This is a genomic window from Pseudarthrobacter sp. 902506025, from assembly GCF_040702325.1.
Lineage (GTDB): Bacteria > Actinomycetota > Actinomycetes > Actinomycetales > Micrococcaceae > Arthrobacter.
In genome coordinates this window covers 109,670-217,725 of record NZ_JBFBKW010000007.1, presented here as the reverse complement: position 1 = coordinate 217,725, position 108,056 = coordinate 109,670, and the positions used below count along the sequence as shown (strand labels likewise).

At 67.5% G+C, this 108,056-nt stretch carries 95 protein-coding genes, 1 tRNA gene, 1 other RNA gene and 1 pseudogene (1 of these 98 cut by a window edge); 53 read left to right on the top strand and 45 right to left on the bottom strand.

The features are described from left to right. From AB0280_RS14580 to AB0280_RS14540, 9 genes and pseudogenes are all read right to left on the bottom strand, one after another. Nucleotides 1–201: pseudogene (locus AB0280_RS14580) on the bottom strand (bifunctional D-altronate/D-mannonate dehydratase); the annotation flags it as partial. A 37-nt stretch (nucleotides 202–238) separates the two neighbouring features. Next, entirely contained in the window at nucleotides 239–1,651 is a 1,413-nt protein-coding gene (locus AB0280_RS14575; protein ID WP_366367656.1) for a mannitol dehydrogenase family protein, read from the bottom strand. Further along, complete coding sequence (gene uxaC / locus AB0280_RS14570; RefSeq protein ID WP_366367654.1) at nucleotides 1,648–3,051, bottom strand: glucuronate isomerase; 1,404 nt, start codon at nucleotides 3,049–3,051, stop codon at nucleotides 1,648–1,650. The genes AB0280_RS14575 and uxaC overlap by 4 nt, the downstream gene beginning before the upstream one ends. Before the next feature lie 2 nt (nucleotides 3,052–3,053). Continuing rightward, complete coding sequence (locus AB0280_RS14565; RefSeq protein ID WP_307487938.1) at nucleotides 3,054–3,959, bottom strand: sugar phosphate isomerase/epimerase family protein; 906 nt, start codon at nucleotides 3,957–3,959, stop codon at nucleotides 3,054–3,056. A gap of 3 nt (nucleotides 3,960–3,962) precedes the next feature. Further along, complete coding sequence (locus AB0280_RS14560; RefSeq protein ID WP_307487936.1) at nucleotides 3,963–5,123, bottom strand: Gfo/Idh/MocA family protein; 1,161 nt, start codon at nucleotides 5,121–5,123, stop codon at nucleotides 3,963–3,965. Next, nucleotides 5,120–5,968, bottom strand: a complete 849-nt coding sequence (locus AB0280_RS14555; RefSeq protein WP_307487934.1) for a sugar phosphate isomerase/epimerase family protein — start codon at nucleotides 5,966–5,968, stop codon at nucleotides 5,120–5,122. Before AB0280_RS14555 ends, AB0280_RS14560 begins: the two co-directional genes overlap by 4 nt. 2 nt (nucleotides 5,969–5,970) lie before the next feature. Next, on the bottom strand, nucleotides 5,971–6,894 hold the full coding sequence (locus AB0280_RS14550) for a carbohydrate ABC transporter permease (protein WP_366367652.1): 924 nt from the start codon (nucleotides 6,892–6,894) through the stop codon (nucleotides 5,971–5,973). Further along, nucleotides 6,891–7,901 carry a carbohydrate ABC transporter permease gene (locus AB0280_RS14545; RefSeq protein WP_159633016.1) on the bottom strand — a complete coding sequence of 337 codons (1,011 nt, stop codon included), beginning with the start codon at nucleotides 7,899–7,901 and terminating at the stop codon, nucleotides 6,891–6,893. The genes AB0280_RS14550 and AB0280_RS14545 overlap by 4 nt, the downstream gene beginning before the upstream one ends. A gap of 6 nt (nucleotides 7,902–7,907) precedes the next feature. Continuing rightward, a complete protein-coding gene (locus tag AB0280_RS14540) occupies nucleotides 7,908–9,269 on the bottom strand; it encodes an ABC transporter substrate-binding protein (RefSeq protein ID WP_366367650.1) in 1,362 nt (453 codons plus the stop codon). Nucleotides 9,270–9,491: 222 nt separating this feature from the next. On the opposite strand from AB0280_RS14540, the gene AB0280_RS14535 reads away from it, so the two are divergent. After that, nucleotides 9,492–10,547, top strand: a complete 1,056-nt coding sequence (locus AB0280_RS14535; RefSeq protein ID WP_159633018.1) for a LacI family DNA-binding transcriptional regulator — start codon at nucleotides 9,492–9,494, stop codon at nucleotides 10,545–10,547. A 120-nt stretch (nucleotides 10,548–10,667) separates the two neighbouring features. On the opposite strand, the gene AB0280_RS14530 is transcribed toward AB0280_RS14535, so the two are convergent. Further along, nucleotides 10,668–11,294, bottom strand: coding sequence for an alpha/beta hydrolase (locus AB0280_RS14530; RefSeq protein ID WP_366367649.1), 627 nt, complete (start codon nucleotides 11,292–11,294; stop codon nucleotides 10,668–10,670). A 37-nt stretch (nucleotides 11,295–11,331) separates the two neighbouring features. Next, nucleotides 11,332–12,372 carry an LLM class flavin-dependent oxidoreductase gene (locus AB0280_RS14525; RefSeq protein WP_366367647.1) on the bottom strand — a complete coding sequence of 347 codons (1,041 nt, stop codon included), beginning with the start codon at nucleotides 12,370–12,372 and terminating at the stop codon, nucleotides 11,332–11,334. A 352-nt stretch (nucleotides 12,373–12,724) separates the two neighbouring features. On the opposite strand from AB0280_RS14525, the gene AB0280_RS14520 reads away from it, so the two are divergent. Then, a complete protein-coding gene (locus AB0280_RS14520; protein ID WP_366367646.1) occupies nucleotides 12,725–13,261 on the top strand; it encodes a hypothetical protein in 537 nt (178 codons plus the stop codon). Between the two features lie 123 nt (nucleotides 13,262–13,384). Here AB0280_RS14520 and AB0280_RS14515 read toward each other — a convergent pair whose 3' ends face one another. Together AB0280_RS14515 and AB0280_RS14510 are read right to left on the bottom strand one after the other, a co-directional pair. Then, nucleotides 13,385–14,632, bottom strand: coding sequence for an FAD-dependent oxidoreductase (locus AB0280_RS14515; RefSeq protein WP_366367644.1), 1,248 nt, complete (start codon nucleotides 14,630–14,632; stop codon nucleotides 13,385–13,387). Next, nucleotides 14,625–15,917, bottom strand: a complete 1,293-nt coding sequence (locus AB0280_RS14510) for an MFS transporter (RefSeq protein WP_366367642.1) — start codon at nucleotides 15,915–15,917, stop codon at nucleotides 14,625–14,627. Before AB0280_RS14510 ends, AB0280_RS14515 begins: the two co-directional genes overlap by 8 nt. Nucleotides 15,918–15,965: 48 nt before the next feature. Here AB0280_RS14510 and AB0280_RS14505 point away from each other — a divergent pair, with 48 nt between their 5' ends. The 9 genes from AB0280_RS14505 to AB0280_RS14465 all read left to right on the top strand — a co-directional run bounded on the left by AB0280_RS14505 (nucleotide 15,966) and on the right by AB0280_RS14465 (nucleotide 26,511). Further along, a complete protein-coding gene (locus AB0280_RS14505) occupies nucleotides 15,966–16,772 on the top strand; it encodes an IclR family transcriptional regulator (RefSeq protein WP_366367640.1) in 807 nt (268 codons plus the stop codon). Between the two features lie 108 nt (nucleotides 16,773–16,880). Further along, the gene (locus AB0280_RS14500) at nucleotides 16,881–18,011 is read left to right on the top strand and encodes a cupin domain-containing protein (RefSeq protein WP_366367639.1); all 1,131 of its coding nucleotides are present in this window, start codon (nucleotides 16,881–16,883) and stop codon (nucleotides 18,009–18,011) included. Next, complete coding sequence (locus AB0280_RS14495; protein ID WP_366367638.1) at nucleotides 18,011–18,835, top strand: fumarylacetoacetate hydrolase family protein; 825 nt, start codon at nucleotides 18,011–18,013, stop codon at nucleotides 18,833–18,835. The genes AB0280_RS14500 and AB0280_RS14495 overlap by 1 nt, the downstream gene beginning before the upstream one ends. Then, complete coding sequence (locus AB0280_RS14490) at nucleotides 18,835–19,593, top strand: maleylpyruvate isomerase family mycothiol-dependent enzyme (protein WP_366367636.1); 759 nt, start codon at nucleotides 18,835–18,837, stop codon at nucleotides 19,591–19,593. The genes AB0280_RS14495 and AB0280_RS14490 overlap by 1 nt, the downstream gene beginning before the upstream one ends. Before the next feature lie 213 nt (nucleotides 19,594–19,806). Continuing rightward, the gene (locus AB0280_RS14485; protein WP_366367634.1) at nucleotides 19,807–21,402 is read left to right on the top strand and encodes a PucR family transcriptional regulator; all 1,596 of its coding nucleotides are present in this window, start codon (nucleotides 19,807–19,809) and stop codon (nucleotides 21,400–21,402) included. Next, nucleotides 21,399–22,352, top strand: a complete 954-nt coding sequence (locus tag AB0280_RS14480) for a glutaminase (RefSeq protein ID WP_366367633.1) — start codon at nucleotides 21,399–21,401, stop codon at nucleotides 22,350–22,352. Before AB0280_RS14485 ends, AB0280_RS14480 begins: the two co-directional genes overlap by 4 nt. Nucleotides 22,353–22,398: 46 nt before the next feature. Continuing rightward, entirely contained in the window at nucleotides 22,399–23,916 is a 1,518-nt protein-coding gene (locus tag AB0280_RS14475; RefSeq protein WP_366367631.1) for an amino acid permease, read from the top strand. A gap of 37 nt (nucleotides 23,917–23,953) precedes the next feature. Beyond that, entirely contained in the window at nucleotides 23,954–25,669 is a 1,716-nt protein-coding gene (locus AB0280_RS14470; protein WP_366367630.1) for a thiamine pyrophosphate-dependent enzyme, read from the top strand. Between the two features lie 197 nt (nucleotides 25,670–25,866). Further along, the gene (locus AB0280_RS14465; protein WP_366367628.1) at nucleotides 25,867–26,511 is read left to right on the top strand and encodes an NADPH-dependent F420 reductase; all 645 of its coding nucleotides are present in this window, start codon (nucleotides 25,867–25,869) and stop codon (nucleotides 26,509–26,511) included. Nucleotides 26,512–26,589: 78 nt separating this feature from the next. On the opposite strand, the gene AB0280_RS14460 is transcribed toward AB0280_RS14465, so the two are convergent. Beyond that, nucleotides 26,590–26,937: a hypothetical protein gene (locus AB0280_RS14460; protein ID WP_366367626.1), complete on the bottom strand. Its 348-nt coding sequence runs from the start codon at nucleotides 26,935–26,937 to the stop codon at nucleotides 26,590–26,592. A 181-nt stretch (nucleotides 26,938–27,118) separates the two neighbouring features. On the opposite strand from AB0280_RS14460, the gene AB0280_RS14455 reads away from it, so the two are divergent. The 6 genes from AB0280_RS14455 (at nucleotide 27,119) to AB0280_RS14430 (ending at nucleotide 37,200) form a co-directional block, all read left to right on the top strand. Beyond that, a complete protein-coding gene (locus AB0280_RS14455) occupies nucleotides 27,119–27,751 on the top strand; it encodes a hypothetical protein (RefSeq protein WP_307487892.1) in 633 nt (210 codons plus the stop codon). A gap of 79 nt (nucleotides 27,752–27,830) precedes the next feature. After that, on the top strand, nucleotides 27,831–28,577 hold the full coding sequence (locus AB0280_RS14450; RefSeq protein ID WP_307487890.1) for a YcnI family protein: 747 nt from the start codon (nucleotides 27,831–27,833) through the stop codon (nucleotides 28,575–28,577). 101 nt (nucleotides 28,578–28,678) lie between these two features. Next, entirely contained in the window at nucleotides 28,679–29,335 is a 657-nt protein-coding gene (locus tag AB0280_RS14445) for a DUF4232 domain-containing protein (protein ID WP_201302466.1), read from the top strand. A gap of 235 nt (nucleotides 29,336–29,570) precedes the next feature. Beyond that, the gene (locus AB0280_RS14440) at nucleotides 29,571–31,121 is read left to right on the top strand and encodes an FAD-dependent oxidoreductase (protein WP_366367625.1); all 1,551 of its coding nucleotides are present in this window, start codon (nucleotides 29,571–29,573) and stop codon (nucleotides 31,119–31,121) included. Between the two features lie 126 nt (nucleotides 31,122–31,247). Then, complete coding sequence (locus tag AB0280_RS14435; RefSeq protein WP_366367623.1) at nucleotides 31,248–36,377, top strand: DNA glycosylase AlkZ-like family protein; 5,130 nt, start codon at nucleotides 31,248–31,250, stop codon at nucleotides 36,375–36,377. Further along, nucleotides 36,370–37,200, top strand: a complete 831-nt coding sequence (locus tag AB0280_RS14430; protein ID WP_366367622.1) for an Fpg/Nei family DNA glycosylase — start codon at nucleotides 36,370–36,372, stop codon at nucleotides 37,198–37,200. The genes AB0280_RS14435 and AB0280_RS14430 overlap by 8 nt, the downstream gene beginning before the upstream one ends. A gap of 18 nt (nucleotides 37,201–37,218) precedes the next feature. Here the strand turns inward: AB0280_RS14430 and AB0280_RS14425 are convergent, their stop codons facing one another. Beyond that, nucleotides 37,219–37,839 (bottom strand): YczE/YyaS/YitT family protein, encoded by a 621-nt coding sequence (locus tag AB0280_RS14425; protein WP_366367620.1) that lies wholly within the window; start codon nucleotides 37,837–37,839, stop codon nucleotides 37,219–37,221. Between the two features lie 60 nt (nucleotides 37,840–37,899). Here AB0280_RS14425 and AB0280_RS14420 point away from each other — a divergent pair, with 60 nt between their 5' ends. Next, nucleotides 37,900–39,411, top strand: coding sequence for a PLP-dependent aminotransferase family protein (locus tag AB0280_RS14420; RefSeq protein WP_366367618.1), 1,512 nt, complete (start codon nucleotides 37,900–37,902; stop codon nucleotides 39,409–39,411). Nucleotides 39,412–39,449: 38 nt separating this feature from the next. On the opposite strand, the gene AB0280_RS14415 is transcribed toward AB0280_RS14420, so the two are convergent. Next, a complete protein-coding gene (locus tag AB0280_RS14415) occupies nucleotides 39,450–40,142 on the bottom strand; it encodes an SRPBCC family protein (protein ID WP_366367617.1) in 693 nt (230 codons plus the stop codon). After that, entirely contained in the window at nucleotides 40,139–40,774 is a 636-nt protein-coding gene (locus AB0280_RS14410; RefSeq protein WP_366367615.1) for a helix-turn-helix domain-containing protein, read from the bottom strand. Before AB0280_RS14410 ends, AB0280_RS14415 begins: the two co-directional genes overlap by 4 nt. A 120-nt stretch (nucleotides 40,775–40,894) precedes the next feature. Between AB0280_RS14410 and AB0280_RS14405 the strand changes: the two genes are divergently transcribed. Next, nucleotides 40,895–41,887 (top strand): RluA family pseudouridine synthase, encoded by a 993-nt coding sequence (locus AB0280_RS14405; protein ID WP_366367664.1) that lies wholly within the window; start codon nucleotides 40,895–40,897, stop codon nucleotides 41,885–41,887. Here AB0280_RS14405 and AB0280_RS14400 read toward each other — a convergent pair. Then, on the bottom strand, nucleotides 41,859–42,389 hold the full coding sequence (locus AB0280_RS14400; RefSeq protein ID WP_366367614.1) for an O-acetyl-ADP-ribose deacetylase: 531 nt from the start codon (nucleotides 42,387–42,389) through the stop codon (nucleotides 41,859–41,861). The two genes, AB0280_RS14405 and AB0280_RS14400, sit on opposite strands and share 29 nt — an antisense overlap. 34 nt (nucleotides 42,390–42,423) lie before the next feature. On the opposite strand from AB0280_RS14400, the gene AB0280_RS14395 reads away from it, so the two are divergent. Further along, nucleotides 42,424–43,047, top strand: coding sequence for a DedA family protein (locus AB0280_RS14395; RefSeq protein ID WP_366367612.1), 624 nt, complete (start codon nucleotides 42,424–42,426; stop codon nucleotides 43,045–43,047). Here the strand turns inward: AB0280_RS14395 and AB0280_RS14390 are convergent. From AB0280_RS14390 to AB0280_RS14380, 3 genes are all read right to left on the bottom strand, one after another. Next, on the bottom strand, nucleotides 43,044–43,349 hold the full coding sequence (locus tag AB0280_RS14390; protein WP_366367610.1) for a hypothetical protein: 306 nt from the start codon (nucleotides 43,347–43,349) through the stop codon (nucleotides 43,044–43,046). The genes AB0280_RS14395 and AB0280_RS14390 overlap by 4 nt on opposite strands. A 91-nt stretch (nucleotides 43,350–43,440) precedes the next feature. Next, nucleotides 43,441–46,248, bottom strand: a complete 2,808-nt coding sequence (ppc, locus tag AB0280_RS14385) for a phosphoenolpyruvate carboxylase (protein WP_366367609.1) — start codon at nucleotides 46,246–46,248, stop codon at nucleotides 43,441–43,443. Between the two features lie 113 nt (nucleotides 46,249–46,361). Further along, nucleotides 46,362–46,901, bottom strand: coding sequence for a hypothetical protein (locus AB0280_RS14380; RefSeq protein ID WP_366367608.1), 540 nt, complete (start codon nucleotides 46,899–46,901; stop codon nucleotides 46,362–46,364). Nucleotides 46,902–46,992: 91 nt separating this feature from the next. Here AB0280_RS14380 and AB0280_RS14375 point away from each other — a divergent pair, with 91 nt between their 5' ends. Continuing rightward, complete coding sequence (locus AB0280_RS14375) at nucleotides 46,993–47,835, top strand: DUF1684 domain-containing protein (RefSeq protein WP_366367606.1); 843 nt, start codon at nucleotides 46,993–46,995, stop codon at nucleotides 47,833–47,835. Nucleotides 47,836–47,847: 12 nt separating this feature from the next. Here AB0280_RS14375 and AB0280_RS14370 read toward each other — a convergent pair whose 3' ends face one another. Together AB0280_RS14370 and AB0280_RS14365 are read right to left on the bottom strand one after the other, a co-directional pair. Continuing rightward, nucleotides 47,848–49,053, bottom strand: a complete 1,206-nt coding sequence (locus AB0280_RS14370; RefSeq protein ID WP_159633378.1) for an acyl-CoA dehydrogenase family protein — start codon at nucleotides 49,051–49,053, stop codon at nucleotides 47,848–47,850. Then, entirely contained in the window at nucleotides 49,050–49,844 is a 795-nt protein-coding gene (locus AB0280_RS14365; RefSeq protein WP_366367605.1) for a 3-hydroxyacyl-CoA dehydrogenase, read from the bottom strand. The genes AB0280_RS14370 and AB0280_RS14365 overlap by 4 nt, the downstream gene beginning before the upstream one ends. 141 nt (nucleotides 49,845–49,985) lie before the next feature. Here AB0280_RS14365 and AB0280_RS14360 point away from each other — a divergent pair, with 141 nt between their 5' ends. Beyond that, entirely contained in the window at nucleotides 49,986–51,269 is a 1,284-nt protein-coding gene (locus AB0280_RS14360) for a glycoside hydrolase family 76 protein (RefSeq protein ID WP_366367603.1), read from the top strand. Here AB0280_RS14360 and AB0280_RS14355 read toward each other — a convergent pair. Both AB0280_RS14355 and AB0280_RS14350 read right to left on the bottom strand, forming a co-directional pair. After that, nucleotides 51,266–52,933, bottom strand: a complete 1,668-nt coding sequence (locus AB0280_RS14355; protein ID WP_366367602.1) for a glycoside hydrolase family 32 protein — start codon at nucleotides 52,931–52,933, stop codon at nucleotides 51,266–51,268. The genes AB0280_RS14360 and AB0280_RS14355 overlap by 4 nt on opposite strands. A gap of 132 nt (nucleotides 52,934–53,065) precedes the next feature. Next, nucleotides 53,066–53,668, bottom strand: a complete 603-nt coding sequence (locus AB0280_RS14350; RefSeq protein ID WP_366367600.1) for a YdeI/OmpD-associated family protein — start codon at nucleotides 53,666–53,668, stop codon at nucleotides 53,066–53,068. 105 nt (nucleotides 53,669–53,773) lie between these two features. Between AB0280_RS14350 and AB0280_RS14345 the strand changes: the two genes are divergently transcribed. The 7 genes from AB0280_RS14345 (at nucleotide 53,774) to AB0280_RS14315 (ending at nucleotide 60,060) form a co-directional block, all read left to right on the top strand. After that, a complete protein-coding gene (locus tag AB0280_RS14345) occupies nucleotides 53,774–54,526 on the top strand; it encodes a VOC family protein (RefSeq protein WP_366367663.1) in 753 nt (250 codons plus the stop codon). Between the two features lie 9 nt (nucleotides 54,527–54,535). Continuing rightward, entirely contained in the window at nucleotides 54,536–55,075 is a 540-nt protein-coding gene (locus AB0280_RS14340) for an NUDIX hydrolase family protein (RefSeq protein WP_110544343.1), read from the top strand. A gap of 88 nt (nucleotides 55,076–55,163) precedes the next feature. Then, a complete protein-coding gene (locus AB0280_RS14335; RefSeq protein ID WP_366367598.1) occupies nucleotides 55,164–56,195 on the top strand; it encodes a DUF6707 family protein in 1,032 nt (343 codons plus the stop codon). A 116-nt stretch (nucleotides 56,196–56,311) separates the two neighbouring features. Then, entirely contained in the window at nucleotides 56,312–57,040 is a 729-nt protein-coding gene (locus tag AB0280_RS14330) for an SRPBCC family protein (RefSeq protein ID WP_366367597.1), read from the top strand. Between the two features lie 39 nt (nucleotides 57,041–57,079). Then, nucleotides 57,080–58,366 (top strand): tRNA guanosine(34) transglycosylase Tgt, encoded by a 1,287-nt coding sequence (gene tgt, locus AB0280_RS14325; protein WP_307487860.1) that lies wholly within the window; start codon nucleotides 57,080–57,082, stop codon nucleotides 58,364–58,366. Between the two features lie 35 nt (nucleotides 58,367–58,401). Continuing rightward, nucleotides 58,402–59,151, top strand: coding sequence for a dienelactone hydrolase family protein (locus AB0280_RS14320; RefSeq protein ID WP_307487857.1), 750 nt, complete (start codon nucleotides 58,402–58,404; stop codon nucleotides 59,149–59,151). Between the two features lie 51 nt (nucleotides 59,152–59,202). Next, on the top strand, nucleotides 59,203–60,060 hold the full coding sequence (locus AB0280_RS14315) for a hydroxymethylpyrimidine/phosphomethylpyrimidine kinase (protein ID WP_307487856.1): 858 nt from the start codon (nucleotides 59,203–59,205) through the stop codon (nucleotides 60,058–60,060). Between the two features lie 202 nt (nucleotides 60,061–60,262). Here AB0280_RS14315 and AB0280_RS14310 read toward each other — a convergent pair whose 3' ends face one another. Both AB0280_RS14310 and AB0280_RS14305 read right to left on the bottom strand, forming a co-directional pair. After that, the gene (locus AB0280_RS14310; protein ID WP_307487854.1) at nucleotides 60,263–62,011 is read right to left on the bottom strand and encodes a pyruvate dehydrogenase; all 1,749 of its coding nucleotides are present in this window, start codon (nucleotides 62,009–62,011) and stop codon (nucleotides 60,263–60,265) included. An 83-nt stretch (nucleotides 62,012–62,094) separates the two neighbouring features. Continuing rightward, nucleotides 62,095–62,718, bottom strand: coding sequence for a TetR/AcrR family transcriptional regulator (locus tag AB0280_RS14305; RefSeq protein WP_366367595.1), 624 nt, complete (start codon nucleotides 62,716–62,718; stop codon nucleotides 62,095–62,097). Between the two features lie 98 nt (nucleotides 62,719–62,816). Between AB0280_RS14305 and AB0280_RS14300 the strand changes: the two genes are divergently transcribed. Beyond that, nucleotides 62,817–63,149 carry a hypothetical protein gene (locus AB0280_RS14300; RefSeq protein ID WP_366367594.1) on the top strand — a complete coding sequence of 111 codons (333 nt, stop codon included), beginning with the start codon at nucleotides 62,817–62,819 and terminating at the stop codon, nucleotides 63,147–63,149. A gap of 67 nt (nucleotides 63,150–63,216) precedes the next feature. On the opposite strand, the gene AB0280_RS14295 is transcribed toward AB0280_RS14300, so the two are convergent. Then, on the bottom strand, nucleotides 63,217–64,611 hold the full coding sequence (locus AB0280_RS14295) for an MFS transporter (RefSeq protein ID WP_366367592.1): 1,395 nt from the start codon (nucleotides 64,609–64,611) through the stop codon (nucleotides 63,217–63,219). A gap of 239 nt (nucleotides 64,612–64,850) precedes the next feature. Between AB0280_RS14295 and AB0280_RS14290 the strand changes: the two genes are divergently transcribed. Genes AB0280_RS14290 through AB0280_RS14280 form a run of 3 tightly spaced genes read left to right on the top strand, consistent with a single transcriptional unit; the run spans nucleotide 64,851 to nucleotide 67,973 of the window. After that, the gene (locus AB0280_RS14290) at nucleotides 64,851–65,522 is read left to right on the top strand and encodes a response regulator transcription factor (protein ID WP_366367590.1); all 672 of its coding nucleotides are present in this window, start codon (nucleotides 64,851–64,853) and stop codon (nucleotides 65,520–65,522) included. Next, nucleotides 65,519–66,970, top strand: a complete 1,452-nt coding sequence (locus AB0280_RS14285; protein ID WP_366367589.1) for a HAMP domain-containing sensor histidine kinase — start codon at nucleotides 65,519–65,521, stop codon at nucleotides 66,968–66,970. Before AB0280_RS14290 ends, AB0280_RS14285 begins: the two co-directional genes overlap by 4 nt. Then, a complete protein-coding gene (locus tag AB0280_RS14280; RefSeq protein ID WP_366367587.1) occupies nucleotides 66,957–67,973 on the top strand; it encodes a TAXI family TRAP transporter solute-binding subunit in 1,017 nt (338 codons plus the stop codon). Before AB0280_RS14285 ends, AB0280_RS14280 begins: the two co-directional genes overlap by 14 nt. A gap of 203 nt (nucleotides 67,974–68,176) precedes the next feature. Here the strand turns inward: AB0280_RS14280 and AB0280_RS14275 are convergent, their stop codons facing one another. Next, nucleotides 68,177–69,688, bottom strand: a complete 1,512-nt coding sequence (locus AB0280_RS14275) for a helix-turn-helix transcriptional regulator (RefSeq protein ID WP_275180978.1) — start codon at nucleotides 69,686–69,688, stop codon at nucleotides 68,177–68,179. 149 nt (nucleotides 69,689–69,837) lie between these two features. Between AB0280_RS14275 and aceA the strand changes: the two genes are divergently transcribed. Together aceA and aceB are read left to right on the top strand one after the other, a co-directional pair. Then, nucleotides 69,838–71,154: an isocitrate lyase gene (gene aceA / locus AB0280_RS14270; RefSeq protein ID WP_366367585.1), complete on the top strand. Its 1,317-nt coding sequence runs from the start codon at nucleotides 69,838–69,840 to the stop codon at nucleotides 71,152–71,154. Between the two features lie 258 nt (nucleotides 71,155–71,412). Then, a complete protein-coding gene (gene aceB / locus AB0280_RS14265) occupies nucleotides 71,413–73,065 on the top strand; it encodes a malate synthase A (RefSeq protein WP_307487841.1) in 1,653 nt (550 codons plus the stop codon). A gap of 227 nt (nucleotides 73,066–73,292) precedes the next feature. On the opposite strand, the gene AB0280_RS14260 is transcribed toward aceB, so the two are convergent. After that, a complete protein-coding gene (locus tag AB0280_RS14260; protein ID WP_364399089.1) occupies nucleotides 73,293–74,486 on the bottom strand; it encodes a CynX/NimT family MFS transporter in 1,194 nt (397 codons plus the stop codon). 143 nt (nucleotides 74,487–74,629) lie between these two features. Between AB0280_RS14260 and AB0280_RS14255 the strand changes: the two genes are divergently transcribed. Next, the gene (locus tag AB0280_RS14255) at nucleotides 74,630–75,589 is read left to right on the top strand and encodes a D-2-hydroxyacid dehydrogenase family protein (protein ID WP_307487837.1); all 960 of its coding nucleotides are present in this window, start codon (nucleotides 74,630–74,632) and stop codon (nucleotides 75,587–75,589) included. 22 nt (nucleotides 75,590–75,611) lie between these two features. Then, on the top strand, nucleotides 75,612–76,145 hold the full coding sequence (locus AB0280_RS14250; protein WP_159633446.1) for a GNAT family N-acetyltransferase: 534 nt from the start codon (nucleotides 75,612–75,614) through the stop codon (nucleotides 76,143–76,145). 5 nt (nucleotides 76,146–76,150) lie between these two features. Here the strand turns inward: AB0280_RS14250 and AB0280_RS14245 are convergent, their stop codons facing one another. Both AB0280_RS14245 and AB0280_RS14240 read right to left on the bottom strand, forming a co-directional pair. After that, complete coding sequence (locus tag AB0280_RS14245; protein WP_366367582.1) at nucleotides 76,151–78,331, bottom strand: glycogen debranching N-terminal domain-containing protein; 2,181 nt, start codon at nucleotides 78,329–78,331, stop codon at nucleotides 76,151–76,153. Between the two features lie 60 nt (nucleotides 78,332–78,391). Further along, on the bottom strand, nucleotides 78,392–79,453 hold the full coding sequence (locus AB0280_RS14240; protein ID WP_159633452.1) for a glycosyltransferase family 4 protein: 1,062 nt from the start codon (nucleotides 79,451–79,453) through the stop codon (nucleotides 78,392–78,394). 214 nt (nucleotides 79,454–79,667) lie between these two features. Between AB0280_RS14240 and AB0280_RS14235 the strand changes: the two genes are divergently transcribed. Then, nucleotides 79,668–80,366 carry a DsbA family oxidoreductase gene (locus tag AB0280_RS14235; RefSeq protein ID WP_366367581.1) on the top strand — a complete coding sequence of 233 codons (699 nt, stop codon included), beginning with the start codon at nucleotides 79,668–79,670 and terminating at the stop codon, nucleotides 80,364–80,366. Nucleotides 80,367–80,401: 35 nt separating this feature from the next. Further along, nucleotides 80,402–81,052, top strand: coding sequence for a TetR/AcrR family transcriptional regulator (locus tag AB0280_RS14230; RefSeq protein ID WP_159633458.1), 651 nt, complete (start codon nucleotides 80,402–80,404; stop codon nucleotides 81,050–81,052). A gap of 9 nt (nucleotides 81,053–81,061) precedes the next feature. Here AB0280_RS14230 and AB0280_RS14225 read toward each other — a convergent pair whose 3' ends face one another. Next, on the bottom strand, nucleotides 81,062–81,736 hold the full coding sequence (locus tag AB0280_RS14225) for a LytR C-terminal domain-containing protein (RefSeq protein WP_307487828.1): 675 nt from the start codon (nucleotides 81,734–81,736) through the stop codon (nucleotides 81,062–81,064). Next, on the bottom strand, nucleotides 81,729–82,028 hold the full coding sequence (locus AB0280_RS14220; protein ID WP_026264985.1) for a type II toxin-antitoxin system VapB family antitoxin: 300 nt from the start codon (nucleotides 82,026–82,028) through the stop codon (nucleotides 81,729–81,731). Before AB0280_RS14220 ends, AB0280_RS14225 begins: the two co-directional genes overlap by 8 nt. Before the next feature lie 148 nt (nucleotides 82,029–82,176). Between AB0280_RS14220 and AB0280_RS14215 the strand changes: the two genes are divergently transcribed. Continuing rightward, nucleotides 82,177–83,106, top strand: a complete 930-nt coding sequence (locus AB0280_RS14215) for a hypothetical protein (RefSeq protein ID WP_224024757.1) — start codon at nucleotides 82,177–82,179, stop codon at nucleotides 83,104–83,106. A gap of 76 nt (nucleotides 83,107–83,182) precedes the next feature. Then, entirely contained in the window at nucleotides 83,183–84,820 is a 1,638-nt protein-coding gene (locus tag AB0280_RS14210; protein WP_159633467.1) for a stealth family protein, read from the top strand. An 85-nt stretch (nucleotides 84,821–84,905) separates the two neighbouring features. On the opposite strand, the gene AB0280_RS14205 is transcribed toward AB0280_RS14210, so the two are convergent. The 3 genes from AB0280_RS14205 to AB0280_RS14195 all read right to left on the bottom strand — a co-directional run bounded on the left by AB0280_RS14205 (nucleotide 84,906) and on the right by AB0280_RS14195 (nucleotide 88,266). After that, nucleotides 84,906–85,835, bottom strand: a complete 930-nt coding sequence (locus AB0280_RS14205; RefSeq protein WP_159633470.1) for a phosphodiesterase — start codon at nucleotides 85,833–85,835, stop codon at nucleotides 84,906–84,908. A 159-nt stretch (nucleotides 85,836–85,994) separates the two neighbouring features. Further along, on the bottom strand, nucleotides 85,995–86,507 hold the full coding sequence (locus AB0280_RS14200) for a glutathione peroxidase (RefSeq protein WP_366367579.1): 513 nt from the start codon (nucleotides 86,505–86,507) through the stop codon (nucleotides 85,995–85,997). Nucleotides 86,508–86,559: 52 nt separating this feature from the next. After that, nucleotides 86,560–88,266, bottom strand: coding sequence for a M23 family metallopeptidase (locus AB0280_RS14195; RefSeq protein ID WP_366367577.1), 1,707 nt, complete (start codon nucleotides 88,264–88,266; stop codon nucleotides 86,560–86,562). Nucleotides 88,267–88,451: 185 nt separating this feature from the next. Between AB0280_RS14195 and AB0280_RS14190 the strand changes: the two genes are divergently transcribed. Beyond that, a complete protein-coding gene (locus tag AB0280_RS14190; RefSeq protein ID WP_366367575.1) occupies nucleotides 88,452–89,387 on the top strand; it encodes an oxygenase MpaB family protein in 936 nt (311 codons plus the stop codon). 78 nt (nucleotides 89,388–89,465) lie between these two features. Here the strand turns inward: AB0280_RS14190 and AB0280_RS14185 are convergent. Then, a tRNA-Ser gene (locus AB0280_RS14185) sits at nucleotides 89,466–89,550 on the bottom strand. A 405-nt stretch (nucleotides 89,551–89,955) separates the two neighbouring features. Between AB0280_RS14185 and ffs the strand changes: the two genes are divergently transcribed. The 4 genes from ffs (at nucleotide 89,956) to AB0280_RS14165 (ending at nucleotide 96,080) form a co-directional block, all read left to right on the top strand. Next, nucleotides 89,956–90,052: signal recognition particle sRNA small type (gene ffs / locus AB0280_RS14180), an RNA gene on the top strand. A 21-nt stretch (nucleotides 90,053–90,073) separates the two neighbouring features. Next, on the top strand, nucleotides 90,074–93,841 hold the full coding sequence (locus AB0280_RS14175; RefSeq protein WP_425328618.1) for a DNA polymerase III subunit gamma and tau: 3,768 nt from the start codon (nucleotides 90,074–90,076) through the stop codon (nucleotides 93,839–93,841). A 73-nt stretch (nucleotides 93,842–93,914) separates the two neighbouring features. Further along, nucleotides 93,915–94,514 carry a recombination mediator RecR gene (recR, locus tag AB0280_RS14170; RefSeq protein ID WP_141158226.1) on the top strand — a complete coding sequence of 200 codons (600 nt, stop codon included), beginning with the start codon at nucleotides 93,915–93,917 and terminating at the stop codon, nucleotides 94,512–94,514. 207 nt (nucleotides 94,515–94,721) lie between these two features. Beyond that, nucleotides 94,722–96,080: an aspartate kinase gene (locus AB0280_RS14165; RefSeq protein ID WP_224024744.1), complete on the top strand. Its 1,359-nt coding sequence runs from the start codon at nucleotides 94,722–94,724 to the stop codon at nucleotides 96,078–96,080. Between the two features lie 84 nt (nucleotides 96,081–96,164). On the opposite strand, the gene AB0280_RS14160 is transcribed toward AB0280_RS14165, so the two are convergent. Both AB0280_RS14160 and AB0280_RS14155 read right to left on the bottom strand, forming a co-directional pair. Further along, on the bottom strand, nucleotides 96,165–96,380 hold the full coding sequence (locus AB0280_RS14160; protein ID WP_159633488.1) for a hypothetical protein: 216 nt from the start codon (nucleotides 96,378–96,380) through the stop codon (nucleotides 96,165–96,167). Nucleotides 96,381–96,497: 117 nt separating this feature from the next. Next, complete coding sequence (locus AB0280_RS14155; protein ID WP_159633491.1) at nucleotides 96,498–96,740, bottom strand: hypothetical protein; 243 nt, start codon at nucleotides 96,738–96,740, stop codon at nucleotides 96,498–96,500. Nucleotides 96,741–96,818: 78 nt separating this feature from the next. Between AB0280_RS14155 and AB0280_RS14150 the strand changes: the two genes are divergently transcribed. The 4 genes from AB0280_RS14150 (at nucleotide 96,819) to AB0280_RS14135 (ending at nucleotide 99,179) form a co-directional block, all read left to right on the top strand. Continuing rightward, the gene (locus AB0280_RS14150; RefSeq protein ID WP_159633494.1) at nucleotides 96,819–97,292 is read left to right on the top strand and encodes a MarR family winged helix-turn-helix transcriptional regulator; all 474 of its coding nucleotides are present in this window, start codon (nucleotides 96,819–96,821) and stop codon (nucleotides 97,290–97,292) included. Between the two features lie 75 nt (nucleotides 97,293–97,367). Beyond that, on the top strand, nucleotides 97,368–97,940 hold the full coding sequence (locus AB0280_RS14145; protein WP_366367570.1) for an SSI family serine proteinase inhibitor: 573 nt from the start codon (nucleotides 97,368–97,370) through the stop codon (nucleotides 97,938–97,940). Then, on the top strand, nucleotides 97,927–98,850 hold the full coding sequence (locus tag AB0280_RS14140; RefSeq protein WP_425328617.1) for a 3-methyladenine DNA glycosylase: 924 nt from the start codon (nucleotides 97,927–97,929) through the stop codon (nucleotides 98,848–98,850). The genes AB0280_RS14145 and AB0280_RS14140 overlap by 14 nt, the downstream gene beginning before the upstream one ends. Beyond that, nucleotides 98,847–99,179 carry a serine protease inhibitor gene (locus tag AB0280_RS14135; RefSeq protein ID WP_159633503.1) on the top strand — a complete coding sequence of 111 codons (333 nt, stop codon included), beginning with the start codon at nucleotides 98,847–98,849 and terminating at the stop codon, nucleotides 99,177–99,179. Before AB0280_RS14140 ends, AB0280_RS14135 begins: the two co-directional genes overlap by 4 nt. A 100-nt stretch (nucleotides 99,180–99,279) precedes the next feature. Here AB0280_RS14135 and AB0280_RS14130 read toward each other — a convergent pair whose 3' ends face one another. Then, a complete protein-coding gene (locus tag AB0280_RS14130) occupies nucleotides 99,280–102,411 on the bottom strand; it encodes a S8 family serine peptidase (protein WP_366367569.1) in 3,132 nt (1,043 codons plus the stop codon). A gap of 249 nt (nucleotides 102,412–102,660) precedes the next feature. Then, on the bottom strand, nucleotides 102,661–102,846 hold the full coding sequence (locus AB0280_RS14125) for a hypothetical protein (protein ID WP_159633506.1): 186 nt from the start codon (nucleotides 102,844–102,846) through the stop codon (nucleotides 102,661–102,663). 272 nt (nucleotides 102,847–103,118) lie between these two features. Here AB0280_RS14125 and purS point away from each other — a divergent pair, with 272 nt between their 5' ends. Genes purS through purL form a run of 3 tightly spaced genes read left to right on the top strand, consistent with a single transcriptional unit; the run spans nucleotide 103,119 to nucleotide 106,451 of the window. Further along, the gene (purS, locus tag AB0280_RS14120; protein ID WP_015935902.1) at nucleotides 103,119–103,370 is read left to right on the top strand and encodes a phosphoribosylformylglycinamidine synthase subunit PurS; all 252 of its coding nucleotides are present in this window, start codon (nucleotides 103,119–103,121) and stop codon (nucleotides 103,368–103,370) included. Between the two features lies 1 nt (nucleotide 103,371). Further along, complete coding sequence (gene purQ, locus AB0280_RS14115) at nucleotides 103,372–104,145, top strand: phosphoribosylformylglycinamidine synthase subunit PurQ (RefSeq protein WP_366367567.1); 774 nt, start codon at nucleotides 103,372–103,374, stop codon at nucleotides 104,143–104,145. Further along, nucleotides 104,142–106,451, top strand: coding sequence for a phosphoribosylformylglycinamidine synthase subunit PurL (purL, locus tag AB0280_RS14110; protein WP_366367566.1), 2,310 nt, complete (start codon nucleotides 104,142–104,144; stop codon nucleotides 106,449–106,451). The genes purQ and purL overlap by 4 nt, the downstream gene beginning before the upstream one ends. Here purL and AB0280_RS14105 read toward each other — a convergent pair. The 3 genes from AB0280_RS14105 to AB0280_RS14095 all read right to left on the bottom strand — a co-directional run. Continuing rightward, a complete protein-coding gene (locus AB0280_RS14105) occupies nucleotides 106,375–107,466 on the bottom strand; it encodes a hypothetical protein (RefSeq protein WP_366367564.1) in 1,092 nt (363 codons plus the stop codon). The genes purL and AB0280_RS14105 overlap by 77 nt on opposite strands. Nucleotides 107,467–107,641: 175 nt before the next feature. Then, a complete protein-coding gene (locus tag AB0280_RS14100; protein ID WP_307487809.1) occupies nucleotides 107,642–107,935 on the bottom strand; it encodes a DUF503 domain-containing protein in 294 nt (97 codons plus the stop codon). Nucleotides 107,936–107,951: 16 nt separating this feature from the next. Then, nucleotides 107,952–108,056, bottom strand: the final stretch of a protein-coding gene (locus AB0280_RS14095) for a putative quinol monooxygenase (RefSeq protein ID WP_307487807.1). 216 nt of this gene lie beyond the right edge of the window; only the last 105 of its 321 coding nucleotides appear in the window; its start codon lies beyond the right edge, outside the window; the stop codon is at nucleotides 107,952–107,954.

The following is a 108,056-nucleotide window of genomic DNA, read 5'->3' as shown; positions in this document are numbered from 1 at the left end:
CCACGTATCCTCGATCCGGTGCGGATCCTTCCCGATCAGCAACTGCGCCACATGCTCCTTCAAATACGCGGCAACAGCCAACTCCCGGCCGTTCAACGTGGCATCACCAATACCCGTCACACCATCCTCAGTCGTGATCCGAAGGGTCACAAAATTCCGGGACGGACTGGTAACAAACACATCGGCGGCAACGATTTTCATGGGACTAACTGTTCCTTCCGGAAGTTAAAAGCTGGATTCAGGTACGTGCAGGGGTCTCGGCCGGGGTCGTCTTGAAGGATCCGCACAGTCGGGCAACAAGGGCGACGACGTCGGGGTCGTCCGCGAGGGCAGCGCTGACCAGGCGAAGCAACCCCTGCACCCGTTCGGTTCCCTCAAGCGCCACAGCTGCCTGGATTTCGGCGGCGAGCGGATCCTGGAAGTCGCTTCCCGCGGTGACGTAGTCAATCCAGGCGGCAAGCATCAACGCGCTGCCTGCGCCACGGCGGCCATCGGCCCGTTCCGCTGTCATCACGGGCACCGCGCGCATGCGCAGCTTGGTGGTGGCATCGGCCGCGATCTGGGCGAGCCGGTGGGCGATGCGTGCGTTTCCGAAGCGTTCCAGCAGGGCCTGGCGGTATGTCGGGATGTCCAGCCCTTCCCCCTGAAGGTGGCGCGCTGCCTCGTCCCAGAAGTCCTCCACGGCTTTCCGGCAGAGGGGGTCCGCCAGGGCGTCGGCCACGGTGGCGTGCCCGCGGAGCTGTCCCGCGTAGGCCAGGATGGAGTGCGAGCCGTTGAGGAGCCACAGCTTCCGGTTCTCGTAGGGTTCGATGTCACTGACCACGACGGCGCCGGCCTCCTCCCAGCGCGGACGCCCGGCCGGGAAGTCCCCGCTGAGCACCCAGTTCCGGAATGGTTCAGCCACCACCGGCGAATTGTCGCTGTAACCGCATTGCTCTGCCACCTCTGCGATGTCCGCTTCGGTGGTCCGCGGCGTAATCCTGTCCACGGAAGTGCTGACAAAGCTGACGTTCGCTTCGATCCACCCAGCCAACCCGGAACCCCACCCGGATGCCAGTCCCAGGACTGCGCGGCGGGCAACGTCACCGTTGGCGGACAGGTTGTCGCAGCTGACGACGGCGAGTGGGCCGGCGCCGCTGTCCCGGCGCCTGGCGAGGGCCAGCACCAGGCGCCCCAGCGGCGTGCCGGGCACTCCTGCCTCCCCGGACGCTGCTGCCGACAGCGCCCGGAGGTCATCCGCCGCACCTGGAGCGCCGGCGTCGAACGTTCCATCCGCGGCCAGCCCGTAGGCAGCCTCGGTGATCGTCAGCGTGACGATTGCCGTTTCCTTCGCCGCGACCAGCTCGCAAAGCCGTGCAATGTTGGCCCCGTCCACCGCCTCCACGATGCTGCCGATGACTTCGAAACTGTCGCCGCCGGCCGACCGCTCCACCAGCGTGTAAAGGCAGTCCTGGCGGGACAACGCTGCCGCGGCGTCGGGGCGGCGGCCCGTGAACGCCGCGATCCCCCACTCCGCAGCGTCCGGGGCGTGCTGGGTGTACCAGGCCTGGTGGGAGCGGTGGAATGCCCCCAGCCCAAGGTGCACGATGCGCACCGGGGGTTTGGGCAGCGGCTTCAGGCTGCGGTTGAGTGCAGGCGGCGCGGCGTTCACAGCTTGAACACCCGCCGGGGAGACGCGTCCACGATGTCCACGATCAGTTCATGCGCCCGTTCCTCCGTGACCCGGTGCTCAGCAACCAGCCTGGCCAGGAAGGATGCCTCGATCCGCCGGGCGGTGTCATGCCGGGCCGGGATGGAGCAGAACGCACGGGTGTCGTCGATGAAGCCCGAGGACCGCGAGAAGCCGGCCGTCTCCGTCACCGCTGACCGGAAGCGCAGCATCGCATCCGGGGCATCGAGGAACCACCACGGCGCGCCCAGGTACACCGATGGGTAGAAGCCCGCCAGCGGGGCCAACTCCCGGGAGAAGACCGTCTCATCAAGGGTGAACAGCACCAGGTGGAAGTCCTTGGCCGTGCCGAAGTCCTGCAGCAGCGGGCGCACCGCCTCCGTGTAATTGACCGCCACCGGAATGTCATGGCCGGTGTCCGCGCCAAAGGCCTCGAACGTGGGCGAATGGTGGTTGCGGAACGAGCCGGGGTGGATAGTCATCACCAGGCCGTCTTCCACCGACATCCGGGCCATCTGGTAGATCATGTGCGCTTCGAAGGCGTCCCGGTCCGCAGGACTGGCCTGGCCGGCCCGGCCACGCTCGAAAAGCGGCTCCGCCTCGCCGTCGTCCAATTTCAGCGTGGCGGGCGTGAAGACGCCGTGGTCGGCGGACACCGCGCCGCGCTCCACGAAGTGGCGCCGGCGCGCTTCGAGGGCCTTGATGTAGCCGGCGTAGCCGGAAGCGCCCTCCCCAGCCGTGTCGATGAGGCGGTCCACGTTGTCCCGCCACGCCGGATGCGCCATGTTCAGGTACTGGTCCGGCCGGAAGGTGGGCAGCACCCTTGCGGCAAATGAGGGGTCGGCGTGCAGGGCCGCGTGGCTGTCCAGCGAGTCCAATGGGTCATCGGTGGTGGCGAGCACCTCGATGTTGAATTCCTTGAACAGTTCCCGCGGCCGGAAGCCCGGCTCCGACAGCTTGGCCTGCAGCGCGTCGTACAGCCGGTCCGCATTGTCCGCGGACGGTTCCTCCGGCAGCCCAAACACGTGGGCAAACTCCTGCCGGATCCAATACCCGGACGCGGTTCCCTCGAAGTCCGGCCACGCCTCGCAGAAATGGCGCCACACCTGCCGTGAATCGGCAGGCTGGCTGCCCATGCCCAGCTGGTCCATGGGCACCCCGCCCGCGTGGATCAGGCGGGTGACGTAGTGGTCCGGCGTGACCAGCAGCGCCGCCGGGTCAGGGAAGGGGGTGTTCTGTTCGATGATTGCCGCGTCCACGTGTCCGTGCGGGGAAATGATCGGCAGTCCTTCCACCTTCTTGAAGAGGGACCGTGCGATGTCCCGGACGCCGGGATCGGCAGGCAGCAGCCGGTCCGGGTGGTCCGCTATGGGCTGGCCCATGCTCAACGCCTTCCTGCCGGGACGGAGAGCCCCGCCAGGGCCGCGGTGGAACGAAGGTAGTCCAGGTTGTCAGCCGTCCGCTCGGCCAACGGAAGGTCGGTGGAGAAATCCTCCACCGTCACCCACCCGTCATAGCCAAAGGCCGCGAGTGCCTTGAAGTACTGCAGCACGCTGCCCTGGCCCGAGCGGAGTGGAGCCCACTCGTTCCGGAAGACGGCCGCGCCGGACTCATCGGTTTCGCCGCTGTTGACCCAGACCGCGTTCTTCACGTGGACATGGGCCAGGTAGTCGCCCAGGAGCTCGAACGCCGGCAGGTAGTCCTCCTGCCCTTCGATGAGCAGGTTGCCGAGGTCGTGGATGACACCCACGTGCCGCGGATCCAGTCCGTCCAGCAGCCGCAGCGCTGACGACGCGGAAGCGGTGATGGTCCGGTGGTGCAGCTCAACGAGTGCCTTCACACCATGGTGTTCAGCCCGTTCGGCGATCCATTCAAAATCACGGCGGGCTCCGGCAAAGAGCTCCGGGTAGGGCGTACCACTGGCCGGTTCGTTTCCCCAGGCCGCAGTTCCCAATGGAAGCGTTGTTACCCGGACCTGGCCGGCGCCCAGCCTGGCTGTGGCTGCCAGCATCCGGTCCACGTCGGCGTGGTTGTCGCACCGTGCGTACCCGCCGATTCCGGAGAACTGCAGTCCCGCGCTGCCGGTGATGGCCGCGATCCGCTCCAGGTGGTCCTCCATTCCCGTGAGCGGGACCGTGGCCCTGTTGCCGGCCCAGAAGCCTGGTTCCGCCGCGTCGGCCTGATCGGTGATGCGCCATTCGACGCCGTCCCAGCCCTGGTCCGCGAGGTGCTGGACAGCCTCTTCGGGCTCCCATTCCGGGGTGGATGCGGTAAATACTGAAAACTTCATGGCTCAGGCGCTTTCTGCCGCGGTGCCGGTGCGGACTTCGAGGTCGTTGTACTTGCCCGCCAGCACATCGTCGAAGAGGACGGGCTGGCCCAGGGTGGCCGACACGTACACGGCCCGCACCGCTGCGAGCGCGTTGACGGCGTCGCTGACCGTGACGCCGGGCTGCCTTCCGCCGGCAATGGCGGCCAGGATGTCCCGGTACTGCCGGACGTGTCCGGCGGGATAGGTGGTGGGATCCGCGGCCTTGTAGTCCTCCTCCGGGTACTTGGCCAGTTCCTCCTCCGCCTGGTTGCCCCCGCCCTGGAGGCCCATGTCCGCGGATTCGCCGCCGGCGTCCTTGCTGTGGAAATACTGCAGGCGGTCGTTATCCACTACGGCTGATCCTTCGGATCCCATGAGCTGCACGCGGACGGTCAGGCCGGGGTAGGCGGCAGTGGTGGCGTGCAGCACGGCCAGGCCCCCGTTTTCGAAGGTGATGGTCGCTACCGCAGTGTCCTCCACCTCGATCCGTTCGTGGGCCAGCCTGGCGGTGTGGGCGTGGAACTCCACGGGGCGTCCCATGAACCACAGCAGCAGGTCCACGGTGTGGACGCCCTGGTTCATGAGGGCGCCGCCGCCGTCCATGGACCAGGTGCCGCGCCAGTCACCGGAGTCGTAATAGCCCTGGCTGCGCCACCACGCGACGGATGCGATGGCAGAGGTCAGCCGGCCGAAGCGGCCCTTTGCCACGGCCTCAGCAACGGCAACACTGGACTGGTCGAACCGGTGCTGGCTGATAACGGAGGCCACGACCCCGTTGCCCGCGGCTTCCTTCGCCGCGGCTTCGATTTCCTGGGCCCGCGTGAGGTCCACGTCCAGTGGTTTTTCAATGACCACGTGCTTGCCGGCGGCCAGGACTTCCAGGCCCTGCTGGATGTGCAGGCCGCTGGGCGTTGCCAGGGCAACCAGGTCGATGTCCTCCGCCGCGAAGGCGTCCGCCAGCGTGGTGAACTGCTGGGGCCGCTGCCCGCCCTGCTGCTCGATAAAGTCGGCGAGCGCTTCGGATGCCGCCGGAATGGCGTCGACGAGGGCAACAATCCGGGCTTCCGGGAAGGACTGGAGGGCTACGGCGTGGGTGCGCCCAATGACGCCGCATCCGGTGATGGCTACGTTCAAGGTGCTCATGCGGTCTGGACTCCTGCTTCTGCGGTGACTTTTGCGAAGGCGCGTGCTGCGATGCCGAAGGCGGTGGGCCCGGAGAAGCCGCCCAGGCCGTGCGCACCTGCCAGGTGGGGTTCCAGGGAGGCGAAGCCTTCGTAGCCGTCGGCCTTGAGTGCTTCGACGGTGCGGAGCACATCGCCGTCCCCTTCCCCGGCAGGAACAACGTGGCCGTTGGCGAAGAGGGCGTCCTTGACCTGCAGGTACTCCAGGTGCGGGCGCAGCTTGGCGTAGCCCTCGTCGAAGGGTTTGACGCCCACCTGGACAAAGTTCGCGGCGTCCCAGGCGACCTTCAGGGCCGGCGAGTCCACGGTCTCGATGATATCCAGGACCCGGTCCGGAACATCCCCGAAAATGTCTTTTTCGTTCTCGTGCAGGAGGATAACGCCGCCTTCTTCGGCAACGTCGGCGAGTGCCCGCATGCGTTCCATGACGGCGTCGCGGATGCTGTCCACCTGCACCGATTCGCCGTAGTAGAAGGAGAAAATGCGGATGTACCTGGCGTACAGGACCTTGGCAGCGTTGACAGCCCGGCGGAGCCGCTCCACCTCGTGCTCCACAGGCAGGCTGACATCCACCTTTCCGATGGGGGAAGCGATGGCTGAAACCTTCATGTCCTTTTCGGCGAGCAGTGCGGCTAGTGCCTGCAGCTGCTCATCGCTGAGGTCCACGATGTTGGTGCCCCACGCGCTGCGGACTTCGATGTGGTTGGCGCCCAGCGCCTGCAGCACTGCGATCTGGACCGCGGGGTCGTCGTCGATCTCGTCGCCAAAGCCTGACAGCTGCCAGGTGACCTGGTTGGTCGAAACCATGGTTATTTAACTCCTCCGGCGGTCAGCCCGCCTACTAGGTAACGCTGGAAAATCAGGTAGAGAATGACCACCGGTGCGGCGCACACCAGGGCCGCCGCCATCATCTGGCCGTAGTAGGGAATGGCGCCGCCTTCCTGGGAGGCACCAAAGATCTGGAGTGCGACGGCGGCGGTCTGGCTTTCGGGGCGCGTCATCACCGAGGCGAACAGGACGTCATTCCAGCCGAGCAGGAAGGCGAAGATGCCGGAGACGACGATGCCGGGCCAGCTCAGCGGGAGGATGATCCGGAAGAGGACCCCCAGGTTGGAGGCGCCGTCGATCCGGGCTGCCTCTTCCAGTTCCTTGGGAAGCCCGCGGAGGTAGGTGACCATCACCCAGGTGGAGAACGGCATGGCGAAGGTCAGGTAGGTGACGAACAGTCCCCACTGGGTTCCGATCACCTGGATCCCGAGGTAGGTGGAAGCCGAGGAAAACAGGACGAAGACCGGCAGCACCATCAGGGTTCCGGGCACCGACTGGAGGGCCAGCAGGCCCCGGAGGATGGTCAGGCGCCCTCGGAAGGTGTAGCGGACCAGGACGAACGCTGTGGATACGGACAAGGCCGCCGACACCACAGCGGTGGCTCCGGCCACCAGGACGCTGTTGGCCAAACCGGTGGCAAGGCCCACGCTGGTCCAGATCTTCGAGTAGTTCTCGAACGTGACCGTTGATGGCCAGAACTCGCCGTTGGCCACCCCGATGTCCGAGTTCACGGAGGCCAGGAAGATGTACAGGACCGGAACCAGGACCAGGGCGCCCAGGAACACCAGGACGAAAATCAGCAGCGGGGTCGGGAGCAGCCGCAGCACCTCGTGCTGCCGGTGCGAGCCCGGACGGTCAACGTGGTCGGTGGCCGGCCTCTGCCGTGTGGCTGTGGTGGCGCTCATTTCTTGCCTCCTGGTGTTTCGGCGTCGTCAAGCTTGACGGCACGCAGGTAGACGAACAGCGGGATGGCGATGAGCACCAGGGAGATGAAGGCCATCGCGGCGCTCAGGCCAAACCGGAAGCTCTGGAAGCTCGTGACGTACGTCAGGATGGGGAGGACTTCGACGTCGGCGGGGGCCGGGACGCCGAAGAGCACGAACGGGAGGGTGAAGTTGTTGATGTGGTGCAGCATCCCGATCAGGAAGGCCAGCGACAGCGGGCCCTTGAGGTAGGGGAAAACCACGTACCGCAACTTGTTCCACCACAGTGCACCGTCCAGGGCCGAGGCCTCATGCACCTCATGGTCAACGGACTGCAGGCCGGACAGCGCCAGCAGGTAGATGAACGGCCAGGACGCCCAGATCTGGACCAGGACCAGCGTCCAGAAGGTCTGCGGCCCGTTGAGCCACAGCCCCACGTGGATCCCCACGGTGGCAAGGGCTTCATCAACGATTCCGCCGGGCTGGAGCATGGTCCGCCATACCGTTGCCACCACGAAGGACGGGAGGACATACGGGATAAGGAAGATGGAACGGATCACCGCCCGCCCCTTGAACGCGTTCTGCGTTGCCACTGCGGCGGCGATACCCAGGGGCAGTGTCACCACCATGGCCAGCAGCGAGTAGCTGACGCTGAGCCAGACGGCGTGGATCAGCGGCGAATCCGTGACCGCTTCAACGAAGTTCTCGGCTCCGATGAGCGGTGCGCTGATCCATTTCCGCAGGGTGTACTGGTCCAGGTTGAGCACGGACATGTAGATGCCCAGCAGCAGCGGGACCACGATGATGATGATCATCAGGGCTCCGCCCGGGATCAGCATCCAGAGCGGGCGGTTCCGTTCACTCAGGCCCTTGCGGCGCGGACCGCCCTTGTGCCCGGGCTGCTGCCCGGCGTCGTCGGTGTTCCGGGGCGCCCGGCCTGCGGCGGTATCCGCCGCAAGCCGGACTTCATGGGAGGCGTCGGTTGACATCAGAACCTATCCTTTGGAGGCCCGGTCCAGGGAAGCCTGGCCCTTGTTCTGGGCGTCCTTGATCCTTTGGTCCAGGGCTGATTCGTCCACCTTGCCTGCGGCAAGATCGGGGACGGACTGGACAGTGACGTTGAGGAGTCCCAGCTGGATGTCGCCCCAGGCACCGGTGAACGGCGTGGCCTTGGACTTGGCGGCGGCGTCGGCCAGCGGCTTGAGCTTGGGGTCTGTCAGGCTGGCCAGGGCCTCGGCGTTGGCAGGCAGGTCGCCGAAGGTCTTCTGGTAGTTCAGCTGCTCGTCCTTGGAGGTGATCAGCTTGATGTAGGCGAAGGCCAAATCCTTCTGCTTCGAGTAGTCAGCCACCACCAGGTTGTCGCCCGAGAGGATGCTGGCCGCGTCGCCGTCGGACTTGGACTGCGTTTCACCCGGCGCAACGGTGGGCATCAGCGTGTACTCGTACTTCCCGGCAACCGCCGACTTGTCGAGCGTGGGGATGGAGCTGGAGGTTGTCATCATCAGGTAGCCGGCCTTGCCGCTGGCAAAGGCAGCCACGGCGTTGCTGTTGCTCCAGCCGACCGATGCAGGGTCGACAACCTTGTCCTGGGTGAGCCAACCGAAGTAGGTCTCGTAGGCCTTCTTGACGGTGGGGTCGTCCATCTTCAGCTTGTTGCCGTCAACCAGCGGGTTGCCGGCCTGGACGGACATGGCCCAGATGAACTTCCAGGGATCGTAGTTGTCCTTGTAGCCAGTGGCGATGCCGTAGGTGTCCCCCTTGGTCATCTTCTTGGCCTGGGCTGCGAGCTCGTCCCACGTGGTGGCGGGCTTGTCGATGCCGGCTGCGGCCAGCAGGTCTTTGTTGTAGGCCATCACGAACGGTCGGCTCACGAAGGGGATGCCGGCCTGATGGTCCTTGTCCGGCCCGGAAATCCCGAGGGCGGCCTGGTTGAATCGGTCCTTGCCACCCACTGCTTTCCAGTCGTCATCGGAAAGGGTCACGAACGCCTTGGTGGCGTATGCCGTGGGGGTGAACGTTGTGCCAAGGCCATAAATGTCAGGTCCCTGGCCTGATACCACCGAGGTCTGGATGCGGGTGAGCTCGTCGTTGGCCGAGGCGAAGGTTTCGAATTTCACGTCCGCCCCGGTCTCGGCCTTGTACTTGGCGGCGATATCGCTCTGCCACTGCTTCTGCTGTTCGGGGTACTGGCTCAGGACGCCGACCAGGACGTTCAGGGTCTTGCCCGTACCATCCACTTTCCCGTTCGCGTTGGTTGATCCTCCGCTGCTGCCGGAGCCTCCGGATCCACAACCGGTCAGGGCGAGTGCTGCAGCCGTGACAATTGCCGCGAGCCCAGTAGTCGATTTAAACCTCATTGTTTTTCTCCTCTAGGACACCCGCATGGCCACATCCGTCCTGTGGCGGAGATCACTGCAGGCGACTCGAGAGTCAGTCTAGGAAGATGGCAACGCGCATGGCAAGCGGTTGCCAAAAGTTGCCATAAATGCTCAGATTGAGTTCAACAGGATTCCGGGAACGAGTAGCCTTGGAAACCCCACATGGCCGGTTTTATCCCGGTCCGCGAGGAAGGCCCAGCGATGGCAGACCCAGCAACCACGGCGTCGTCAGTCCCGGCAGGCCTTGACGCGGGCACCCGGCGGGACCGCCCACCCACCATCCGGGACGTGGCGGAGCTTGCCGGAGTGGCCACCTCCACCGTGTCGCGGGCCCTGGCGCGGCCCGACCGGGTCAACCCGCGGACCCGGATCCGGATCGAGGAAGCGGCCGCGGAGCTTAATTACGTGCCCAGCTCCCAGGCCCGCGGACTCAGTTCCGGACGGACCAACGCGGTGGCTGTCCTGGTCCCCGACATCACCAACCCGTTCTATTTCGACATCATCCGCGGCACCCAGCACCAGCTCAAGGCGGCCGGCGTCACCCAGCTCCTGGTGGACACAGAGGAGTCCAGCGAGATGGAACTCGACGCCCTGCACAAGATGCGCAAGTCCGCGGACGGCTTTATCCTGGCCGCGTCACGCCTGACGGACGCCCAGCTTGCGGAGGTCTCGCAGTCGCAGCCCCTGGTAACCTTCAACCGCGCCTCCACCAGTGCCCCGACGGTGATGATCGATACTCCCTCTGCCATCATCCAGGCCCTTGAGCACCTGGCCTCGCTGGGCCACCACAAAGTCTGCTATGTGGCCGGACCGCCCACCTCCTGGTCCAACCAGATGCGGTGGAAAGTCTTCGAGGAGGACGCAACCAAACGGGGCATGGAGGTCCACCGGATCGGCCCCTACGCCCCGAAAACCACGTCCGGTGCGGCGGCGGCGGATGCGGCCGTCAGGACGGGGGCAACGGCCTGCATCGTCTTCAACGACCTGCTGGCCATCGGCATGCTCCAGCGCCTCCAGGCCCGCGGCATCCGGGTTCCTGCCGACATGAGCATCATTGGCTCGGACGACATCTTCGGCGCGGACTTCTGCAACCCTCCGTTGACCACCATCTCCAGCCCTATCGAGCAGGCCGGCAGGGTGGCCGTGTCCATGCTGCTGGCGCAGCTCAACCCGCTGTCCGGAAGTGCCAGCAGGCAGCTCGCCGTCATGCCAACGCACCTGACCGTCAGGGAATCAACAGGCCCAGCCCCGGCCTGATCAGCCCACCGTGAACGGCAGGACCAGGCGCAAAAATGGAACCGAACCGCGCCCCTGGAAGTGCTGGCTGACAGCTGGTACCACCTGCTCTGCGACGAAGGCTGACCAGGGCAGCAGGAGCTAGGCCCGTTCGGTGATCCACGCACCAAGTTCGGCGGCGGTTTCCGCGGTGAGGGCGTGTCCGCCGGGGTCCTTGCGGGCGTGGGTGTCCGCCCCGGAGGCCCCCAGGAGGTAGCCCCAGGTGCGGCCCAGCAGCTCAGCCGGGATGACGGTGTCGGCTTCGCCGTGGGCCAGGAACACCGGGGCGCCGGCAAGCCGGTCGGGCGACGTCGGGACGCCAGCCTCGAACGGCAGCGTCCCGTAAAGGACGGCGGTGCCCGCGAAACGCTGCGGATCAGCCAGCAGCAACCCGCCCGCGAACGCCGCACCGCCACTGAAGCCGACAAGGATCACCGGCCGTCCTTCCGGGGCGATCGGGTCCAGCCAGGTCCGGAACCATGCCATTGTTTGGTCCAGCGAGTCGGCGACGGGCCGCCCGGTCCCCCGGTTCGCGAACCAGGCAAACCCGCCACCCGACGGGATCGGCGCCCGGACGGCAGCGTAGGAGAAACCTTCGGGAAGGTGGTTGGCCAGCCCGATGATTCCTGATTCATCCGATCCGCGGCCGTGCAGCAGCACCACGAGGGGGCGGTTGGGATCGTCGGGGCTCTGCCAGGCGACGGTGGGTTCGGCGAACGGTGCGTGCATATCGTGTCCTCGGTGTTGGTGGTGGAAATGGCTTGGGTCAGGCAGGGGCAGGAGCCCCGATTTCCCGGTTTACTGCGGGCATGATCTCGGTGGCGAGCAGTTCGATGGAACGCGCCGTTTCGGCGAACGGAAGCCCGCCCAGTCCGATCTGGGCCATGTAGCGGCTGGTGCCCAGTGCCTCATGGATGGCCAGGATCTTCTCCACCACCTGCTGTGGGCTCCCGACCAGCAGGCCGCCGCCGGGTTCAGACCAGTCATCGAAGGTTGAACGCGGGAAGTGGTCTACTGGGCGGGGCATGTTTTGCTCGAAGTACGCCCGGTAATAGGGATAGAAAGTGTCGCGTGCCTGCTGGGAGGTGGGGGCCACGTAGAAGTGGCCGCCGGCACCCACCGGCAGGGCGGCGGCGTCATGCCCGGCCTCGGCAGCGGTGTGCCGGTACAGCTCCACCAGGCGGCGGAACCGCTCGGGTCCGGACAGCAATGCAACAAACAACGGCAGGCCCAGGCGTCCTGCACGGGCAAAACTCGCGGGCGTCCCGCCGACCCCCACCCAGACGGGAAGTTTTTCCTGCAGCGGCCGCGGGGCAATGTCCATGCCGGGGATGGTCTGGGTCAATGTGCCCTGCCACGTCAGGGTGGCGTTGTCCCGCAGTTCCAGCAGCATGCGCAGCTTTTCGTCGAAGAGTTCGTCGTAATCCGCGGTGTCGTAGCCGAACAGTGGGTAGGACTCGATGAACGCGCCGCGCCCGGCGATGATCTCGGCGCGGCCGCCGGAAACCAGGTCCAGGGTGGCGAACTGTTCGAACAGCCGCACCGGGTCCTGGGTGGAGAGTACGGTAACGGCGGTACCCAGCCTCAGGTTGGTGGTCTCGCGGGCAACCGCGGCCAGCACCATCTCGGGGGCGGACAAGGCGAAGTCGTGGCGGTGGTGCTCGCCCAGGCCCAGGACGCTGATGCCCGCCTGGTCGGCCAGCCTGGCCAGCCCAATGATTTCTTCCAGCCGCTGGTGCGGCGACTGGGCCAGCCCGGTTATTCCGTTGCGGGATAGCTCACCAAAAGTAAAAATGCCGAAGTCCATATTGGTTGAACATTCAACTTTGCAGAAGTATTCCGAAGCTGCTCCGGCCGCCCGATCCCGGGACCTGCCCCGGACCCGCGAATAGGTACGGGCTTGAACCCTCAGGGCCTCCACTCCGGACGCGAAGCACCAGGGGGTCCCTATTACCTGCCCGTAGCCTAGCGGCCCGTTTCGGCGCCGGAGCATACTTGACCCGCCACTCGCATTGATGGACGAAAGAGACGTCCCACCGCACCCTCACCGGCAGTTCCGGGGATTCTGCCGGCATACCGCTGCGGGACGGGGGAACATCCCCGCCGCGTCGCAGCCCTTAAACGGAAGACACCGGTCTCGAAAGGGGTAAAGATCAACGATGAAACGCACCAGGACGGGACTGCTGTCCATGGCATCCGCCGCCGTGCTTGCCCTGGGACTTGCTCCCGGAGCTGCTGTGGCCCATGGCGGATCCGGGCACGGGGACCCGGACCAGAGTGACGACTGGCGGCACAATGACGATCAGCGCCGGCTGGTCAGGGCCCTGCGTGATGTCACCGACGACTACCGCTGGCTGGAGAACGCGGAGGCGGACGGATACCGGAAGATCACCGAATGCATCGACAAACCGGGCGTGGGAGCCATGGGCTTCCACTACGCGAAGCAGGAACTAATCGATGACAAGACCCAGGCCCGGAAGCCCGAGGTCCTCGTCTACATGCCTGACGAGGACGGGCAGTACGAGCTGGTGGCGGCCGAATTCATCTCGACGGCGGCCGAACGCCCCACCCTCGCCGGCCTCGATTTCGAGGACGGGCCGTTCCCCGGTTCCTATGCGCTTCACGCGTGGATCTGGCGGGACAACCCGGACGGCATGTTCGCTTCCTACAATCCGGACCTGAGCTGCCCCACGTAAGTCCCCGCTGACGCCGGACGCCGGCACGACGCAAGGCGGGCGTACGACGCCGGCACGACGCAAGGCGGGCGTACGACGCCGGGAGCCACCCGCCGTCGTACGCCCGCCTGTGGATCGTGGTGCTTAGGCTCGCACGAGCTTGGCGCCGGCAGGAACCTCCGCCGGGGCACCGGGCACGTCGCGGCCGTACAGCCAGTCGTTGTACTGGAAGTTGTTGTCGCCGCGGCTCTTGAACAGCATGTTCCGCAGGACGCGGGCCACGCCGTCCACGTGCCAGGACTCGCCCCAGATCCGGGCGGTGGTCTGGACACGGGCGGTACGCGCCGCCCGTGTTTCGTTGAACTCGCGGAAGGCATCCTCCCATGCACCGGCGTCGATACCCTCGGGCGTGAAGACCTTGTTCTGCGCGGCGTCCTGCAGCACTGCCGCATCCTCGAGTGCCTGGCAGGCGCCCTGGGCCAGGTACTGCAGCATCGGGTGGGCGGCATCGCCGATCAGCGCCATGCGGCCGGAAACCCAGGTTTCGATCGGGTTGCGGTCGTACATGGGCCAGCGGATACCGGTGGCCAGGTTCTTCAGGGCTTCCTGCACGGCGGGGACGCAGTCCTTGTAGGCCGCCTGGAGTTCGTCCACGCCGCCGTACTGCTCTTCGCCGCGCTCGAACGATGGGGACTTGAACACTGCCACGGTGTTGAGCAGCTGGCCCTTGCGGAGCGGGTACTGGACCAGGTGGCAGTTCGGGCCAAGGTAGACGATGACGTCCTCCAGGTCTGCGGCGGGGGTTTCCTCGGTAATGGGCACGGTGCCGCGGTACGCCACGTAGGCGGAGTTGACGGGGCCGTCGTTGGCGACGGTGGCGCGGAGGGTGGACTTCAGCCCGTCCGCTGCCAGGATGGCGTCAGCCTCGAACACCTCACCCTTGGCGGTGTAGGCGCGGGCCCGGTCGCCGTCGGTCTCCACCTTCTGCACCAGGACGTCGTTCACCAGGGTGACGCCGGCTTCTTGGCACGCTTCGAGCAGGATCCGGTGCAGGTCGCTGCGGTGGATCACCACATAGGGGGCGCCGTAGCGTTCCTCGAATTCGCCGCCCAGTGTCTGGCGGCTGAGTTCCTCGCCGGTGATGGCGTCGCAGAACACCAGGTGCTTGGGCTGGACGCCGATTTCCAGCGCCTTCTCCAGCAGGCCCCAGCGCTTAAGGACGCGGGAGGCGTTGGGGGCCATCTGCAGGCCGGCGCCGACTTCGCCGAAGGCGGGTGCCACTTCAACCAAGGTGACGTCGGCGCCGTTTTCGCGAAGCGCCAGCGCTCCGGCAAGTCCGGCCATGCCGCCGCCTACTACCAGGACGTCGGTGGACGCTTTGACGTTAGACATTCGAAACTCCTACTGCTGTTGATTTCTTGATTTTGGTACCGACGGCTGCGAGCAGGACTGCTGCTGCTGCGGCTGCTCCGGCAAATGCCAGGAAGTTCGAGTTGACGCCCAGCCCCGCCGCGAGCAGGAGCCCGCCGGCCTGCGGGGCGGCTACAGCCCCGATCCGGCCCACGCCGAGCGCCCAGCCAAGGGCGGTGCCGCGCAGGTGTGCCGGGTAGTGGCTGGCCACGGCGGCGATGATGAGGCACTGGGTGCCGTGCGTGCCCACGCCGGCGAGCACCAGCATGAGGTAGACGACGGCGACCGGCGGCCCGGTCACCAGGACCAGCAATCCGATGGCGGCCACGGCCGCTGCCGCGATGGCGGTGGGAAGGGGGCCGAACCGGGTGCCGGCCCAGGCGGTGAGCACCGAGCCCGCCACCGCGCCCAGGTTGAGGGCCAGGGCGAACGTCAGGGCGGACCCGAGGTTGTAGCCTGCCAGCTGCATGAGGTTGGGCAGCCAGGTGCCCAGCCCGTACCAGGCGAAGAGGGTCACCAGGGTGCCGATGGCGAACAACAGGCTGGTGCCGAGGTAGGGCGCACGGAGCAGGGATCCGAACCCGACGGCGTCCTTGGCGGTGCTGCCCTGGGCTGCGCCCTTCGAGCCGGGTGCCAGGGTCTCCGGCAGGTAGCGGATGCCCAGCGGGATGACCACCACCAGGGCGACGACGGCGACCAGGAACATGACCGGCCAGCCGAAGGCCGGGATCAGCGGAATGCCGACGAGGGCGGCGATGGAACCGCCGATGGGGACGCCGGACATCATCAGGGTGGCGATGGTGGACCGCCACTTTTCGGGAACGAGTTCTGCCACCAGGGCATTGGCCGACGGCACCAGGCCGCCCAGGCCGATGCCTGCCAGGAGACGCAGGCCGCCGAAGACGGGCGCGTTGGGGGCAAAGGCGCAGAGGATGGTGAAGAAGGAGAACACGACGGCGCAGCCAATGATGGTGCGCCGGCGGCCCCAGCTATCGGACATGCGGCCTGCGAAGACCGCTCCGATCATCATGCCGATGAAGGCCATCGACCCGATGGTGCCGGCGGTGGCCTTGGTCAGGCCCCAGCCGGTATCGCTGATGAGCGAGCCCTGGACCGTCCCATAGACGATCAGGTCATAGCCGTCGAAAACGACCAGCAGCCAGCACACCAGGACGGCAAGCACGGAACGCCGGGGAAACCCGGAACGGCCGGCCGGGGCGGGGGCGGCCGTGCGCTGCGGCGCTGCAGCGGAAGTTGTGTGATTCATCCCACCACTGTGCTGGCAGCCATACCGCTCCGCACATAAGATTCTGTTATGCAGAATCTTCCGGCCCGACGGAAGCCCACCTACTCCATTGAGGCGGTGGACAACGCCCTGCAGTTGCTGCAGCTCCTGCGGGACGTGGGCAGCCTGCGGCTCAAGGACGCCGCGGCGGAACTGGGCGTGGCCCCGTCCACCGCCCACCGGTTGCTTGCCATGCTGGTCTACCGCGGCTTCGCGGTGCAGGACGAAACGCGCCGTTACGTGCCGGGCCCGGCGATGGGCGCCGGCCCTGCCGGGTTCAGCTGGACCCGGCAGCTGCGCGACATCTCCCGGCCACACATGGAAGTCCTGTGCGCCCGCACCAACGAGACCGTCAACCTGATGATCCGGGTGGGAACCAAGGTCCGGTTCCTGGACACGGTGGAAAGCTCGAATATCCTGCGTGTGGGTGACCGCCAGGGGACATTGCTCCCGGCGCACAAGGCATCGGGAGGCAAAGCCATCCTGGCGGAGCTGGAACCGGCCGCGCTGGAACAGCTGTTCCGCAGCCCCAACGCGGAGCTGGCCGGCGACTTCATTCCCGACGCCGAGTACCCGGCATTCCTGCGCGAACTTGAGTCGGTGCGGGCCAACGGATTCGCTGCCAACTTCGAGGGCACCGAGGAGGGCATCAGCGCCTTCGGGATGGCGCTGCACAACGGCAAGGGCATGGTGGTGGGCGCCTTGAGCGTGGCCACTCCGGTGGCCAGGTTCCGGCCACTGTTCGACGCAGGGCTGGTGGGCGTGATGATGGAAACCCGGCGCCAACTGGAGATGGACATCGCGGCCAATCCGGCCGACGGCGGCGCGGGCGGCTGACCACTACTGGCAGCCCTTTCTGCTGTACAGAATATGTTAGGGATCACAGCGCTCATTCCTTAGGGTCGAATCCACGTCGCAGTCAGTCCGCACGCAAGGAGAAGGCCAGTGTCGATCAGCGCTCAAAACCAAACGCACGAATCTGTGGCACAGGAACACCATGTTCCCGAGCCCACCCCCGAGGAGGCTGCCCAGCTCGAGCAGCTGTACAAGGACTTCAACAAGGAAAACCTGATTCCCCTGTGGACGGAGATCGCGGACCTGATGCCCATGGTCCCGTCCCCCAAGGCGGTACCGCACGTCTGGCGGTGGGATGACCTGTACCCGCTCGCCGCCCGCGCCGGCGACCTGGTACCCGTGGGTCGCGGCGGGGAACGGCGGGCCATCGCCCTGGCCAACCCCGGCCTGGCCGGGACCCCGTACGCCACCCCCACCCTCTGGGCCGCCATCCAGTACCTGGGCGGCCGCGAAACCGCCCCCGAGCACCGCCACTCCCAGAACGCCTTCCGCTTCGTCGTCGAAGGCGAAGGCGTGTGGACCGTGGTGAACGGCGATCCTGTACGCATGTCCCGCGGCGACTTCCTGCTCACCCCGGGCTGGAACTTCCATGGCCACCACAACGACACCGATGAGCCCATGGCCTGGATCGACGGCCTGGACATCCCGTTCGTCCACTACGCCGACGCCGGGTTCTTCGAATTCGGCACCGAACGCGTCACGGACGAGGCCACCCCGGACATCTCCCGCTCCGAGCGGCTCTGGGCCCACCCCGGCCTGCGCCCGCTCTCCGGACTGGAGAACACCACCAACTCCCCCATCGCCGCCTACCGGTGGAAGTACACCGACGCCGCCCTGCGCGAGCAGCTGCTCCTGGAGGACGAGGGCCACCCCGCCACCGTGTCCCAGGGCCACGCCGCCATCCGGTACACCAACCCCACCACCGGCGGGGATGTCATGCCCACCATCCGCGCGGAGTTCCACCGCCTGCGGGCCGGCGCCTGGACCGAGACCGTCCGCGAGGTGGGCTCCAGCGTCTGGCAGGTCTTCGACGGCACCGGCACCGTGACGCTCAACGGCGAAACCAGGGTCCTGGCCAAGGGCGACCTGTTCGTGGTCCCGTCCTGGGCCGCCTGGTCCCTGCAGGCCGAATCCGAGTTTGACCTGTTCCGGTTCAGCGACGCACCCATCTTTGAGCGCCTGAACTTCAACCGCACCTACATCGAAGGACGCACCAAGTAATGAAACTCCTCACCCTCCGCACAGCTGTTGGCACCAAAGCTGTCCGCCAGGACGGCGACACCCTCACCGAGATCCCGGGCTTCTCCGACGTCGGGGCCCTGCTGAAGGACCCCAACTGGGAAACCACCGCCAAGGCGGCCAACGGCGCAACGCACCCAGTGGACGGCGCCGACCTCGCCGCCGTCGTGCCCTCCCCTGGCAAGATCATCTGCGTGGGCCACAACTACCGCAACCACATCAAGGAAATGGGCCGGCAGGTTCCCGAGCACCCCACCCTGTTCGCCAAATACGCCGAATCCCTAATCGGCCCTAACGATGACCTGGCCCTGCCGCAGGAATCGGACACCGTGGACTGGGAAGCCGAACTCGCCGTCGTCATCGGCAAGGCCGGCCGCCGCATCCCCGAAGCCGAAGCCGCTGAGCACATCGCCGGGTACTCCGTGCTCAACGACGTCTCCATGCGCGACTACCAGTTCCGGACCATCCAGTGGCTGCAGGGCAAGACCTGGGAGAAGTCCACCCCGTTCGGGCCGGCCCTGGTCACCAAGGACGAGTTCACCGCCGGCCCGCTGATGACCTCCGCCGTGGACGGCGAAGTCCAGCAGTCCACCCCCACCTCGGACCTGGTGTTCACCCCTGAGTTCCTGGTCTCCTACATCTCCACCATCATCACCCTGAACCCGGGCGACGTGATCGCCACCGGCACCCCCGGCGGCGTGGGCCACGCCCAGGACCCCAAGCGCTACCTGCAGGAGGGCCAGGTCCTGGTCACCACCATCGAGGGCCTGGGCCAGCTGACCAACCGCGTGGTCAAGGAAGCCTGATGGTTGCCCGGCACGACCAGACCACCGATCCCGTCCTGCTCGACGGGCTCCTGCAGGCCCGGCGCGGCACCGCGTTCTTCGCCCGCAAGCTCAACGAGCTCACGGACGCGGAACTGGACGGGGACTCGCTGCTGCCGGGCTGGACCCGCCGGCACGTTGTGGCCCACGTGGGCTACAACGCGCGGGCCGTGGCACGGCTGGTCGAATGGGCAGCCACCGGCGTGGAGACCCCCATGTACCCCTCGGTGGAGGTCCGCAACCACGAGATCGACTTCGGCGCCACGCTCAGTCCCATCGCGCTGCGGAACCTGTTCGACCACTCCGCCGTGCACCTGAACGTCGAGTGGCGCGACCTGCCCGCCGAGAACTGGCACCACAAGGTCAAGACCGTCCAGGGCAGGACCGTTCCCGCCGAAGAAACCGTCTGGATGCGCACCAGGGAAGTGTGGGTGCACGCCGTTGACCTGGACAACGGGGCCACGTTCCGGGACATCCCCGCACCCGTCCTGGAACGGCTCCTCACGGACATCACCGGCGCCTGGCACGCCCGCGGCACGGACAAGGACCTCGTGGTCAAGGTCACCGGCCAACCCTCTGCGCTGGTCTTCGGTGACACGGCAGCCGCCTCCCCCACCGTGGTGTCCGGCTCCCTGGCCGCCATTGCACAGTGGGCCACCGGCCGCGGCACGGACGGCACCACGGCACAGCACGACGGCGGATCGGTCACCCCCGCGCCCCCGGCCCCGGCCTGGATCTAGCTGCAGATCGAGCGCCCGGGCAAGCCATCTGCCACACCGCACCCAAGGCGTGCCCGCCGGACTCCTCCCACGCAGCCGGCCTTCGCCTCGGGCTGCAAACCAAAAAACCGTCCCCGCGTTTGGGACCGGGCCCATAATCAGGACGGCGGCCGCTGGATAGCATGGGGTGACCGGACAGAGCCGTCCGGCGGGATCGACGCAAAAGGAAAACCCATGGCCGCGGTTACGGTGGATGACATCCTCTCGGATCTCCCCCTTGGCTTCGCCAGCCTCATCCTCCGCCCAGCCCCCTCGGCGCCGGCCATTGAACGGTTCCTTATTGTCGACGCCGACGACGAGTCCGTCCAAGCTGCCGGCGCGTTTGTCCTGCTCATCGGTGTCCGCGGCCGCTCCGCCCTGCCGGCGCTCCGGCGGCTCCTGAAGGACCCGCCCCCGGTGGTAGCCGTCAAGGGCAACCGCGAAGACCTCGCCGAAGCGGAAGAACTCCTGCAGGCGGCGGGCTCGGGCCTGCTGCTGGTTGATCCGGCCGCCGACTGGGACCGCCTGCTGTCCATCGCAAAGGACCGGATCCAGCCACGCAGCTACGAGAGCGAAGTCCTCACCCTGCTTGAGGAAGACCTGTTCGCCATCGCCCAGACCACGGCCAGGCTCACCTCCAGCCACGTGCTGATCGAGGACGCGGCCAACAAGGTCCTGGCGTACTCCACGGTCACCAACGACATCGACGAGCTCCGCAAAGCGTCCATCCTGTCCCGCCGCGGCCCGCGGAAGTACGAGCTGCTGCTCAAGGACCTGGGTGCCTACCGCGAACTCCACCGCACCCGGCAGCCGGTCCGCGTCCCCGCGAGACCCCAGGACGGGCTGCGTGAACGGGTGGCCATCGCGCTCTTCGCCGGGGAGCGGATCATGGGCTACATCTGGCTCCAGGAGACCGGAGAAGGCTTCGGGCCCGACGTGGAGTACGTCCTCACCGGATCCGCAGCCAGGGTTTCCGCCGAACTGATCCGCTACCGCAACCAGCAGTCCGTCCACATGCGGGAGGACCGGGTGGCACGGATCCTGTCAGGTCCCGCCGAGGCCGCCGCCAGCGCCCACAGCGGAAAGATCCCCTCGGAGCGTCCCGCGGCGCTGCTCCTGATGGGCATGTCCGACGCCGACTCCCGGGCCGACGACGCCGCGCTCAAGCACGGCGAACTGGCCAACCTGGCCTCCATTCACGCTGCCGCCTACAAGGCATCCGCCGTCGTGGGCCAGTTCAACGGTGACACGGCCATTATCCTGCCGGACCTGCAGTCCAGCACGGCGGAGGCGGGGCTGAGGGCACTTGCCGAAGCGGTGGTCAAGGATGCCAGCAAGCACCTGGGCATCATTCCCTTCGCCGCCGTCGGACCGCTGGCGCCGGACCTGCTGTCCATCCACGGGGTCACCGGCATCACTGAAGCGCTGCTGGCCTGCGTGCGGAACGCCACACCGGGCACGGTGGCCACCGTTGACGATTTCGAGGCGGAAATCCTCTACCGCGAGGCCGTACGGAACTTCCACAGCTCACCCTTCCGGCACCGCAGCATGGCGGCGCTGCTCCAGGAGGATGCCGAACTCGCAGCAACCCTGCAGGCCTACTTCGATGCCTGCTTCGACGTCTCCGAATGCGCCAAACACATGAACCTGCACAAAAACACCGTCTATTACCGCGTTGCCAAGGCGGCCAGGGTCACCGGCCTGGACTTCGGCAACCCCCGCGATTCACTGGTGGCCCTGCTCCATCTCCAGGAGTGGGCCGCCTCCACCGACAATCCAGGCAGGAAATGAGCACCACACTCAGCGCACCGCCCCTGGGCCTCCTCCTTGAGGACATCGTCCGGCGCCACCGGCCCAGGCAGAACGCGGGCAGCGTTCCCGGAAACATCCCTTTCCTGGCTACGGTCCCGTTCGACCGCTTCGGCATCGCTGTCGCCACCACCTCCGGCGAGGTCTTCAGCTCCGGGGACGCCGGCGTTCCCTTTTCCATCCAGAGCATTTCCAAGGTGTTCACCCTGGCTATGGCCCTGCAGGGCGGCAGGTCCGCCGCCCTGTGGTCCCGGGTGCTGCGCGAACCCTCCGGAACGTCCTTCAACTCGCTGGTCCAGTTGGAAGCCGAAAAGGGCATTCCCCGCAATCCGTTCATCAACGCCGGCGCCCTGGTGGTCACCGACCACCTGCTGGAGGAGACGCCCGACGCCGCCACGCAGCTCCTGCGGTTCCTCACCGAACAAGCGGGGAGCCATGAGGCGGAGCCTGGCTCCCACGCACCGTTCATCGATGAAGCCGCTGCTGCCGGCGAGCTGGCCGGCAGCAGCCGCAACCTGGCCCTGGCGCACTTCCTCAAGGATTTTGGCAACCTCACCCAGCCGGCCGCGGCAGTGGTGGAGAACTACGTCCGCCAGTGCTCCATCATGATGACCTGCGTCCAGCTGGCCCGTGCCGGCCTGTTCCTTGCCAACGACGGCCAGGGATCAACTGGCAGGGTGCTGTCCCCCAGCGAGGCCAAGCGGATTGGCTCCATCATGCTGACCTGCGGCATGTATGACGCCGCCGGCGAATTCGCGTACCGGGTGGGCCTGCCCGGCAAGAGCGGAGTAGGCGGCGGGATCCTGGTGATCGTCCCGGGCCAATGCGCCATCTGCGTCTGGAGTCCCCGGCTGGACGCCAAGGGCAATTCCCTTGCCGGCACCGCAGCCCTGGCCGACCTCTCCGACCGCACCGGCTGGTCAGTCTTCTAAGTTTTCCCCATCCAGCAAGATCTTTTCCGGATCGAAAGGAATACCCATGCCCAACAACCCCAATGAAGAGGTTGAGTTCGACCACTTGATTGACGGTGGTCACGCGCATGCGTCCGAGACCTCCCTGCACGCGGAGGACAAGGGTTACCACAAGAACCTGAAGCCGCGGCAGATCCAGATGATCGCGATCGGCGGTGCGATCGGTACCGGCCTGTTCCTGGGCGCAGGCGGCCGGCTCAATGCCGCGGGCCCGTCGCTGGTCATCGCGTACGCGGTGTGCGGGTTCTTCGCGTTCCTGATCCTGCGCGCCCTGGGCGAACTGGTCCTGCACCGGCCTTCCTCGGGCTCGTTCGTTTCCTACGCCCGTGAATTCTTCGGTGAAAAAGCCGCGTTCGTCTCCGGCTGGTTCTACTGGATCAACTGGGCCACCACCACCATCGTGGACATCACCGCCGCCGCCCTCTACATGCACTTCTTCGGCAACTACGTCCCGTGGATGGCCGATGTCCCGCAGTGGGCCTGGGCACTGACCGCCCTCGTCGTGGTCCTGGCCCTGAACCTGGTCTCCGTGAAAGTCTTCGGCGAAATGGAATTCTGGTTCGCCCTGATCAAGGTCGCCGCCCTCGTCGCGTTCCTCATCATCGGCACCTACTTCGTCATCTTCGGCACCCCCGTGGACGGCCAGCAGGTCGGCATCAGCCTCCTGTCCGATAACGGCGGGATCTTCCCCAACGGCCTGCTGCCCATGATCATCCTCATGCAGGGCGTCCTGTTCGCCTACGCCTCCATCGAACTCGTCGGCACCGCCGCCGGCGAAACCGAAAACCCCGAAAAAATCATGCCCAAGGCCATCAACTCCGTGGTCTTCCGCATCGCCGTGTTCTACGTCGGCTCCGTAATCCTCCTGGCCCTGCTGCTGCCCTTCACGTCCTACCAAAAGGGCGTCAGCCCCTTCGTGACGTTCTTCGGCTCCATCGGCGTCCAGGGCGTGGACGTCATCATGAACCTCGTGGTCCTCACCGCAGCCCTGTCCTCCCTGAACGCCGGGCTCTACTCCACCGGCCGGATCCTGCGCTCCATGTCCGTCAACGGCTCCGCCCCCAAGTTCGCCTCCCGCATGAACAAAGCAGGCGTCCCCTACGGCGGCATCGCCATCACCGCCGTCGTCTCCCTCCTCGGGGTCCCGCTGAACTACCTCGTCCCCGCCGAAGCCTTCGAAATCGTCCTGAACATCGCCTCCGTCGGCATCATCATGACCTGGGCCACCATCGTCCTGTGCCAAATCCAGCTCAAACGCTGGGCCGACAAAGGCTGGGTGGAGCGCCCCTCGTTCCGCATGTTCGGTGCCCCCTACACCGGCTACCTCTCCCTGCTCTTCCTCGTCGGCGTCCTCATCATGGTCTTCATCGACTCACCCCTGACCATGCTCGTCACCGCCATCGCTTCCGTCCTCATGGTCCTCGGCTGGTACGCCTGCCGCCACCGCATCCGCCAAATCGCCGAAACCCGCGAAGGCTTCACCGGCAAAGCACCCGTGATCGCCAACCGGACGCCCATTTCCTGACCACAACGCCTGCAACCCTCCGAGCTGAAGAAAGACCATGACACCAGAGCCGCAGCCCACCCTGACCACCTCCCGTCCCCAGCCTGCCGCCGTCGTCCACCACCAGGACCGTGTGGCGCCCGCCCTCAAATCCGCCGGCCACGTCATCGTCGATTCCCTGGTGGCCCACGGCGTGGAACGCACCTATGTGGTTCCCGGCGAGAGCTTCCTCGACGTGCTGGACGGCCTGCACCAGTCCAGCATCGAAACCATCGTCTGCCGGCATGAGGGCGGGGCCGCGTACATGGCGGAGGCGGACGGCAAGATGCAGCAACGGCCGGGCGTCGCGATGGTCACCCGGGGGCCGGGGGCCGCGAACGCGCATGTGGGCCTGCACACCGCCTGGCAGGACTCCACCCCCATGCTGCTCTTCGTGGGCCTGATCCCGTTTGCCCACCGGGACCGTGAAGCGTTCCAGGAATTCGACATCAAGTCCTGGTTCGATACCGGCGCCAAGCGCGTCATGGTCCTGGACCATCCGGAGCGGGCCTCCGAAATCGTGGCCGAGGCCATGTTTGCGGCGATGAGCGGACGGCCCGGGCCCGTGGTTGTCGGCCTGCCGGAGGACGTGATCCGGCAGCAGGTCAGCCCGGTCCTCCACCCCGCCATACCCGTAGCCGCCGGGGGCCTGAGCGGTACGGACTCCGCGGCGCTGAAGGCTGCCCTGGCCGAGTCCAGCAAGCCGCTCTTCGTCACCGGCGGCAACGACTGGACGCAGGAGGCAGCCGGACAGCTCACCGCCTGGCTGGAGCGGCACCACATCCCGGCCGCCGCCGAATGGCGCACGCAGGGCACGGTGTCCTTCGATTCGCCGTCCTACGTGGGGCCCATCGGGTACGGCCGGCCGCGCCCCACGTATGACCTCCTGGAGGAGACCGACCTCCTGGTGTTCGTGGGCACGGTGCCGGGAGATGTGATCACTGACGGATTCGTGTGCCGCCAGGACTGGAGCAAGAAGAACTTCCTGGTGACGGCGGACCCGTCGCTGCGCGGGCGGTCCGGACCCGTGTCACGGCAGATCCTGGCCAAACCGGACGCATTCGTCCGCGACCTGGCGGGCATCGACCTCCCGGTCAATGAGGAGTGGAAGGACTGGACCGCCAGGATGCGCGCCGAGCAGGAAAGCTTCGCGGCGCTCCCTTCTGCGGCGCCGGCTCCGGGCCAGGCGAGGATGGACACCCTGATGGCCAACCTCGTGCCCCGTCTTCCCGGGAACGCGATGGTGACGTTCGGGGCCGGGGAACACACCAACTGGGCCCACCGGTATTTCCCCACCCGCCGCTACGCGTCCATGATCAGCGCCCGCAACGGCTCCATGGGGTACTCAGTACCGTCCGCGATCGCCGCTTCCCTGGCTGAGCCCGGGCGGCGCGTGGTGACCATCGCGGGGGACGGCGAGTTCCTCATGAACGGGCAGGAACTCGCCACCGCCGCCCAGTACGGTGCAACGCCCCTGGTGGTGGTCATGGACAACCAGGAGTACGGCACCATCCGCACGCACCAGGAACGGCACTACCCGCAGCGCGTGTCCGGAACGCAGTTGAAGAACCCGGATTTCGCCCTGATGGCCAGGGCTTTCGGCGGGTTCGGCATCACCGTCACGGAGGACCGCGACGTGCCGGCCGCCCTGGATGCCGCGCTGGCGGCCATCGACCGTGACGGGGTGTTTGCCCTCATCCACCTCATCGTGGAGCAGCGCGTCAAGGCGTACTGAGGCAACCTGCCGCTGCTGCGGCAGGCTTCATCCGGTGACGCGGACGACGGCGGGACCTCCCGCCGTCGTCCGTTTGGGTTTAATTGCCGGTCGGCGGAATAGAACGGCAAGTGCTGTAGTTGAAGCTTCAAGTAAGGGCATTTCAACGAAGGACTTCAGTGAATTTCCTATCCCGCCTCTTTGGAAAGAAGAACATCATGACTGACATCACCATCATTGGCACCGGCAACATGGCCCGCGGACTTGCAGCCCGCGCCGTCGCCGGAGGCAACAGCGTCCAGATCCTGGCCCACGGGGACAAGGCCAAGGCCGACGCCCTGGCCGCGGAATTCACAGGGCAGGTGAGCACCGGCGTGCTGGGCGACGCCATCACCGGTTCCATCGTCATCCCGGCGGTGTACTTCGACGCCGCCAAGGACATCGTGGCCCGCTACGGCGACAGCCTCGACGGCAAGGTCTACGTGGACATCACCAACCCGGTGGACTTCTCCACCTTTGAAGGCCTCTCCGTTCCCGCCGGCAGCTCCGCCGCGGAAGAACTGCAGAAGACCACCGGAGCCACGGTGGTCAAGGCGTTCAACACCACCTTCGCCGCCGCATTGGGTGCGGGCAAGGTGGCCGGCCAGCCGCTGGACGTCCTGGTTGCCGGCGACAATGACGACGCTGTCGCCGCCGTGGCCGCCTTCGCTTCTGCCGCCGGCCTGACCCCCATCATGGTGGGACCGCTCCGCCGCGCACGGCAGCTGGAACAGACCGGTTTCCTGAACATCCTGCTCTCAGCCAATGAGCAGCTGCCGCAGTTCCAGTGGAACTCTGCCCTGAGGTTCGTTCCCGCGGCGTAACCGGGAAGGTATGCAGCTGGAAGACAAAGGGAAGGCCGGCACGAATGTGCCGGCCTTCCCTTTGTCGCTTTCCCCAGGCTACAGCCGGTCCGTCCGGTCCTCGCCGCCCTTGTGGCCGGCCCCGCGGAGGTTCTCCTGGACCTTTCCGAACAGGTCCTTGATGGTGGATTCCGCGTTGGAAATGACGTCCACCGGCACGTAAACCTCATGGGTCAGGGGCAGATCGTATTCGTCCTTCAGGTGGGTGCCGCTTCCCACTCCCGCCAGGGACAGGTAGACCATCGCTTCCGTCCGTGCGATGCCTGCGAGCTTCCCGAAGACGACGGTGAACTCGTTCGGCTGGAAGCTGATTGTCTGCCCAATATGGCTCCGGCCCAGTTCACCGGCGTGAACGACCTTCTCCGACTGGCTTCCGGTGTAGTCCATGAACTTCTCCTTCGATCGCCAACACGTACGCTGGCAGTCTAACGCCGCCCTCAACGCCGTCACAGGCCCGGGCACTGCGGCGTGGCCGGTAGAATCCTGAAGGCCGGACCCTTTGTTCCGGACCGGCAATCGGAACCGGCCCCGCAACCTGCAGCGCCGGCTGACAGCAGGAGGAGCAGCCGTGCGTGATCCCCTCCCGCGGTCACCGTTCCACCTCCTCCGCGCGTCAACCCTGGCGGCAGGCACCCTGGCACTGGCCGCCGGCGCCCACGTGGCCGGCGGAGGCCAACTGCCGGCCCCCGTCATCCTCCTCGCGGTACTGGCATTGACCGCACTGGCCAGCACTGTCGCCACCCGGCTCCGGCTCTCCTTCCCCGCCATCGGCGCACTCCTGGGCGGCGGCCAGCTTGCCCTGCACGAACTCCTCACCGCCTTCTCCAGCCCCCTTCCCGGCGCAGCACCCGGTCCGGAGCCGGCCCACCTGCACAGTGACAGCCTGCTTGCCCTGCACGGCTTTGCTCCCCTCGCCGAACACCTGAGCCCGGCGGACCCCGGGCTTGCGCCCCTGATGCTCGGGGCGCATGCGGCGGCAACGTTGGGCTGCGCGCTGCTTCTCGCCAAAGGTGAAACCGCCCTGTGGGCACTGGCCGGCTGGCTCCGGCCCTTCGCGGGCCTTCCCCGCCCCCTCGCGCCGCTCCCCGCAGTCCGCCTGGACGGGCTGTTCAGGCACGCCCCCTTGCGCCGCTCCCCCTGGCGCAACCTCCGCCAGGACAGCCGGCGCGGCCCGCCTTCCGCCGTCGTACCCGCTCTTTAAAGCCCGGCACCGGCCCTCCCGGCGCCGGGGACCAGACTTTTGCCCCCCCGTCCAGGGGCGTGCGCCCGAAAGGCAACCCATGACAACCCCAGTTCTTCGCCGTACCCTGACCACCTCCGCAGCCGCCGCAGGCTCAGCCGTTCTGCTGCTCGCCGCTGCTGCCGGCGCCTCCGCACACGTTGGCGTGACGCCGGACAAGACCGACGCCGGCTCTTACGCACTGCTGACGTTCGGGATCCCGCACGGCTGCGACACGTCCCCCACCACCAAGGTGGCCATCACGCTGCCCCCGGAATTGAACGATGCCCAGCCCACGGTCAATCCCAACTGGACCGCAGAGAAGGTGACCGAGCAGTTCACCGAACCCCGGAAGCTTTCCGACGGTTCCAGCATCACCAAGCGCACCAGCCAGATTGTGTACACCGCCAAAACGCCATTGAGCCCTGAGCTCCGCGACGCCCTGGTCCTGTCCGTGCACCTGCCGGACAGTGCCGGCGCAACCCTGCACTTCCCCACGCTGCAGACCTGCGAAAGCGGCCAGACGGACTGGTCCCAGGTCGCCGCCGACGGCCAGGACCCGCACGACCTGAAGGCGCCAGCACCCTCGATCACCCTCACCGCCGCGGCTACCGGTGATGCCCACGGGGCCGGTGCAGCACATGTAACCGGGCAGGCGGCGGCTGTGACCGACACCGGGGCCGGGGCGCGGAGCTGGACCGGACTCGCCGCCGGAGTAGGCGGGCTGGTCCTTGGCGGCGCGGCCCTGCTCCGGACCAGGGGCGGACGCCGCGCACCGGCCGGTGACGCGGCAACCGGCAACCAGTAAGGACGCATTTGATGCCCGGATCATCACGATCCGGGCATCAAATTGCTGCCAGTGCATGCGGCATCGTTGACGTGGGCAACGGCTACCGCGAAGGTGGTGCCATGAGGTCTCAGAAAATTTCCCAGGGGTTTGCCATGACGACGGCGATAGCAGCGTCAGCACTGCTGCTCACCGCATGTGGTCCAAGCCAGCCGCAGTCCCAGACGACCACGTCGCCCGCCACCGGGCAGGCCAGCCAGTCCCCCACGGGAACGGCGTCCACGCCGCCTCCGGCATCGTCGGCGCCCGCCAGCTCCACCCCGGCCTCCCCGGCCCCCGGCACCACGGCGGCAGGGGAACCCGGCCTGTGCAAGGCGGCAGGGCTCACCGCCGCCACCGATGCATCCGGCGGCGGCGCGGCAGGCAGTGTCTACATGAAGCTCAACCTCACCAACAAGGGTTCCGACCCTTGCATCCTCCGGGGATACGCCGGCGTCTCCCTGGTGGCGGACGCCGCCGGAGCCCCCATCGGCGCACCGGCCACGCGGGACGATTCGGCCGGCGTCGTGGACGTCCTCCTGGCTCCCGGCCAGACCGGCACCGCCGTCCTCCGCTACACGCAGGCCCGCAACTACCAGGGCTGCATGGTCGTGGACGCCGCCGGTTACCGGATCTACCCGCCGGAGGACACCGACTCACTGTTCATCCCGAAGCCCACCACGGCCTGCAGCAACGCCGAAATCACCCTGCTCAGCATCGGGGCATTCCAGCCCGCCTGACCGCTCTGCCCCGCAGGAAGGCCCCGTGACACAAAGGCGGCCCGGCTATCAAGCCGGGCCGCCTTCGCGCCCGGTTGGGCCGGCGTCGGCAGCGCCCAGGAGCAGGGGGACGATGTCGTGCTTAAACCCCAATATCGTAAGTACACTTAGCAAATACGCCGCGGATAGCAGGGGTGCATAACGGACCCATCACGAAGCTTGTGAGGGTTGTGGACCGAAGGCAGGTTGGACTGGCATGACGTCGATTTGGCTGGACCGCAGGGCTCCCTTTGCCTCTGATCCGTTCGAACCGGATTCCAGGTACGACACCGTGGTGGCGGGTGCAGGGCTCACCGGGCTGGTCACCGCCCTGCTGCTGGCCAGGTCCGGGCAAAGCGTGCTGGTACTGGAGGCCCGTTCCCCGGGCGCCGTGACCACCGGCAACACCACCGCCAAGGTAAGCCTGCTGCAGGGCACGTTCCTGTCCCAGCTCGCCCGCCAGTATTCGCAGAAACAGGTGCAGGCGTACGTGGACGGGAACCGGGAGGGGCAGGCGTGGCTGCTGCGCTACCTGGCAGAACAAAACGTGCCCTTCCAGCGCCGCACCGCCTACACCTACGCTGCGTCCGCCCAGGGCACCGAGAAGCTGCGGGAAGAGATGAGCGCCGCCGGCACCGCGGGACTGGACGTGGACTACGTGCGCGACGCCGGCCTGCCGTTTCCCGTCCACGGCGCCGTCCGCCTGCGTGACCAGGCCCAAATCAACCCGATGGATGTCCTCGACGCGCTGGTGGCGGACATCCGGAGCCGGGGCGGGCGCATCGTCAGCGGCGTGCGGCTTCGCGACGTCACCGGGGACGCGCCCTCCGCCGTCCGGACCGACCGGGGCAGTGTCAGGGCGGACAAGGTTGTGCTCGCCACCGGTATCCCGGTCCTGGACCGCGGCCTCTATTTCGCCAAGCTGAAGCCGGCCCGTTCGTACGCGGCAGCGCTGGAACTGCAGGAGGACCAGGCGCCGCCGCCGGGCATGTACATCTCCGTCGAACAGCCCACCCACTCGCTCCGCGACTACGAGGTGGACGGGAAGAACCTGCTGCTCGTGGGCGGGCACGGCCATCACGTGGGCAGGACGGACTCCGAGAAGGCGCACCTCGCCGGGCTGCTGGACTGGGCGGGAAAGCATTACCCCGGCGCTGCCACCACCCACACGTGGTCCGCGCAGGACTACATGCCCACCAACCTCATGCCGTTTTTCGGCAAGCTCCCCCGGGGCAAGGGCCAGATCTACTTCGGCACCGGCTACAACAAGTGGGGAATGACCAACGCCGTCGCCGCCGCGCTGGGCATATCGGCGGACATCCTTGGCGGCCAGGTGCCGTGGGCTGACACCATCCACCACCGCGTCACGTCACCGGCCGGCGCGTTCTCCGCCGTCGCGCTGAACGCCGGTGTGGCAGCCAGGCTGGCCTCTGACTGGGGGAAGGTGGCCGCCGAGGGCCGCAGGCTCGATGGCTTGAAGCGGGGCAAGGACCGGGCTTCCTGGCCCGCTCCCGGGGAGCCGGCCACTGCCCCGGCCGAAGGCCACGGCAAGGTCTACCGCGACGGCAATCGGCCGGTGGCAGTGTCCACCGTTGGCGGAAGCACCTGCAGGTTGTCCGGGGCCTGCACCCACTTGGGCGGCATCCTGCACTGGAACGACAATGAACAGACGTGGGACTGCCCCCTCCACGGCTCGCGTTTCACGAACGAGGGCAAGCTGCTTGAGGGCCCTGCCACCAAGGACCTGCCGCAGGCTGGGACCGCGTGAGCGGGGCTGCATTACGCGGGACATCAGTAAGCGGCATCGTGGTTTGGATCAGGCCGGTTTCTGCTGGGGGCGGAGCCGGGACCAAACGCGGAGTTGGGTGTCGGTGCCTTGGGGCATGATGGAGGCATGAACCAGGAACAGCGTCCTGCCGGCGGTAGCGCCTCCGGTATGGCAGCGCCCATGGGCCAGTTCAGCCGGCCCACCCGGGACTGGTTCCTCGGCGCGTTTTCGGAGCCAACGCCGGCACAGGCCGGGGCCTGGAACGCCATCTCCTCCGGCTCGCATGCGCTGGTGGTGGCTCCCACCGGCTCTGGAAAAACCCTCGCGGCCTTCCTCTGGGCGCTGGACCGGCTCCTCGTGTCTGCGTCCCACGCCCCTGAGCCTGTCGCTGCGGAGGTGCCCGCGAAAGGCAAGCGCGCCCGGGCGCCCAAGCGTAAGACCCGCGTCCTCTACATTTCGCCGCTGAAGGCGTTGGGTGTGGACGTGGAACGGAACCTCCGGTCCCCGCTGATCGGCATCACGCAGACCGCAAAGCGGCTTGGGCTTCCCGCCCCGCTGATCACCGTGGGGGTCCGGTCCGGGGATACGCCCGCAGCGGAGCGCCGCGGGCTGCTGAGCAACCCGCCGGACATCCTCATCACCACCCCCGAATCGCTGTTCCTCATGCTCACGTCAAAGGCCCGGGAGACCCTGGCCGAGGTGGACACCATCATCATCGACGAGGTCCACGCCGTGGCCGGCACCAAGCGTGGAGCACACCTTGCCGTATCACTGGAACGGCTGGACGCGCTCCTGCCCAAACCCGCACAGCGCATCGGGCTATCCGCCACCGTGGAGCCCCGGGAACTCGTGGCGCAGTTCCTTGCGGGTTCGGCTCCCGTGGAGATCGTCGCGCCGCCGGCCCGGAAGAACTGGGACCTGACGGTCTCCGTCCCGGTGGAGGACATGTCGGACCTGCAGGGCGCCGCCGGTGCCTTCGATTCCGGTCCCGCGTCCGGGCTCCAGCCGCAGGCGTCCATCTGGCCGCACGTGGAGGAAAAGATCGTGGACCTGGTCCTGGCCAACCAGTCCACCATCGTCTTCGCCAACTCCCGGCGCCTCGCCGAACGCCTCACCGCTCGGCTCAACGAGATCTACGCCGAGCGCCAGCTGGTCGCGGTGGGCGGCGGCTGGGACGGACCCGGCGCGGAAGGGCAGGCGGCCGCGCCCGGCACTGCGGATGGACCGGCGTCGGGCATTCCCGCGTCAACCGCTACACCGGCCCACATGATGGCCCAGGCCGGAAGCTCCGCCGGCGCGGACCCCGTACTGGCCCGCGCCCACCACGGTTCCGTATCGAAGGACCAACGCGCGCTCATCGAGGACGACCTCAAGTCCGGACGGCTGCGGTGCGTGGTGGCAACGTCGTCCCTGGAGTTGGGCATCGACATGGGCGCCGTGGACCTGGTGGTCCAGGTGGAGTCGCCACCCTCGGTGGCCAGCGGCCTGCAGCGGGTGGGCCGCGCCGGGCACCAGGTGGGCGAAATCTCCCAGGGCGTCCTCTTCCCCAAACACCGCGCTGACCTGGTCCACACGGCCATCACGGTGGAGCGCATGCTGGACGGCAAGATCGAGCGGCTCAGCATCCCTGCCAACCCACTGGACATCCTGGCCCAGCAGACCGTTGCCGCCACGGCACTGGGCAGCATCGACGTGGAGGAATGGTTCAGCACCGTCCGGCGCTCGGCGCCCTTCGCGTCCCTCCCCCGGTCGGCCTTCGAGGCCACCCTGGACCTGCTGGCGGGGCGGTACCCGTCCGACGAATTCGCCGAGCTCCGGCCAAGGATCATCTGGGACCGCAACGCCGGTACCATCGAGGGCCGGCCGGGAGCCCAGCGCCTGGCCGTGACGTCCGGCGGCACCATCCCGGACCGCGGCCTGTTCGGCGTCTACATCATCGGCACTGAACAGGAGGGATCCGCTTCCCCCTCCGAGGACGGCAAACCGGCGCGCGCACCCAAGGGTGGCCGCCGCGTGGGCGAGCTGGACGAGGAAATGGTCTACGAGTCACGGGTGGGCGACGTCTTTGCCCTGGGTGCCACCAGCTGGAAGATCGAGGACATCACGCACGACCGCGTCCTGGTTTCCCCCGCGTTCGGGCAGCCCGGCAAGCTGCCGTTCTGGAAGGGTGATTCGCTGGGCCGGCCGGTGGACCTGGGCCGCGCGCTGGGCGCTTTTGTCCGCGAACTGTCCGCGTCCGACGCCGGCCCTGCCACCGAACGCTGCAAGGCCAGCGGCCTGGACGACTTCGCCGCCAACAACCTCATCCAGTACCTCACCGAGCAGAAACAGGCCACCGAGGTGGTTCCCAGCGACACCACGCTGGTGGTGGAACGGTTCCACGACGAACTGGGCGACTGGCGCGTCATCCTGCACAGCCCGTTCGGCATGCCGGTGCACGCGCCGTGGGCCCTGGCCGTGGGGCAGCGGCTCCACCAGCGCTACGGCCTGGACGGCTCGGCCATGGCGGCCGACGACGGCATCGTGCTGCGGGTGCCCATGATGGAGGACGAGCCGCCCGGCGCGGAGCTGTTCCTCTTCGATCCCGAAGAACTGGAACAGATTGTCACGGCCGAGGTAGGCGGCAGCGCCCTGTTCGCCTCCCGCTTCCGCGAGTGCGCCGCACGTGCGCTCCTGCTGCCCCGCCAGACCCCCGGCAAACGCCAGCCCCTGTGGCAGCAGCGCCAGCGGTCGGCGCAACTGCTGGACGTGGCCAGGAAATACCCCACTTTCCCCATCGTGCTGGAGACGGTGCGCGAATGCCTCCAGGACGTCTACGACCTGCCGGCATTGAAGGACATCGCCGCGTCCGTGGAGCGGCGCGAACTGCGGATCGTGCAGACCACCACGCAGCAGCCCTCGCCGTTCGCGAAGTCCCTCCTCTTTGGCTACGTGGCCCAGTTCCTGTACGAGGGCGATTCCCCGCTCGCGGAGCGGCGTGCCGCCGCCCTGGCGCTGGACTCCACGCTCCTCAACGAGCTGCTGGGCCGGGTGGAGCTGCGCGAACTCCTGGACGCCAAGGTCATCGACGCCACCGAACGCGAGCTGCAGCGCCTTGCCCCGGACCGCCGTGCCCGCGGCATGGAAGGCATGGCGGACCTGCTGCGGCTGCTGGGCCCGCTGGATCCTGAGGAGGCCGCTTTGCGGCTGGAACCTGCCGAAAGCCCGGTGGTTGAGGCCGCCGAACCCGTAGTCAATGAATCCGCCGAACCGGTGGTTGACCCCGTGGAGGCTCCACGCGCCGAAACCCCCTCCGCCACCGTGGCGGAAGCGGCAGCCCACCTGGCCACCCTCCAGCGGGCCAACCGCGCCATCAAGGTCAACATCGGTGGCGTTGAACGTTTCGCGGCCGTGGAGGACGCAGCCCGCCTCCGCGACGCCATCGGCGTGCCGCTGCCCATGGGCGTCCCGCTGGCCTTCATTGAGCCGGTTGCCGATCCCCTGGGCGACCTCGTCTCCCGGTACGCCCGCACCCACGGCCCCTTCACCGCGGCGGAGGCAGCGGCCCGCCTGGGCCTGGGCGTGGCAGTGGTGGGCACCGCGCTGAAACGCCTTGCGGCCGACGGCCGCGTGGTGGAGGGCGAATTCCGGCCGCACGTCACCACGCCAGGCGCCGCACACCCGGGCTCCCCACCACAGGACGGGCCAAAGAACGGCGCCGCGCAGGAATCGGCCCGGGAGTCCGCGCAGGAATCCGGCCTTGAGGCCGGTACCCAGGCAACAGAGGAACTGCCCACCCCTGCGGCCGGCTCCCCCGCCGGCACCACGCACACCATCGCCAGCGAATGGTGCGACGCCGAGGTGCTGCGCAAGCTCCGCCGTCGTTCGCTGGCCGCCCTGCGCGCGGAAGTGGAACCGGTGGACGCCGCCGCCTACGGACGCTTCCTGCCGGCATGGCAGCATGTCAGGACCCCGGGCGGTGGCCGCGGCCAGCCCTCGCTGCGGGGACTGGACGGCATCATCACCGCCATCGACCAGCTCTCGGGTGTGCCCGTTCCTGCCTCGGCCTGGGAACCCCTGGTGCTGGCCACGCGGGTGTCCAACTACCAGCCGGCCATGCTGGATGAACTGATGGCTGCCGGCGAGGTCCTGTGGTCCGGGGCCGGCGCACTTCCGGGGAATGACGGCTGGATCAGCCTTCACCTGGCGGATTCGGTGGAGCTGACGCTCAACCCATCACCCGAGTTTGAACCGGGGGACGCCGGCCAACGGCTCCTGGAGCACCTGCGGAACAACGGCGGCGGGTACTTCTTCCGCCAGCTGACCGAGGTGGCCGGAGGCATGGATGCCGTCCTCAGCGACCAGGAAGTGGTGGCTGCGCTCTGGGACCTTGCCTGGGCCGGCAGGATCACCGGGGACACGTTCGCCCCTGTCCGGGCACTGATTGCCGGTGGCCACACAGCCCACCGCCAGGTGGCCCGCGCACCCCGGGCCAGGGCACCGCGGCTCAGTCGCCTGGGCCGTTCCCATGGCACCGGCCTGATGGGGTCCCCCGGGCTGGCCGGGGGCCGGTACGGATCGCAGGGGGCCTCCACCCCGCCCACCGCGGCGGGCCGCTGGTCCGCCCTGCCCGAGCCTGAACTCGATGCCACCATCCACGCCCGTGCCACCGCGGAACTGCTGCTGGACCGTTACGGCGTGGTCACCAGGGGCTCCGTCATGGCTGAGCAGATCCTCGGCGGCTTCGGACTCATGTACAAGGTGCTGGCCCGGCTGGAGGAAGCCGGCCGCTGCCGCCGCGGCTACTTTATCGAGCACCTCGGCGCCGCCCAGTTCGCGGTGCCGGCCACCGTTGACCGGCTCCGTTCCTACTCGGAGGACACCCAGCTGGCCAAGGCCGAACCCGTGGCCCTGGCCCTCGCCGCCACCGATCCCGCCAACCCGTACGGTGCGGCCCTCCCCTGGCCGGCCCTGCAGACGGATGCCGGTACCGGCCACCGGCCCGGCCGGAAGGCAGGGGCCCTGGTTGTCCTGGTGGACGGTGCGCTAATCCTCTACGTGGAGCGCGGCGGCAAGACCCTGCTGGCCTTCAGCGAAGACGACGCCGTCCTGGCGGCGGCAGGTGCGGCGCTGGTGGGTGTGGTGACGCGGGGAGCAGTGGACAAGCTGATAATGGAGAAGGTGAACGGGCACGGAATCCTGGACACCCCGGTCGCCGTCGCCCTCAGCTCCGCCGGCGCCTACTCCACGCCGAAGGGACTGAGGATCCGTGCCTGAGGGGGATTCCGTTTGGCGGGCCGCCCGCCAACTGCATGAAGCCCTGGCGGGACAGACATTGACTGCCTCGGACTTCCGCGTGCCCCGGTTCGCCACCCTGAACCTGTCCGGCTGGACCGTCGATGAGGTGATCCCCAGGGGCAAGCACCTGCTGATGAGGGTGGTCAGCCCGGAGGACAAGAGGCTGACCATCCACTCGCACCTGAAGATGGAAGGCGCCTGGCAGGTCTACCCGCCCGGCGGGAGGTGGCGCAAGCCGGGTTACACCGCCCGGTGCGTTCTGCGCACGGCCGTCGCTGACGCCGTCGGCTTCTCCCTGGGAATCGTGGAGGTGGTGGCCACCGCCAACGAGGATTCGATCGTTGGCTTCCTTGGCCCGGATCTGCTGGGCCCGGACTGGGACCCGGACGAGGCCGAACGCCGCATCAGGTCCCGCCCCGAGGTCCCCATCGGCGTCGCGCTGCTGGACCAGCGGAACCTCGCAGGGATCGGAAACATCTACCGCTGCGAAGCGTGCTTCCTGTCGGGTGTGCATCCGGCAACTCCCGTATCGGACGTCGCGGACGTGCGGACCATGATCACGGACGCCAAGCAGCTCTTGGAGGTCAACCTGGGTCCAGGGCGCCGCGTCACCGTCCTCAACACCCGCGGGCTGCCGGTGGGAAGGATGGCCGGCAGGCCCGGCTACTGGGTGTACGGCGGGGAACGGCGGCCGTGCCTGAAATGCGGCACGCCCATCCAGCGTGGACTCCTGGGGAAGCCGAACGGCGAAGAGGAGCGGGACATCTATTTCTGCCCGAAGTGCCAGCCCCCGCCCGCCTGACGTGCTGCAGGGGTGAGGTCAACAGGTCGACGCGCTGGGTTCCTTGACGGTGCTGGACTGACTGGCCGCCACCATGAAGCGCGGCAGCAGGATATGGACCAGTGGACCGATCGCCAGTGCGTAGACCACGGTACCCACACCCACCGAGCCGCCCAGCAGCCAGCCGGCGGCCAGCACGGTGACCTCGATCAACGTGCGGGAGAACCTGACGGTCCATCCGGTGCGCCGGGCCAGCCCGGTCATCAGGCCGTCGCGGGCGCCTGGCCCGAAGCCGGCGCCGATGTAGAGTGCCGAGGCCACGGCGTTAACCAGTATGGCACCTGCGAGGAGGCCGATCTGGGCGGCCAGGTGGGTTACCGGCGGGATCACGGCCAGCCCGATGTCCGCGAAGACGCCCACCAGAATGGCGTTGCAAAGCGTTCCGAAGCCGGGCATCTGGCGCAGGGGGATCCACAGCAGCAGCACCAGGAAGCTCACGGCGATCACCACCACGCCGATGCTTAGTCCGCTCCGGTTGGCCAGGCCCTGGTGGAACACGTCCCACGGGTCCAGGCCCAGGCCGGCGCGGATGAATATGGCCAGGGAGATGCCGTACATGGCGAGGCCGGTGAAGAGCTGGACAAGTCTGCGGGTCATCATGGAACCATACTCGCAGCCAACTGGCATTGAATTACATAGCCAGTCTGAAATACTGGCTACATGGCTGCCGCCCTTACCGCCCTCGCACTGTCCCGCCTCCTTGGCCCGTGGAACACGGGCACCGGGCCCGCGTACCGCGAACTGGCTGACGTGGTGCGGCTGCTGATCCTGGATGGCCGCATCCCGCTGGATACCGCCCTGCCCAGCGAGCGTTCACTGTGCTCCACCTTGGCGGTCAGCCGGACCACTGTCACTGCGGCTTACGCAAGCCTCCGGGAGCAAGGCTTCCTGAGCAGCGGCCAGGGCAGCCGCGGCAAGACCCGCATCCCCGAACTGACACCGTTCGGCCCGGCACTTTTTGGTCCGCAGCCGCCTTCCACCGGCCCGCTGGCAGCACCCGGACTCACCGCGCCCGGGCTTACGGCGCCCGGGCTTACGGCGCCCGGAGGGCTGGTGGACCTGGCCTATTCGGCGCTGCCCGCCAGCGGTGAGGTGGTGCACCGGGCCTTCGCCGCGGCACTGACGGAGCTGCCGGCACTGCTTCCCGGATTCGGCTATGACGCCCTGGGACTGCTGCCGCTGCGGCAGGCGGTGGCAGACCGGTACTCAGCGGCCGGCGTGCCGACACAACCGGGCCAGATCATGGTGACCTCCGGCGCCCAGCACGCCCTGACCATCATCATCCGAACCCTGGCGGACCGGCAGGACCGGATCCTGGTGGAGCACCCCAGCTACCCGCACGCGCTGGATGCCATCCGTTCCGCCCGGTGCCGCCCCGTGCCGGTGGCCTTCGCCGATTCCGGCTGGGACCTGCCCGCGATGGAAGCCGCCATGGTCCAGCAGCAGCCAAAACTCGCCTACCTGGTCCCGGATTTCCACAACCCCACCGGCATGATCATGCCCGATGCCCAGCGCCGCCGGCTGGCCCGCGCGGCCGCCGCGGCCGGAACCGTGCTGGTGGCGGACGAAACGCTCCGTGACCTCAACCTCGACGGCGTTGCCACCACTCCCCTGGCGGGTTTCGGCAGCACCGTGGTGTCCATCGGATCACTGAGCAAGTCCCACTGGGGAGGGCTGCGCACCGGCTGGATCCGTGCCTCGGAGTCCATAATCCAGCGGTTTGCCGCGGCCCGGACCACCCTGGACCTGGGCGGGCCCGTCATGGAACAGCTCGCGGCAGCACACCTGGTGCGGGCACTGGAGGAGCCCCTGCCCGCACTGTTGCAGATGCTGCGCCGCAACAGGTCCACACTGCTCGGCCTCCTCGCGGAGCACCTTCCCACGTGGCAGGTGGCGCCGCCCGCCGGCGGCCTCTCCGTGTGGTGCCGGCTGCCCGGCCCCATCAGCACGGCCCTGACCGTCCTGGCCCCGGAATACGGCATCAGGCTGGCGGCCGGGCCCCGGTTCGGAATCGGCGGCGCGTTTGAACGCAACCTGCGGCTGCCATTCACCCTCCCGCCGGACAAGCTCGAGACGGCAATCCTGGCGCTGCGGGCGGCCCAGGACCGGCTGGACGCCGCACCCCAGCTGCGGCGCTCACTGACCCAGGCTCCCGCCGTCGCCATCGCCTGACCGGCCGCTCCTGGAAGCGCCGGAGCGGGAAGCGGGAGCTACCCGTACACGCGCTCCAGGAAGCCGCCCCAGGCCTTGTCGGTGGCCTCCGTGCCGCCGGCGCCGCTGAAATCGTGCACCGTCATGCCCACGGGGGCACCCCATGCGTTGCGGCCGAAGAACCGGTACAGCGCGTCCGGGGTTCGGATGCCCAGGAAGTGCTCGTTCGCGAAGTCCACGTCGCCCGTAAGCCGCCCCACGCCGTCGAGCTCCACATCGACCGTGGCGCCCCGCTCCGCGGAACCGGCGCCCAGCGCGTCACGGAGGCGGGTGAAGCCGTCCGGTGTTTGGGATGCCGCCGGGGCCTGGATGTCGGTGAACACCACGGGGCGGCCGTCGAAGTACTGCAGGTACTGGCCCAGCGTGTGCAGGTAGAACTCGGTGTGGCGGCTGGCGCCGTCGTACTGCTGGTCCCAGTTGTCCGCGAAGATGCCGCTGTGGACGTAGTGGAGCCAGGCGCGGCCGCCGTCCAGGGGCTCCAGCACGTGCTCCAGCTGGTTGAACCAGCCGTCCGGCCCCTCCATCCGCGACACCAGGTGGTGGGGGTATTCCTCAACGGTTTTGACTGCCGGCCATTGGTCCGTGGGGAACATCCAGGCCGGCGTTCCGTTGGTGACGGCTTCCCACACCCGCTCGGGGGTGCCGGGCAGCTCGGTGTCCTGGACGATCTCGAAGTCCCGTTTGTCGCTCATTTGTCCTGCTCCTTGCCTGCTGTTTCGTTGGTTGCCGTGACGGCATTGGTCTCTTTCAGGGCCGGGTGCAGCGCCACCACGAGCCGGTGCCGCCGCCCACGGGGTGGTGCGCCGGCGTCGTGGTACTTGTCCACCAGCCGCGTGACTTCGACGCCGAGTTCCTCGGCGAACGCGGCCCTGTCAGCCGCCGTGCGGAAGGTGATCTCGCCGTCGATCGCGAACGTGGCCAGCTTCTGCCGGGCCGCGGCGGCGCCGGCGATGAGCTTTCCCACCTCCTGCACCATCCGGCCGGCGAGCGCCAGCAGCCAGAACGCCGAAAAGCGGTCCGCGAACCGGACTGGGTCCGGGGACACGGCGGCGAGCGCTGACGGCGAGATGAGGTAGGAAGCGGCGGTTGCCTGCAGGACCCGTTCGGTGACGTTGCCCTTGCGGCGCTCCTCCACGAGTTCCACCAGTCCGTGCCGCTCCAGCGCTTTGAGGTGGTAGTTCACTTTCTGCCGTGGCAGGCCGATCCGCACTGCCAGCTGCGTGGCCGAGGCCGGCTGGACCAGCTCCCGCAGGATCCGGGTACGGATGGGATCCAGGGATGCTTCGGCGGCTGCCGGGTCCTCGATGACTGCAATGTCCTGCATGCCTCCAGTGTGCCCACCGACAACTTTTCTTGTCAAGAACTTTTTTATGGTCGGAGGAGGGCGCGGACGGCCGGCTGCGGGCCAGACCGGCTAATCCGGCGCCGGTAGAATGGAGCGGTGATGCAATCCCCCCTCCCCGTCCGCGACGGCGTCAATGCCACGCGCCTGCGCCTTCCGGAGGAGGGCCCGTGGGAGACCGCGATGGACTACATGATGCACCGCTGGGGCCACATCGACCCGCAGGGCATCGAGGACAGGTTCGACGCCGGGGAGATCGTTGGCGAGGGCGGCATCCCCCTGGACCGGGCCACGCCGCTGCAGGAGCACACCTTCATCTGGTACTACCGCACCCTGCCGCCGGAAACGCGGCTTCCCGTGGAACTGAGCATCCTGCACCAGGACCACCACCTGCTGGTGGTGGACAAGCCCCACTTCCTGCCCACCACACCGGGAGGCACGTACATCCAGGAATCCGCCCTGGTGCGCCTGCGGAACCAGCTGGACCTGCCGGACCTGATCCCCATGCACCGGCTGGACCGCATGACGGCCGGCGTGCTGCTCTTCTCCACCAACCCGCAGACCCGGGGCAAGTACCAGGTGCTCTTCGAGAAGCGGCAGGTGCAGAAGGAGTACGAGTGTGTGTCCGCTGCCGAGCCCGCGCCGGGGCACCCCGCCGTCGACTTTCCCGTGGTGGTCCGCAACCGGATGACCAAGTCCCGCAGTTACCTGCTGGCGGAGGTCGTGGACGGCGAACCGAACGCAGAGACCAGGATTGAGCGGCTGGAAACGTTCGACGGCGGCGCACCGGCAGGTGCCGGCGGCACCGGCGTCACCGGTACAGGCGCCATCGGTACAGCTCAGCGCCTGGCCAGGTACCGGCTGGAACCCCACACCGGCAAGACCCACCAGCTGCGGGTCCACATGGCCTCGCTGGGGCTGGGAATCGTCAACGATGCCTTCTATCCGGACCTGCTGGACAAGGCCCCGGACGACTACGCCAGGCCGCTCCAGCTGCTGGCACGGGGCATCCGGTTCGTTGACCCGATCTCGGGAAAGCCCGTGGAATACCGCAGCAGCCTGGAGCTCAGCGAAGCGGCCCGAGCACGTCCCTGAACACCGCCTCCATCTCCGCGGTGTGCAGCACGAACTCCACCAGCTCCAGCCCGCTGGCCGGATGGGCGGTCCGGAACCCCGTCAGCGCCTCAAGCGCTGCCTGCGCCACGTGCGCGGCACTCCACCCGTAGGCTCCGCCGCCCACCGCGGGAAAGGCCACGTCCTGCGCCCCCAGGGTCTCGGCCAGCCGCAGGCTTTCGCTGAAGCAGGAGACCAGGAGGACGCGGTTGGTCTGTCCTGCGTGCCGGTTGGGCCCCACCGTGTGGATCACCCAGCGGGCCGGCAGCCGGAAGGCAGGTGTTGCCACGGCGGCTCCGGTCTGGAGGCCATGCGGAAGCCCGCTGGCACGCAGCTCCCTGCATGCCGCGAGCAGTTCCGGCCCTGCCGCCCGGTGCAGCGCCCCGTCCACTCCCCCGCCGCCCAGCAACGAGGAGTTCGCAGCATTCACCACCACATCCACGCGCCGCTGCGTAATGTCGCCCCGCAGAACCGAGATCCGCATGCCGCCAGTTTCCCAAGTGCGGTACCTTGTGGCAATGGACTTCGGCAGCGTTGACAGCTGGGGGACGGCCCTCTACTTCTGGGTCATCCCCGTGGTGATCGGCGATGCCATTTTTCCGCCCATCCCCTCCGAGATGCTGGTGATCACCGGGGGCGCCCTGTCCGCGGACGGCCGGGCCAACGTATTCCTGGTACTGGTGCTCGCCGCCGTGGCGTCCTGGCTGGGCGACATGGTGGTCTTCCACCTCTTCCGGCGGCGGCTGAGCCATGTGCTGGACCGCTGGAAGTGGGGCCGGCGGGTCCACAGCGGCATCCACGCGGCGCTGGCCAAGGCCGGCCGTTCCTCCACCTACGGCACCATCATCGGCGCCAGGTTCATTCCCGGCGGACGGCTCGCCACCTCGGCGGCATCCGGCGTGGCCAACGTGTCCGTCCGCGGCTTCAGCCTGTGCGCGGCCCTGGGTGCCGTGCTGTGGGCATGCTGGCTGGTGGGCCTGGGCTACTTCACCGGGTCAACCACCAAGCTGCCGTTCTGGGCAAGCTCCCTGATCGGGGTGGCGGTGGGACTGCTCATCGGCGCTGTCGTGGGGATCCTGGTCACCCGGCGCCGCGGCGACCGCTCCCCGGTGGAGGAGGAGCCCCTCCCCGACGCAGGCTAGACGGGCAGCCACTTGCCGCGGCTGCGCCGCAGCACGCTGAGCGGGCCCGTCAGCGCAACGTGTTCGACGGCGTCGCGCATCATGGCTGCCGACTCCCGCGCCTGCTGGTTCTCGCCGTTGTATTCGCTGGCCTCGACGAGGAAGCGCAGGTTCAGCTCCGGCACTCCCCCGGCGATCTGCAGCTGGTGCGCCTCCACATGGTGGCGGGTGCCGAGCACCTCCACGGCCGTGTCCATCACGGCTTCCGGCGGATTGCCCGGCCGGAGCCCGGTGATCTTGAGGCGGGTCTGGAAGGAAGGCATGCCCTCCACCCTATCCAAACCCGGACGCGCCATCACGTGCGGTCCCTAACAGCGTCTGTCAGGGACCACACGTGATGGAGCAACTGGAGAATCAGCCGGTGTTGCGGAGGCCGGCCGCCACCCCGTTGACGGTGATGAGCATGGCCCGCTGGAGGCGTTCATCGATCTCGGCCCCGCTGATCCCGCCCTCAGTGCGGATGCGGCGCAGGAGTTCCACCTGGAGGTAGCTGATGGGGTCCAGGTACTGGTCGCGGATTTCCAGGGAGCGTTTCAGGGTGGGTTGGGCATCCAGGATGATGTTCTCGCCGGTGAGCTTGCGCACCTCGGCTACCGTGAGTTCGTACTCTTCCCGGATGGTGCGGAACAGGTGGTGAAGTTCCTCCGGGACCAGGGTGGACACGTAGTAGCCGGCGATATCCATGTCCGTCTTTGCAAGCGTCATCTCAACGTTGGACAGCACGGACTTGAAGAAGTTCCAGTGGTCGATCATCTCCACCAGCTGGGCCGAGTGCCCGGCTTCGCGGGCGGCCTTGAGCCCGGAGCCCACACCGAACCAGCCGGGCACGATCTGCCGGGACTGGGTCCAGCCGAATACCCAGGGGATGGCGCGCAGGCCGCCCAGGCCGGCGCCGGAGTCCGGACGCTTGGACGGGCGGGAACCGATATTCAGGGAGCCCAGCTGCTCCACCGGGGTGGAGGCCATGAAGTAGGCGGGCAGGTCCGGGTGGTCGATCAGCTTCCGGTACCGGTCAAAGGCGGCGTCGGAGATGGCTTCCATGACGTGGCCGTACCGCTCTCGCTGGTCCTCGGAGGTCCGCGGGTTCCGGTGCAGGGCAGACCCCTGCAGCACAGCGGCCAGGGACAGCTCCAGGTTTTCGCGGGCCAGCTCCGGCAGGGAGTACTTGTCCGAGATGACTTCGCCCTGCTCGGTGAACTTGATTTCGCCTTCCAGGACACCGTTGGGCTGGGCCAGGATGGCGTCGTAGGTGGGCCCGCCGCCACGGCCCACGGAACCGCCACGGCCGTGGAACAGGCGGACGCGCACGCCGTGCTTGGCGGCGACGTCCCGCAGCTTGCGCTGGGTCTTGTGGATTTCCCACTGGCTGGTCATCACGCCGGATTCCTTGTTGGAGTCCGAGTAGCCCAGCATCACTTCCTGGACGTCCCCGCGCAGGCGCACCAGCTCACGGTAGGACGGGTCGGAGAGCAGCTGGTCGACGATCTCGGCCGAGGCCCGCAGTTCCTCCACGGTTTCCAGCAGCGGCGCAAAGCCGAGCTTGGCGTAGGGCTTGTCGCCGAAGAGGTTCACCAGGCCGGCTTCGCGGGCCAGGACGGCCGCGGCCAGGACGTCATCCGCGCCGCGGGTCATGGAGATGATGTAGGTCTCGATGACGTCGGGGCCGTACATGCGCAGGGCGCGGCGGATCTCGCGGAAGACGTCGTAGGTGCCGTCGGCGGCGCCGTCGAGCTTGATCGGGTGGCCGGACAGCGGACGGCGGGACGCCAGCTCGGAGCCGAGCACCTCGAAGCGTTCCTCACGGCTCAGCTCGGCGTAGCGCAGGCCGGGGCCGCCGATCCGGTCCATCAGCTGGCCGACGGCGTCGTGGTGGTGGTCTGCGTGTTCGCGGATGTCCAGGGTGGCCAGGTGCAGGCCGAAGGAGGCGATGGCACGGCGGACACGGGCCAGGGAGCCGTCCGCCGCCAGGGCCGCGGAGTGGTTGCGGAGCGAGAGTTCCAGCAGGTTCAGGTCCGCCAGGAGCTCCTCGGTTCCGCTGTAGTCGCGGCCGTGCTCATGGTTGGAGTTGGCGGCCACCCGCTTGCCCGTGTTGATGAGCTTGGCCTTGATGCAGGTGAGCTTCAGCCGGTACGGCTCCTGGGCGTTCAGCTCCAGGACCCGCTTGTCCAGGCCGGGCAGCTTCTTCAGGTCCTCGTCGATGGACTCCAGGAGCGGCTGGTCCGCGCCTGCCAGGGCCGTGGAGTTGGACAGGATGGAAATCAGCTCGTCGATCATGCCGATGCTGATCCGGATGGCGCTTTGGTTCTGGATCTGCAGGATTTCGCGGGTCACGGCCGCGGTGACGTTCGGGTTGCCGTCGCGGTCACCGCCGATCCAGGAGCCAAACCGGATGGGGGCGTCCTTGGAAGCAAGGGTGACGCCGTGCTCGCCCAGCAGTTCGGAGAGCTCGGACAGCATTTCCGGCATTGCGTCCGTGAGGATGCCGCCCAGGTAGTAGATGGCGTTCCGGGCCTCATCCACGGGGGTGGGCCGGACCTGGCGCAGCTCGTCGGTCTGCCACATCTGGTCGATGATCTCTGCCAGCTGCCGGTCCTGCCGGCGGCGTGCCGTGGACCCTTCGGCCGTGGACTGGGACAGGACGTCGGAGAGCTTGCGGATCTTGTCCAGGACGGAGCGGCGGGACGCCTCGGTGGGGTGGGCGGTGAAGATGGGACGCACGTCCAGGCCGTTGACCACTTCCTGCAGCACGTCCGGTCCGGCCTGCGCGGCGATGTCCGCCACGGTCTTGGCCAGCCAGCCGTCCTTTTCGGCCCGGGTCCGCAGGCCGCGGACGCGGTGCACCTGTTCGGCGGCGTTGGCCAGGTGGAAGTAGAAGGCAAAGGCGCGCACCAGGTCGGTTGCCTGCTCAATGGGCAGGGAGCCGAGCAGTTCGCGGACCTGGGCAACGACGTCGTGCGCGCTCCAGGGCCCGGTAGCGTGGGCACCGCCGCGCGCTGCTTCCTTGGATTCCTTGGTCAGGAGCCGGACCTGCTCCACGAGGTCCAGGAGTTCCGGTCCGTGCTGGCGGACCAGCGATTCACCCAGCAGGGTGGACACACGCCGGACGTCCGCGCGCAGTTCGGAGGCAAGATCGGTTTCGGGAGGTGTTGCAGTGTGAGCCATTGAAACAATCTTTCGAGGGATTTGGACTTGGCTCGTACACTGCGCTGGATACTGTGAGCCACGTTACTAGCTAAAGATGCTACCCCCGGACCCGTGGGTCAGTGGAATCCGTCTCACAAGATGTCGCGGTACCCCACATGCCGTTTGACGGCGTCGAGCTCAGCCCGTAGGTTCTGCACCTCGTCCTGCCAGGCGGCTGCCTCCGCCGTGCGGCGCCGGGCCCTCCCGGCCTGGACCACGGCAGCCGTGAGCAGCAGCGGCACCAGGAGGGCCAGCGCCCAGCCGGCGGCCGCGAAGAAATCCAGTGCCACCGGCAACGCGGCCCGGAAGTCGATGAAATCGTTGACGCCGCCGGCCATGCCTGCCATGGCTCCGTCGAGCGGCTGCAGGAACTGGCCCACCACGGGGGTCCCGGAGAGTTCGGGCGGGGCGAGTTTCGCCTGCGCGTCCCCGCCCCAGCGCCCGTCCGCGAGGTGGTTCAGGACGTAGATGCCGGCGCCCACGTTGGCTGCCATGAAGACGGCGACGCCGGCGGGCGCTGCGAGGTCCGGCCGCCGCCGGCGCCACGCCAGGACGCCCGCGGCGGCAAGGGCGGCCGCCAGCCAGGTGAGCGCGGCAAGCCACTCCCGATTCACTCCCGCAAAAATGTCCACCTCTCCATTCAACCCGGATAAAGGAATCAGCGGTGGAATGAACATGCCTGGCCGGCAGTTGTAGCGGGGGCAGACGAAACCGGAAGGAACCATGACCACCACCCCAGCAGCCGCCGCTCCAGCCGCCAGGGAGGAGCGCTGGCAGCGCTTCCGCGCCAACCGCAACAAGGCCCTGGCAACGCCGCACGGGTGGCTTACCCTCACGTCCTTCCAGTGGCTGGAAGACTCACCGTCCGCCGTCGAACTGGCCCCCGGCCTGTGGTCGAGTGACGCCACGGGCTCGACGGCGTTCCTCACCGCGGTTCCGTCGGACGGGCTCACGCTGGTGGAGACAGGGGAAACGGTGGACGGCACCGTATCCGCCGTCCTGGCGGACGAGGAATCGCTGATGTGGGTGCAGTTCGGCGGCCCGGACGGGGACCAGGTGGTGGTGGAGCTGGCCATGCGCGGCGGCCGGTATGCGATCCGGACCCGGGACGCGGCATCGCCCGTCTTTACGGAGTTCGACGGCGTGCCCACCTTTCCGTACAACCCCGATTGGGAGGTCACCGGCAGGTTTGAGCCCTACCCGGCACCGGTGGATGTGCCGATCGGGACCGCGAACCCGCTGGTTGACGGCGTGCACCGCAGCGTGGGCGAGGTGGTGTTCCGCCTCACGGGCAGCAGCCACGAGTTCCGGCTCCAGGCGGAGGAGGAGAAACTCGGCGCCCTGACCGTCACGTTCCACGACGAAACCAACGGCGACACCACGGACGAGTGGCGGAAACTCTCCCTCCCCAGGCCCCGGCCGGACGGCTCCGTGGTGCTGGACTTCAACCGGGCCATCAACTACCCCAGCGCCTTCACCCCCTACGGCACCTGCCCCATGCCGGTGAAGAACAACAGCCTCGACATCCGGGTGGAGGCCGGCGAGAAAGAGCCCTACCCCGCGTAGCGCCCGGGAAGCTCAGGAAATGGCTGAGATCCCGGTGATGGCCCGGCCCACGATCAGGGTGTTCACCTCGAACGAGCCCTCATAGGTGTAAATGGCCTCGGCGTCGGCGAAGATCTTGGCCATCCGGTAATCGGTGACAATCCCGTTTCCGCCCAGGATGGACCGGCCCAGCGCCACCGTCTCACGCATGCGGGCGCTGAGGTAGGACTTGGCGAGCGCCACCTGCGGCATGCCGGCGGCGCCCTCCTCCTGCAGCCTGGCGATCCCGGCCATCATGGACATGCTGGCCACGGTGTTGCCCAGCATGGTCACCAGCTGCTGCTGGATCAGCTGGAAATGGGCCAGCGGGCGGCCGAACTGCTGCCGTTCCACGGCGTACTGCCGGGCGACGTCGAAGGCCGCCAGCTGCTGGCCCACCGCCTGCCAGGCCACCATAATCCGTGAGCTGCGGAGCAGTTCCTTGGTGTCCTCGAAGCTGCTGATCCCGCCGAACCGGTCCGCCTCGGCAATCCTGACGTCGCGGAACTCGATGTCAGCGTTCTGGACGGTGCGCAGGGCGATCTTGTTCTCGATCCTGCTCCGGCTGACCCCCGGCAGGGTGGCGTCCACGATGAAGCCCCGCACCGAGCCGTCCGCCTCGTCCCGCGCCCACACCAGCATGTAGTCGCAGAACGTCCCGTTGCCGATCCAGCGTTTGGCCCCGTTCAGCACCCAGGTGTCGCCGGCGTCGTCCGCTTCTCCCGTGGTGGAGGAGATCCGCCGGGCGCGGGTCTCCAGGCCGCCCGCCACGTCCGAGCCGTGCAGCGGTTCGGTGAGGGCGAACGCGCCGGTAGTGCGCAGTTCCGAGGCGTCGGCCAGCAGCCGCTGTTTCTGGTCGTCGGTGCCGAAGGTGTGCAGGGACTCGACGAAGAGGTCGTGGTGGACCAGGAAAAACGTGGCCAGGGAGGTGTCCACCCGGGTTATCTCCGCAATGACAAGCCCGGCGAAGAGGTGGCTGTAGCCGCGGTGGACGGGCGTGCTGAGTTCCAGGGCCGCCAGCTTGGGCAGGATGTGCGCGGGAAACTCGGCCTTGTTCCACCAGTCCCCGGCGTAGGGTGCCACTTCGGCTGCCAGGAAGTCCCGCAGTTCGGCGAGCTTGGTCCGTTCGGCCGGGTCCAGTGTTGCTTCGACGGCGAAGAAGTCCGCCGCCGGCAGCTGCGATACGTCCGGCGCGCTCATTTCGGTCCCATCCGGATGGCGCCATCCAGGCGGATGGTTTCACCGTTCAGCATGGCGTTGTCCACGATGTGCGCCACCAGGTTGGCGTATTCCGCGGGCTTGCCCAGCCGGGACGGGTGCGGTACCTGCGCCCCCAGCGAGTCCTGCGCTTCCTGGGGCAGGCCGGCCATCATGGGAGTCTCGAAAATGCCCGGGGCGATGGTGACCACGCGGACCAGCGAGCGCGCCAGTTCGCGGGCAATCGGCAGCGTCATGGCGGCCACGGCGCCCTTGGAAGCAGAATATGCAGGCTGGCCGATCTGCCCGTCGAAGGCAGCCACGGAGGCGGTGTTGATGATGACGCCGCGTTCCGGGCCGCCCAGCGGGGTGGCGGCGGGCTCGGTGGCCACCATGGCCTCGGCCGCCAGGCGCAGGACGTTGAAAGTCCCGATCAGGTTGACCTGGATGACCTTGCTGAACGTTTCCAGCGGCAGCACGCCGTCCCGTCCCAAGACCTTGCCCGGGGTGGCGATCCCCGCGCAGTTCACCACGATCCGCAGCGGTCCCAGCCCTGCGGCGGTCCCGACGGCGGCCCGGACGTCCGTTTCGCTGGTCACGTCTGCGGGGGCAAAGATGGCGGACTGGCCGGCTGCGGCGCGGCCGTTGAGTTCGTCGGCCACTGCCTGGCCGTCTGAGGACGGCAGGTCAACGAGCACGACGGATGCGCCGGCGTCGAACAATCTCTGCGCGGTGGCTGCGCCCAGCCCTGACGCCCCGCCTGTCACCAGTGCGACGCTGCCTTTGATGTCCATACATCCTCCTTGATGCGTGTCCCCACGCCGCGGCACGGCCTTGGGCAACAGTTAATGCATGTTAACTGAAATCCGGCGCCGCCGCACGCACCCCCGGTTCCCTGCCCTCCCGGCTCCGGCGGCCCGGTTAGGGTGGACGGCATGACGTCCAGCAGCACCTCCCCCACCATCTGGCAGGACCGGGCGAACCACGCGGCCCGTTCCGTGACCGCCCTGTTCGGCCGGAAACTGCTGTTCCTGCCCGGAACCCACCTGGGCGCCGTGCTGTGGCAGGGCCGGCATGCGGCCGGTCAGCCCACCCCCTCAACGCCGGCGCAGGAGCCCGGCACCCAGCCGGGGCCGCGGTGGCGTGCCGCGCTCCGCCGGATGCGGCCGGCCGCGTCCCTGGCCCTCCCCTGGCATTACTGGTGGCAGGCGCATTACGTTGACTGCCTGGTGGACACCGGGCGGCGGGAACTTGGCGGCGGTGCCACCCCCGCGGCCCGGTTCAACGGCCCGGGCCGGCCCAGCGCAGGGCACCTGGCCTCACGGCTGGTCACCGGGATCAGGCTCCGCAACGCCCTGACCTTCGTGAACAGCTATTACGACGACATGGCGTGGCTTGCCCTGGCCACCCTTCGGCTGGACAGCCTGGCTGAGGAGACCCGGCGTCCGGGCCGCCGCCGCAACGCGGTGGTCCGTGCGTCGCTGGCGCTGCAGTTCGACGCCGCGTGCACCGACGACCTGGGCGGCGGGACGTTCTGGAGCAAGAAACGGGACTTCAAGAACACTCCCGCCACGGCGCCGGTGGCCCTGTTCTATGCCCGCACCGGCCAGCACGCCAAGGCCCAGGCGCTGCTGGACTGGCTGGACGCCACGCTCTTTGACGCGGACCAGGCCCTCTACCTTGACGGTGCACGCCTGAATCCCGCCGGAGAGGTTGTGCTGGAACGTGCGGTGTACACCTACAACCAGGGCCCGGTGCTGGGTGCGCTCCTCGAGCTCGGGGGCGAGGCGAACCTGGCGCGGGCCGCGGTCCTGGTGGACGCGGTGCAGCGGCTGCTGACCGTCCCGGCGGACAGTTCCGGCCCCGGTTCCGGCTCCGTGCTGCGCTGTGAGGGAACGGGCGACGGCGGCCTCTTCACCGGGATCCTCTGCCGTTACCTGGCGCTCGCCGCAGCAGACCGCCGGCTTCCGGACGCCACCCGCGCCACGGCTGCGCGGCTGGTGACGGACACCGCTGACGCGTTCTGGTCCGGCCGGCGCCCCGTGGGGCCGGGTGAAGCGGGGGCCGGGCGGGAAGGCAAGAGCATCTTTTCGCTGCACGCCGCCCAACCGGCGGCCGCTGCGTATCCGCCGGGCGCCGCCGTCGAACTTTCCACCCAGCTCCAGGCGTGGATGACGCTGGAGGCAGCGGCGGCGGTCACCGCCGCGGCCAGCGCCTAGCGGATGCCGGCCAGCGGCGTGACGGTGCCGTGCCGGAGGGACACGGCACCGTCGGCCGCAAGCCGCACTTCCCTGGGTCCCGCCGGCGGAAACACCAGCGAGGTCAGGGCTTGTCCGTCCACGAAGACCTCCACTGAGGACCGGTCCACGTAGACGGTGAGGCGGACGGAGTCCCCGGCGGGCCGCGCATCCACCGACCGCGCCTGCCGGTATTCGCCGCGGGCGTCCGCCCGGTCTGCCAGGCCGCTCCCGCCGGCCGCCGCATCACCGCCGCGGTCCACGAAGGCCCGGCCGGCCGCGAAATCGTAGCCCACGGTGGCGTAGGTGGTGCCGCCGCTTTGCAGCAGCAGCCGCGCCTCCCCCGTCCCATCCGCGGGCCTGTCCAGCTCGACGTCGGCCTTGAAGGCGCCACTGTCAGGAACCGGGAGTGCCAGGCCGTCACCAATGCTCCCGCCGGGCACCTGGACCGGTTCCCCTTCCAGGGACTGGAGCGCGGCGGTGGGCGAGGACACCAGGGCCGGCCGGCCGCCGTCGGACGCCAGCCTGATATCCCGCACCACGGAGGCGGACCCGTACCAGTCGCCGGTGGGGAGCTGCCGGGCGTAGGTCCAGTTGTTCATCCAGCCGATGGCGTGGCGGGACGCCTTCCGCTGCGCATCGTCCAGCCGCGGGTCATCCCAGGTGACGGCCGCGTAGAAGTCCGGGCCGCCGTCCAGCCACTGGTGGCCGCCGTCCGGAGTGAAGGCCTTTCCGTCGAAGCTGCCGGTCCAGTAGGCCACGCCGGTGGTGCGGCCCTCCCCGGACCCGTTGGCGCTCGCAGCCAGGACCCACGTCCGTTTGGCGGGGTCGCCGTCGACGTCCATCTGGAAGAAGTCCGGGCACTCGAGGATTCCCAGCCCCTCCTGCTCGAAGCCGGACACGTAGGTCCACTGCTTGAGGTCCTTGGAGGTGTAGAAGCCGATCTTGTGGCCCTCCGCGAGCAGCATGAGCCATTGGTTGGTGGCCTCGTCCCGAATGATCCTGGGGTCCCGCCAATGCTCGGCGCCGGGGTTCTCCATCACCGGGTTCTGCCCGTAGGCCTGGAAGCTGTAGCCCTTGTCGGTCGAGTAGAACAGGGACTGGCGCTGGACACCGTCGTGCTGCTGGGTGAGGACGGCGATCACGGCCCCCTTGCCGAATCCGGCTGTCCCCTCGGTGTCCACCACCGCGGACCCGGTTTCGATGTCGCCCAGGCCGTTGCGGAACTTGGGAATGGCCACGCCCTCGTTCTTCCAGTGCACCAGGTCCGTGCTGGTGGCGTGGAACCACTCGGTGCCGTTCCCTTCCGGGTAGTCGGCGTTGTAGAGGTAGTAGTAATGCCACAGGCCATCAAGGAAGAAGGGTCGCTGCGGATCGTTCATCCAGTGCTGGTCAGGGGTGAGGTGGTACGCGGGCCGGTAGCCGGCATCGTCCGCGGGGGCGGCTGCCGGCGGATCACCGGGCTGCCCGGTCCCGCTCTGCCCGGTACCGGCCTGCGGGGTTCCAGCTTGCCCGCCGTCCCTCTTGATGTTGCCGCCCAGCACCAGCAATCCTGCCAGCACCAGCACCGTCACGGCCGTCAGGGCCCACAGGACGGGGCGGCGTCGAACGGCGGCGAAAGCAGTTTCCGGAATTTTGGGGGGCATGGCGGTGTCAATCCCTCGCTGAACGCACAAGTGCCGTCCCCCGGGTTCGGGGAACGGCACCAGCGCAAGTGAACCGTCAATTTTACCGGCCAGCCCCGCGGGAGCAGAATCCCGGGCGTCACACAGCCGGCACTAGCCCAGCCCGGCGGGGCGCTTCTTCTGCGGATACGGCGTCTCACCGCGCGCCAGCATATCCACGAAGCCCGCGATCCTGCGCTCCCGGGTGGCTGCCTGCTTGGCCGAATTCGTCCGGTACACCAGGGAGAACAGGTTGGTTTTCGTCAGGACATCGAACATTGCCTGCGCGGCGGGGTTGGCGGCGATGGCTGCTGCCAGGTCTGCGGGAACTTCGACGTCAGCCTGACCGCCGTAGGCCGCGTCCCAGCGGCCGTCGGCCTTGGCGGCCTCCACCGCCGCCCTGCCGGCGTCGGTCATCTTGCCCGTCTCCTCCAGCCGCGCGATGTGCCCCACGTTCCGCGCGGACCAGACGCTGCGGGGGCGCCGCGGCGTCATCCGCTGGAACACGCTTTCGCTGTCCCGGCGCCGGCCCTGGCCATCGATCCAGCCAAAACACAGGGCCTCGTCCAGGGCCGCCGCGTAGTCAAGGCCCGTCACCTTCCCGCCCTTCTTGTGCAGCACCAGCCACACCCCCGGGCTGGTGCCGTGGTTCTCTTCCAGCCAGGCACGCCAGGCAGCGGCATCGGGCAGCAGCAGTTCCTCAAGCTCAGTGGCCATGGGCTAATTCTGCCCGTGGAATCCCGTGCCACAAGCCCCGTGTGCAGAGCGGTTTCGCGTGGCATCATGGCCCTACAGATCCATCCGCCACCTGAGGACAACGCCATGCTCCGAGTCCGCCCCGTCCATTTCACCTCGCGCACCGAGTCCTGGAAGCAGCTCCTCACCACCCTGGGGATGGTGCAGACAGAGGACGACGGCGGGTGGCAGGTCTTTGATTCGGCGTCAGGCCGCGTGGCGCTCCACTCCGCGGAGGCGGGTTCGGGCCAGGACGGCCGGACGGTGCTGGCGGTGGAAGTGGGAGACGTGGCCGAATTCGCCCGCCGCACCAACCTGTCGGCACAGGAGGAGTCCCCACAGGAAGGGGCGGCGGAAGGCGCCGGACCGGCCGAACTCGTCACTGCTGACCACGGTGACGCCTGCCGGATCAGCGCGCCTGACGGGTTCAGCTTCCTGGCGGACAAGGCCGCCCATTTCGCCCAGTGCGCCGACGCAGATCCCGCCCTGGCCGTTGCGGCGGTCTGGTACACCGCGGACCCGGAGGGGGCCGTCCGCACGCTGCTGCACATCGGCGCCCGCCCCCGGCCCGTGCCGGACAATGACGAGACGGCAGACTTCACTGCCAAAAACGGCGGCGTCCTGCTGGTACGGCCAGCCACCGGACAGTCCAGGTCAGGCTTGGGTTTCGAGTACGACGGCGGGCTGGAACCGTTGCAGGAGCGCCTCACCGCCGCGGGCCTCACCGCCAGCCTGATAGAGGAGGCGTTTGGAAGCACCCTCCACGTAGCCAACCCGGATACCGGCAGCCCCAACGCGCCCGCCACGGTGTGGATCTCCCAGCGGCGCCCCATGGGGTAGAACTTAAGCATGAACGTGCGCACACCTGACCCGAATCCCGGCTGGCTCTCTGAAGAAGACCTCTTTGAGGCACGGGGGCGGCTGCCCATGGTGTACGTCGAGGCAGTACCGGTCCGGCTGGACCCGCTGGGCTACGTCAACGAAGTGGGCACGCTGCTGCAGGCGGACGCAGACGGGACCATGGTGCGTTCCCTGGTGTCCGGGCGCGTCATCTACCGCGAAACCATCCGCGCCGCCCTCCTGCGGCACATGGAAAAGGACCTGGGCCCCCTGGCGTTCCCGCAGCTGCCGTTGAGCCCCGTGCCGTTCACGGTGGCCGAATACTTCCCGGCACCGTCCCAGACCGGCTTCACTGACGAGCGGCAACACGCCGTGTCCCTGGCCTACGTGATCCCGGTGACAGGCGAGTGCGAGCCGCGCCAGGACGCCCTGGAACTGACCTGGATGACCCCACAGGAAGTCCTCAGCCCGGGCGTCCAGATGGAGTTTTCCGGCGGCCGCGGCGGCCTGATCCGGCAGGCCCTGGCGTTTGCAGGCGTGGGCTTCTGACCACCCCGCCGGGACGTGGGGGTCCCCGGTTTTGAGTGCCCGCCTTTGTAGACTGTAGGGCGGACCGCAAGAGAACTTAAGGACTCCCATGACCGAATCACCAGCCGCCAGGCACCACCGTGAACAGCAGGCTGGATCTCTGACCACCGGCAGCCACATCCTCCTCCCCGACGGCCGGCGCACTGCCGAAATCGACCAGGTGGAGCTCGAGCACGACGACTTTGGCTCCCCCGCACTGGTACTGGCCAGCCTCTCCGGCGGCGGAACCCTGCGGGTTGCCATCGGCACCATGGTCACGGTGGTGGACGGAGCGCACGACGACGTCACCCAGCTTCCGCTGCCGGCGGACCTTCCGGAGGCCGCACCGCCGGCGGAAACCCTGACGCCCCGGAACGGTGCGCAGGAGCAGCCCGGCGCCGGGACCGGTCCCATCAATGTGGCGCCCGCCGTCGTCGTCCCTCCCCTCCCGCCGGCGCCGCCCGCAGCGACCGGGCCCAGCGAGGAGGAACTGGCCCTCATCCCGGCGCCGGCCGGCACCCCCGAGTCAGTGGTGGAGGCTGCCGCGGAGGCGCATCCGGATGCGGAGGGCGTCCTGCTCCTGGCCGACAGGCTCTCCAAGGGCGTCAACTTCAAGTCCGGAAGCTGCCTGAAGGACCTCAGCGACCTGGCGCACGAACTGTTCATCACGCTCAAGGACGCGGACGGCGCACTGTCCGTGGCGGACCTGATCACCGTGCTGCCCTATGACGGAAACCCGGGCCGGTGGACCTCGGTGGAGGCCTCCCTGGCGCTGGCCAGCTACATTTGCCGGCAGGACGGCCAGGACGATCGCGCCGAAGTGTACGAGAAACTGATCCGCACCCCCGAAAATCAGGAAACGGACCCGTTCAAGGCACGCATGGCAGCCAAGGTGCGGCAGCGCTCGCTCAACGAGCCCAACCTGTACGACAAGGAAATCTTCCGCTCCATCGACAACTCCAACCATGACGCCGAGCGCGAATGGCGGCTGCTGCGGCTGGAATCCCTGCTGTTCCTGCGGGCGCACGGCGGCTCGGAAACCATCGGGACGTCCGAACTGGAACGGCGCATCAGCAACGAGCTGGAGGCCGTCCGCTCCTGACCTGCGGGGCGTCCGGGAGGCGCCTCCCGCGGGCCTTACGGGCGTCTTCCCGGCGCCTTCCCGCAATGGGAAATTGCCCCTACCCGAGGCTAGGTCCGGGGCGTACATTCGGGGCTATGACCAACAATCTCAGCGTAGTGATCAACGCCGACGCGCCGCAGGTCTGGACCATGCTGCGTGAACCGTCCAAGGTGGCCCAGTGGCATGGCTGGCAGGCCGAGGACCTGGAGTCCGAGATCAAGGAGATCTACTTCTCCAGTGACGTGCAGGAAGCACCGGACCACACCAGCCTCACCGTGCACGGCGGGGACACGTTTGAGCTCCACCCGGAGGCCGGTGGAACCCGGGTCAGTGTCACCCGCGCCGCCGTGGACCATGACTCCGAGTGGGCTGCCTGGGACGAGGACGTCACGCAGGGCTGGCTGACCTTCCTGCAGCAACTCCGCTTCGCCCTGGAACGCCACCCGCACGGCAAGCGGCACACCCTGTTCCTGCACCTGACCGAGGGCAAAGCCTCCGCCATTGAGAAGCTGGGGCTCTCCGACCTCCCGGCGCCGGGCGAGCCCTACCAATTGACACTCGGCACCGGCGAGGACATCAGCGGCAAGGTCTGGTACCGGACCAGCCACCAGGTGGGCCTCACGGTGCACAGCTACGCCGAACACGGCAAGGGGCTGCTGGTGGTGGCGGACCACCCGGCCATCAAGGATGTCCGCGCGGAGGGTGACGGCTCGCTGGTCATCGCTTCCACGTACGACCTCGGCGCCGGCGCCTTCGAGGCCATCCGGCAATCCTGGGATTCCTGGCGGTCCGAGAACTACCCGGCTTCCGAACCGGCCAGCTGAGTTTACGGGGGCCGCGCGGTTTGCTGGCACACTGGTACGGTGCCAGCCAACCCCGCCTTCGCCCTGCCTGAAACCCGATCCCAGTTCTCCTTCACGGTCGGCACCCGCCTGGCGGAGTCCTGCCCGCCGACGGCGGCTCAGGTAGCGGAAAACGACGGGGAATTCCTGGGCCGCACCGGCACCATCACCACGCCGCACGGTGAGATCCAGACGCCGGCGTTCATCGCCGTCGGCACCAAGGCCACCGTCAAGGCCGTGCTGCCGGAATCCATGGCGGACCTGGGCGCCCAGGCGCTGCTGGCCAACGCCTACCACCTGTACCTGCAGCCGGGCCCGGACATCCTGGATGCGGCCGGCGGCCTGGGTGCCTTCATGAACTGGCCCGGCCCCACCTTCACCGACTCCGGCGGATTCCAGGTGATGAGCCTCGGCTCCGGGTTCAAGAAAGTCATCGACATGAAGTCCGTGGACGCCTCCGGACCGGATGATGCCGTGGCCCCCGGCAAGGAACGCCTGGCCCATATTGACGACGAAGGCGTCTGGTTCAAGTCCCACCTGAACGGCGACCGGCACCGCTTCTCCCCCGAGATCTCCATGCAGGTCCAGCACCAGATCGGCGCGGACATCATGTTCGCGTTCGACGAGCTGACCACCCTGCAGAACTCCCGGCGGTACCAGGAGGAATCACTGGAACGCACCCGGCTGTGGGCGCAACGGTGCATCGAGGAACACTTCCGCCTGACGGAGGAACGGGCAGCCAAGCCCTACCAAGCCCTGTTCGGCGTGATCCAGGGCGCCCAGTATGAAGACCTGCGCCGGAAAGCCTGCCGCGACCTCGGCGCGATGCCGTTCGACGGGTTCGGCATCGGCGGGGCGCTGGAGAAGGAGAACCTGGGCACCATCGTGCGCTGGTGCAACGAGGAACTGCCGGAGGACAAGCCGCGGCACCTGCTGGGAATTTCCGAACCGGACGACATCTTCACCGCCATCGAAAACGGCGCGGATACCTTTGACTGCGTCTCCCCCACCAGGGTGGCCCGCAACTCCGCGTTCTATACCCCGTACGGCCGGTTCAATCTTTCCGGCGCCAAGTACAAGCGTGATTTTGGGCCGCTGCAGGATGGCTGCGACTGCTACGCCTGCGCCAACTATTCGCGGGCCTACATCCACCACCTGTTCAAGGCCAAGGAAATGGTGTCCGCCACCCTCATCTCCATCCACAACGAGCGGTTCGTGGTGAAGATGGTGGACGACGCCCGGCTGGCCATCGAGTCCGGCACCTTCTTCGATTTCAAGGCCGAAACCCTGGGCCGGTACTACTCCTGAGCGTGGCTCCCGGGTGGCTCCGCTATCCTGACCAAATGCTCATCGAGATCCAGGCCGCAGCAGGCCATGCCGAAGCCATTGTCGCCCGCCCGTCCACCGGCACGGGCCCGTTCCCGGGGGTCATCTTCTACATGGACGCGTTCGGCTTGCGCCCGCGCATCCAGGAGATGGCGCAGCGCATTGCCGACTGGGGCTACGTGGTGCTGGCGCCCAACGTTTTCTACCGGGAAGGAACAGTCGCCGAGTTGGCCCCGGCCGGTGACATGACCACCCAGGAGGGCCGGGAAGCTGCCGGCAAGGCTGCCTTCCCCCGGGTGGGCCGGCTGACCCCGGACAAGGCAATGCCGGACATCGATGCCTGGGTTTCCGCGCTGACGGCGCTCGACGGCGTGGCGCCGGGTCCCGTTGGCACCACCGGCTACTGCATGGGTGCCCGGCTCGCGGTCCGCACCGCCACCTCGCACCCGGACCTGGTGGCAGCGTGTGGCGGCTTCCACGGTGGCGGCCTGGCAACGGAGGATCCGGACAGCCCTCACCTGGGGCTTGGCACGGCCCGGGCGCGCTTCGTCTTTGGCCACGCGGACCACGACCGGAGCATGGCCCCCGACGCCGTCGCGCGCCTGGGCGAAGCGCTCAAGGACGCCGGGCTCGAGGCATCCAACGAGATCTACGAAGGGGCACCTCACGGCTACAGCATGGCGGACACCTCGGCGTTCCACCCGGAAGCCACGGAGCGGCACTTCCGGGAACTGCGCGCCCTGCTGGACGGGACGCTGAAGGGCTGACCCGGCCGGCCGGTTTGGCGGGCGTCCGACGCCGGGTGGCAGGATGGGTGCATGACTTCCCCTACCCCTGACGTAACGCTGCCCGCCGCAAGTCCCGCCGTCGTCCTCACCATCGCCGGGTCCGAAGCCACCGGTGGTGCCGGCGCGCAGGCTGACCTGAAGACCTTCCAGGAACTGGGCGTCTTCGGCATCGCCAACCTGACCTGCATCGTGTCCTTCGACCCCAAGGACAGCTGGAACCACCGCTTCGTGCCGGTGGACCAGCAGGTGATTGCCGACCAGCTGGAGGCGACGACGGCGGCCTACGGTCCGGCGTCGGGCTCCCCTTCGGCTTTGGACACGGTGAAGATCGGCATGCTGGGCAGCCCGGCCACCATCAGCACGGTGGCCGGCGCCCTGCAGGAGAACAGCTTCGCCAACGTTGTCCTGGACCCGGTGCTGATCTGTAAGGGCCAGGAGCCGGGGCACGCACTGGACACGGACCAGGCCCTGAAGTCGCAGATCCTGCCGCTGGCCACCTTCGTCACGCCCAACCACTTCGAGGCGGAATCACTGTCCGGCCTGGAGATCACGGACGTGGAGTCGCTGAAGGCCGCTGCCGTGCGCATCCACGAGCTCAGCGGCGCAGCAGTCCTGGCCAAGGGCGGGGTCCGGCTGGAAGGCCCCGACGCCGTCGACGTTTTCTACGACGGCCAGACCCTCGAAGTCCTCAGTGCCCCGAAGGTGGGCGATGTGGCAGTATCCGGCGCCGGCTGCTCGCTGGCCGCCGCCGTAACGGCGGAACTGGCCAAGGGCGCCAGCCCGCTGGAGGCCGCCCGGACCGCCAAGGACTTCGTTACCGCCGGCATCCGCAACCGCGTTGCCTCCGGCGCCCCGTTCGACGCCCTGTGGCAGGGCGGCGCCCGCTGACCAAACGCCCCATCACTTTTCGCCCCTAAAACCCAAACGCCCCATCACTTTTCGCCCCTAAAACCCAAACGCCCCATCACTTTTGGCCCCTATAACCCAAACGCCCCATCACTTCTCGCCGTAAAATCCGGAACGCGTTTGCATAAAGTGCAGACGCGTTCCGGATTTATGGGCAGGATGTGATGGCGGGTTTGGACCCCGGTCAGCGCCGCGGGATGTTGCGCAGGTTGCTGCGCGCCATACTCACGGCCTCACCCGCCCCGCGGTTCAGCACCACCTTGGACATGGCCGTGGCGAACCCGATCACCTGGGAACCGGAGATCTTCGGCGGGATGGACAGCGCCTTGGGGTCGGTGATGAGTTCCACCAGCGACGGGCCGGGGTGGGCGAACGCTTCCCGGTACGCCGATTCGATCTGCGCCGGATCCGTGACCCTCACCGCATGGAAGCCCAGCGCCTGTGCCACGGCCGCGTAGTTGGCATCGGGGACGTCCACACCGAAATCGGGCAGTCCGTCCACCAGCATCTCGAGCTTGACCATGCCGAGCGTGGAGTTGTTGAAGACCACCACGTTGACGGGCAGTTTGTAGGCGGCGGCAGTGATGAGCTCGCCCAGCAGCATGGACAGGCCGCCGTCGCCGGACACCGAGATGACCTGGCGGCCGGGGAATGCCAGCTGTGCGCCGATGGCGTGCGGGAGGGCGTTGGCCATGGAGCCGTGCAGGAAGGATCCGATCAGGCGGCGGGTGCCCAGCGGGTTGATGTACCGCGCGGTCCAGACGTTGCACATGCCCGTGTCCGCGGTGAAGATGGCGTCCTCGGCGGCCACCTGGTCCAGCAGGGACGCCGCGTACTCCGGGTGGATGGGCTGCTTCTTCTCCACCTTCCGGGTGTAGGCGCCCACGGCCTTGTTCATCAGCCGGTCGTGCTTCTTCAGCATCTGGTCCAGGAACCTGCGGCTCTTCTTCGCCTTCACCAGCGGGAGCAGTGCGCGCAGGGTGGGCAGCACGTCGCCGTGGACGGCAATGTCGACGTCGGTCCGGCGGCCCAGCCGGTGGGCCACCCGGTCCACCTGCGCGGTGCGGGTGTCCGGCAGGAACTGGTCGTACGGGAAGTCGGTGCCCAGGAGGATCAGCAGGTCGGCGTCCTCGATACCTTCGGCCGCGGCCCCGTAGCCCAGCAGCCCGGTCATGCCGATATCGAACGGGTTGTCGTACTGGACGAAGTCCTTGCCGCGCAGCGAGTGCCCCACCGGCGCCTTGGCCAGGTCGGCGAGCGCCATCAGTTCGCTGTGTGCCCCTTCCACGCCGGCGCCGGCGAAGATGGCCACCTTGCCGGCGTCGTTGATGGCGTCCGCGAGGGCCTGGACGCTGGCCGGGTCCGGGACCAGGCTGGCAGGCCGGAAGGTGGCAGGCAGCGGGGTGGGGCCGGCGGCCTCCAGCCCGGCAATGTCACCCGGCAGGGTCACGACGGCCACTCCCCCAAGCCCCAGCGCGTGCTGGATGGCACTGTGCATTACCCGGGGAGCCTGCTCTGCGGTGCTGACCAGCTCCGAGTACACCGAGCATTCGTTGAACAGGCGGTCCGGGTGGGTCTCCTGGAAGAAGCTGCTGCCGATCTGCTTGCTGGGAATGTGGGAGGCGATGGCCAGCACCGGAGCGCCGGAGCGGTTGGCGTCGTACAGGCCGTTGATCAGATGCAGGTTTCCGGGGCCGCAGGATCCGGCGCACACGGCAAGCTTTCCGGTGAGCTGCGCTTCGGCTGCGGCCGCAAAGGCGGCGGCTTCCTCATGGCGGACGTGGATCCAGTCAATGCCGCCCTTCGCGGAGCCGCCGGTCTGGCGGACGGCGTCCACGATCGGGTTGAGGCTGTCGCCCACAATCCCGTAGATCCGCTGCACGCCGGCAGCCTGGAGTTGTTCGATGAGCTGGGTGGCAAGTTCCTTGGCCATGGGTGCAGACTCCCGCGATGGTGGTGGTGTGCTGACATGGCCCAATATAGTCCGCCCACCCGGCCGGTTCCCCGGCAGGCCTCCTAGCCGGCCTGGTCCAGGGCAGCTCCGGGGGCTGCCCGCACCTCGGCGGCGAGGGCTTCAGCGAGCAGGGTTGCGGTCCGCACGATGAACGCCCGACGACGGGTGGTCCGGTCAGCACTGCTGCCCGCCAGGAGCGTGTCGATCTGGGGCAGGACCGGCCAGCCGTCGCACAGGGTGATGACGGTGATCAGCAGGTCCGCGGCGTCGGTCCTGTCGATTCCGGGCAGGACGTCCAGGACCTGTCCCACCTTGATGGCGCAGTGGTCGGACCGGGTGGCGCGGCTGACAGTTTCCCCGCCCCGCTCCAGGCCTTCCCAGAACAGGAGCCTGGGCAGGACGCCGTCGGTGGTGTGCCGGTCGAAGAGGCGGCCGGCGTATTCGCCGAACGCCTCCGGCCCGCTGCCGGTGATGGGCACCTCGGTCATTACCCGGACCATTTCGGCGGCCAGGACGGCGTCGAACAGCTCATCCTTCTTGCCAAAGTACTGGTAGATGCGCTCCTTGTTCACGCCGGCGGCAGCTGCAATGCGGTCCACCCGCGCCCCCGCGAGCCCCTTGGCGCTGAACTCCTCCGTGGCAGCGGCCAGCAGCAACTCCTGGGTCCGCGCTGTGTTCCATGCCATGAAATAAGTCTACGCAATTCCAACCAGGTAGTTGCAATTGCACCTGTGCGCGTTTAGTGTCTTTGGAAGCAATAAGCAACTAATCAGTTGGAGTTTCCATGGACACGGTTCCACAGCCCGCAGCCCCCGCCGTTGCCCAGCCGGCAACCCTTTCCGCTCCCCAGCCCGTGGTCCCCGCAGTCCCACCGGTGCCGGGAGTTCCGGCGGCTCCGCCGTCCATCCATGTCCGCGCGGCCATCACCTGGCTGGCAATTTTTCCGCTGGTTGCCATCGGCATGATGGCGGCCGCACCCCTCATGGAAACCTGGCACCCCGTCTTCCGGGCCATGGGGCTGACCATGGTGGTGGTTCCTACCGCGGTGTACGTGGTGCTGCCCCGCCTGTTCGCCGCGCACGGGTACCTGGTGCGCCGGCGGACGACGCGCCGCTAAAGGGGCTCCTCGCCCCATACCTCACTTTGCACACGCAAAAGGAGGCGTCCGTTGGGACGCCCGAATGCTAGACGCCGAGCGCGTCCTTGTCCTTGCCGCCACCCTGCGGCGCCTGCTCCCAGGCGTGGCCCTGTTCGTCGTCCAGGTGGGTGGCCTTCTTGTTCTTCAGGGCGAAGATGTAGACCACCAGTGAGATGGCGATGGCGATGGTCACGTAGGTGAAGAACAGGTCCTCCCGCTCCGCCTTCTGGAAGGCCGCGCCGATCAGCGGCACGGTGCCGCCGAAGAGCGAGTTGGCGATTGCGTAGCCCAGGCCAACGCCGAGCGCGCGGATGGAGGCGGGGAACAGTTCAGCCTTTACCAGGGCGTTGATCGAGGTGTAGCCGCCGACAATCACCAGGCCACCCATCATGAGCAGGAACGCGGTGAACGGGTCCTTGGTGCCGGCCAGGGTGGAGAGCAGCGGCCAGGTGAAAAGCACGCCGGTGATGCCGAACCAGAGCAGCAGCGGCTTGCGGCCCACCTTGTCCGAGATGATGCCGTAGACGGGCTGGAGCAGCATGAAGATGAACAGCGCCCAGAAGTTGATCACGGAGGTGTCGGTCTTGGCGATGCCCGAGGTATCGTTCATGAACTTCAGGATGAAGTTGGTGTAGGTGTAGAACGCTACGGTCCCGCCAAGGGTGATGCCGATGCAGACCAGCAGCGGCTTCCAGTAGTTCGTGAACAGTAGCTTCATGGTGCCCGGCTGGGCCTGTCCGGCAACCGCGGGAGTCTTGGCGGCCTCGAGCTGCTCGGCGGAAACGGTCTCCTCCATGGAGCGGCGGAGCCACAGCACCACCAGGGCGGCCACGCCGCCGATGGCGAACGGGATGCGCCAGCCCCAATCCCCCAGGTCGCCCTTGGGCATGACGTTCTGCAGGATCACCAGGACCAGCAGGGCCAGCATCTGGCCGCCGATCAGGGTGACGTACTGGAAGCTGGAGAAGAAGCCGCGGCGCTTGCTGGTGGCTGCCTCGGACATGTAGGTGGCGCTGGTGCCGTACTCGCCGCCCACGGAGAAGCCCTGGATCACGCGGATGAGCACCAGCAGGATCATGGCCCACAGTCCGATGACGTCCTGGGTGGGCAGCACGGCGATGGCGAAGGAGCCGGCCGACATCAGGGTGACGCTGAGGGTCAGGGCAGCCTTGCGGCCCTTGCGGTCCGCGTACCGGCCAAAGAACCAGGCACCGATGGGCCGCATGAGGAACGACGTCGAGAAGACGGCCATCGCTTCGAGGCCCGCCTGCAGCTCATCCTTGGAGTTGAAGAAGTGGGCCTGGAAGTAGGCGGCAAAGACGGTATAGACGTAGAGGTCGTACCATTCCACAAGGTTGCCGGCGGAACCCTTCAGGATGTTGCCCACGGCCCGCCGGGTCTGGGCGGCCTCCGTCAGGGGCGCGGTTTGTTGGGTGCTCATCGGTGAGTTCCTCCTTGTGGTGACGTGCGTCCTCCAACGCCGGAGGGCCTCATCCACGGTATGGGTGATCCACCGCACAGCCAACGTGGCGGGGCATTTCCTAACACTTCCTTAGGTTTTGCCTGCGTGTCCCGTCCCGGCCGGCCCGGCCTCCGTCGGGCATATCCTGGCGCCACGCGGTAATCTCACGTGGCGGGGATGAACCGGACACCACAGGAAACGCAGCAAGGAAGATGGCCATGGACGTGCTGATCGTCGAGGACGACGACGCCATGGCCGGCGCCCTCACCGCCGCCGTCGAAAGCGCCGGACACCACCCGCAACGGCTGGCGCGGGGCGCTGATGCGCTGCTGTCCCACCGGAACTTCCAGGTGATCCTCCTGGACCTTGGCCTGCCGGACATGGACGGGCTGGAGGTGCTGCGTAAACTGCGCCAGGTCACCGATGTCCCCATCCTGATCCTGACCGCACGGGACGACGAACGCAGCGTGGTGCTCGGGCTGCGTTCCGGCGCGGACGACTACCTGGTCAAGCCCGTCAAGCTGGTGGAGCTGCTGGCGCGGATCGAAGCGGTGACGCGGCGGGCGGCCCGTGGCGGCGGCACCCCGCAGGAGCACGTCATCGTGCTGGATGACGTGGCGATCGACCTGAACCGCCGCACCGCTTCCAAAGCCGGTTCGCCGCTCGCCCTGACCGCCACGGAGTTCGAGCTCCTCGCGCTGCTGGCACGCCACGCCGGCTCGGTGGTCACCCGGGAACAAATCCTTGACGCGCTGTGGGGCGACGCCTTCCTGGCTTCCTCCCGGTCCCTGGACGTCCACCTCACCGGGCTGCGGGCAAAACTGCAAAAACCCGGCTTCATCATCAACGTCCGTGGGGTGGGGTACCGGGTGGAGGCGGCTTCCGGATGAGGCTGCGGGTGCTGGGCGTCCTCAGCGTGCTCTGCCTGGTGGTGGTCTTCCTGATCTCGGGCACCATCCTCACGTCCGCGTCCCGCGAGCTGACCCAGGAGCTGCAGATCAACCGGGCGGCGTCCCTGAACCGTCTGGCGCAGGTGGCGTTCGACGCCTCCGCCGACGGGGACACGGCGCGGCTGCAGCGGGAGATGGACACGTACTCCGGGCTGTACGGGGAAGGGATCGTGGTGCGTGTGCAGCAGGCCACCCTTCATTCCGGGGACCTTGATACCGGCCGGTCCGACGTGCAGGACGCGCTGTCCCTGGCCCGGCTGAACGTCAGCAACACCGCCCTGGAACCACTGGAACCTTTCGGTTCCGGCTCCCGGGTGATCTTCCGGCCCTTCGGCAGCGCCAGCCAGGTCCTGGGCGCCGTGGTGCTGGACGTGGACGCCGGCACCGCGCAGCAGAAGCTCCGGGAACGGTGGCTCGCGGTGGGGGTGGCGGCGCTTGCCCTTGCCGCCGTGCTCCTGCTGGGTGCGGCCCGGGTCACCGTATGGGTCCTCCGGCCCGTCCAGCGGCTCAACTCGGCGGTGCACGAACTGGAAAATACCGGCCGGGCGGGACGCCTTCCGGAGGACGGGCCGCCGGAGCTGCGGGAACTGAGCCGGTCCTTCAGCGTGATGGCCCGGACCGTGAGCGCCAGCATGGCAGCGCAGCGGCAGCTGATCGCGGACACGTCACACCAGCTGCGCAACCCCGTGGGGGCCCTCCGGCTTCGGCTGGACCTGCTGCAGCTGGAACTGAAGACGGCCCGTGAACACGATGCCGCCGAGCGCGCCATGGCGGAGCTGGACCGGGTGGAGGAGATCCTGGACGGCGTCCTCAAACTCGCCGCCGCGGAGCACCGGGCCTCCGAGGGGTACCTCCGGGCTGCCGGCAGCATGGAAGGCCTCCCCGCGCCGGATCCTGTGGACCCTTTCCCGGTCCTCCAGGGGGAAATCGAGCGGGCAGCACCGCTGGCAGAACAGGCACGCTGCAAGCTGGTCCTTGCTCCGGCGCCACAGCCCCCGGCACTGGTTTCCTGCCACCCGGCAGAGCTGGCCCAGATGGCGGCCGAGCTCCTCAACAACGCCCTCAAGTACGCCCCCGGTGCCACCGTGACGGCCACGGTCCGGATGGAGGGCGGCGCGGTGGTGGTGGAGATTTCCGACGACGGTCCAGGGCTTCCTGCCCCGGAGCGCGCCGCCGCTGCCACCAGATTCTGGCGGTCCCCGCAGCATTCATCGGTTCCCGGGACCGGGCTGGGCATGACGATCGTGGGCCAGCTTGCCGCGGCCAACGGTGGCCGCCTGGTGCTGGCCGAAGCGGCCCCGCATGGGCTCGCGGCCCGGATCGAGTTTCCCGCTCCGGCGTCTGATCAGCTGCTTCCGGGCACCAGGAGCGGTGATGCCAATGCGTGAAGCGCTTGCCCCGGGCCGCCCTGTCTCCCTGCCGCCGCGACGGTCGGCGCTCAAGTGGACCTTCGCCGTCGGACTCGCAGCATGCCTGCCGCCTGCCCTCAGTGCGTGCACCGGAGGCGACCGGCCGGAGAACCTGGTGGTGGCCGGCGGCGAACCCGGCGGCTTCTACCTTGAGTTCTCGACGTTGCTGGCCGCGGCGCTTGAACGCCACGGCGTAGCGGGCCATGCCCGGGCCGTGGCCACCGGCGGAAGCCTGGACAACATCGCGGAACTGCGGGCGGGCCGGGCGGGCTTTGCTGTGGCCCTGGCCGATGCCGCCGGCCAGGCGGGCGGGGACGGAGCGGAGATCGCCGCCATCGGGAAGGTCTACGAAAACTACGTCCACTGCGTGGTGCGGAAGGACAGCGGCATCCGGGACATTTCCGGGCTGGCGGGGCGGCGGGTCGCCGTGGGCCAGCCGGGGTCGGGGACCTCGCTTACCACTCCCCGGCTGCTGGAAGCAGCGGGCCTGGGCACTTCCGCGGATGCCGCGCCCCCCTCCCCTAGAACGGCCGCCGTCGAACATCTTGGCTTGAATGACGGCATCGCGGCGCTGAAGGCAGGGACCGTCGATGCCCTGTTCTGGTCCGGCGGCGTGCCCACTGCGGCCATCGCCAGCGCGCAGCAGGACGTGGCGCTCGGACTGCTGGATTTGTCCGCGCTGCTGCCGGAACTGCGGCGGAGGTACGGCGGGATGTACGACCGGGTCCTGATACCGGAAGGCAGCTATCCCGGCATACCGGCGGTGTGGACGGTGGGCGCTCCCAACCTGCTGCTCTGCCGCAGGGACCTGGACGCCGCCACCGTGGAGCGCACTGTCCAGCTGCTGGTGCACAACGCCGGCGAACTCATCCCGCAGTCAACTTTGGGAGTGCAGTTCCTCAGCGCGGAGAGCCTCATCAACACGGCCGGGATTCCGCTGCACCCCGCCGCCGCGGCCGCCTACCGGACCCTGCACGGCTGACCCAACGCCCCATCACTTTCGGCACTTAATCCAGCAACGCGCCATCACTTTTGGCGGCGTACACCCAAACGCCCCATCACCTTTGGCGGCTTATTCCCAAACGCCCGATCACTTTCGTCAGGAAAGTGATGGGGCGTCGGGAGGAAACCGGCGGGAGGTGATGGGGCGTCGGGAGGAAACCGGCAGGATGTGATGGGGCGTTCCTATGAGCCGGAGTGGGCCTGCAGGAAGCTGTACACCTCGGTCTCATCCACCCCGGGGAAAGCTCCGGGAGGCATCGCGGCCAGCAGGTGCGAGTGGGCCCGGGCGGACGGCCAGGCGTTCCCGGCCCACTGGCTGGTCAGTTCGGCAGGCGGCCGCTTGCAGCAGTTGGGATCCGGGCAGTTGGACCTGGCCCGGGCGCTGGTTTCCCGCCCGCGGAACCACTTCACATGCTGGTACGGCACGCCAATGCTGAGCGAGAACTCGCCGCTGGCAGACCGCTCGGTGCGGGCGGTGCACCAGTACGTGCCCGACGGCGTATCGGTGTACTGGCTGTAGGCACTGAACTTGTCCGGCACATCGAACACGGCACGGGAGGTCCAGGCCTTGCACGACGGCTGGCCCTCAATGGCCCCGGTGTGGTCCTGCGGGAAGTTCACGCCGTCGTTCTCGTACGCCTTGTAGATGATGCCGCTCTGGTGCGTCTTCTGGAAATGCGTGGTGATGCCCAGGTGCTTGGTGGCCAGGTTGGTGAAGCGGTGCGCCGCGGTCTCGTAGGAGACGGCGAACGCGTCGCGGATGTCCTCCACAGCGATTTCCTTGGCCGCTTTGGCTTTTTGCAGAAATTCGACGGTTGCCTGCTCGGGCAGGAGCAGGGCGGCGGCGAAATAGTTGGTGGCCACACGCTGGGCCAGGAAGTCACCGTAGTTCTTGGGCGTTTCATGGCCCAGGACGTAGTGGCCCAGGGCCTGCAGCAGCACCGAGCGGGGGTCGTGGTCCTGCCGCTGGCTCTGCGTCAGGTAAATTTTGCGGTTCTTCAAATCCGTCACGGAACGGGTGGAATGCGGCAGATCCCCCACGTGGTGCAGGGTGAATCCTAGGTGCTCGGCGATGTCCGCGATGACGTGCTGGCTCAGCGGGCCGGTGGTGTAACCCACCTCCTTGAGGACCTTCTGCGCCTCGGCCTCGTACTCCGGGAAGTAGTTCCCGCGTTCCCGCATCATGGCCCGCAGTTCGCCGTTGGCGCGCCGGGCTTCCTCCGGGGTGGCTACCTGCTCGTTCATCTTCCGTTCCAGCTCGTGCAGCAGCCCCACCTGGGCCTCCAGCACATCCAGTGGAAGCCGCGAGCTGATGCGGATTTTGGGCAGGTTCAGCGATTCGTACAGCGGCCCGCGCTGGTAGCGTTCCAGCTCGATTTCGAGGGCGGCGCGGCGGCTGGGCGGCTCGGCCCCGAGCAACTGGTCGATGCTGACGTTCAGGGCGCCGGCGAGGTGCTGCAGCAGCGTCAGTTTGGGCTCGCGTTTGCCGTTTTCAATCAGGCTGAGCTGGCTGGGAGCGGTACCGACGGCGGCGCTCAGGTCATCGAGCGTAAGCCCGGCTTGTTTACGGAGATGGCGGACGCGGCGGCCCAGCGCGATGACGTCCAGTTCCGCTGCGGCGGCTGACGGTGGCTGGGAAACGTCCCGGTTCCAGCTTGAAGGCGACATTTCTGAAGAATACGTGAAGAAGTGCATTTCTTTCCATAGTTTTTCTCTAGAAAGGGGGTTGAAAGTGCTGAAAAGTAGTTGTCACGGAAAGAAACACCGCACCGGATAAGCCGGTGGGAACCTCAACGACGCGGTTCCCACCTACTCCATCCGGAGCTCAATCAAGGAGATCAACGATGACTGCAGCATTTGAGCCCACCCAGCAGACGCCCGAAGAGCAGGCCGCCGCCCTGGAGCTCGAGTGGGCCGCCAACCCCCGCTGGGAAGGTGTGACCCGGGACTACTCAGCCTCCGACGTCGTCCGCCTCCGCGGCCGCGTCTCCGAAGAGCACACCCTGGGCCGCCGCGGGTCGGAGAAGCTGTGGAAGCAGCTCACCGAAGAGCACAAGACCGGCGGCTACACCAACGCCCTGGGCGCCCTTACCGGCAACCAGGCCGTGCAGCAGGTCAAGGCCGGCCTGCGCGCCATCTACCTTTCCGGCTGGCAGGTTGCGGCCGACGCCAACAACTCCGGCCACACCTACCCGGACCAGTCCCTCTACCCGGCCAACTCGGTCCCCACCGTGGTCCGCCGCATCAACAACGCCCTGCTCCGGGCAGACCAGATCGAGTTCTCCGAAGGCATCCAGACCGTTGAGGACTGGATGGTTCCGATCGTCGCCGACGCAGAGGCCGGCTTCGGCGGCCCGCTGAACGCCTACGAACTCATGAAGTCCATGATCCAGGCCGGCGCGTCCGGTGTTCACTGGGAGGACCAGCTCGCCTCGGAGAAGAAGTGCGGCCACCTCGGCGGCAAGGTGCTGATCCCCACCCAGCAGCACGTCCGCACTCTGAACGCCGCCCGCCTGGCAGCCGACGTCGCCGGCACCCCCACCGTCGTCATCGCCCGCACCGACGCCGAGGCCGCCACCCTGATCACCTCCGACGTCGATGAGCGCGACCAGGAATTCATCACCGGCGAGCGCACCGCCGAGGGCTTCTACAAGGTCCGCAACGGCATCGAACCCTGCATCGCCCGAGCCAAGGCCTACGCCCCCTACTCCGACCTCATCTGGATGGAAACCGGCACCCCGGACCTGGAGCTCGCCCGCAAGTTCGCCGAGTCCGTCAAGGCCGAGTTCCCGGACCAGATGCTCTCCTACAACTGCTCGCCGTCGTTCAACTGGCGCAAGCACCTGGACGACGACACCATCGCCAAGTTCCAGCGAGAACTCGGCGCCATGGGCTTCACGTTCCAGTTCATCACCCTGGCCGGCTTCCACGCCCTGAACTACTCGATGTTCGACCTCGCCCACGGCTACGCCCGTGAAGGCATGAGCGCCTACGTCGAACTCCAGGAAAAGGAATTCGCCTCCGAGTCCCGCGGCTACACCGCAACCAAGCACCAGCGCGAAGTCGGCACCGGCTACTTCGACACCATCTCCACGGCGCTCAACCCGAACGCGTCGACCCTCGCATTGGTCGGATCGACCGAAGAGGGACAGTTCCACTAATCCCCAGCCGCCCGAGGTGAGCCGTTCGCTTCGCTCACCGAAGAGGCACGACGGCGGCACTCGCCCAAAGCGTGACCGTCGCGGGCCGGGAGGGGGAATCCGGAAGCGTGCGTAAAGGGGCCCTGTCCCCGGCGTCGACCGAGCTTTGCGAGGTCTTACGCCGGGGATGGGGATAGCACGCGGAGGATTTCCCCATCCCCGGCCCCACCCAGGCAAGTCCCGCCGTCGAACTTCCCTTTCGTCTTTAAGGAGACTGAAATGAACAGCTTCACCGACAGCTTCACGATCAATGGCATCACCCTGACCGCACAGCCTATTTGCCGGCAGGACGAAGTACTAACCCCGGACGCACTGACGTTCATCGCGAAGCTGCACCGGGCAACTGCCGAGCGGCGGCAGGAGCTGCTCCAGGCCCGGCGCACACGGCGGGCTGACATCGCCGCCGGGGCGGACCCGCGTTTCCTGCGGGAAACCGAGCACATCCGCAATGATGCGTCCTGGCGGGTCGCTCCCCCGGCACCCGGGCTGGAGGACCGCCGGGTCGAAATCACGGGCCCGGTGGACAAGAAGATGACCATCAACGCCCTGAATTCGGGTGCCAAGGTGTGGCTGGCTGACATGGAGGACTCCTCCACCCCCACGTGGCGGAACGTCATCAAGGGCCAGCTGAACCTCACCGACGCCCTGGAGCGCCGGATCGACTTCACGTCCGAAGAAGGCAAGGAATACAAACTCCGCCCGGCCGGCGAGCTGCCCACCATCGTGGTCCGGCCCCGCGGCTGGCACCTGCCGGAAAAGCACATGCTCATCGACGGCCAGCCCATCGCCGGCGGCATCGTGGACTTCGGACTGTTCTTCTTCCACAACGCACGCCGCCTGCTGGCCCAGGGCAAGGGACCGTACTTCTACCTGCCCAAGATCGAGAACCACCTCGAAGCCCGGCTGTGGAACGACATCTTCATCCTGGCCCAGGACCTGCTCGGCATCCCGCAGGGCACCATCCGCGCCACGGTGCTGATCGAGACCATCACCGCGGCGTTCGAGATGGAGGAGATCCTCTACGAACTGCGCGACCACGCCGCCGGCCTGAACGCCGGCCGCTGGGACTACATCTTCTCCCTGATCAAGAACTTCCGCACCCGCGGCCCCCGCTTCGTCCTCCCCGACCGCGGCCAGGTAACCATGACCCAGCCCTTCATGCGCGCCTACACCGAACAGCTGGTCCGCGCCTGCCACAAGCGCGGCGCCATGGCCATCGGCGGCATGGCAGCAGCCGTTCCCAACCGCAAGGACCCCGAAGCCAACGCCAACGCTTTGGAGAAGGTCCGCGCGGACAAGACCCGCGAGGCCAACGACGGCTTCGACGGCTCCTGGGTGGCCCACCCCGACCTGGTGCCCGTGTGCCGCGAAGTGTTCGACGGTGTCCTGGGCAGCAAGCCCAACCAGCTGGACCGGCTCCGCGAGGACGTCACCCCGGACGACCGCGCCCTGATCGACGTTGCCGCCACCAGCGGCACCATCACCGAACAGGGCATCCGAAACAACATCGAGGTAGGCATCCGCTACATCGAATCCTGGCTCCGCGGCAACGGCGCAGTGGCCATCCACAACCTCATGGAGGACGCCGCCACAGCCGAGATCTCCCGGTCCCAGCTCTGGCAGTGGATCTACGCCCGGGCCATCACGGACCACGGCGAGATCATCAGCCACGAGTGGGTGGAGGAACTGCTGGACGAGGAATTCGCCCGGCTGGAACGCTTCGACGGCGACCGGTTCGAGGACGCCCGCGACATCTTCGAGGAAGTCACGCTCAGCCGCGAGTTCCCGTCCTTCCTCACCCTGCCGGCCTACGCCCGCTACCTGACGGAGGCCCGTGAAAAGGCCACCGTCGAGGAGCTCACCGCGGCCTGACCCGCCAGTACTTCCGTCTGCCGGGCCGGCACGCCCTTCGCAACAGGCCCCCCGAAATCCGGGGCGCCGGTCCGGCAACGGAGCACCTCCCACAACGCCCGATCACTTTCCCCAGGAAAGTGATCGGGCGTTGTCGTATTCGTTGCTATAAGTGATCGGGCGTCGTTGTGTTTATTGCTCTAAGTGAGCGGGCGTTCCGGGAAGAACGGTCGACGGCGGCCCTCGCCTCAGCGGCCCTTCGGCACCTGCCGCACGGACAGGGTGGTGCTGACGAAGAAGGTCAGCACCGACACCAGGATGACCAGCAGGGCCGGCGTCCAGGATGCGGAGCTGTCGTGGACGAATCCCACCAGCGGCGGGGCGACGGCGGCGAGGCAGTAGCCCAGGCCTTGGACCGTGGCGGACATCCGCCCCGCGGAGGCCTGGTCGCGGGCCAGCTTGATGACGGCGATGAAGATCAGGGTGATGCCGCCGCCCTGGGCAATCCCGCCGGAGGTGGACCACAGCCACCACAGCTGCGGCAGGAAAAGCAGCCCCACCGGAACGGCAAGCCACAACGTACCCAGGGTGACCGCCACCGCCGTCGTACTCAGATATTTGGCCGCGAAAGGCACGCCGAGTCCGCCCACGATGGCCAGGATCTGGAAGATCGAGGACGCGGCGCCGGCCTGGGCTGCGTTCATTCCCAGTTCGTCGTGCAGGTAGCTCGGCAGCCACGCCGTGACGCCGTAATAGGAGAACGCCTGGCCGCCGAAGCCGGCCGTGAGTCCGGCAGTAATCCAGCCGGAACGGGTTGCCGGGGCACGGGGTGTGTCCCCGCCGTCTTCGGCCTCGGCCAGGAAAGCCGTCCGGGGCCCCACTGCCAGCACCCACACCACCACCGCGGCGACGGCCAGGACGGCGACAGCGGCCAGGGCCAGCCGCCACCCCGTCACTGCGGCGAGCGGGGCCATGATGACCGAGGTCAGGAAGGACCCGATGTTCAGGGCTGCGGTGTAGATCCCCATCGCAGTCCCCTGCCGTCGGGGAGCGAAATCGCGGCGGATGATCAGTGGCACCGCGATGTTGCCTATGGTGATGGCCACCCCGATGACCACCGTGCCGGCCACCACCAGGACCGGTCCTCCCGCAGACCGGAGCAGCACGCCGGCCAGGACCCCCAGAATGGTCAGCGTCACGGCGAACTCGGCACCAAACCTCCGCGCAGCCAGGGACGCCAGCGGAGCCGCGAGCGAGAAGCAGAGCACGGGGATGCTGGTCAGCAGCCCCAGCATGACCGGCGAAAAGTGCAGTTCCGCCTGCATGAGGTCCACCAGGGGCGCGACGGCAACAAAGGGGCCACGGAGGTTCAGCGCCAGCAGGCCGATGCAGGCCAGCAGGACCCAGCTTTTCGGGACGCGGGACAGGACGCGGCTGCTCACAGGGTCAAAATCGGGAATGGGCGTGGATTCATCACTCCCATTGCTATCATGCTCCGCGTTGCTGGAGTTTCAGGCACCCTCCCGGACGGCCCTGCCATACGATGAACGTGACCTAAGGACGTAGGACACTGCGAAGGACACCGATGACCCACCGCCTTGCCATCCTCGATGACTACCAGGACGTGGCCCACGGCTTCGCTGACTTCACGGCTTTGGAGGCCGAAGGGGTCACGGTGACGTCCTACCGTGAACCTTTCACATCCCGCGACGCGCTGGTTTCGGCCTTGGCGGACACCACCATGGTGATCGCCATGCGGGAACGGACGGCGTTCCCCCGTGAGGTGTTCGAGAAGCTGCCGTCGCTTGAGCTGCTGGTCACCACCGGAATGGCGAACGCCGCCATCGATGTGGCGGCGGCGGCCGAGCACGGGGTGACGGTGTGCGGTACGCCCGGCTCACCCACGGCCGCGCCCGAACTGACCTGGGCCCTCCTGCTGGCCATCGCCCGGCACCTTCCCGCCGAGGAAAGCTCGCTCCGGGCCGGTACCTGGCAGTCAACGGTGGGCTTTGAGCTGGCCGGCAAGACGCTGGGCATCGTGGGGCTGGGCAAGATCGGCCGGCGGGTGGCCGCCTACGGGCAGGCTTTCGGGATGGACGTCGTGGCGTCGAGCCAGAACCTAACCGCGGAGGCAGCCAAGGAGGCCGGCGCGCGGCTGGTGTCCAAGGAGGAGCTCTTCACGGTCGCCGACGTCGCCACCCTCCATCTGAGGCTCTCCCCGCGGTCCGAGAACACTGTGGGCGAGGCCGAGCTGCGGCTGCTGGGGCCCGAGGGCATCCTGGTCAACACCGCCCGGGGGCCGCTCGTTGACCAGGAGGCCCTGGTCAGGGCATTGAACGAAGGGTGGATCCGCGGCGCCGCCCTGGACGTCTTCGACCAGGAGCCCCTGCAGGCCGGCCACCCGCTCCTGGCAGCGCCGAACACCCTGCTCTCCCCCCACCTGGGCTACGTCACGCAGGAAAGCTACCGGCAGTTCTACGGCGGTGCCCTGGAGAACATCACCGCCTGGCTTGCCGGCTCCCCCATCCGAACCCTCACGGCCTGACCTTCCCTACCGGAGCAACCGAATGACGCACACCATCCGCACCGCAACATCGGACGACGCCGGCCCCCTCGCCGGGCTGGCGGCCGTCACCTTCCCGCTGGCCTGCCCGCCGTCGTCGTCACCTGCCGACATTGCCGCCCACCTGGCCAACACGCTCAGCGAGGAGCACTTCAAGGGCTACCTCGCCGACCCGGACATCACCATCCTGGTCATCGACGCCGACGGGCAGCTCTGCGGCTACAGCCTCCTGGTGGACAGGCCCGCAGCGGACCCGGACGTGGATTCCGTGCTGACGCTGCTGCCGTCCGTGGAAATCAGCAAATGCTATGTCCACCCGGACTATCACGGGCTGGGCGCGGCAGCAGAACTCATGCACGCGAGCCTCCAGGCGGCCGCAGCATCCGGCAGCGCCGGGGCCTGGCTGGGTGTGAACAGCCAGAACGCCCGGGCCATCCGTTTCTACGAAAAGTCCGGTTTCCACAAGGTGGGCACCAAATCATTCCGGCTGGGCAGCACCGTGGAGCACGACTTCGTCCTGGAGCGCGCCCTACCCTGAACTGTTCAGCTGCTGGACTGCTGTAGGCCCGGGACGCGCGAGTTGGCCGGGGCTCCGTTCGGCGGATAGGCCAGCGGTGGGCGGGGCTCCGTCAGGAGCTTCAGCCCCGGCGGGAGTCCGTCGATGCCGCCCTGGGTTCCCGTGGCGGTGATGGTGACCCGGCTGGTATCCAACAAAACGTTCTCTGCGCGGAATGTCCCCACGACTTCAGGCAGGATCGGGGCCAGGTGCACCACCCCCCGGGTGAAGACGGGATCGAACCGGAGCAGGATCCGGGCGAGCTGCACGGGCGCCGCCGCCGCCCACGCCTGCGGGGAGCATGCAGTGGGATACGGAACAGGGCCCGGGAACTCGCCGCGGTCGAACCCGCAGAACAGTTCCGGCAGCCGGCCATCAAAGTGCCGGGCTGCGTCGAGGATGCCCAGTGCCACCCGCCTGGCCTCGTCCACGAACCCGTAGCGCATCAGCCCCGTGGCCACCAGCGCGGTATCGTGGGGCCAGACCGAGCCGTTGTGGTAGCTGACGGGGTTGTAGGCGCCCATGTCGGAGGCCAGCGTACGGATGCCCCAGCCGGTGAACATCTGCGGGGACATCAGGTTTTCCATGACGGACACGGCTTTGTCCTCGTCCACGATGCCCGTCCACAGGCAGTGGCCGATGTTGGACGTCAGCGCATCGACATGCCGTTTGTCCTTGTCCAGCGCCACCGCAAAGTACCCCTTGTCCGGCAGCCAGAACTTCCTGTTGAACTCCTCCTTGAAGGCTGCCGCCTTGTCGGCCCAGTGCTTTTCGAGGTCAGGATCCCCCGTCCAGTGGGCCAGCAGCGACCTGCCCAGGTAGGCCGCATATACGTAGGCCTGGACCTCGCAGAGTGCGATAGGGGCTTCCGCGATGGTCCCGTCCGCGAAGTTGATGCCATCCCAGGAGTCCTTCCAGCCCTGGTTCACCAGTCCATGCTCGTTGGGCCGGAGGTACTCCACGAAGCCGTCGCCGTCGCGGTCGCCGTATTTTTCGATCCATTCCAGGGCCCGGTCGGCGTGGGACAGCAGCGGCTGGATCGCATCCCGGGACAGTCCCCAGCGGCTCAGCTCGCCCAAGGTTGCCACGAAAAGCGGAGTGGCATCCGCCGTGCCGTAATACGCGGTGCCGCCAAGCGACAGGCCAGCGGTCACGCCCAGCCGGACCTCGTGCGGGATGCGTCCGGGTTCCTCTTCGGAATCCACATCCACTTTCTTCCCCTGGATCCCGGCCAGGGTCTGCAGCGTGCCCAAGGCGAGATTGGGGTTGACCATCATGCTCATGTAGGACGTCAGCAGCGAGTCCCGCCCAAACAGCGCCATGAACCAGGGCGCCCCGGCCGCGACCGCCGCGCGGTTGGGATGGTGGGCATCGAAGATTCGCAAGGCACCGAGGTCGCTCTGGCTGCGGTTGAGCACGTTCTGGAAGCTGCTGTCCTCGATGCTGATCCGCGGCACGTTCTCTTCCCAGGCCAGGTGGCGCCGCACGCCCTCACGGTGGTGCGGCAGCTGGCCCTCCATGAAGGGCTTTTCCGGGGCCTCCCCGTTGACCAGGGGCACCACAATCACGCTGGTGCTCCACTTGCCGCGGGCGGGGACGGCGACGCGGAACCGGAGCCCATCCGTGCCCACCTCCGCATCCTTGGCCCCGATGGCGGAGCCCCGCTGCTGGCCGTGCCGTGATGCTTCGATGATGAGCTTTCCATCCACCACTGTGCGGGTGGTGTCATCGGGGCCAGTAGTCCGGCCGCCCTTCACTTCGAAGAGGTCGGCCTGGTCCGCGTCCACAAGCAGCTCTATGGCGCATTCAACGGGTTCCGCTGCGTAATTCTCCAGGATGATGTCGTCCTGCAGGCCCGGTCCGATGTGCCGGACCTGCCGGACCACCAGCGGACTGTCGAACCGGCCTCCCGGCCATGTTGCGCGGCCAACGAAGGTTGCTTCGAAAGGCTGGGCCTTCTGGGCGGACAGCGGTTCGCGCCGCGAACCGTTGATCCGCAGAACCCAGCCCGAGACGATCCGGGTGTCCTGGTAGAACGCACCATTCGTGCTGCCGTCGGCGCTGATGTCGCCGGTTCCGGCCGAGATGCAAAACGAAGAGCCTTCCAGTACGGTGACGGCACCAACATCGGAGCCGGAGGCCTCATTGTCTTCGTTCCAGGCGGTCATGGAAGGACTCCCTTCTCAGGCTGGATGCTGCCGGGGAGCCCAACGCCCGCCGGTCCCCCCTTAACGATTCTGGTGCACCGGCGGGGCAACCGGAACCCCTCCCGGCAATCTCCCGGCCAGCAGGTCATCAAAGAGCCTGAGGTGCTGCGCCACCATCCGCTGGGCGCTGAACCGCTCCTCTACTGATGCCCGGCAGCGTTCCCTGCTGAGCCCGGCGGCCGCCTCAACGAAGCCCCGCAGTTCCTCGGTCTTCCCGAGGAAACCCGTCCGGCCATGTTCCACGATCTCAGGGGCGGAGCCGATGCGCGTGCCGATGACGGGGGTGCCGGTGGCCAGTGCCTCTATCATGACCAGGCCGAAAGGTTCGGACCACTGGATGGGGTTCAGGAATGCCAGCGCCTCACCCATCAGCCGGTACTTGGTGGCGTCATCCACCTCCCCCACAAAATCCTCGTTGGGGCCAAGTATCGGCTCGATGACCTCGCGGAAATAGCGGATCTCCTCGGGCTCCCGCATTTTCACGGCGATCTTCAGGTGCACGCCCGCCTGCCGCGCAATAGTGATTGCCTCCAGCAGGCCCTTGTCCTCGCACGCCCGGCCCACGAAGCACAAGTAACCACCGCGTCCGCTTCCGACAGGGACAGCGGAAACATCCATCCCGTGATGGATCACCTGCGTGACGGGGACTTCCGGGGCATGGGACGCCTGGTCGCGCGATATCGCCACGATGGCGACGTCCTGGCCCATGGCCCGGTACAGGTCCTCTGCGTCCTGGTGGAGCGGCCCGTGGATGGTGGTCACCACCGGCACCTTTGGAGGCCTATGCGCGTAGAGGGGGCCTGCCAGGGTGTGGTCATGGATGATATCCACGTCCTGGAGGCCCTTGTAGGCGCGGATGACATGGCTGAGCTCAGACATCGTGAGGCCCAGTTCATCGCGGGATGCCGGCCGCATCCCGGGTACCTGCGGCACGGGGCAGGTACTTTCCGAAGGGGCTGCCAGCAGCACTTCATGTCCGGCCGCGGCGAACCCGCGCGCCAGGGTGTCCACGACTCTTTCAATGCCGCCGTAGGTGACCGGTGGAATCGGAATCCACGGTCCTGCAATAAGTCCGATACGCATATCCGGCCTCCAGAAAACGAGGCCCGAGCTCCCCAGCCGCCAGGCACATAAATCCGCAGGACATGCTTGTCCCGCGGTGTTCGACATTTCCATGGCGTCTGCTTCACCTACCTCAGAACTATTGCCCAGGATCGCCCCGGCCACAAGGGCTGAATGTGCCCCATCTCACGGCACGCGCCGGAATGGCCGCCAGGGCGGCCCGGTTATGCAGGGCATGAAGATTGAGATCTGGTCGGATGTTGCATGCCCGTGGTGTTTCATCGGCAAGCGCCGGTTCGAGGCTGCCCTGGCAGCGTTTCCCCACCGTGAAGCCGTCGACGTGGTGTGGCGCAGCTACCAGCTGGACCCAACACTGCCGGAGCACTACGACGGCACCGAACTGGAGTACCTGAGCAGCCGCAAGGGCATGCCGGCGCCGCAGGTCTCGCAGATGTTCGAGCACGTGGCGCAGCAGGCCAAGGGTGAAGGCCTGGACTACCGGTTCGACAAGGTTGTGGTGGCCAACAGTTTCACCGCCCACCGCCTGATCCACCTCGCGGCGGCCCACGCCAGGCAGGATGCGGCCAAGGAGCGCCTGCTCAGCGACCACTTTGAGCACGGCAAGGACATTGGCAGCCGGGAATACCTCACGTCCTTGGGCGCGGACCTGGGCCTGCCGGCCCACGAGGTGGAGGAACTCTTCACCACCGACAAGTACTCGGACGAGGTCCGGTTCGACTTCCAGGAGGCCCAAGGCCTCGGGATCAGCGGCGTTCCCTTCTTCGTAATCGACCGGAAGTTCGGATTGTCCGGCGCCCAGCCCACGGAGACGTTCACCGCTGCCCTTAACCAGGCATGGCAGGACGCCAACCCCCTGGTCCTGGTCAATTCCTCCGAAGCTGACGCGTGCGGCCCGGACGGCTGCGCGGTTTAGCATCTTTTACTGACACATCGCGGTAAAGTGTCTGCATGCCCAGGATTTCAGCGGCCAGCAACGCCGAACAACGCGCGGACACCCAGCGCCGCATCCTCACCGCTTTCGGCGAGCTCCTTTTCACCCATGGCCTCCCGGGGCTGACCATGACGGATGTGGCCCGGCACGCAGGTGTGGGCCGCACCGCCGTGTACAACTACTACGCGGACATCGAAGAACTGCTGATCTCCTACGCCCTGGACGAGACCGAGAAGTTCCTCTCCGACCTGCGCGAATCGCTGAACCGTTTGGAGAACCCGGTGGAGCGGCTGGCACTGTACGTCCGCGCCCAGGTGGTTGACCTCAGCCGCCGCCACCTCCCGCCGGGGCCTGCCATGGGGGCGGTGCTGTCGCCGTCGTCCTTTGCCAAGCTCTCCGACCATGTGGGCGAGCTCAGCGTCCTGCTGCAGGGCATCCTGCGTGACGGCATGGAGCAGGGCTACCTGCCGGTGGCGGACGTGGGCCAGCAGTCCCAGCTGATCCTGGGCACCTTGTCCTCAAGTGCCGCGAGGGGCAGCGACGAGCCGGCCGAACTGGAGGCGCGCGTGGCGCGGACCGTGCGCTTCATCCAGTTGGGCGCCGGTGCAAGGTTCGACGACGGCGGCCGGCCCGTGCGCGTCGGCCAGCTCCCGGCTGTGGCCGGCTGAGTCCGGCGGTCAGGGCGTCGGAGCGGCGGCGGGCATGACGGGCAGCTTGTCCGTGTCCGCAGTGCGCCGGTTCTCCCTCGGGCAGCTGAGCTTTCCCGGTGTCTGGTCCACCAGTTCCGGCGGGACCAGCGCTTTGTAATCCTGCGCCAGGATGACGTCCACGCTGGCGTCTGTCCTGCCGTCCTGGAAGTAATCCGATCCGGGCACATGGCGCTGCACCGTGAACGCCGCCGCCTGGCCGGCGGCGCCTGACACCACCGCAGCCACGCCCCGGTAGCCGGCGTTGATGTTCGCAACGTTGCCCACCACGAACTTGCGTGCCAGCAGTTCATCCGCCACGGAGCGGGCAAGGCCGGGCCGGCTGGTGGAGTTGAAGACGTTGAGGTTGATCTTGTCGGTGGGCGTGTAGTCGAACGTTGGGGCCGGGCAAGATGACACGGGGGTCGGGGCCGGCTCGGCCGACGGCAGCTTCAGCCGGCCGTTGATGATGGCCAGGGCAACGATGATGCCTGCGGCGATCACTCCGATGAGCAGGACCAGCACCACGCCGTGCAGCACGCGGCGGCGGACCCGGACGGTTTCGTCGGCGTCCCTTGCCGCTTCCATGGCGGCGCGCAGCTCAGGTCCGGAAACAACGTGGTGGCCATGCAGGATGCCGGGATCCTTTGGCCGCTTGCTAGCCATCGAGCACCAGGACCCGGGCGTGGATCGCGGTGCGCTGGTGCAGGGCGGTCCGCACTGCGCGGTGGAGTCCGTCCTCCAGGTAGAGGGTCCCTTGGTACTGCACCACGTGCGGGAACAGGTCACCGAAAAATGTGGAGTCTTCCGCCAGCAGCGCTTCCAGGTCCAGGGTGCGCTTGGTGGTCACCAGTTCGTCCAGCCGCACCGGCCGCGGCGGCAGCGATGCCCACTGCTTGGGAGTGCTGTAACCATGGTCGGGGTAAGGGCGGCCCTCGCCCACAGCTTTGAATATCACCATGCCACAGTAGGCACCGCGGTGCCCCAGCGAAAGTAGCAGGGCTGGCCCGCGCCAGGTTGTAGCCAAACAGTGACCATACCGCCACACGGCCTGCTCCGCGGGCGCCCGCACGGGACGGCGGCGGTCCTGCTGACAGAATGGACCCATGACAGTATCCGAGTCCCCTGCCGTGTCCGCACCCGGAATCCGGCTGCCGTCCGCACCGCCGCTGGCGCTCCTGCTGGACGTGGACGGCCCGGTGGCCAGCCCGGTGACACGGGACGTCAAGCCCGCCATCATCCTGGACCTGGTGGCCCTCGCAGCAGCCGGGATTCCTGTCATCTTCAACACCGGCCGTTCCGACGCCTTTATCCGCGAGCAGGTCATGGAACCGATGATCGCGGCCGGCATTCCGGCGGGAACCGTCATCCACGCCATCTGCGAAAAGGGCGCGGTCTGGTTCAGCTATACGTCGGCCGGCCCCGGCCCCATCCACGTGGACCGGGAACTCGCCGTCCCCGCAGCGTACGGGGATGACATCCGCCGGCTGGTGGCGGAGGACTATGCCGCCCACATGTTTTTTGACGAAACCAAGCGCGCCATGGTGTCAGTGGAGCAGCACATCGACGTGCCCAGCGCTGACTACCTGGCGGAGCAGAAGCTGTTCGACGCCGAGGCGATGGAACTCATGGCACGCCACGGGCTGGGCGTTGTCCGGCTTGACCACCACGTGCCGAATTCCGACGACGAGGTGGACTACCGCGTGGATCCCACCATTATTTCCACGGACATTGAGTCCGTGCGGCTGGGGAAGGACCTGGGCGCCAGCCGTGCGGTGGAGCTCCTCGCGGCGCAGGGCATCACCCCGCAGGCGTGGCGGACCGTGGGCGATTCCCGCACCGATTACGCCATGGCGGACTGGCTGCACCACAACGACCATCCCGTGAAGCACGTGGACGTGCGGCCGGCGGACGGTGTGCCCAGCAAGCCCTACCCCGTGCTGACGGCAGCGGACCTGGGGCTGGAGTCCACGGTGATCCACGACGACGCCGGCGGCGCCTTCCTGCGGGCCTGGCGGGAGGCGCTGGACGCCTGAGTCCCTGCCGGGCGGGGGATGCCCCGCGCGGCCGCAAAAGCGCCGCGAAACCTTCCGTTACCAAGGCAGGACTATCATGCAGGTAAGAATGCCCACTTCCACCAGCACGGAGACAACCATTACAGAAGCACCGGTCCAGGACGAGGTCTACTACGGCGCCCAGGCGTCAGTGGAAGAACAATTTCACGCCGAGATCACATCGGCGGCGGCAGAACGGCGGCTGGGCCACCGGGCCGACGTCGTCCGGCACAAGGGCCGCTATGCCCTGATCAATGACACCAGGACCCCCTACCAGGCCATGGTGGAAGACCTGCTGTTCCTGCGGAACGTCCTGGCGAACGCCGGCCTGTCGTACCTCCTGGTCCGCGGCAACAATGACCGCCCCGTGCTGGCCCTGGACTGGAAGGATCGGAAGAAACTCCGGGCTGCCCTGGTGGAGGCGTGCCGGGACGAGCCCTTCTACTCCATGACCGTGGACGCGAAGAAGAAGACGTCCGTCCTGGTGGCGGACGGCGAGCTGTCCCCCAACCGGCAGGGACGCATCTTCCGGCTGTACCGGCCGCGGGTGGAGCCGGTGGGCGGTTTCGAGTTCGGCGCCTCTGCCGGCGTCCAGATTGAGCTGTGGTCCTTCGAGGGAGAACAGCTCATCCTTCCGATCGAGAACTCCCTGACCCGCAGGACGCTGCTGCGCCAGGATGCGGTCCGGGGCACCGTGGAGCGCTACGGTCACACGTGGCCCACCATCGAGAACATGTTTGCGGACCACGCCAGCGACATCAGCTTCGACATCGACATCGTGTTCTCCTGGGTGGACGGCAGCTCCCCCGAATACATCGCGGCCCGCCGCGCCCAGCAAAAGGGACATGTCCTGGGCGAAGGCGACGACCATGAGGCCCGGTTCCGGCAGATCAACGAACTCAAGTACGCACTGCGGTCCGTGTACATGTTTGCGCCCTGGATCCGCCGGATCTTCATCGCCACGGACTCCCCCGCTCCTTCCTGGCTGGCGGAGCACCCTTCCGTCACCATCGTCCGGAGCGAGGAGTTCTTCTCCGATCCCTCGGTGCTGCCCACGCACAATTCACAGGCTGTGGAGTGCCAGCTGCAGCACATCGATGGGCTGTCCGAGCACTTCCTTTACTCCAACGACGACATGTTCTTTGGCCGGCCGGTGGGCCCGGACATGTTCTTCACCCCCGGCGGCATCACGAAGTTCATCGAGGCGGAAACCAGGATTGGCCTGGGCGAGAACGATGCCGAGCGCAGCGGGTTCGAAAACGCCGCCCGGGTGAACCGCAAGCTCCTGTGGAACCGGTTCGGCCGGATCACCACCCGCCACCTGGAGCACACTGCCGCGCCCCTGCGGCGGAGCGTGGTGGGCCAGATGGAGGAGGAGTTCCCGGAGGAGTTCCGCAAGACGGCGGCCAGCCGGTTCCGTGCAGCGGACAACATCTCCGTGACCAATTCCTTCTACCACTACTACGCCCTGCTGACCGGCCGCGCCGTGACGCAGACTGCGGCGAAGGTGCGCTACGTGGACACCACCATGCGCTCGGGCCTGAAGTACCTGCCCAAGCTGCTGGCCAAGCGGAACATGGATTTCTTCTGCCTGAACGACGGCAGCTTCCCTGAGGTCAGCGCGGACGAGCGCGCCGAAGTGGTGACGGACTTCCTGGAAAGGTACTTCCCCATCAAGGCGCCCTGGGAGAAGTAGGCTGGCCGCCCATTGACCCTTCACTTCCAAAGCACTGGGGCAGGCTCCGTCAGGGAGCCTGCCCCAGTGCTCTGTGGAGCCGGTATTACCGGCTGGTAGGCACCCCGAGTTTGGTGCTGCCGCGCTGCTTGGTGGTTTCCGGGATCCTGATCCCGGCGGCCTCCAGCCGCCGGGCCGTCTCCTCGGGAGACACATACTCGCCAACGGTGGGGGCACTGCCCATCGGCACCACGGAGTGCACGATGGTGTGTTCATACACGTGCACCAGGTTGAACGCCTGGCCGCCGTCCTGCCCGCGGGTTCCGCCCACAGGTACATTAAGGTCCTGGGTGTAGCAGGAAGCCGACGCCACCGAGACGGGAACGCCGGCGAAGCTCGCGGTGGTGGAGTAGTGCAGGTGTCCGGCCAGGATGGTGCGGACATCCGAATTACGCACTACTGCGGCCAGGGACGCCTGATCGCGCAGTTCCACCAGCACCGAGAGGTCCAGCACTGACGGGACCGGCGGGTGGTGGAGGGCCAGGATGGTGCCGTCCGGGGCAGGGGTTTCCAGCTGGCGGGCCAGCCACTCCAGCTGCGACGGACTCAGTTCGCCGTGGTGGAATCCCGGGACGGTGGTGTCCAGAGTGATGACCCGCAGCCCGTTGATGAAGTAGCTGTGGTCAACCGGCGCGTCACTGCCGGGCTGGTCAAGGAGTCCCCTGCGGAAGTTGGCCCGGTCGTCATGGTTTCCCATGGCCCAGATGACCTGGGCGCCCATCTCCTTGCAGGCCGGCTCGACGATGGCCCGAAGCTTCACGTACGCCTCGGCATCGCCCTTGTCGGCAAGGTCGCCCGTGAAGATCACGGCCTCCGGCCTGGCCCCGGACGCTTTGACTTCATCGAAGAGCTGGATAAGCCTGGCTTCGCTGTCGACGGTTCCGTAGAGGGGTTCTGGACCTCCCAACAGGTGGGGATCGCTCAGGTGGAGTAGGAAGTGGCGTGGCCGGGGGTGTTCGGCCTCGATGTGCTCCATTGCTACCTCTATGGTCGGTGGGAAGCCGTTCTTCCCTTGTACCCTTCAGTAATATTTATCCAATCAGACATTTGGCAAACATGGGGTAAATCTCCGCCGCTGATGTGGAAAAAATTACAAGAACTGCGCTTTTGCAGGGCAAATTCGGCGGGCCGCCCTTTATTCGAGCGCATGCTCGATGGCCTCGATGATCTCTGCAGAGTCGGGCTCGACCGTGGGGGCGAACCTCGCCACCACATCCCCTTCCCGGTTGACCAGGAACTTCTCGAAATTCCACTTCACCAGCCCCGGCAATAGCCCGGTCTTGAACTTGGTGAGCTCCGAATAGAGCAGGTGCTGGTTCCTGCCGCGGACCTCCGCCTTGGCCGTCAACGTGAACGTGACACCGAAATTCCGTTCGCAGAAGTCAGCAATGTCGCTGTCCGTCCCCGGCTCCTGCCCTGCGAACTGGTTGCAGGGAACGCCCAGGACCTCGAACCCCCTGTCGCGGAACTTGCCGTAGAGGGCCTCGAGGCCCGCGTACTGCCGCGTGAAGCCGCAGTTGGAGGCCACGTTGACCACCAACACCACTTTTCCCTTGAACTGGCCGAAATGTGTCCTGGTGCCATCGTTCAGGATCAGCGGGATCGGATAGAGGGGTCGCTGGCTGCGTGTCAGAGGAGAGATGTTCATGGAAGGGATTCGGTGCCGGCGGGGCGCCGTACGGGTCCGGGGTGGAAATTCCCTAGGCCGGGGGTGCAGTCGGTACTGGTTCTGTCGAGGTAGGGGTGGGGGTTGGCGTCGGCGTGGGGGCAGGCTCCGCGGGCGGCAGGGTCGGCGCAGGTGCCGGGGCGGTGGTGGTTGGTGCCGGGGCCGGCTCAACCGGTGCTGGGGCCGGGGCCGGCTCAACCGGTGCTGGGGCCGGGGCCGGCTCAACCGGTGCTGGGGCCGGGGCGGGAGCGGGCGCGGTCTCCACCGGCGTTGGCGCCGGTTCTGGGGCGGGAGCGGGGGCAGGTTCCACCGGCGTTGGCGCCGGATCCGGGTCGGGGGCGGGCGCGGGCGCGGTATCAACCGGCGTTGGCGCCGGAGCCGGTTCAGTGGGCGTGGGCTGGGCGGGAACCGGCGAAGTCGTCGGCGTTGGGCTTGCAGGGTCCGTGGGCGACGGCGACGGTGTGGGCGACGGCGTGGGACTTGGTGACGTCGGAGTTGGCGAAGTCGGGGTCGGCGAAGTGGGTGTCGGCGACGGCGTGGGACTTGGTGAAGTCAGGGTGGGTGAAGTGGGCGACGGCGATGGCTCCGTCGGTGACGGAGACGGCGTCGGGCTTGCCGGGACGGTCGAAGGATCGCTGGGTGCCGCCGCGGGCGAAGGCGGCGCGGTACTTACCGACGGTTCAGCAGTCGGCGGTGCCGTCGTCGTCAACTGCACGTTGGGAGCGGGCAGCACGATGCCCGTTGCCTGGGATGGCGACGGTGCCGGGCCGGGTACGAAAAGCGGCGGGAAGGGTGAAACCTGGAGCCCCGCTGCAGGGAGCCCGTCACCCGGATCAACCTGGAGGGGGATGGTCCAGCTGATCCTGCCGCCGGACAACCCCATACCCGGGGCGTACGACACCATCCCGGCCGGAAGGGCCTGGTCCAGCGCCCGGAGCTGGAGGAAGTTCCATCTCAGGGGGTTGGTGTAGCGGCCATTCAGGATTGCCTCGAAATGCAGGTGGCAGCCCGTGGACCATCCGGTGGTGCCAACGCGCGCGATGACCTGGCCCACCCGCACCTGGTCGCCGGTGTGCACACCAATGGATTCCAGGTGGTTGTAGGTGGTGATGAGCCCGTCGCCGTGGTCAATCTCAATCCGGTTGCCGCCGCCCCAGGGGTGCCAGCCGGCTGCCCGCACAACACCGGAATCAGCGGCGTAGACCGGGGTTCCGCAGGGGGCAGCGTAATCCTGGCCCAGGTGGAAGTCTCCCGCCGCCCCGCTGATCGGGCTGACCCGGAACCCGAACGGCGAGCTCGGGTCCAGAAGTTGCAGGGGCGCCATGAGGAAGCCGGGCAATGGCCTGCCGGCACCGGCCGGACCCAGCGTGAGGGCCGCCGTGGCGCCCTGGTCGACGCCGCCGATGGACGTGTGCGGGAAGGCCAGGGCCACCTGCGGATTGGAGAAGATGGCCGGCGGAAGGGCAGTGGCGCCAAGCTGGTCCGTTGCCGTCGGGGCTGGTTCGCCGTGCCCTTCCCGGAGCTTCGCCGTTCCGGACGTTCCGTACGGGGCGGCACTGCCCGGAGTGGTCCCGGTGCCGGCCACCGATCGCGCCAACTGTGGCGGCTCAGCGGAGCCGGCGGAAAGGTTGACGGCGCAGACGGAGGCCGCCAGCACGCCGGCAGCAGCGACGGCCCGGGCAACGGGGGGAAAGGTACGCTGGTCCGGCTTGCGGTTGCCGGGCACGGAATTCTTGCCCAATTGACTGACTCCACGACGTGGCCTGCCGCACGGTGTCTCGACGGTATGTCCCATGGGACCACAGGACCGCAGGCGTGGAAACCCCATAGCCGGACAATGCGGGTTTTTTGTGGGTCGTTAGGGGGTGGAGCTGGGCTTCCCTGCCGGATCCAGCCGCGCGTGGCGCAAATGGGCGACAATGTCTCATGCGCAATGTCCTTCGTACCTGGCAGGACGAAATCAAAAAGACCTTCTCGGGCAGGGCCGACGCCCCGCCGGACTGGACGCTCAAGCTGGCCGAGGGCGACAACGCTGGCTACCACCTGCCCGGTTCGGCGGTGTGGGCGGTGCACGGCTCCATGACGCCCATCGTGGGTGGAATCCGCACGCTGCTCATGCAGTCGCTCCATCCTGGTGCGCTCGCGGGCGTGCATGAGCACTCCAACTTCCGTGACGACCCCCTGCGCCGGCTGGCCAACACAATCCGCTGGATCTTTACGGTCACCTATGGATCCACGGACGCCGCGGAGGAAGCAACGCGGCGGGTACGCCGCCTGCATGAGCCAGTCCAGGGCAACTACGAGGACAACGACGGCGAAGTGCGCACCTACAGTGCCAACGATCCGGGGCTGGCCAACTGGATCCACCTGGCCTTCACGGACGGCTTCCTCGCAGCCCACAGGATTTGGGGCGGGACCATCCCCGGCGGCCCGGACGCCTACGTGCGGGAGTGGGCCCAGGCCGGGAGGCTGATGGGGGTGGAAGACCCGCCGCTGACGGAGGCGCAGATGCGCAGCCAACTGGAACGCTGGTACGCGCAGGGGGCGCTGCGGGCGGACGGCCGGGTCAAAGAGACGGTGGAGTTCATCCGCAATGCGCCGCTGCATCCGCTGCTGAAGCCTGGCTACCGGATCCTGTTTGCCGCTGCGGTCTACAGCCTGGAACCCCGGTACCGCCAGATGCTGGGGCTCTCTCTTCCACGGCTGGGCCCGTTTCCCCTGCCCGTGCGGTTAACCACAAAGGTGGTGCTCGGCGTCGTCCACCTGGCCCTGGGCGGTCCCCGGAGGCGGATGGGTCCCAGCGAAACAGCAGCGAGGCAGCGCCTGAGGCGGCTTGGTGAACCGCTGGCAGATCTGGCCTGACCATGAATCGGAAGGCTGCAACGGAGGCAAAAAAGCAAGAACCCGGCCCCGGGTTACCGGGGCCGGGTTCTTGACCGGCGGAGAATGGGGGATTTGAACCCCCGAGGGCGTTAACCCAACACGCGTTCCAGGCGTGCGCCATAGGCCGCTAGGCGAATTCTCCAACTGCTTCTGAATCAAAAGCAGGTACTAGATTACCTGAAGTTTTCCGCATCGCCCAATTGGCCCATCCGGCGGCGGTTTTTTGCCGGCCGCAGCCCGCCTCAAAGGGGCGCGGCGACGGTTGCCTTAACCTGAAAATGGACGCCCCCAATGCGCCCATTCCCTGTTGCACCGTTGAGCTGCCGGGTCCAACCCCGTTAAGCCAGGCCACGCAGCTCACAACCTTGAGATTGCCCCAATCGGTGTACATAGCCATGATCCCGGCTGGGGCGGGGATAAGCAATGGACATCCGTACCCGGGCATCCACCGGCCAGGTGCCGCCGACCCGCCGGGCGGCGTGCCAGGGCCTCCGGCGGCGGCGCCGGGTCCGATTCGAGTCGGGCCGGATGTTCGGGTAAAGTATCTGACGGCCCCTCATGTGGCGTCATCCTGTTGAACTCCCCCAGGACCGGAAGGTAGCAAGGGTAAACGGGCTCTGGCGGGTGCATGGGGGGTCTTTACTATTCCCCCACAGGGCGGCATGATGTCAGCCCGGATTGGTAGGGTTTTCTCTGTGACAGTTACTACCGCCCTGTACCGCAGATACCGTCCCGACTCGTTCGCTGACGTTATTGGCCAGGAGCATGTTACCGAGCCGCTGATGACGGCGTTGCGGAAAAACCGCGTCAACCACGCCTACCTTTTCTCCGGCCCCAGGGGCTGCGGCAAGACCACGTCCGCCCGTATCCTGGCCCGCTGCCTCAACTGCGCCCAAGGCCCCACGGACACTCCCTGCGGAACCTGCCCCAGTTGCGTTGAGCTGGCCCGCGGCGGTTCGGGTTCCCTCGATGTCATCGAGATTGACGCCGCGAGCCACGGCGGTGTTGACGACGCCAGGGACCTCCGCGAGCGCGCCACCTACGCCCCCGTGCGGGACCGCTACAAGATCTTCATCATCGACGAAGCCCACATGGTCACCTCCGCCGGGTTCAACGCCCTGCTGAAGATCGTGGAAGAGCCGCCGGAACATATCAAGTTCATCTTCGCCACCACAGAGCCGGACAAGGTCATTGGAACCATCCGTTCCCGGACCCACCACTACCCGTTCCGGCTGGTGCCGCCGGAGCCCCTGATGGCCTACCTGGAGCTTCTGTGCCGCCAGGAAAACGTTCCCGTCGCCCCTGGCGTCCTGTCCCTGGTCATCCGCGCCGGCGGCGGCTCCGTCCGCGATTCGCTCTCCGTCCTGGACCAGCTCATGGCAGGCGCCGGACCCAACGGGCTGGACTATGAGCTCGCCGTGGCCCTGCTCGGCTACACCCACGCGTCCCTGCTGGACGACGTCGTGGAAGCCGTGGCTGCTTCCGACGCCGCCACCGTTTTCCGCGCGGTGGACCGGGTCATACAGACGGGCCACGATCCCCGCCGGTTTGTAGAGGACCTGCTGGAGCGCTTCCGCGACCTGATCATCGTGCAGGCCATGCCCGAGAGCGCCCACGCCATCCTGCGCGGGATGCCGGCGGACCAGATCGCCCGGCTGCAGAACCAGGCCCACAACCTTGGCGCGGCGGAGCTTTCCCGGGCCGCTGATGTTACCAACACGGCCCTGACCGAAATGACCGGGGCCACGTCCCCCCGGCTGCACTTGGAGCTTTTGTGCGCCCGGATCCTGCTGCCCAGCGCTGAACAGAATGAGCGCGGCATGGCAGCCCGGATCGACCGGGTGGAGCGGCGGCTGAACTACGCCGGGAACGACGTCGGTGCTCCCGCCACGGCAGCGCCGGCATCGGCGGAGGCGCCGGCGGCGGCGGTCCAGCCAACGCCAGTCCAGCCAACGCCAGTCCAGCCCATGGCACCAGCTGCCACTCCCGCCGGCTCCCCGCTGGATTCCCAGCGCGCGCACCAGCCGGCCGCCCCGGAGCCTTCTGCCAATACTGCTGCAGCCCACTCTTCCGCAGCCCAGGCTGCAGGGGCCCAATCCGCGTCCGCCCAGGCCGGACCGGCTGCTCCCGCCATGCCCGGTTCCGGGGACGGACAGGTTGCTCCCGCCTCTGACGGCGCCCGCAGTCCCCTGACACCCCCGCGGGTCAGCACCAGCGACTGGCCCGTCGAGGCAGAACCGTCCCGGCCCCGGACGGCACAGGGCCCCCCGGGTTCTGCCCCCGGCGCGGGGACCACCAACCCCACCCAGCGGCCCTCTTCAGGGCCGCAAGACCAGGCAGCGCCGCAGGCCCAAGACACCGCAGCGCCCCAGGCCCAAGCCCATGCAGCACCGCAGGGACAGGAAGACCGGCCGGCGCCCGGCCAGGCCGCGGCCACTCGCGTCCCGGACCGGCCGCAGGCCCAAAGCGACCAGGTGCCTGCCACCCACGGGCCCGGCAGCAACTCCCCCGGCGCCCAAACGCCAGGCCAGCAGGTGCCAGGACAGCAGGCCCCTGTTCATCAGGCTCCCGCAGCGCACCACCAAGCACCCGGCGGGTCGGCCCCGGCCAACCCCCCGGCCATGGGCGACGTCGAGGTTCTTCGCAGGGCCTGGCCGGATGTCCTGCAGGCGCTGTCCAAAATCAAGCGCAGCACCTGGGCCCTCGTTGAACCCAATGCGCAGGTCCAGGCGTTCGACGGCAGTGTCCTGACCCTGTCCTTCACCACGTCCGGCCTTGCCGGCGCCTTCGGCAGGGCGGACCATTCGGACAACCTGCGCCAAGCCATCCACAAGACCGTCGGCATCGACTGCCAGATCCAGGCGGTTGCCGGCGGCGCCAGCCAGGCGAGCTCTGAGCCAAACCCAAAAGTTCCCGCCAGCCCGGTGGTTCCGGCCACCTCAGCTGACGTTGCCTGGGGCCTGGCCCCTGCCTCTGCCTCTGCCTCTGCCTCTGCCTCTGCCTCTGCCTCTGCCCAGGCAACCCCAGCGGTGCAGGTACCCGCGGCAGCGGCGGGCACCGCAACGCCGCTGGGCGGTAGTTCCGGAAGCCCAGCCGCTGCCGGCAGCTCCCCCGCCGCGGGAAGCACCGCCCCTTACGGCAGTTCGGGAAGTTCTGCTGTGGCCGCAAGCCCGTCGGCCGCACCTGCAGCCGCCCCTTCAACTGCCACCCCTCCGGGTGCCACCTCTCCGGGGGCACGCCCGGCGGCCGACGCCAACGCGAGGGGCAACCACGGCATGGATCCTGCGGGGTCTGGCCCCAGTGCCACTGCCGATGCCACCGCCCGGGCTGCAGGGACCGCTGCCGACACCTCCGGCACGAATTCCGCCCACCCCGCGTACCCGCCTGCCGGAGGCGACTATTCCTACTCCGATGACGATTGGGGACCGCCGCGGGATGAGGACGCTCCCCCGCTGGATGAGGAACCCCCCATGGACTGGGAGCCCTCCGCGCGTCCGGGCAACCGGACGGCACCGCCCTCCCCTGCCACTGGTGCCGACCAGGCGGCAGGCGGCGCCCACCCTGCAGCTGCTGCGCGCTCCCAGGGGACTGGTGGCCCGGGCTCGGGCACCGCTTCCCAACCTGCCGGCCAGCCGGCTTCCCAGCCTGCTGGTGCCGCCCACGATCCCTGGACCCGGGCCGTGGAACAGGCACCCGGCGTATGGGTAGTGGGAGACAAGAGCAACGTCGGCACCAAGCCGGCACCTGCATCCGCGAATGACAACATTGGGGCGTCCGCCGCCGTCCCCCATTACGAGCCCGCAACCGCCCAAGTGCCGCCCTCCATTCCCGTGGCCCCGGCGGCCACGGCTGCTGCCGCAACGGGGCCAGACTGGGCTGCGGGGGCAGTTTTCGGCTCCAGCCGGACGGAGCCGGATGCTGGGCCGTACCAGGCCCAATCCCCGGATCCTTCCCCGGTACCCGAGTTCGCCATGGCGGCCGCCGCCCCTGCCCCGGTCACCCATGCTTCGGCTGCCCAGGCCACTGTTGCCCAGGCACCGGCTCCACAGCCAACCGCTTCCCAGGCAGCGGTTGCACAGGCGGCGGCGCGTGCGTCCGTTACGCAGGCACCGGCAGCACCCTCCCGGCCGCAGCCGGGAAATGCCGCGCCGGCTTCTGCAGGAACTTCTGCACCGACGGCCGGACGAACGGAAACGCGGCAAAGCCTGTACCAGCGGCTGTCCAACAGCCCCGAAGCTGAGGCAGGACGCGCCAAGGCCCCGGCCAGGGCCGCCGCGGCGCCGAGCGCCTACGTCCAGGACATACCAAGCGCCGACGATGAAACCATCGAGGAATCAGGCGTCTTCGGCCGGGCCGCCGTCGAACGCATCCTGGGCGGGAAACTGATCGAGGAGCGGTCCCTGGACGGAAGCCCGGTCACGCCACGCTACTGACGGCCAGGCCTGCCGCCGGGCCTTGCTGACCGACTGATCCATCCGCTATCCACACCAAGCTAAAGAGGGAAACGTGTACGAAGGTGCTGTCCAGGAGCTGATCGATGAGCTTGGACGCCTTCCGGGCGTGGGACCCAAGTCCGCACAGCGGCTGGCATTCCACATCCTTGAAGCCGACCCCCAGGACATGAAACGGCTGGTTGAGGCCATCACCACCGTCAAAGAACGGGTGAAGTTCTGCACCGTCTGTGGCAACGTCACGGAGCAGGAACTGTGCAATATCTGCCGCGACCCCCGCCGCGACCCCGCCGTGATCTGCGTCGTGGAGGAGTCAAAGGACGTCCTGGCGGTGGAGCGCACGCGTTCGTTCCGTGGCCGGTACCACGTGCTCGGCGGGGCCATCAATCCCATTGCGGGCGTGGGACCGGAGCAGCTGCGGATCCGCGAACTGCTCACCCGGCTTAACGACGGCGAGATCCAGGAAGTCATCATCGCCACCGACCCCAACCTGGAGGGTGAGGCAACGGCCACTTACCTGGCCCGGATGCTCAAGACGATCGGCATCGCAGTGACGCGCCTTGCCTCCGGACTTCCCGTGGGCGGCGACCTGGAGTATGCCGACGAGGTCACGTTGGGCCGCGCCTTCGAAGGACGCCGGAACGCCTTGGGCTGACGCACCCGGCGGCCCCGCCGTCGTACTGCCCGCGGGGCCGGACGTGCCGCAGCCCTGCCCGTGGGTACCACGGCGCCCCATGGCCGGAATGTGGTCACAATTCAACGTCCCTCCGGGCGCGGCGATAAACTGTGGAGGAAAGCCGCGCCGTCCAGCGTCAGGCTGCCTGGCCTCCAGAACTCCAATTGATCCGATGAAGGTACGCGCATGAGTACGCCCACCACCGAAGTGCACAACGCAACACAGCCGCTGGCGGCACCCGCCTCCGGCGCGGTGACCAAACAACTCATTGTGCAGAAGTTCGGCGGCTCCTCCGTCGCGGACGCTGACGGCATCAAGCGCGTTGCAAAGCGCGTCGTGGATGCCCAGCAGGCCGGCAACGAGGTCGTGGTGGTCGTCTCGGCAATGGGCGACACTACGGACGAGCTCCTGGACCTCGCCGCACAGGTGACCGACTCCGCCCCCGCCCGCGAAATGGACATGCTCCTTTCTGCCGGCGAGCGCATTTCCATGGCGCTGCTGGCCATGGCCATCAACAAGCTCGGCGCCTCCGCCCAGTCCTTCACCGGATCCCAGGCCGGCATGATTACCGACGGCATCCACGGCAAGGCGCGGATCATCGACGTAGACCCCCACCGCATCCGCACCGCCCTGGACAAGGGCAACATCGCCATCGTGGCAGGCTTCCAGGGCATGACCCGGGCCACCAATGAAATCACCACCCTGGGCCGCGGCGGTTCCGACACCACGGCCGTGGCACTCGCGGCAGCCCTCGAAGCGGATGTCTGCGAGATCTACACCGACGTGGACGGCATCTTCACCGCCGATCCGCGCGTTGTCCCGTCAGCCCAGAAGATCGACACGATCTCCAGCGAGGAGATGCTGGAACTCGCGGCCTCCGGCGCCAAGATCCTCCACCTGCGATGCGTGGAATATGCCCGCCGGTTCGGCGTCCCGCTCCACGTCCGCTCCTCATTCAGCCAGCATGAAGGCACCTGGGTCATCCCCAGCGCCGACGACAAGATCACCACTCAAGAGGGAGTTGCCTTGGAGCAGCCAATCATCTCCGGCGTTGCGCATGACCGTTCCGAAGCGAAGGTCACCGTGGTCGGCGTCCCCGACATCCCCGGCAAGGCCGCCGCAATCTTCCAGGTCATCGCCGACGCGCACTCGAACATCGACATGATCGTCCAGAACGTGTCCACGCACGGCACGGGCAAGACCGACATCTCCTTCACCCTGCCCATCGTTGAAGGCGCTGATGCCTTGGCCGCCCTGCACGCCGCGCAGGACCAGATCGGCTTCGAGGCCATCGAATACAACGAGCAGATCGGCAAGCTGTCCCTGATCGGCGCCGGCATGCGGTCCCACCCCGGTGTCTCGGCCACGTTCTTCAAGGCACTCTCCGACGCCGGCATCAACATCAACATGATCTCCACCTCGGAAATCCGCATCTCGGTGGTCACGCACGCCGATCTGCTGGACGAGGCCGTGCGCGTCATCCACAAGGCGTTCGGGCTCGACACCGAAAGCGAAGCGACGGTATACGGCGGCACCGGCCGCTGATCGCCAACGAAAAGCCGGGCTGCCCTTTCCTCGAAAGGAGAAGGCAGTCCGGCTTTTTTGTTTTCTGGAAGCATCCAGGAAGAATCAGGTTTCGCGTTCCAAATCTTCACGGCGTACGGCGTAGTGATGGCCGGTTGAGTCGGTCTCCACCACGAAATGCGAAAGGTCCTCTTCCGAGGCCTGCTCGAATTCGTCGTGTTTGTGCACCACGGGCGCGTCGGCGTCCAGTCGGGTGGCAGGACCAAAGACGAAGCGCAGCCTGTCAGTCAGGCCCATGAAGCTGGTGAGGACATGTGCCACTGTTTTCCACCCCCTTCCCGACCATCGGGCGAAAGTGCAGCAGGCCCCGGCAGGAGCCAGTGCCCCTATTTTATGCCCGGGACGCGGAAAAGGCTCCGGCGTAAAGCGAAGGAATCGCTACCGCAGGGAGCGGTCTTCAGGATTCCGCGGGACAACATACGTGCTGCCGTCCGGCCTGGTGATGGTCTCCCACTGTTGGGTCTCCGCCTGGCGCTGGGCCAGCAGGCGGCGGTTCTCGTCAGTCATGTCGTGCGCCAGCGCGGTGCGGCTGGCGGGACCGAAAACGGCCCGCAACTTCCCGGTGGCGCGCATGAAGCGCTGGGAGGCATTGCCCTTGTCCGCGGACCTGTCCCTGCCCATGAAGAGGTTCCTTCCACTCACTGTCCAACCTGCCACCAATGTACACTAATCATTAGTGCACTAACAATCGGAGGACCAATGACTGCCACAGCGGCAACGGACTCAAAAGAAACCGACGCAGCACACGAGGAGGACCTGCTCCTCGAACATCAGCTCTGCTTTGCGCTGACCGTGGCTGCCCGCAGCGTGGTGGGCGCCTACAAGCCCGTGCTCGAGAAGCTCAACCTCACCCATCCGCAGTACCTGGTAATGCTCTGCCTGTGGGAGGACAGCCCCCGCACTGTCCGGAACATCAGTGAAGCCCTGGCCCAGGAACCGGCCACCATCTCCCCGCTCCTGCGCCGTCTGGAAGCGGCCGAACTCATCACCCGGCGCCGTGCGGACGGCAATGAGCGCGCACTCGCCGTCGAACTGACACCCAAAGGCGCCGCCCTGCGGGAGCAGGCGCTCCGGGTGCCGGGGACCATGATGGAGCGGCTGGGGTTGACCCGCGGACAGGTCACCGAACTGCACGCGTCCATGATGGGGCTGATCGCCGCCACCTCCCAGTGAGTGATTGCGGCCAAACGGAAACCTGCCGCCGTACGCCAAGCGACTAGAATTACTGGACGAAGGAGAGGTGGCCTGATGCGGAAATTTCGGATGCTCGCGGCATTCCTGGCGGTCGGCGCCGGGCTGATCTCCGGTTGCAGCGGCACCCCTGACAGCGGCACGTCCAAGGGCACAGCGCCTTCCTCCGCCTCAACCTCCACGGCCCCGGGAAGCTCCCCGGGCTCTGCAGCTCCCTCCCCTGACACCGAAACTTCAGTGCCGGCTCCTGCCCCCGCCACGTCACGGCCAAGCAATGGCCCGGGGCAGGGGAACGCTGAACTCGCCATCACCCTGGTGCCGTCCCCGGGCGCGCCCGAGGTCAACTACACCCTGGTCTGCTCCTCAGGCGAGCCGGCCGCGGAAAGCAGCCATCCCAACGCCGCTGCCGCCTGCGCGGCGCTGAAAGCCAATCCGGCCATCGCCGCTCCGGCCGCGCCCGGAACCTCACAGCCCTGCACCCAGCAGTATGGCGGCCCCCAGACAGCCGCCGTCACGGGCATGGTGGACGGCGTCGCCGTGGAGTCAAAGTTTTCGCGGACCAACGGATGCGAGATCAGCGCGTGGGACGCTGCCAAGGACGTATTGGGCGCATCCGGTGGAGCCTCTTAAGCTCCTGGCGGCGGACACTGCGCAGGCAAGGGAAGAGGCCCACCTGCAGCGCGTCAGCCGCTATGCCGATCCATACCTGGCCCGGCGCTCCGCGGGACAGAAACACCCGGTGGAAGACTTCCTCTTCACCTACTACACGCAGAAGCCCGGCCAGCTGAAGCGCTGGCACCCCGGTGCCGGCGCAGTCCTCACCGGCGCCCAGGCAGCCGGACGGCTCGGCTGGAAGCATTACCGGACGCTCGACGACGGCGAGCTTGCCGCCCTGGGACTGGCTGCGGGAAGCACCGCGGTCACCTTCGACCGGCACGCCTTTTTGGCCGACCGCAGGGATGCAGTGGCCTTCGCCAGCATCATCCTCCGCGGCACGGCCGCCAGGCCGGCGCAGTTTGGCTGCTTCGGACTGCACGAGTGGGCCATGGTCTACCGGCAGGACAAGTTCGACCTCCGGCATGAGTACCTGCAACTGCGGCTGGGTGCGGCCGGTACGGACAAGGTGGTGGAGGACAACAGGATCCGCTGCACCCACTTCGACGCGTTCCGGTTCTACACCCCGGACGCCATCCCGCTCAACGAGCATTCGCCCAGCCGGGAATCGCAGCGGCACACGGAGCAGCCGGGATGCCTCCATGCCAACATGGACCTCTACAAATGGGCCTATAAACTGCTGCCGGCGCTGCCCAGCGAGCTGGTGATGGACTGCTTCGAACTGTCGTGGCGGATCAGGGCCATGGATATGCAGGCATCCCCCTACGACCTGGCCGACTGGGGGTATCCGGCCATCCCCATTGAGACGCCCCATGGCAAGGCCGCCTATGTTGAGCACCAGCGCACTTTCGCAGCGGAAGCGGGTGCACTGCGCGAACGGCTGGCAGCGGAACTCGGGGTCATCGCGGAAGGAGCGCCACGGTGATAGACCTGACCATCAGCATCCGGGACCACCCCGACGCTCCCGAACACGTGTTCCGGCTGGTATCAAAGGACGGGCACCCGGCTGCCGGGACCACCCTGCCAGAGCCCGTGACCGCCCTGGCCGCCGTGGAGCGGTTCGGCGAAGACATCTTTTTCCCCAAGCCGGGGCCGCCCAAACTGTGCACGCAGCAGTACGGGGGCCCGCAGGTTGCCCTGGTCACGGGTATGTACCGTGGGCGCGCCGTCCACGCGACCTTCTCCCGTACCGACGGCTGCGAAATCGCCCGCTGGAAAGCCATGGGCCCCCTGCTCGGCGGGACCGCCACGTAGCTTCCTGCGGCAGCAACGAGCCAGGAACGAAAGCGGCCGGAACGAAAAAGGTCCCGGGTGGCCTGACGACCACCCGGGACCTCCCCCCATGTCTTCCCGGTCAGGCGGCGGGTACCGCCTGCGCCAGGCCAAGCTGGGGAGCGCCGGCCGGGGCGGGCGCGGAGCCCGGTCCCACCTGCACGTTCACCCACGTTTTGATGCCGTTGCTGCCAAGGCTCAGCCGTGAGAGGTAGGAACCGTCAGCAAGGCCGGTCCAGTTCAGCGTCGCCGAGGTGGCGGTTCCGTTCGGCGCCACGATGGGGTTCGGGTTCACCGTGAGATTGCCAGCGTCCCCGGCGAAGGTCACGGCCTGGACGGAGGCCGTGGCGGGGCCGTTGTCAGGTGTGGCGTACAGGTTGGCCACCACATAGTAGGTTCCGGGACGGGGTGATTCCAGGTCCAGGAACTCACTGGCGGATGCTGTTGCCACCTGAGTGGCCGTGAGGCCGCCCGCTCCGTTCGGGGCGTAGACCACCATGTCCCAGTCGACGTCGTTCGACTGCGCCTGGATGCCGAGCCGGGCAAACGACGTGCCGGCCGGCACGTTTACCTGGACCAGGGCATTGTGCGCATCGTTCGTCGGGGCATACGCGCCCGGGGTCTTGGTGATGGCGGTCTGGCTCAGCGGCGCCAGTCCTTCGACGGCGACGGCGATGGGATTGTCCGAACCGGAGACAAGCTCCATGGTGCCGCTGCCGGTGCCCGTGGCCGAGCTGAAGGTGAAGGACGGGGCGATCTGGGCGTCAACGGGGCGGATGGCGATTGGTGACGCCACCGTCCGGGGCCCCTTCCAGGTGAGGCTTCCCGTGCTGAATTTGCCCATTGGTGCGCTGACGTTCCGGATGGTCAGGGTTACGTCACGGGTCTGGCCTGCCTTGGCGAAGTTCAGGGCCTTGGGTTCGACGTTGACGTTGAAACCCGGCATGTTCACCTCGGGACGGTACATGCCCGGCACCAAGGCGGTCACCTTGCGCTTCACCTGGACCTCTCCAACCAGGCTGCCCAGGGCGATCGAGGGCAGGTTGAGGTCGCGGGCGGCGATGGTGCCTGCCTGTGGCGCTCCGGTCTGCACACCTTGTCCATTCAGGAAACCAAGCCAGTCCTGGATGCCGGAGTCGTAGACCAGCCCGGGATCAAGCACCCGGGTGGAGTCGATGTGGCCGGCGCCGCCCTGGAACGGATCCGTATTGGGGGTGCCATCGGCGTTGACCAGCGGATAGGCCGTGGTCATCATGGCGGACTTCACCCTGGCGGGGGTCCATTTGGGCTGCTTACCCAGCACCAGCGCGCCGAAACCGGCGATGTGCGGGGCTGCCATGGAGGTACCGGACATGAATCCGAACTGGGCGCCGTGGTTGCCGATGGTGGAGACGCCGGCCAGGACGTTGACACCGGGGGCAGAGATGTCCGGCTTGAGCAGGTCACCGCCGGAGGCCAGGGTGGGTCCGCGGGATGAGAAGCCGGCGATCTGGGGTGCGGCTGCCGGGGGCAGGCCGGTCAGGTCGCCCTTGACCAGGCTGACGGTCAGCGCCGGGTTGGCTTCCAGCTTGGATTTCAGTTCCAGGCTCTTGGGGGCATTGACGTGGACGGTGGGAATGACGTGGTTGTCGGCGTCCTCGGAGCTGCTGGTGAGGTTGACCAGAATCATGCCCACGCCGCCCTTGGCCAGGACTTCCTGGCTCTTGGCGGTCCGGTCCACCACGCCGCGGTCACAGACGACTACCTTGCCCGCCACTTTGCCGGCGTCAAGGGTTCCCGGACCGCAGAGGTTGGGGTTGGCCGCGCCGGGGGCCGCGGCAGCAGCAGCCACGACAACGGGCTTGTCCGCCACTTCCGACTTCATGATTGACGCGCCGCGGTACAGCGACCCGTCGGACACCTTGACCGTTCCCAGCAGGTCACTGGGGAAGGTGGACGCAGCAACCGTGGTCAGCCACGGGGACGCGTGGTTCACCGTGGAGGCGGTCGGGCCGGAGTTTCCGGCGGAGGCCGAGACGAAGATCCCGGCGGCGGCAGCGTTCAGGAATGCCAGCGCCACGGGGTCGGTGGTGCTGTTGTTGTTGCCCGAAATGGAATAGTTCAGGACGTCGACGCCGTCCTTGATGGCCGCGTCCACGGCCTCAACCGATGCCGAGGAGTAGCAGCCGCCCGTGTCCGGGTTGGTGTCCTCCCAGCAGACCTTGTAGACCGAAACCTTGGCGGCGGGGGCGATGCCGGAGCTCTTTCCGAAGCTGGCTCCGTCGATCACCTGTTCGATGTTGGCGTTGCCGGCGGCCGTGGTGGCGGTGTGCGTGCCGTGGCTGCCCACGTCCACCGGGGAGATCTGCTCTTCCGGGGCGCGCTGTGCCGGTGGCACGTACTGAAGGAAGGAATCCGCGAAATAGCGGGCGCCGATGACCTTGGAATTGCAGAGCGATCCGTCAAAGGACGCCCCGGTCCCCTGGCCTTTTTGGCATTCGCCCTCGAAGGTTGTGCCGTCCGCTTTGAGCATGGCAATCCTGCCGTCACCGGTGCGGTAGGGAACGCCGACCTGCGGGTCGCCCTGCAGCGGCTTCAGCGGTTCGCCCTGGAGGAAGGGGTTGTCCGGCGCATAGCCGGAGTCGATGACGCCCACCACAACGCCCTTGCCGGCGTTGGCTTCGCCGCCGAACTGCTGGGCCCAGGCGCCGTCGGGGCCGGTGAGCTTGAGGAAGTCGGTGGTGGTGTAGTCGGGCTTGTTCTCGACGTCCGGTGCCACGGCCAGGACCCGGGTGTCCTTTGACAGTGCTGCGGCCTGCACCGCCGTCAGTTCAGCCGTGAACCCGTTAAGGGCTGCCGTGTACTGTTTGGCGGGGGTGACGCCCTGGGCCGCTGCAACGTCCCGTTGCTGGGTGCGCAGGTGGGCGTCGTACGCCTTGTAGTTGGGACTGCCGGCGTCGAGCTTCCTGCCCAGCTGGGGCTTGGTTGCACCAAGTCCTGCAGCTCCCCCTTCGTAGGCCGCGGCGGCAGGACCGGCGAGTACCACAATGTACCGGCCGTCCTTGAACTGACTGTCCTTTGCGCTGGAGGAAACATTTCCCGGGCCTTGGACGCCAGGCGCCGCCGAGGCGGGAGCCACGGCCAGCGAGCTCAGGATCAGGGGCAGCCCGACGGCCAGCGCGGCCGCCTTCCGGAGTCCCCCAGCCCGCGAAGGGCTCTTTCCAGTTGATTTCACGTGCAACCCTTTCACGATGTGCGGCCCATACTTGGTGGGCGCCCCAATGACTGGCACTGCAGAGGGAATTACAGGTTTTGTAATTTGCCGCGACCAGGCTGTTCACAGAGTACAGACTGATAGCGCGATATGACATAGAGCACATTCAAGAAAATTCCGCTTGTCATACGGGGAACACCGAAGGAGTGCGGAACTAAAAAAGGGCGCCCCGAAGGACGCCCTGCAAGGAGCGGAGGAAGCCTGCCCGTGCTACTGCCGGGGAGTGCGCACCACATCACTGATCCATTGCCTGGTCTTCTCATCCACAGGCCCGGCCACCCGGGTCTCGCGGGCCAGCCGGTCCGCTTTCACCTTCTGGAACACCATCCGGCCCAGACCGGCGAACACGGCAGCGGCAACCACCGGCAACAGCACGGACTTCGAATTCTCAGCCATCCAGCAATCCTAGTGAAGGCCTCCCGGCAACTCCAGAACCAGCCAAAGAACGGCCGTGCGGCCCCGGCGTTTCGCGCGGCTCCGCTGCAGGGAACCACGCGATTCAAAGGGATGCGCCCGGGCCGGTAGAATGGTAGAGCAAGCTCGCGGAGCGCCCGACCTCATGGTGAACCAACGCAGGTGACCCCCTTTGTCCCCGGCACCCCCGGTACGGCGTGAGACGGCACCACTCCGCTGCGCCCTTACCCAAGCTCACGCACAGGAGTTGCCGGATGCCCCGGATCGTTGTTGACGTCATGCCCAAGCCCGAGATTCTGGACCCCCAGGGGAAGGCAATCGTTGGCGCTCTCCCCCGGCTGGGCTTCACCAGCTTCAGCTCTGTCCGCCAGGGCAAGCGTTTCGAACTGACGGTCGACGGCGAGGTGACGGAGGAAATCCTGGCCCAGGCCCGCGACGCCGCCGAAACCCTCCTCTCCAACCCCGTGATCGAGGACGTCGTCAACGTCGAGGTCGTCGAGGCCTGAGATGACTGAACTTCCCCTGATCGGCGAAGCTGTCGCCGTCGCGGCGGAACCGCGCCTCGCCGGCGCCCGCATCGGCGTCGTCACCTTCCCCGGCACCCTTGACGACCGGGACGCTGCCCGCGCCGTGCGCCTCGCCGGTGCCACCGCCGTCGAACTCTGGCACGGCGACACCGAACTCGGCGACGTGGACGCCGTCGTGATTCCCGGCGGCTTCTCCTACGGCGACTACCTCCGTGCCGGCGCCATCGCCCGCTTCGCCCCGCTGATGTCCAAAATCATCGACGCCGCCAACTCCGACGCCAAGCTGCCCGTCCTGGGCATCTGCAACGGCTTCCAGATCCTCACCGAGTCGCACCTGCTGCCCGGCTCGATGATCAAGAACGACCACCTGAAGTTCCTCTGCCGCGACCAGGTGCTGCGCGTCGAGAACACCAACACCGCGTGGACGCTGGACTACCAGGCCGGCCAGGAAATCACCATCCCGCTGAAGAACCAGGACGGCCAGTACATCGCCGACGAAAAAACCCTGGACGCCCTTGAGGCCGAGGGCCGCGTCGTCTTCCGGTTCGTGGGCTTCAACCCGAACGGTTCCCGCCGGGATATCGCCGGCATCTCCAATGCCGCAGGCAACGTGGTGGGCCTCATGCCGCACCCGGAGCACGCCGTGGAACCGGGCTTCGGCCCCGAATCGCTGGACGGAATCGGCGGGTCCGACACCGACGGACTCGGTTTCTTCACCTCCGTACTGAACAAGATTGTGGGAGGCGACAAGTGACCACCGAAACCACCAAGAAGTTCAACATCGACACCGTCGAGAACGCTGCCAAGACCCCGGACACCGAGCTGCCCTGGGCCGAGCTCGGCCTGAAGCAGAACGAGTTCGACGAGATCGTCAAGGTCCTGGGCCGCCGCCCCACCGGCGCCGAACTGGCCATGTACTCCGTCATGTGGAGCGAGCACTGCTCCTACAAGTCCTCCAAGAACCACCTGCGCCAGTTCGGCCAGAAGGTCACCGAGGAAATGAAGAAGGACATGCTGGTGGGCATCGGCGAAAACGCCGGCGTGACCAACCTGGGGGACGGCTGGGCCGTGACCTTCAAGATCGAATCGCACAACTCGCCGTCGTTCGTTGAGCCCTACCAGGGCGCCGCGACCGGCATCGGCGGCATTGTCCGCGACATCATCTCCATGGGCGCCCGCCCGGTCGCCGTCATGGACCCGCTGCGCTTCGGCGCCATCGACCACCCGGACACCGCCCGTGTCATGCACGGCGCGGTTGCCGGCATCGGCGGCTACGGCAACTCCCTGGGCCTGCCCAACATCGGCGGCGAGATGGTCTTCGACTCCGTCTACCAGGGCAACCCGCTGGTCAACGCCCTGGCTGTCGGCGTCATGCGCCACGAGGATATCCGCCTGGCCAACGCCTCCGGCAAGGGCAACAAGGTGGTCCTGTTCGGTGCCCGCACCGGCGGCGACGGCATCGGCGGCGCCTCCGTGCTGGCCTCCGAGTCCTTTGACGACACCAAGCCCTCCAAGCGCCCCGCCGTCCAGGTGGGCGATCCCTTCGCCGAAAAGGTCCTCATCGAGTGCTGCCTGGAGCTCTTCAAGGGCTCCCTGGTGGAAGGCATCCAGGACCTCGGCGCCGCGGGCATCTCCTGCGCCACGTCGGAGCTTGCCTCCAATGGCGACGGCGGCATGCAGGTTGAGCTGACCTCCGTCCTGCTGCGCGACCCCACGCTGACCCCGGGCGAGATCCTGATGTCTGAGTCGCAGGAACGGATGATGGCCGTGGTCACGCCGGAGAACGTGGAAGCGTTCGAGGCCGTCATGGACAAGTGGGCGGTGGAGTACTCCTGGCTGGGCGAGGTGACCGATACCGGCCGCCTGATCATCACCTGGGAAGGCGACGTGATTGTCGACGTCGATCCCCGCACCGTGGCGCACGACGGCCCGGTCTACGACCGCCCGTTCGCCCGTCCCGAGTGGCAGGATTCCGTCCAGGCCGATACGTTCACCGGTTCCGTGCAGGACGCCGGCCGCCCGGCCGCCCCGGCCGAGCTCGCTGCGGGCGTGACCGAACTCGTGGCCTCACCGAACATGTGCTCCAAGGCCTGGATCACCAACCAGTACGACCGGTACGTCGGCGGCAACACCTCCATGGCGTTCCCCGACGACGCGGGCGTGGTCCGCGTTGACGAGGAGTCCGGCCTGGGCGTGGCCCTGGCCACGGATGCCAACGGCCGTTACACCTACCTGGACCCGTACCACGGCGCGCAGCTGGCACTGGCCGAGGCCTACCGCAACGTGGCCACCGCGGGTGCGATCCCCATGGCCGTCAGCGACTGCCTGAACTTTGGCTCCCCCGAGGACCCGGACGTCATGTGGCAGCTGGCCGAGGCAATCCGCGGCCTGTCCGATGCCTGCATGGTGCTGGGCATTCCGGTCACCGGCGGCAACGTCTCGCTGTACAACCAGACGGGCACCACGCCCATCCACCCCTCCCCCGTGGTGGCAGTGCTGGGCAAGCTCGACGACGTGGCCCGCCGCACGCCGTCGGGCTGGCGCGAGGACGGCCAGGCCATCTACCTGCTGGGCACAACAGGCGCCGAGCTGGACGGTTCCGAATGGGCCAACATGCGCGGCCACCTGGGCGGCCAGCCGCCCAAGGTCGACCTGGAGGCAGAACGCGCCCTGGGCGAGATCCTGATCAACGCTTCCCGCGACGGCATGATCGACGCCGCACACGACCTCTCCGAGGGCGGCCTCGCGGCTGCGCTGGTTGAGTCCTCGCTGCGCTACGGCGTGGGCGCCCGGATCGCGTTGCAGGACATCATGGACCGGGACGGCGTGGACCTGTTCACGGCGCTCTTCTCCGAGTCCCAGGGCCGCGCCATCGTGGGCGTCCCGCGGTCCGAGGAAGTCCGCTTCACGGACATGTGCACCGCCCGCGGCTTCGCGCACACCCGCATCGGCGTGGTGGACGCGGCCAGCGGCACGCTGGAGATCAACGGTGTGGAGAGCCTGTCCCTGGACGCCCTCCGTGAAGCCCACGAAGGGACGCTGCCGAAGTACTTCGGCTAGCCCCCCACCCCCACCCATCGACTGCTCCGTACTTGTCGTTTTGACCCGTCAGAACGACAAGTACGGAGCACTCGATTTTAAGAACCCCTTCGCCGGCCTGCGCCAGGGCAACAAGAACTTTGGCTGCGGCCGGTTTCGCATCGTTGACCATGTGGCGTTTGGAAATCCTGACCTCCGCCCACCCCAGGGCGGCGTACCGTTCAGAGCGCGTTATGTCCCTGGCGATCTGGCTTTCATCTCCGTGGTGCTCGCCCTCGTACTCGATTCCGATCCTGTATTTGCGGTAAGACATGTCCGGTTCATGGTGCCTGACGCCGTCCTCAGTGACGATCGGAACGTTCAGCTCGGGCTCGGGCAGGCCTGCGCGGACGATAGCGAGCCGGAGCATCGTTTCCTGGGCCGAATCCGATCCGACCCGGATGAGTTCCAGGGCCTCCTTGGCCTTCCGGAGGCCCCGCTTTCCCCGGTGCCTGTCGATGGTCCGCTGCAGGTCCCATATGCTGCACAGCGGCAAGTCGCGGCCCTCGAAGTCGGGGCGCGGAGCACGGACACAGGCATCCCCCATGGCCACGATTTCATCCACGGACAACAACTCGGCCATGTCGAGCCAGGTCCGGGCAGGCGTTGTCACCGGAATTCCGTTAAGTGTGGCAACCTCATCCTCAAACAGCTTCATGCGGTGCACGATGACATGGGGCCTGTCCAGGTGGGCTGCACCTTCGGGGCGGATGAGGTGGTAATCGTCAAAGGCCTCGTCCTGGCGCCGCTGCGGCAGCGAATGCAGCTCCGCAGCCGTCACGTGCGAGGCTGCACACAGCTCGTTGACCTCGATGAAGGGCCGAACCCGAACGCTTAAGGGGAACGCCGTCGTCGTGCCTTCCACCCTGATGCCCCGGCCACGGTATGTCAGCGACCCGTGCCGCCAGCGGCGCGGGGAGACTCCGGCAACCGAAGCGTCAACAAGAGTGAAGGGGCGTCCCCGGAGTTCCTCCGGCAGCGGGTGTGGGGTCTTCATCGATCCATGAGAGCAGAATCCGGACGACACCCGCAGAAGTTATCCACACCCTCCATCCATTGCTGAGCAGATGTCGTTTTGGCGCGTGAAAACGACAAGTTCTCAGCAATCGGCGGGTGGGCCCACGCCGCCAGGGTTCCCTGGCCGAGCTTGCGAGGCGAGTGTGGCGGTGGGGCTAGTCTTCGCTGTGGAGCTCGCGCTGTCGGGCGCTGAGCAGCTCGATCTCGGGCCGGCCGGCCACAAAGCGTTCGACGGCGGCCAGCACCTCCATGAGGTGTGGCCGGTCCGCCGCCACCAGGCCGACGCCGAGCTGCGAGCGCCGGTACTGGCTGTGGTCCCCTACCTCGGCGACCGACACCTCAAAGCGGCGTTTGAGCTCGGCCAGGAGCGGCCTGACGACGGACCGTTTCTCCTTCAGGCTGTGAACGTCGCCAAGGAGGATGTCGAACTCGATCCAGCCAATCCACATGGGCTCCGGACCTTCCCTACTCGATGGTGAGCTCGCCCATCCGGTCCCACCCGTCGCCGTCGAGCTGCCGGCTGACGATCCTGGGGGTTTCGGCGAGGGCCTGCGGCATGTCCGCCATGGC

Bases quoted from the DNA above. Each gene is read 5' to 3' on its own strand.
- uxaC (WP_366367654.1), bottom strand. From the start codon at position 3,051: ATGGGCCAGCCCATAGCGGACCACCCGGACCGGCTGCTGCCTGCCGAT.
- AB0280_RS14565 (WP_307487938.1), bottom strand. From the start codon at position 3,959: ATGAAGTTTTCAGTATTTACCGCATCCACCCCGGAATGGGAGCCCGAA.
- AB0280_RS14560 (WP_307487936.1), bottom strand. From the start codon at position 5,123: ATGAGCACCTTGAACGTAGCCATCACCGGATGCGGCGTCATTGGGCGC.
- AB0280_RS14555 (WP_307487934.1), bottom strand. From the start codon at position 5,968: ATGGTTTCGACCAACCAGGTCACCTGGCAGCTGTCAGGCTTTGGCGAC.
- AB0280_RS14550 (WP_366367652.1), bottom strand. From the start codon at position 6,894: ATGAGCGCCACCACAGCCACACGGCAGAGGCCGGCCACCGACCACGTT.
- AB0280_RS14545 (WP_159633016.1), bottom strand. From the start codon at position 7,901: ATGTCAACCGACGCCTCCCATGAAGTCCGGCTTGCGGCGGATACCGCC.
- AB0280_RS14540 (WP_366367650.1), bottom strand. From the start codon at position 9,269: ATGAGGTTTAAATCGACTACTGGGCTCGCGGCAATTGTCACGGCTGCA.
- AB0280_RS14535 (WP_159633018.1), top strand. From the start codon at position 9,492: ATGGCAGACCCAGCAACCACGGCGTCGTCAGTCCCGGCAGGCCTTGAC.
- AB0280_RS14530 (WP_366367649.1), bottom strand. From the start codon at position 11,294: ATGCACGCACCGTTCGCCGAACCCACCGTCGCCTGGCAGAGCCCCGAC.
- AB0280_RS14525 (WP_366367647.1), bottom strand. From the start codon at position 12,372: ATGGACTTCGGCATTTTTACTTTTGGTGAGCTATCCCGCAACGGAATA.
- AB0280_RS14520 (WP_366367646.1), top strand. From the start codon at position 12,725: ATGAAACGCACCAGGACGGGACTGCTGTCCATGGCATCCGCCGCCGTG.
- AB0280_RS14515 (WP_366367644.1), bottom strand. From the start codon at position 14,632: ATGTCTAACGTCAAAGCGTCCACCGACGTCCTGGTAGTAGGCGGCGGC.
- AB0280_RS14510 (WP_366367642.1), bottom strand. From the start codon at position 15,917: ATGAATCACACAACTTCCGCTGCAGCGCCGCAGCGCACGGCCGCCCCC.
- AB0280_RS14505 (WP_366367640.1), top strand. From the start codon at position 15,966: ATGCAGAATCTTCCGGCCCGACGGAAGCCCACCTACTCCATTGAGGCG.
- AB0280_RS14495 (WP_366367638.1), top strand. From the start codon at position 18,011: ATGAAACTCCTCACCCTCCGCACAGCTGTTGGCACCAAAGCTGTCCGC.
- AB0280_RS14490 (WP_366367636.1), top strand. From the start codon at position 18,835: ATGGTTGCCCGGCACGACCAGACCACCGATCCCGTCCTGCTCGACGGG.
- AB0280_RS14485 (WP_366367634.1), top strand. From the start codon at position 19,807: ATGGCCGCGGTTACGGTGGATGACATCCTCTCGGATCTCCCCCTTGGC.
- AB0280_RS14480 (WP_366367633.1), top strand. From the start codon at position 21,399: ATGAGCACCACACTCAGCGCACCGCCCCTGGGCCTCCTCCTTGAGGAC.
- AB0280_RS14475 (WP_366367631.1), top strand. From the start codon at position 22,399: ATGCCCAACAACCCCAATGAAGAGGTTGAGTTCGACCACTTGATTGAC.
- AB0280_RS14470 (WP_366367630.1), top strand. From the start codon at position 23,954: ATGACACCAGAGCCGCAGCCCACCCTGACCACCTCCCGTCCCCAGCCT.
- AB0280_RS14465 (WP_366367628.1), top strand. From the start codon at position 25,867: ATGACTGACATCACCATCATTGGCACCGGCAACATGGCCCGCGGACTT.
- AB0280_RS14460 (WP_366367626.1), bottom strand. From the start codon at position 26,937: ATGGACTACACCGGAAGCCAGTCGGAGAAGGTCGTTCACGCCGGTGAA.
- AB0280_RS14450 (WP_307487890.1), top strand. From the start codon at position 27,831: ATGACAACCCCAGTTCTTCGCCGTACCCTGACCACCTCCGCAGCCGCC.
- AB0280_RS14445 (WP_201302466.1), top strand. From the start codon at position 28,679: ATGAGGTCTCAGAAAATTTCCCAGGGGTTTGCCATGACGACGGCGATA.
- AB0280_RS14440 (WP_366367625.1), top strand. From the start codon at position 29,571: ATGACGTCGATTTGGCTGGACCGCAGGGCTCCCTTTGCCTCTGATCCG.
- AB0280_RS14435 (WP_366367623.1), top strand. From the start codon at position 31,248: ATGAACCAGGAACAGCGTCCTGCCGGCGGTAGCGCCTCCGGTATGGCA.
- AB0280_RS14425 (WP_366367620.1), bottom strand. From the start codon at position 37,839: ATGATGACCCGCAGACTTGTCCAGCTCTTCACCGGCCTCGCCATGTAC.
- AB0280_RS14420 (WP_366367618.1), top strand. From the start codon at position 37,900: ATGGCTGCCGCCCTTACCGCCCTCGCACTGTCCCGCCTCCTTGGCCCG.
- AB0280_RS14415 (WP_366367617.1), bottom strand. From the start codon at position 40,142: ATGAGCGACAAACGGGACTTCGAGATCGTCCAGGACACCGAGCTGCCC.
- AB0280_RS14410 (WP_366367615.1), bottom strand. From the start codon at position 40,774: ATGCAGGACATTGCAGTCATCGAGGACCCGGCAGCCGCCGAAGCATCC.
- AB0280_RS14405 (WP_366367664.1), top strand. From the start codon at position 40,895: ATGCAATCCCCCCTCCCCGTCCGCGACGGCGTCAATGCCACGCGCCTG.
- AB0280_RS14400 (WP_366367614.1), bottom strand. From the start codon at position 42,389: ATGCGGATCTCGGTTCTGCGGGGCGACATTACGCAGCGGCGCGTGGAT.
- AB0280_RS14395 (WP_366367612.1), top strand. From the start codon at position 42,424: ATGGACTTCGGCAGCGTTGACAGCTGGGGGACGGCCCTCTACTTCTGG.
- AB0280_RS14390 (WP_366367610.1), bottom strand. From the start codon at position 43,349: ATGCCTTCCTTCCAGACCCGCCTCAAGATCACCGGGCTCCGGCCGGGC.
- ppc (WP_366367609.1), bottom strand. From the start codon at position 46,248: ATGGCTCACACTGCAACACCTCCCGAAACCGATCTTGCCTCCGAACTG.
- AB0280_RS14375 (WP_366367606.1), top strand. From the start codon at position 46,993: ATGACCACCACCCCAGCAGCCGCCGCTCCAGCCGCCAGGGAGGAGCGC.
- AB0280_RS14370 (WP_159633378.1), bottom strand. From the start codon at position 49,053: ATGAGCGCGCCGGACGTATCGCAGCTGCCGGCGGCGGACTTCTTCGCC.
- AB0280_RS14365 (WP_366367605.1), bottom strand. From the start codon at position 49,844: ATGGACATCAAAGGCAGCGTCGCACTGGTGACAGGCGGGGCGTCAGGG.
- AB0280_RS14360 (WP_366367603.1), top strand. From the start codon at position 49,986: ATGACGTCCAGCAGCACCTCCCCCACCATCTGGCAGGACCGGGCGAAC.
- AB0280_RS14355 (WP_366367602.1), bottom strand. From the start codon at position 52,933: ATGCCCCCCAAAATTCCGGAAACTGCTTTCGCCGCCGTTCGACGCCGC.
- AB0280_RS14350 (WP_366367600.1), bottom strand. From the start codon at position 53,668: ATGGCCACTGAGCTTGAGGAACTGCTGCTGCCCGATGCCGCTGCCTGG.
- AB0280_RS14345 (WP_366367663.1), top strand. From the start codon at position 53,774: ATGCTCCGAGTCCGCCCCGTCCATTTCACCTCGCGCACCGAGTCCTGG.
- AB0280_RS14340 (WP_110544343.1), top strand. From the start codon at position 54,536: ATGAACGTGCGCACACCTGACCCGAATCCCGGCTGGCTCTCTGAAGAA.
- AB0280_RS14335 (WP_366367598.1), top strand. From the start codon at position 55,164: ATGACCGAATCACCAGCCGCCAGGCACCACCGTGAACAGCAGGCTGGA.
- AB0280_RS14330 (WP_366367597.1), top strand. From the start codon at position 56,312: ATGACCAACAATCTCAGCGTAGTGATCAACGCCGACGCGCCGCAGGTC.
- AB0280_RS14320 (WP_307487857.1), top strand. From the start codon at position 58,402: ATGCTCATCGAGATCCAGGCCGCAGCAGGCCATGCCGAAGCCATTGTC.
- AB0280_RS14315 (WP_307487856.1), top strand. From the start codon at position 59,203: ATGACTTCCCCTACCCCTGACGTAACGCTGCCCGCCGCAAGTCCCGCC.
- AB0280_RS14310 (WP_307487854.1), bottom strand. From the start codon at position 62,011: ATGGCCAAGGAACTTGCCACCCAGCTCATCGAACAACTCCAGGCTGCC.
- AB0280_RS14305 (WP_366367595.1), bottom strand. From the start codon at position 62,718: ATGGCATGGAACACAGCGCGGACCCAGGAGTTGCTGCTGGCCGCTGCC.
- AB0280_RS14300 (WP_366367594.1), top strand. From the start codon at position 62,817: ATGGACACGGTTCCACAGCCCGCAGCCCCCGCCGTTGCCCAGCCGGCA.
- AB0280_RS14295 (WP_366367592.1), bottom strand. From the start codon at position 64,611: ATGAGCACCCAACAAACCGCGCCCCTGACGGAGGCCGCCCAGACCCGG.
- AB0280_RS14290 (WP_366367590.1), top strand. From the start codon at position 64,851: ATGGACGTGCTGATCGTCGAGGACGACGACGCCATGGCCGGCGCCCTC.
- AB0280_RS14285 (WP_366367589.1), top strand. From the start codon at position 65,519: ATGAGGCTGCGGGTGCTGGGCGTCCTCAGCGTGCTCTGCCTGGTGGTG.
- AB0280_RS14280 (WP_366367587.1), top strand. From the start codon at position 66,957: ATGCCAATGCGTGAAGCGCTTGCCCCGGGCCGCCCTGTCTCCCTGCCG.
- AB0280_RS14275 (WP_275180978.1), bottom strand. From the start codon at position 69,688: ATGCACTTCTTCACGTATTCTTCAGAAATGTCGCCTTCAAGCTGGAAC.
- aceA (WP_366367585.1), top strand. From the start codon at position 69,838: ATGACTGCAGCATTTGAGCCCACCCAGCAGACGCCCGAAGAGCAGGCC.
- aceB (WP_307487841.1), top strand. From the start codon at position 71,413: ATGAACAGCTTCACCGACAGCTTCACGATCAATGGCATCACCCTGACC.
- AB0280_RS14255 (WP_307487837.1), top strand. From the start codon at position 74,630: ATGACCCACCGCCTTGCCATCCTCGATGACTACCAGGACGTGGCCCAC.
- AB0280_RS14250 (WP_159633446.1), top strand. From the start codon at position 75,612: ATGACGCACACCATCCGCACCGCAACATCGGACGACGCCGGCCCCCTC.
- AB0280_RS14245 (WP_366367582.1), bottom strand. From the start codon at position 78,331: ATGACCGCCTGGAACGAAGACAATGAGGCCTCCGGCTCCGATGTTGGT.
- AB0280_RS14240 (WP_159633452.1), bottom strand. From the start codon at position 79,453: ATGCGTATCGGACTTATTGCAGGACCGTGGATTCCGATTCCACCGGTC.
- AB0280_RS14235 (WP_366367581.1), top strand. From the start codon at position 79,668: ATGAAGATTGAGATCTGGTCGGATGTTGCATGCCCGTGGTGTTTCATC.
- AB0280_RS14230 (WP_159633458.1), top strand. From the start codon at position 80,402: ATGCCCAGGATTTCAGCGGCCAGCAACGCCGAACAACGCGCGGACACC.
- AB0280_RS14225 (WP_307487828.1), bottom strand. From the start codon at position 81,736: ATGGCTAGCAAGCGGCCAAAGGATCCCGGCATCCTGCATGGCCACCAC.
- AB0280_RS14215 (WP_224024757.1), top strand. From the start codon at position 82,177: ATGACAGTATCCGAGTCCCCTGCCGTGTCCGCACCCGGAATCCGGCTG.
- AB0280_RS14210 (WP_159633467.1), top strand. From the start codon at position 83,183: ATGCAGGTAAGAATGCCCACTTCCACCAGCACGGAGACAACCATTACA.
- AB0280_RS14205 (WP_159633470.1), bottom strand. From the start codon at position 85,835: ATGGAGCACATCGAGGCCGAACACCCCCGGCCACGCCACTTCCTACTC.
- AB0280_RS14200 (WP_366367579.1), bottom strand. From the start codon at position 86,507: ATGAACATCTCTCCTCTGACACGCAGCCAGCGACCCCTCTATCCGATC.
- AB0280_RS14190 (WP_366367575.1), top strand. From the start codon at position 88,452: ATGCGCAATGTCCTTCGTACCTGGCAGGACGAAATCAAAAAGACCTTC.
- AB0280_RS14175 (WP_425328618.1), top strand. From the start codon at position 90,074: ATGTCAGCCCGGATTGGTAGGGTTTTCTCTGTGACAGTTACTACCGCC.
- AB0280_RS14165 (WP_224024744.1), top strand. From the start codon at position 94,722: ATGAGTACGCCCACCACCGAAGTGCACAACGCAACACAGCCGCTGGCG.
- AB0280_RS14155 (WP_159633491.1), bottom strand. From the start codon at position 96,740: ATGGGCAGGGACAGGTCCGCGGACAAGGGCAATGCCTCCCAGCGCTTC.
- AB0280_RS14150 (WP_159633494.1), top strand. From the start codon at position 96,819: ATGACTGCCACAGCGGCAACGGACTCAAAAGAAACCGACGCAGCACAC.
- AB0280_RS14145 (WP_366367570.1), top strand. From the start codon at position 97,368: ATGCGGAAATTTCGGATGCTCGCGGCATTCCTGGCGGTCGGCGCCGGG.
- AB0280_RS14125 (WP_159633506.1), bottom strand. From the start codon at position 102,846: ATGGCTGAGAATTCGAAGTCCGTGCTGTTGCCGGTGGTTGCCGCTGCC.
- purS (WP_015935902.1), top strand. From the start codon at position 103,119: ATGCCCCGGATCGTTGTTGACGTCATGCCCAAGCCCGAGATTCTGGAC.
- purQ (WP_366367567.1), top strand. From the start codon at position 103,372: ATGACTGAACTTCCCCTGATCGGCGAAGCTGTCGCCGTCGCGGCGGAA.
- AB0280_RS14105 (WP_366367564.1), bottom strand. From the start codon at position 107,466: ATGAAGACCCCACACCCGCTGCCGGAGGAACTCCGGGGACGCCCCTTC.
- AB0280_RS14100 (WP_307487809.1), bottom strand. From the start codon at position 107,935: ATGTGGATTGGCTGGATCGAGTTCGACATCCTCCTTGGCGACGTTCAC.